The organism is Amycolatopsis sp. NPDC051372 (genome assembly GCF_040682095.1).
GTDB lineage: Bacteria > Actinomycetota > Actinomycetes > Mycobacteriales > Pseudonocardiaceae > Amycolatopsis.
Genome location: NZ_JBFBAF010000017.1, coordinates 109872 through 207506 on the forward strand (window position 1 = coordinate 109872; position 97635 = coordinate 207506).

The window sequence follows — 97635 nt, forward strand, 5'->3', positions numbered from 1 at the left end:
GCCTGACTCAAGCACGCCTGACTCAAGCACGCCTGACTCGAGAGCACCTGACTCGAGAGCACCTGATCCGAACGGTTCCAGCACCGGGCGTTTCGGGCTCATCGTGTCGCCGGAGGACTCGCCGCGCAGGCGGCGCTGCACCCAAGGCCACGCGTGCTCGCGGCTCCAGCGCAGGTTCTCCTCACGGCGTTCGCGAGTCGACAAGCGCGGGCGCGGCCCCAGCTCGCCCGAGGTGAGGTCGTGGGGCACCCCGAGCACGTCGAGTACCGCGATCGCTATCTCGAGGTGGCCCCGGGAATTGAGGTGCAGGCGGTCCGGTGCCCACAGCCGCCGGTCGCGCAGCTGCCGCATCGACCACATGTCCACCAGCAGCGTGCCGTGGCGGGCGGCGATGCCGCGCACGTTCTCGTTGTAGATCGCGACCCGCCCGCGCATCTGCCGGAACAGCGCGTCCTCCACCCCGTCGACGCCGGTGAACAGCACGACCCGGGCGCCGGTCCCGCGCAGCCGGGCGACGGCGAGCTCATAGGAGTCGGTCAGCGCGTCGATGCCGACCTTCGGGCGCATCAGGTCGTTGCCGCCCGCGTAGAGCGTGATCAGGTCCGGTTCCATCGCGATCGCCGGCTCCACCTGCTCGGCGAGCACCTGCGGCAGCAGCTTCCCGCGGATGGCGAGGTTGGCGTAGCGGAAGTCCGGCTCACGGGCGCTCAGCACCTCGGCGACGCGGTCGGCCCAGCCGCGCACGCCGTTCGGCGCGGCGGGATCGTCGTCGCCGACACCTTCGGTGAAGGAATCGCCCAGGGATACCAAGCGGTTGGTCATAACGAGAACCCTAATGCAGCCCGAATCGTCCCTTGATCACCTTTGGTGTCACAGAGTGACGAGATTCGCTGAGATTTCTCCACGGATGGCTGAACTTCTCAGCCTCTCCGTCCGTTGTTGCAAGTGTGAAGTCACGATCCGGTCACCGTCGCTCCCGCCACGGCGCGCTGGCACTCGCCATCGTTGCAGGTGCAGGCCTCGCCGGCGGCTACGTCACCGTCCAGAAGGGTCCGGCAGCGTCGGCCGCCGGGACCGCCGACGCGGAAGTCGCGCACACGCGGGCGGGCGCGGCCGGCCAGGGCTCGTCAGCCCAGCCGAAGCCGGCGCCCAGCAGCACTGCTCCCGCCTTGCCGCCGAGCGTGATGCCATTCAACGCGAAGCTCACGTCGAAGGACATCCCCGTCGAGGGCGGCGGCGTGCGCGGCGGGGGCTGCAGCGGGTCCCTGATCGCGCCGGACTGGATCATCACGGCCGGGCACTGCTTCCACGACCTCGACGGCACCCGCGTCGGCGGCACGCCGCAATACCACATGACGGTGGCAGTCGGGAAGATCAACGACGACGACCCCCGCGGGCACGTGGTGCAGGCCGTGGACGTGCGCCAGTCGCCGGTCAACGACCTCGCGCTGGTCAAGCTCAGCGCCCCGATCACCGACATCGCGCCGCTGACGTTGCCGACCGGTCCGCCGAAGGTCGGCGAGGACGTCGACTTCGTGGGCTGGGGCTCGCTCTCGGCCACCGTCGTCGCGCCGGCCGATCACATGAAACGCGGCCACTTCGAGGTCAGCGAGATCCGCCACACCGAGCTCGACATGAGCCCCCGGGAGGCGCGCACCGTCGAGAACAGCCCGTGTCACGACGACTCGGGCTCACCGTTTTTCATCCCCGAGGGCGACCAGAAGGGCCGGCTCGTGGCGATCGAGGACAACGGCCCGGACTGCCCCCAGCCCGGTGTGGAGACCACCGCGCGCGTGGACACGATCCTTGACTGGATCCACGAGCAGATGAGCTGAGTCAAGCGCTGAGCTGCCGGGCCCGGTGGTCGGCGACGTTGACCCGCGTGCCGCACCGCGTCGAGCAGAAGCGGCGGCGGCCGTTGCGCGAGGTGTCGACGAAGGCGATCCCGCAACCCTCGCGTGCGCACAGGCCGAAGCGATCGGGCGCTTCGCACACGAGGTGGGCGAGCCCGCCGGCCGAGTGCGCCTGCACGCGTTCGACGGCCTCGGCGTCTTCGCCGGCGTAGTGCAGGTGCGGGGGTTTACCGTCGTGGCCGGAGATGTGCGGGCGCACCGCCGCGGTGAGGAGCAGCCGGTTCACCAGCTCCACCTGGTCCGCTTTGCCCGCGGCGAAGACCTCACGCAGCCGCCGGCTCCAGTCGAGGATGCGGGCGCCTTCGTCGTCGGTGAGCCCCGTCAGCGTCATGCCGTGGGCCCGGCAGGTGCTCAGCACGTCCTCCGCCGAGACGCTGTCGTCCCGAGCCAGCGTGGCCAGCGCCGCGGCCACCTGAGCGCCGGAGCCGCCGTAAGGGTTGAAGTGCACTGACTCATTACAGCACGATCGGGGCATGGATGAGAACCGTTGCCCCCGTTGTGGCTGGCCCCTGGCCGAACTGCCCCCGTCCGCCGTCGTGCCCGCCTCGCGCGGCAGTCGTGCCGACTACGTTCGCTGCCTGTGCGGCAGCTGGGTCGCACGGCTCGGTGGCGTGGTGGTCGGGTCGACGCGGCCGGCTACCAGTGAGCGGGCCGGCTGAGGCGCTCGGTGAGCTGGGTCGTGGCGTCGCCGCGGGCGGCGTTGACCTGCGACTGCGTGAGGAACAGGCACGCGGTGAGGTCCGCGCCGCGGACGTCGGCGTCGCGCAGGTCCGCCCCGATCAGGTCGGCCTGGCGAAGATCGGCGCCGCGCAGGTCCGCGGCGATGAGGTAGGCCCCGCGCAGGTTCGCGCCCCGCAGGTCCGCGTTCGCGAGCTTGGCTCCCATGAGATCCGCACCCCGGCGGTCCTTCTTCTTGCCGCGCACCCCATCCCGCACGAGCCGGCTCGTGGCCTGCAGCAGCACGTCCACGCGGGCGCGTTGCTCGGCGACGTCCAGCGCGAGCAGGGTGTCGGGGTCGCTCAGCGTGAGTTGTTCGGTCTCGGCGAGCGCGGCGTCGAGACCGGCGTGCAGCTCCCGCGTGACAGCCAGGGACCGGGCTTCGGTGAGGTACCAGAGCAGTTCGTGCAGCTGGCGCATCACGGGCAGCGCGGCGAACATCCGCTTCGCGCCAGCCGGTTCGCTGCGCCAGTCGCGCCCGGCAAAGGTGATCTGCGAGATCTTCTGCCCGGCGCCGAAGCAGTCGTAGACGGTGCAGCCGGAGAACCCCTTGTCCCGCAGGCGATCGTGGATGCCGCAGCCGAACTCCGGTTCCAGGTTGGGGCACGGATCGCCGGCCGCCTTGTTCATCGCGAAGTCCGCGGAACGCGTGAAGGTGAGGGCGACGCAGCACAGCCCGAAGCAGCTGCCGCAGTCGGCAGTGAGCGAATCGTGGTGGGACAAGTGTTCTCCTGGCCGGCGGGGTTCTCACCAGGGTATCGGCGCCGCTGTTGGCGCTCTGGACCACCGGCACGGCGACTGGCAGGCCTTCGGCCTGCTGTGATCCCCGGTTGGATGGCCGAGACTGTCAGGACGTCCAGCCGGCTGGTTTGTCCGGCGAGAAGTATGCGGCGAACATGTCGAGGGCCGGCTCGACCAGGAGGGCGTACCGGCCCTCGACGAAGCCGGCGTGCTGATCGTTGCCCAGCTGGAGCGAGCCGACGCCGGCACCGAGGGCGATGAACAGACCGACGCCCCGTTCCGACGCGGCCACCGGATGCAGCTCATGGCGATCGACGGCAGCCGTGAATGCCCGGCATGGTCAACTCCTGCACGGCCAGGCTGGGACGGTACGCCTGCGGCGACGGTTCGAACCCGGGCACCGCCGGGAGGGCGCAGCCCGACCCGCCTCGCCACCTCCGACAGGTTGAGCGCGGTGGCACCCTTCTCGGTCACGACCTCGAGCGCCGCGTCGAGGATCTCCTCGATCGCCTGCAGCCGCAGCCGCTCACGCCGCCCTGAGGGCGGCGAAGTGCGGAGAGCGACGTGCGTCGCGAGGCCGGATCGATCGGCGGTGAGAAGCATCTGCTCCTGGGAGGGGACGATGTACGGCTCACCCGCGACGAGGTGCGTCGGCATGTCGAAGCCGACCCTCGGACGCTCTACGACCTGGTGTCGGACGTGACCCGGACGCCCGAGTGGAGCCCGGAGGTGATCGAGTGCCGTTGGCTCGACGGCGCGAGTGGTGCGGCGGTGGGCGCCGAGTTCCTCGCGCGCAACAAGCGGCGATGGTTCACCTGGTCGAACAAACCGGTCGTCGAAGTCGCGGATCCGGCACGGGAGTTCAGCATCCGCCGGACCGAACGCGGCGGTGGCGGCATCCGGTGGAGGTACGTGTTCCGCCCGGACGCGACCGGTACCGCGGCGATCGAGTCCTACGAGGTCGTTGAATCCGTGCCGCGAGGCCTGCACGTGATTCTGCGGGTGTTCTTCGGCGTTCGAGATCTGGAGGCCGACCTCAACGCCAACATGCGCGCGAGGCTCGATCGGCTCGCTTGGATCGCCGAACGGGAATCTGCCGCCACCGGGCACCGCGCCGCCGGCTCGCCGGAGGCCTGACCACAGCGCCATGACAAGACCACAGCGCCGTGACAAGACCTCAGCGCCGTGACCGGACCTCAGTCGGCGCCGGTGTCGTCGGGGAACCAGCTGCTCGCGACGAGGTCGACAGCGCTGCGTTCCGGGGCGCGGGCGGCGTGGTCGTAAGTCTGCTGGGTGGTGTCGATGCTGCTGTGACCGACGTCGGCCTGCACGTGCACCAGTTGGGCGCCCGCTTCGACGGCGGTGGTGACGTAGAAGTGGCGCAGCGCGTGGGGGTGCATGGCGCCGGCGACGGGTTCGAGGTCGGTGCCGCCGGTGGCGGTGATGCGGCGGAGCAGCTGCCAGATCGCCTGGCGTTGGTAGCGGTTGCCGGTGCGGGTCTGCAATAGCGGCGACGGCGGTGCGTGGCGCGCTTGGGTCCGGCGTTCGACGGTGGTCTCGCGTGAGGCGGCCGCGGTGTCGCGGGCGGAGAGGTAGCTCATGAGCGAGTTCTCGGCCGGGACGCTGAGGTAGACCACGCGCGTCTTGCCGCCCTTGCCGAGCACGCGCAGCGCGCGGCGGCCGCGGGTGACGTGCAGGTCGGAGCGGTCCAGCCCACACAGTTCGCTCACGCGCAGCCCGAGCGTGAAGAGCGCGACCACGGCCACCGCGCGCGCCGTGTCCAACGGACTGGCGCCGCGCCGGGGTGTGCCGGCGGCGGTGTAGAGGGCACGGACCTGCCGTGTGGTGAGGGTGACGGTGCCGGACGTGCTGCTCGCGGCCGTGGCGAGGCCGAGCCGGCGGCGGTTGAGGGCGGCGGGGTTTCCGGTGACGAGGCCCGTGTCGGCGAGGTAGCCGTAGAGCGCTTTGACGGTGGCGAGCATCCGGTCGCGCGTCGCGGGGGCGGCGTTGGCGGCGGCGAGGGTGTCGAGCCAGCTCTTGACGTCGGCCGAGGTGGCGGCCATCGGATCGAGGCCGCGCGTGACGCACCAGCGGAACCAGTGGTGCGCGCGCAGCCGGCCGCGCGGTGCGGGCGGGGGAGCGGTGGCGGAACTCGGGCTCGGGCTCGGGCTCGGGGTGAGGCGGAGGGCGTCGGCGTAGTGGCGGACGGCCGTCCGCCAGGTGTCGAGGTGGCGCCCCGGTTCGGCCCACTCGGCGAGGTCGGCCGCGGTGACGGGGAGGCCGAGTCCTTCGGCGTAGGTGCGGCGGGTGGCCTGGTTTCCGTAGCCGGCGAGCCAGTCCGCGATCGCGTCGAGCAACGCGGCGGGGTCTTCGACGCCCGGCCACACGTCGTGGTCGGCCGAGAGGGGGTACCCAGTTTTCGAGGCGGTTTCGAGGCTCACGATCTCACTCACAGCTGCTGGTTCCGTCACTCTCCGTCGATCAATCATCTTCTCTGGCAGCTTAGCAACAAAAGCTCTCTTCTGTAGCTGACCTAGGTATTAAGTTAAATAACTACAACCTCGGTTAGAAGTTATATAACCAATCAGATACGCTTCAGGGGTGACTGAGGGAGCTGTGATCGAGGACCGGACGGCGGCGCTGTGTGGGTTCCGGCAGTGCCGGGCGCCGTTGCCGCCGCCGGGACCGCGTGGGGGCCGGCCGTTCGAGTTCTGCCCGGACCGCCGCTGGCCCGGGGACCGCACGTGCAAACAACTCGCCGCCGCCGACCAAGCGCTGCGCGAAGCACTGGGCGATTCGGTCTCCCACGCCGGCCTCACCGACGCGGCCGCGCAGTTCGTCCGCGCCGCCACGGAGCTGGGTGGGCCGCTGCAGACCCTGCGCAACGCCCTCGACAGCGTCGCCGCCCGCGCCCAGGACGAGGTGACCTCCGCCCTCACCCGCGCCGAAACCGCGGAAGCCCGTGCCACCGAAGCGGACGGCCTCCGCCAAGCCGCCGAAGCTCGCGCAGTGGAAGGCGAACAAGCCACCGCCGCCGCCCAGGCCCACGCCCAGGAACAGGCCGACCTGGCGAAAGCCGCCGACGAAATGGCCGCGGCAGCGGTGAAAGCCCGCAAGGCGGCCGAGCTCGACCAGGCCCGCGCCGAAGCCTCCGCCACCGCCGCCGCCGAACGCGCCGAGCGCGCCGCCGGCGACACCCGCACCGAACGCGCCCGCGCCGACGCCCTCGCCGCGGAGCTCGCTCAACGCTCCGAGCAGCTCGCCGTCCGCGCCACCGAACGCGACGCGGCGCTCACCAGCCTGGCGCAGGCACGCGCGCGCGAAGAGGAGGTCCGGCGGGACCTCACCGGCCGGCTCGACCAGGCCAACGAGGCACTCACCACCGCCCGGGCCCACCTCGGAGACCTGGAGCGACGTCTGGACGCTGCTCATCAGCACCAGCGCACGGAATCCGCCGCCTCGGCCGAAGCCGTCGCGGAGGCGCGCAGCCGGTCCGCTGTCCTGGCCGGCCGGCTGGACGCGGCCGAGGAGCAGCTCACCCGGGCCGCGGAGCACCACGCCGGCTTGCGGTCCCGGCTCGAGCGCGTGCACAGGCTCGCGCTGGCGACTCCCACCGAGAACACCGACCTGCGCGCGGATCTGCTGGCGGAACTGCTCGATCTGCCCGGGGAGACCCCTCCGCCCGGGCCGTGAAGTTTCAACCGCACGCCGCTTCGGCCGCCGTGAGACCACGCCGTGCCGGCCGGGGCGACTGACGGTTCGCGCACCTGCCGTGGGCGGCGTTCGGAGCCGTTTTCCCTTGAGCAGCAGAGGAAGGCGGTCGTCGTGCGCCGGTCGCGCACCGAGCATGTGGCCGCCCGCAGTTCCGGCAGAGCCGTCGCACGCATCGTCTGACGTGCGCGTTCGTGCCTTGCGGCCACGACGGCACGCGCGGGACATTCGGGGAATCGGACAGGGGAGGGAGAACGTGATGACCGGGCAGTCAGCACAGTCACAGACCGATCCGACCTTCTACCGCAGCCCCGGCGACGCGATCGCGGCCCCGCCGGAGAAGCTCGCGTACGTCGTGGCATTCGACCGGACGGCCGCCAAACCGGATGCCCTGGCGACGGTCGACGTGGATCCCGACTCGGGCACGTACGGCAGCGTGGTCGGCTGGTCGGAGCTGCCAACCATCGGCGATGAGCTGCACCACTTTGGATGGAACGCGTGCAGTAGCGCGTTCGCGCACACCGGGCACGACCCTGACGGCCTGCGCCGCCGATTCCTGCTGCTGCCCGGGATCCGTTCGTCGAACATCCACGTGTTCGACACCCAGCCCGATCCGCGCCAGCCTGTCCTGCACAAGACGGTGACCGCGGCCGAGCTGGCCGAGAAGGCGGGATACTCCCGTCCGCACACCTCCCACTGCGGGCCGGACGGCGTGTACGTGTCGTGTCTCGGCGCCGGGGAAGGCTCGGGCGGTCCGGGCGGCATCGCGCTGCTCGATCACGACACGTTCGACGTGGTCCGTGCGTGGGAGACCGAGCGGGGCCCGCAGTACCTGGCCTACGACGCGTGGTGGCACCTCAACCGCAACGTCCTGATCAGCAGCGAGTGGGGCACCCCCGCGATGGTCGAGGACGGCATCGATCCGGAGCTGCTGCTGGGCCACAAGTACGGGCACGCGCTGCACTTCTGGGACCTGGCCGAGGGCCGGCACCGCCAGAGCGTCGACCTCGGCGAGCAGCACCAGATCGTGCTCGAGGTGCGCCCGTCGCACGACCCGGACGCCACGTGGGGGTTCGTCGGTGTGACGGTGTCCACCGAGGACCTGTCAGCGTCCGTGTGGCGGTGGCACCTCGACGGGGACACCTGGGCGGTGGACAAGGTGATCACCGTTCCCGCCGAGCCCGCCGACGCCGCGGACCTGCCACCGGCGCTACGGCCGTTCGGTGCCGTGCCGCCCCTGATCACCGACATCGGCCTCAGCGTGGACGACCGGTTCCTGTACGTGTCGTGCTGGGGCATCGGCGAGCTCAAGCAGTTCGACGTCAGCGACCCCGCCCGGCCGCGGGAGACCGGCTCGGTGCGCCTCGGGGGCATCACCGGCCGGGTCCCGCATCCGGCCGCGCCGTCGCTGCAGCTCTCGGGTGGCCCCCAGATGGTCGAGGTGAGCCGCGACGGTCGCCGGATCTACGTCACCAACTCCCTCTACGGCGCCTGGGACGACCAGTTCTACCCGGACGGCGTCGGGGCCTGGATGGCGAAGCTCGAGACCGATCCCGCCGTCGGCGGGCTGCGCGTCGACGGGAAGTGCTTCCTGCACGGCGACGACTTCCGTGGCCTGCGCCCGCACCAGGTCCGGTTGGAGGGCGGCGACGCCTCGTCGGACTCGTACTGTTTCCGTTGACCTGAGCATCCGACCGCGACCGGCCGAGTCGGTCAGCTCGCGGTTTCGGTGAAGGGGGACGCGCAGAGACTGCAGGTGATCGGCCCCAGCTCGAGGATCGACCGGGCCGCGCGGATGCGGCGCGGCTTGTCGCACCCGCATACCGCGGCCACGTAGTTCGGCCCGCCGCGGTGAGCACCGCGGCCGTCCACCGGCGCAATCACGACTGGAGTCGGTGCCGGCACGACGACATCGGGCTGGTCGGGATCCGTGGGCAGCGGCTGCGGAGCCTGCGCACGGACCGCGACCTCCTGCTCGGTGTGCCGCCACACCGTCAACGCCCTTTCGAGAGCGTGCAGCGAATCCGCGTAGGCCTCGATTGTCTCGGGCAAGGCGGTGGTGGCCGACCACCCGATCCGATCCGCCTGCTCGGCCCGTACACCCAGCTCGTGGGCGAGCGCCGCGAACCGTTTGTTGTGGTACCGGCCGTCGCTCACGTCCACGATGTCGCGCGTGGCGGCGAGACCGTGGGCGGCTTCGTGCAGCGTGGTTGCCAGGATGTCGGTGGCGGGGCGGCGCAGGCCTTCGGCACCGAGGAAGAACTCGGCGCGCGGATCCTCGCCGGGGCCGACGTGCCAGCGGGAGCGGGCGAAGTGGCCGTGGATCTCGGTGGTGGTGCCCATCGTGCCGGATGCCAGGACGAGGATGGCCTCGGGCACGTCGGGGTGGCGGCGGCGGATTTCGGCCCACAGCTGTTCCATCGCGTGCATGACGCGGGTCGTCGGGCCGAGTTCGGGGATCACGCCGCGATTTTGCCGCTTAAGCGGTAACCGGGCCATCGAGGCCGTCGAGGACGCGGGCGAGGCCGGCGTCGAACGCGATGTCCGGGTCGGGGTGGGAGCCGAGGTCGACGGCGCGGGCGAGGGTGGGGTAGCGGCCGGTCGCGAGCATGCGCCGCAGGTAGGGAGCGGACGCGCGTTGCCACTGCGCTTCGTCCTGGCCGGACTCGCGTTCGCGGCGCAGCTCGGTGATCTCGCTGCGGACGGCGCCGGTCACGTAGGAGTGCACGGCGCGCACCGCGACGAGCGCGTCGTCGATGTCGCCTTCGTCGGCGGTGGCGAGCGAGGCTTCGAGGTAGGCCAGCGCGTTCGGGCCGAGCCCGGGACGCCCGCCGAGCAGGTCGGCGAACCATTCGTGCCGGTGTGCCGCCGTGCGAACCGCGTGGGCGAGCGCCCGCAGGCCCGTGCGACGGTCGGTGCCGGGCTCGGGCAGGGGCAGCTCGCCGTAGACGGCGTCGGCCATGAGGTCGAGCAGTTCGTCCTTGGTGGAGAGGTAGCCGTAGAGGCGCATCGGCCCGGCGCCGAGCGCAGCCCCGACCTTGCGCAGCGACACGGCTTCCAGCCCTTCGGCGTCGGCGAGCGAACAGGCCGCGGCGACGATCCGCTCCCGGCTCAGCGGGGTCGGCGCCGATCTGGCCGGCGGCTCGGGCCGTTCTCACACCAGTTCGCTCATCGCGGTAACGATACACCGCACTTGTTGATACATCGTATTGTAGAAATACGCCGTATCGATCGGAGTCCTCCTGCCTCGTATCGCCATCGCCGGAGGGGGCCTCGGTGGCCTGACGCTCGCCCGGGTCCTGCACGTCCACGGCATCCACGCCGACGTCTACGAACGCGACACCGGCCCGACCGCTCGCATCCAGGACGGCACGCTCGACCTGCACCCCGCCGGCGGCCAGCTCGCGCTGCGCGAAGCGGGGCTGACGGCCGGGTTCCGCGCCATCGCCCGGCCCGGAGGGCCAGGACCTGGCGCTCCACGACCACACCGGCACCCCGCTGCTGCGCGAGGACACGCCCGACGACGCGTTCGGCCGCCCGGAAGCCGACCGTCCCGCGCTGCGCAAGCTGCTGCTCGACGCCCTGCGCCCGAGACCGTCCACTGGGGACGCGCCGTGGAGGACATCACGCCGCTCGCCCACGGACATCGCCTGCACCTGGCCGACGGCAGCGCCGCCGACTGTGACCTCCTCGTCGGCGCGGACGGCGCCCGTTCCCGCGTGCGTCCGCTCGTCACCCCTGCCGAACCGGCGCACACGGGCGTGAACGCGATCGAGCTCGTGATCCCGGACATCGACCTCGCCCATCCCGCGCTCTCGGTGCTGGTCGGGCGCGGCAGTTTCATGGCGATCGGCCCCAACCGCACGCTGTCCGCGCAGCGCAACGGCGACGGCAGCGCCCGGGTGCACCTGACGATGCGCGGTGAGGAGGACTGCTTCGCGACCTCGGGCATCGCGTTCGACGACCCGGCGACCGCCCGGATCCAGCTGCAGGACCTCTACGCGGGCTGGGCCCCGGAGTTCCTGCAGCTGGTCGCCGCGGCCGAAGGACCGATCACGCGGCCGCCGATCACGGCGCTGCCGGTCGGCTTGAGATGGGATCCGGTTCCAGGCCTGACGTTGCTGGGCGACGCGGCGCACCTGATGCCGCCGTTCGCCGGCGCGGGCGCGAACCTGGCGATGCTCGACGGCGCCCGGCTCGCCTTGGCGCTCGCGTCGGCAGAAGACGTGCGCGGCTTCGAGGAGGAGATGTTCGCCCGCGCCGCCGAGGAGGCGCGGGACTCGGCGGCGAACCTGGCGAAGTTCCTGTCGCCGCGCGGCGCCCAGGGGGTGCTGGAGCTGATGCGGTCCCTGTGCGCCGTGGACGTCAGCTCAGGTGCTTGATGACCTCGGCGAACGCGGCGAGGTGCGGTTCGAGCACGCTGATGTAGGTGGTGCCGAACGTTTCGCGGTACCGCTCGAGCCGCTCCGCGATCTCGCGTGGCGAGCCCACGAGCACACCGGGCAGCTCGGCGAGCTGTTCGTCGGGCAGGCCGCTGGCCTGACGGATGACGCCGAGGTCGAGCGCCTCGACGCTGTCGCCGACGGCGGCGACGAACAGGTTCAGCTCGATGTCGCCGAAGCGGTCGCCGGCGGCGTCGCGCAGCACCTGCACGCGGTGGGCGAACGCGTCTTCCGGGGCGGTGCCTGCGGTCACGCCGGCCATGATCGAGAAGCTGAAGATGTCGGCTTCGCGGCCGCCGAGTGCCACCATGCGGTCGCCCGAGCCGGACAGCATGATCGGCGGCACCGTCGCGCCGGTTTCCGCGGCCAGCAGCTCGCGTGTGGCCTTGAGCGTGGACTCCAGCTTGCGGATGCGCTCACCGCCGGAGCCCATCGGCACGCCGACGGCCTCGAACTCGTTCGGCATGTAGCCGGTGCCGAGACCGAGCTCGAGCCGGCCGTCGGTGAGGCGCTGCACGTCGGCAACGTCGCGCGCGAGGTAGGCAGGGCTGAGGATGCCGGCGTTGAGCACGTAGGTGCCCAGCCGGATGCTCGTGACGTCCGCCGCCGCGACCAGCGCGGGGAAGGGCGAGGGCATCCCGAGGTGGTCGGGCACCTGGAGCACGTCGTAGCCGCGGTCCTGCACCTCGCGGGCACGGGCGCGCCAGTCCGTGCGGGAGCCGACGTTGAGCAGGGAGACCCCGAAGCGGAACGGGCGAGTAGTCATAGGGGCGGATCCTTCGCATGCGGACGAACGGAGAAAGCCGGTACGGCCTCCGGCTCACACGTACGCCACGCTAGTCCCGTTCACCGCCATGATCGAGATCACGAGGTTTCGCGACCCTTACCGGTGACGCGGGGTTCGCGCAGGTGGTCGAGGACCCGCCCGAGCTGGTGGACGAACTGCTCGCGCTCGGCCGCGGGCAGGGGCGCGGTGAGCTCGTCCTGTACGTCGTCGAGGGCTTTCGTCATCGCGGCGAGGTGGGTGCGGCCTTCGCCAGTGAGGGTGACGACGTTGCGGCGCCGGTCGGCCGGGTCGGGTGCGCGCAGTACCAAGCCGGCGGTCTCCAGCTCGCCGACGGCCTCGACAACGTAGCTGCGGTCGATGCGGCAGCGCCGTCCGAGCGCGGCCTGGCTCGCGGGGCCGAACTCGTCGAGGGCGGCGAGCAGCGCGTAGTGGTAGCGGCGGAACCCGGCGGCGTCGAACGCGTCGCCCACCAGCCGCGTGACCTGTGTGGCGAGCTGGGTGACGAGCCAGCTGGGCCGGCTGCGCAACAGGGTGGGGACGCGGTCGTCCCCGGTGTTCTGCATGGGCAGAGCGTAACGGCGGCCCGTGGTCGCGACGCGGGAAGTGACTGCTTCGCGCAGCTACCTCGGGTGATCGCCGGGAGCGAACCGCGCACGCCGTGAGCGAACGCCGTCCCCACGGCCTCGTCCGCGCTCCTACGTTCGGGGCGGACAGGGATCTCGCACGGAGAAGGAGAAGACGATGACGCTGACGGTGGTTCCCGCGATGCACGCGGCGGGGCAGCAGCCGAACGAGTCGGTGTACGAGCAGTTGCTGCGCGACCGGATCGTGTTCCTGGGCACCGAGGTGACCGACGAGGTGGCGAACCGGATCACGGCACAGCTGTTGCTGCTCGCCGCGGACGACTCCGAAAAGGACATCACCTTCTACCTCAACTCGCCCGGCGGCTCGGTCACGGCGGGGATGGCGATCTACGACACGATGCAGCTGGTGAAGCCGGACGTGGCGACGTGGGGACTGGGGTTCGTGGCGTCGATGGGGCAGTTCCTGCTCTCGTCGGGCACGCCGGGCAAGCGGCACCTGCTGCCGAACACGCGGATCGTGATGCACCAGCCCTCGGCGGGGATCTCGGGGGCGGCGACGGACATCGCGATCCAGGCGGAGGTGTTCGGGAAGATGAAACGGCGGATCGCGGAACTCACGGCGGCCCAGACGGGGCAGCCGGTGGAACGCATCACCGCCGACGCCGACCGCGACCGGTGGTTCGACGCCGAGGAGGCGCTGGCCTACGGGTTCGTGGACCACATCGTGGGCGCGGAGCGGGTGGCGACGGCCTGACTGGCCCTTCCCGACGGACACTCGGGCACGCGCGTCCCGACGTCCTCACGCCGGGACGCGCGTGCGGTACTGCTGGGGGCTGCGGCCGTATTCGCGTTTGAACGCGGCGCTCAACGCGAACGCGCTGCCGTAGCCGACCCGGCGGGCGATGGCGCCGATCGTCGCGTCGGGTTGCTGGCGCAGCAGGTCGGCGGCCAGCGCGAGGCGCCACGCGGCGAAGTAGGCCATCGGGGGCTCGCCGACGGTGGCGGTGAAGCGCCGCGCCAGGGCGGCACGGGAGACGCCGGTGCCGGCGGCGAGCTCGGCGACGGTCCAGGGGTGGGCGGGCTGGTCCTGCAGCAGCCGCAGCGCGCGGCCGGCCACGGGGTCGTCGTGGGCGCGGTACCAGGCGGGCGCCGCTGAGCCGGGGCGGGCGAACCAGGTGCGCAGCGCGGCGATGAGCAGCAGGTCCAACAGCCGGTCGAGGACGGCTTCCTGGCCGGGCACGTCTCTGCCGATCTCGGTCGCGAGCAGCGGCACGAGCGGGCTGTCCCAGTCGGCCGCGCGAACCAGCAGGGTCTGGGGCAGAGCGGCGAGCAGCCGTCGCGACACCTCGCCCACCCGCGGATACGTCCCGGTGAGCAGCACGGTGGCGCCACCGGCGGGGGTGCCCCAGGTGCGGACGCCGACGTCGACGAGGTCGATGAGGTGCTCGCCGTCGGGAGTGCGGCACTCCTGGCCGGGCAGGATCACCGCCTGCGGCGGAGTGGCCGGGTCGTCGGCGAACAGGTACGGATCCGGGCCGAGGGCGATCGCGATGTCCCCCGCCTCCAGGTGCGTGGCGTCACCGTGGTCGGGCACGAGCCACGCCTCACCGGTCACCACCGCCACGATTGTCAGCGGTGCCTCGTCTTCAATGCGCAGCGACCACGGCGGCGTCAGGACCGAGCGGAGCAGGAAGGCCCCGTGCGCGCGGGGCCCATCGAGCAGCGCTGCGAGCGGATCCATGCGCAGCAGTGTAGACGCTGGAACATGCGATTGAGCTGATGAACCATGGAGAGTCTCATCTGCGGGCGCTTCACTGGCTGGCATGACAAACACAACTCTGGTTCTGGGCGATACGGGTAAGACGGGGCGCCGGGTGACGCAGCGGCTGACTGCGCGCGGTGGTGTTTCTGCCCCGGCTCCGCCGGGGCGTGCGAGATCGCCTTTGAGCGATCTCGCGGGTGGGTCGGGTGAGGAGACGTGAGTGAGCAGGTGATGAGTGAGCAGGTGGTGCGGGAGTCGGGTGCGGCGTGGACGGTGCTGCGGGCGAGCTGGTTCTTCCAGAACTTCAGCGAGCGCTTCTTCCTCGAGCCGGTGCCGGCGGGCGAGATCGCACTGCCTGCCGGGCAGACCACGGAGCCGTTCGTGGACGCCGACGACGTCGCCGACATCGCGGCCGAGGCGCTGACCACGGGTGCGCTCGACGGCCGCACGCTGGAGCTGACCAGTCCGCGGCTGCTGACGTTCGGCGACGTAGCCGGGGAATCTCCGCCGCGATCGGGCGAGATGTCCGCTATCGTCCGGTTTCGGCGGAGGAGTTCGTGCCCGCTCACCCGACCCCAGCGCGAGATCGCGCCGACGGAGCCGGGGCCAAAAACACAGGAGCACGTGATGTCCACAGTGTCCGGAGTGGTCCTCGTGGTCGCGATCGTCGCGGCGGGCCTGATCGCGGGGTTGTTCTACTCCTACGCGGTGTCGGTGATGCCGGGCCTGGCGCGGGCGGACGACCACACGTTCGTGACGGCGATGCGCGAGATCAACATCGCGATCGTCAACGGCTGGTTCCTGCTCACGTTCCTCGGCGCGCCCCTGCTGGCCGCGGCCGCTGTGGTGCTGGACCTGGTGGCCGGCGGACGTGGGGCGCTGCCGTGGCTGATCGCCGGCTTCGCGCTGTTGCTGGCGATGATCGTGATCTCGGCCGTGAAGAACATCCCGATGAACAACGCGCTGGACCGCGGCACGGCTTCGCTCGCCGAGCTGCGCGGGCAGTTCGAGACGAGCTGGGTCCGGTGGAACCTGTTGCGTGCCTTCGCCTCGACGGCCGGGTTCGCGTGCCTGCTGGGCGGGTGGCTGGCCCGCGGGACCGGCTGACGCGGTGCCGGAGCCGGTCCCGCGGCGCGCGGGTCAGTCGGCGAGGCGGAAGTACAGGTCGGTCTCCCACTTCGTGGCGTCGGGTTCCACGCGCGGGTCGGTGCGGTAGACCTCGAGGCGCCCGGTCCAGTGCTCGCCGTCGGCGGCCTGGGTGCGGTCCCAGTGCACGCCTTCGGCCGCGCCCCAGGTGAGGACTTCGGCGGTGGTGGCGACGAGTCCGTCCGGCGCCCCGTGGTGGGTGGCCATCACGTATTTCCCGCCGGGCACGACGTCGTTGAGGTACTCCTCGCCCAGCTCGACCGGCGCGGCGACGGGCACGCCGGCTTCCACCGTCAGGTTCGCCATGTCCGGGCCGATCACGAGGTAGCGGAAGAACGGCGCGCCGGCCGGCGTGACCCCGCGTTCGGCGAGGGCGCCGACGATGGCGGCGATGCGGTGCGCGACCTCGCGCAGCCCGTCGAAGCCGACGGTCGCGCGGTAGCCGACGTAGGGCTGGTCTTGGCGGTCCACCAGGGACGGCATGGGTTCTCCTCGTGGTCGGGTCAGCCCAGCATGGGGCGGACTTCGATGGTGCCGTACGCGGCGGCGGGGTGGCGGGAGGCGATGTCGACGGCCTCGTCGAGGTCGGCGCAGTCGATCATGACGAAGCCGCCGATCTGTTCCTTGCTCTCGGTGAACGGGCCGTCGGTCAGCAGGACGTCGCCGCCGCGTACGCGCACGGTCGTGGCCGTGGCGGGCGGGTGCAGGCCGCCACCGCCGACGAGGATGCCGCGGGCGAGCAGGTCGTCGGTCCAGCCGCCGCAGCCGGCGATCTTCTGTTCCTCGGTGGGTTCTTCGCCGGCGATCATGAGCAGGTAACGCATGAGCTGCCTCCTAGGCATGGGTGAGGACTTCGGTCAGGCGGGCGGCGAAGGGGCCGGGCTCGCCGGCGAATCCGCCGTGGTCACCGGGGAATTCCACGGCCTCCCGCCCGAGTGCGCGGGCCAGTTCGAGCCCGGCGGTGTGGGCGGGGGTGCCTGCCGCGGCTTTGCCGACGGCGACAACGAGGCGGGTGTCGGTGGCGCGCAGGGCGTCGAGGTCGGGTTCCCAGGCGCCGACCGCGGCCATGAGGTGGCCGAAGAAGAAGGCGAAATTGCCCTGCATCCGTTTGCCCTGCTCGATTTCCTCGGCCGTCGGGTTCGCCGGTGGCGGCGGCACGTCGAACCCGGACGCCGCCATGAACGCGCCGAGCGCGGCCTCGACGCCCTGCTCGCGGTAGATCGCCGGGATGTCGGGGAAGTCGGCGAGCATCTCGCCGAGGTAGCGGCTGACCGGCGGCTCGTGCGCGACCAAGGTCGCCACCTCGGCCGGGTGGCGCTGGGTGTGCTCCAGCATCGTGATGGCGCCGCCGCTGTTGGCGAACACGTGCGCGGGCCCGCCGCCGAGCTCGGTGAGCAGGCGGTGCACGTCGTCGGCGTGCTCACCGACGAGGTCGCTGCCGGGTTCGCCGGCGATCGGGCTGCGCGAGATGCCGCGCGGGTCGAAGGTGACCACGGTGTAGTGGTCGGTCAGGTGCGGGCGCAGGCCGGTGAACGCCGTGGCGTCGGCGGGGCCGCCGGGCACGAGCAGCAGCACGGGGCCGTTACCGTCGACGTCGTAGGTCAGCTCGGCGCCGGGTACGCGCAGGGTCTTGGTGATCATCGCGGTCCTTCCGGTTCACGGGTCGGTTCGTCTCTCCGACGAACGGGCGGCGCCGGGACCGACACTGCGGCTCCGGAATTCCCGGGAGATGTTTCGGCGAGCCTGCGCCGCAGGTAGCTGCGCTCGGCGTCGGTGCGGGCGAGGTCGAACGCGTCGGTGTACGCGGCGTGGGCTTCGGCGGTGCGGCCGAGACGGCGGAGGAAGTCGGCGCGGGTGGCGGGTAGCAGGTGGTAGCCGGCCAGCGTGCCGCGGGCGGTGAGCTCGTCGGCGAGCGCGAGCCCGGTTCCGGGCCCGAACGCCATCCCCGCGGCGACCGCGTGGTTCAGCTCCACGACGGGGGTGGGCAGGTGGCGGCGCAGCTCGCGGTAGAGGCCGGCGATCTGGGCCCAGTCGGTGTCGGCGGCGCGCGCGGCCGTGGCGTGACACGCGGCGATCGCGGCCTGCACCTGGTACGGCCCGGGGCTGCGGCGACGCAGCGCGCCTTCCAGCAGGGTGGTGCCCTCGGTGATCGCGGCGGCGTCCCAGCGGCCGCGGTCCTGTTCCTCCAGCGGCACGAGCTCTCCGCCGTCGGCGACGCGGGTGGCGCGGCGGGCGTGCTGCAGCAGCAGGAGTGCGAGCAGGCCGGTGGCCTCGGGTTCGTCGGGCATCAGCTGCGCGAGCACGCGGGCGAGGCGGATCGCTTCGGCGGCGAGGTCGGGGCGTTGCAGGTCGGGTCCGGCGCTGGCGGTGTAGCCCTCGTTGAACAGCAGGTACAGCACGCCGAGCACGGCCGCGGTGCGTTCGGGCAGCAGGTGCGCGGGCGGTACGCGGTAGGGGATGCCGGCGCTGCGGATCTTGCGTTTCACCCGCACGAGCCGCTGCGACATCGTGGCCTCCGGGACGAGGAACGCGCGGGCGATCTCGGCCGTGCTGAGCCCGGCGAGGGTGCGCAGCGCGAGCGCGACCTGCGCTTCGACGGCGAGCGCCGGGTGGCAGCAGGTGAAGATGAGGCGGAGGCGGTCGTCGGGCACGGTGCCGTCGTCGGTCGGTGGTTCGTCGGGGACGATCATGCGCGCGGCCTCCCGGAGCTTGCCCGCACCGACGGCGTCGCGGCGGATCCGGTCGACGGCTCGGTTGCGGGCGGCGGTGGTGAGCCAGGCCCCGGGTTTGGCCGGGATGCCGTCGCGCGGCCAGGTGCGCACGGCGAGGGTGAAGGCGTCCTGGGCGCACTCCTCGGCGAGGTCCCAGTCGCCGGTGACCCGGATGAGGGTGGCCACGACCAGCGACCACTCTTCCCGGAACGCCCGCGCGACGGTGGCCTCCACCGCGGCGTCTCGCCCGTGCTTGTCCACCCCGTGCTCCCTCCGGTACCGGCTCGCTCATACCCGCTCGACGAGCGGACCGGGGCGAAACCGACACCCGGATGCGAACCTAAACCGGCGGACCGACAGTCTCCAGGCCTTCAGCGGCGCTCGACGAGCAGCGTCACCCCGTCGAGGATGCGGGCGAGGCCGAAGCGGAAGTGATGCTCGGGGTTGGACGCGGCGTTGTTCGCCTGGCCGGCGGCGGTGCCGACGCGGCTCGCGCGTGGGAAGTTCGTGGCATCGGCGGCGGGGATTTCGGCGAGGACGGGCGCGCTGCGTTCCCACCACTCGGCGTCGGTCAGGCCGCTGCGGCGCGCGAGCCGCACGGCGTCGATGGAGCCGCGCGCGGTGCCCTGCACGAGCCCGATGACGAGGCTGACGACGGCGTCGAGCTCCAGCTCGTCGAGGTCGAGGCCGTCGAGCGCGCTGAGTTCGCGTTCGTACTTGGCGAAGGTGTTGGGCCCGAGCGGCGGGCGGGCGGTGGTGATCTGCAGCAGCCACGGATGGCGGTGGTAGAGGCGCCACAGGTCCTCGGCCACGGCCGTGAGGGCGTCGCGCCAGCCGGTCGACGGCAGTTCGGCGGTGAGCTCGCCGTGGGCGTCGTCGAGCATCAGGTCGATCAGCTCGGCGTGCCCTGGCACGTAGGTGTAGAGCGACATCGGGGCGACGCCGAGCTCGTCGGCGACGCGGCGCATCGTCACGGCCTCGAGCCCGTCGGCGTCGGCCAGCCGCGTCGCGGTGGCGACGACGTCGGCCACGGTGAGCTTGGGTTTCGGCCCGCGCCGAGGCGGTCCGGGGACGCCCCAGAGCAGCTCGATCGTGCGCCGCGGGTCGCCGCCACCGGTGTACTCCGTGCTCATCCGCGTCATTCTGCCCTGCATTTTATCGTACGTCGTACAGAGTTCTGGTAATGTCGGCGGACGGCGTACGAGACCGACGGAAGGGGAGTCGTGGGGAGCGCATCGCCGGGGGAGGCCGTGGTGGTCGAGCCGGGTTTCGTCGTGTTCTGGCACCCGGACGGCACCACACCGGTGGGACCGGGCGAGCCAGGAACTGTCGACGTCGTCCTGCGCGACGGCCTGCACACGGTTCCGGCGCGGCGGGTGCCGATTGCCGACGCCGTCGCGCTGCTGCGGGAGGTCTCCGGCGACGCGTCGGCCGAGTTCTGGTCGGTCGCCGCGCAGGCGGGCACACGCTTGGCCGAGGCCGGGTGGACGGGACCGCTGGCACCGGAGGAAGAACAGTGGCTGCGCCGGCTCGCCGCCGCGATGCCCCCGCACGCCCACGCCACCCCGCTGCCCGGCGACCCGGCCCGGCTGCCCGAGCCGTTCCCTGTGCTGGTGCGGTTCCTGCGTGACGTCGCCGGCCTCACCGCCGCCACGCGGGTGTCGCTGCGGCTCGAATCGGACGACCTCGACGGCGGCCGGTTCCGCGCCGTGGTGCAGGTCCACGGCGACACACTGGTGGACGCGGAGGAACTGTGGCGGACGGGTACCGAGGCGGCCCGGCACGAGGTGCTGCTCGTGCTGCGGCGCTGCGCCGAGGTGTGGCCGCCCCTCGCCCCGCTGCTGGCCGCGCCCGTGCCCGCCGAGGTGGCGCTGCTCGACGACGACATCCGCGAGCTGCTCGGTGACGCCGCCGGCCGGCTGGCCGAGCTCGGCGTCGCCGTCCACTGGCCCGCGGAGCTGGCGGGGCTCACGGCCCGCGCGGTCGTCCGCCCGGGTGCCGTGCCGGACGACGTGCCGGCGTTCTTCGGCGGCGGCCGCGCGCTGGAGCTCGACTGGCAGCTCGCCCTCGGCGGCGCGCAGCTGTCGGCAGCCGAGCTGGACGTGCTCGCGCAGGCCCACCGGCCCGTCGTGCGGCTGCGCGACCGGTGGGTACTGCTCGACCCGGCGTCCGCGAGCCGCGCGCGGGAGCGGGCGCTGAAGCCCCTCACACCCGTCGACGCGCTTGCCGCCGTGCTGGCCGGGACGACCGAAGCGGACGGTACCGAGGTCGAGCTCGTCACCGACGGCTGGCTCGCCACAGTGCGATCCCGGCTCGCCGAGCTGCCCGGCCCGGCGCCGCAGCCGCCGGGACTGACGGCGACCCTGCGCGACTACCAGCTGCGCGGCCTGCACTGGCTCGACACCGTCACCTCACTCGGCCTGGGCGGCTGCCTCGCCGACGACATGGGCCTGGGCAAGACACTCACCCTCATCGCCCTGCACCTGCATCGCGACGCCGGCCCGACACTGGTGGTGTGCCCGGCGTCGTTGCTGGGCACGTGGGAGGCCGAGATCCACCGCTTCGCCCCGGGCGTGGCCGTGCGGCGGTTCCACGGCGGCGCCCGCTCCCTCGACGACCTGCACGGGTTCGTGCTCACCACCTACGGCACGCTGCGCGCGGACCCGGCGCCGCTGGCCGCGGTGGCGTGGGACCTGGTGGTGGCCGACGAGGCCCAGCACGTGAAGAACCACCGCTCAGGCACGGCGAAAGCGCTGCGCACGCTGCGATCGTCCGCGCGGGTGGCGCTGACGGGCACGCCGGTGGAGAACACGCTGTCCGAGCTGTGGGCGATCCTGGACTGGACCACGCCGGGCCTGCTCGGCACGCTCACCGAATTCCGCGCCCGCTGGGCGAAACCCGTCGAGTCGGGCAGCGATGCGGCAGCGGCCGAGCGGCTTTCCCGGCTGCTGCGGCCGTTCCTGCTGCGGCGGCGCAAATCCGATCCGGGGATCGCGCCCGAGCTGCCCGCGAAGACCGAGACCGACCGGCCCGTGGCGCTGACGTCGGAACAGGCCGCGCTGTACGAGGCGGCCGTGCAGGAGCTGCTGGCCGAGGTGGGGGCGAGCGACGGGATGGCGCGCCGCGGCCGGATCGTCAAGCTGCTCACCGCGCTCAAGCAGATCTGCAACCACCCGGCCCACTACCTGGCCGAAGGCGACGACGCGCCCCTGTCCGGCCGGTCCGGCAAGCTGGAACTGCTGGACGAGCTGCTCGACACGATCCTCGCCGAAGACGGCGCGGTGCTCGTGTTCACCCAGTACGTGGTGATGGCGCGGCTGCTGCAACGCCACCTCGCGAGTCGTAAAATCCCCAGCCAGCTCCTGCACGGCGGCACCCCCGTTCCTCAGCGGGAGGAGCTGGTCCGCCGGTTCCAGGACGGTGCCGTGCCGGTGTTCCTGCTGTCGCTGAAGGCGGCTGGGACGGGCTTGACGCTCACCCGCGCCGACCACGTCGTGCACTATGACCGCTGGTGGAACCCGGCCGTCGAGGAGCAGGCGACCGACCGCGCGTACCGGATCGGGCAGACGCGGCCGGTGCAGGTGCACCGGCTCGTCGCCGAGGGCACCGTGGAGGACCGCATCGCCGCGATGCTGCGCGAGAAGCGCGCGCTCGCCGACGCTGTGCTCGCCGGTGGGGAAGCGGCGTTCACCGAGCTGACGGACGCCGAGCTCGTGCAGTTGAGGAGGCCGGCATGACCGACCGCGTCCGGGGGTTCGCGGCGTTCCCCGCTCGCGAGGGCCGGGGTCCGTTCGCGCGCACGTGGTGGGGCCGTGCGTGGCTACAGGCCATGGAGGACACGGCCCTGGATCTGCGGCAGCTGCGGCGCGGCCGTGGTTACGCCGTGGCGGGACTGGTCGGGCCGATCACCGTGAGCCCCGGCCGGATCGCCGCGACCGTGGACGACACCGACGGCGGTCCGTTCCGCACGAGCGTGCACCTGGCCGAACTGTCCACAGCGGACTGGGACCTCCTGCTCGGCCGCGCAGCCGACCGGGCCGGGAACCTCGCCGCGCTGCTCGACCGGCACCTGCCACCGGAGCTGGCCGACGACGTGCCACTGCTGCCGGGGATCGGCGACCTCGACCCGGACTGCGACTGCCCCGGCTTCGAGCTGCCGTGCCGGCACGCGGCCGCGCTGTCGTTCCAGGTGTCGTGGCTGCTCGACGCCGACCCGTTCGTGCTGCTGCTCGCCCGCGGCCGCACCGAACGCGAGGTCCTCGACGAGCTCGGGCAGCGCACCACCCGCCCCGCCGACGGCATCCTCGTCGCCGACGCGTACACGCGGGTGGTGCCGCCTCTGCCGGATCTGGCCGAGTTCAGCCCGGTGCCGCGCTAGGCGTGGGTGCCGCCGTCGATGCGGATCTCGGTGCCGGTGATGAACTCGCCGTCGTCGGAGGCCAGCATCGCCACGACACCGGCGACCGACTCCGGGCGACCGACCGGGTTGCCGACCGGCGTCGCGAGATCCGTCGGCAGGATCGGCAGGAGCTTGCCGAACAGCGCCCAGTCGACGTCCTGCGGCATCCAGGTGCCCGCGTTGTCGGTGATGCCGCTCTTCACGCTGCCCGGCGCGACGCTGACCGCGCGCACGCCCTGCTTGCTGTACTCCAGCGCCAGCGAGTGGGTGAACGCCTGGATCCCGCCCTTGCTCGCCGCGTACGCCGCCATGTAGGGGTGCGCGAAGGCCGCGGACGTGGAGCTGAAGTTGATCACCACGCTCTTCCCGGTGGCGATCAACGCGGGCAACGCCTCGCGCGTGACCAGGAACGTGCCGGTGAGATTCACCGCGACGATCCGGTTCCAGAACTCCAGCGACGTCTCGTGCGTGTGAGAGGCCTGCAGAATCCCGGCGGCGTTGACGAGCACATCGAGCCCGCCGAGGTGCTCGACCGCGGCCGCGATGCCCTTCACCACCGACTGCTCGTCGGCGACGTCCATCACGAAGGTCTCGAGGCGCGGGTCGCCGGCCAGCTCGGCGGTGCCCGCGATGGTCTCGGCGGACACGTCGGTGGCCACCACCCGCGCCCCCTCCGACAGCAGACGCAGCGTCGTGGCGCGGCCGATGCCGGAACCGGCACCCGTCACGAGGATCCGGCGATCGTGCAAGCGAGTCATCGATCTCCGTAGTGTTGGCTTCGGCTCCGCGATCTCGCTGTCACCATACCGAGTTCACCACTGCCTGCCACGGCGCAGTTTCGCCAGTTCCGGCATCGACACGTGCCCGATCCGGTACCGCACGGGGTCTTCGTCCGATGCGTCCTCGGCCCACAGCGTGTAGCGCACCAGCTCCCAGCCGCGCGGGTCGATCACGAGCGCCGCGGAATGGACACCGTCGCGCCGCGAGTGCTCCGACAGATCGGCCAGCGCCGGCGTGATCACGTCACCCGGAAGGACCTCGCGCGGCAGGGTTTCCGTGCGTTTGCCCGCCGCGCGAGGTGTCGTGCCGAACGCCGGTCCCTCCTCGAACGCCAGCACGGTCCAGTGCTGCACGGGCGGGCGCTCGAAGTCGTCCACGATCCCGCGGAACCCGCCCTCCCACAGGAACGAGTGCATCCCGGCTGGGTCGTGCCAGAGGTAGAAGGGGGAGTACTGGTTGAGCTGCGAGCCGTCGACGCCGCGCTCACGCACCCCGTACGCCTTGAGCCCCAGCCCGGGGAACTCGTCCAGCAACGGCCCGCGCTCGCGCACCCTGCGGTGGATGATCTGCATGTCGTAGTCGGCGGGCAGGGTGATCTCGTAGTGCATGGCGTGCACGGGTGACCTCCGATCGTCGAGGTCCACACTAGGAGGGCGGGGCATGCGGGCGTACGGGTTGGTGGGAGCAGGGGAGATCACGGCCGCGATCGTCGAAGGGCTGAGCGCGGATGTGGCCGACCCGCCCGCCGTGTTCCTCTCCCCGCGCGGGCGGCAGGTCGCACACGAGCTGGCCGGGCGGCTCGACGCGGCTTCGGTGATCGTGCTCGCGATCCGGCCCGACGTGGCGCAACAAGTGGTGGCAGAGCTGGAGTTCCGGCCGGACCACGTGGTGCTCAGCGCCGTGGCCGGGATGCCGCTGGCGACGCTGCGGGCGTGGACCGCGCCGGCCGCGCACGTCGTACGGACCATTCCGCTGCCCCAGGCCGCGCGCCGGCACAGCCTCACCGCGCTGTTCCCGGACCACCCCGTCGCCCGGGACCTGTTCGAACCGCTCGGCGGGGTGGTCGTCCCGCCGGACGAGCCGACGCTCGACGCCTTCAGCGCCGCCACCGCCACCTTCGCCGCTCACCTGGACTACCTGACCACCATCGCGGGCTGGCTCGCCGGCCACGGCGTCGAACCCGCCGCCGCCGACGCCTACGTGACTCACCTGTTCGCGTAGCTGGGCCAGTCGCTGGGCATCGCGTCGCTCACCGAACTGACCGCTAAACACACCACACCGGGCGGGATCAACCAGCAGCTGATGACCGCGTTGCGCCACGACGGCGTGCCCGGCTCGGTGCGCCGCGGCCTCGACGCGGTCCTGGCCCGGCTGCGCGAATAACTCAGCTTTCCTTACGCGCCAGCAGATACGCCTGCGGCGTCTTCTCACGCGGCGCCCGTGCGCGGACCAGCCGCGCCTCCACCGTGAACCCGGCGTCGGTGAGCAGCCCGGCAATGAAATCCGGGTCGAGGCGGTAGGCGTCGAGGGAGATGTCGTGGCCGTAGCCGTGGGTGAGATGCCGGCGCTCGGCCCCCACCTGAAACGCGGTCAGCAGCCGCCCGCCCGGCGCGACCACGCGCGCGAGCTCCGCGACCAGCACCGGCAGCTGCTCCGGCGGCGTGTGGATCAGCGAGTACCACGCGAGCGCCCCCGCCAGCGACGCGTCGGCCAGCGGCAGCGCGGCCATCGACCCGACCTCGAACTCCAGCTCCGGGTACGCCTCGCGCGCGACCTCGACCATGCCGGGGGACAGGTCGATCCCGAACGCGGCCAGGCCGCGACCCGCCAGGTACCCCGTGATCCGGCCCGGACCGCAGCCGAGATCCCCGACGCGCGCGCCGGTGCCTACGAGCTCGGTGAAGGTATCCAGCATCGCGCGATCCCACGGACTCGCGGCGAGGTCGTCCTTCGACAAGTCGGCGTAGGACGCCGCGACGGTGTCGTAAGCGGTGCGGGTGGCGGACACGAAGTCGGTTTCGGAGGCGGTCATGACCACGCACGCTAGCGCGCCGACCGGCCCCGTGTCCGCCGAACGCGCCGCCTACACCCGCGCGCGGTCGATGATCGCCGAAGTGTCCGTGCCCGCCGGCAGCGTGCCGAACGCGATGCCCCAGTCACCGGCGAAGCGCGACGCGCAGAACGCGTCGGCAACGGCCTGGTCACCATGGCGCACGAGCAGGGAACCCTGCAGCACCAACGCCATCGACTCCACCACGCGCCGCGCGCGGAACTCCACGTCGTCCAGATCGGACAGTTCCTTCTTCAACCGGTCCACGGCGTCGTCGAGGCGCGCATCCGCACCGGCGGCCTGCTCGACCTCGCCGAAGAACGCCGCCACCGACTCCGGCTGACGGCCCATCGCACGCAACGCGTCGAGCGCCGCCACGTTGCCCGAACCCTCCCAGATAGACATCAGCGGCGCCTCGCGGTAAAGCCGCGGCATCCCGGACTCCTCGACATAACCGTTGCCGCCGAAGCACTCCAGCGCCTCTGCCGCGTGCATCGGCGCCCGCTTGCACACCCAGTACTTCGTGACCGCCATCCCGAGGCGCCGGAACGCCTGCTCCTGCGCGTCGTCGGGCCGGTCGCCCGCCGCCGCGAGCCGCATCGCCACGGTCGCCGCCGCGTCGGACTCCACCACGAGGTCGGCCAGCACGTTCGCCATCAACGGCTGATCCACCAGCGCCTTGCCGAACGCGTGCCGGTGCGTCGCGTGGTGCACCGCCCGCACCACACCCAGCCGCATCCCCGACGCACTGCCGAGCGCGCAGTCCAGCCGCGTGTTGTTCACCATCTCGATGATCGTGCGGACCCCTCGGCCCTCCTCGCCGACGAGCCAGCCCACCGCGTCCTCGTACTCGATCTCCGACGACGCGTTCGACCGATTGCCCAGCTTGTCCTTCAGCCGCTGCAGACGGATCGGGTTGCGGCTGCCGTCGGGCAGCACACGGGGGAGCAGGAAACACGACAGTCCGCCGGGCGCCTGCGCCAGCGTGAGGAACACGTCCGACATCGGCGCCGAGGTGAACCACTTGTGGCCCACCAGCCGGTAGGAACCATCGGCGACCGGCCGCGCGGTCGTGGTGTTGGCCCGCACGTCGGAGCCGCCCTGCTTCTCCGTCATCGACATGCCCGCGATCAGCCCGCGCTTGGTGCTCGGCTCCCGCAGCCCGAAGTCGTACTCCGTCGCCGCCAGCAGCGGCTCGTACAGCGCCGCCAGCTCCGCGTTGGCCCGCAACGCCGGAACCGCCGCATAGGTCATCGAAATCGGGCACGTGTGCCCGGCCTCCACCTGACCCCACACGTACAGCTTCGCCGCCCGCGCCGCGTGCGCCCCGGCCCGCTCGTCACGCCACGGCGCGCCCTGCAACCCGTGCGACACGGCGACGGTCATCAGCTCGTGCCAGTACGGGTGGTACTCCACCTCGTCGATCCGGTTCCCGTACCGGTCGTGCGTGCGCAGCACCGGCTCGTTCTCGTTGACGATCCGGCCCCACTCCTGCGCCTGCTCGCTCCCGGCGAGCCGGCCCAGCTCATGGACCTCCTCCGCCGCCCAGCCCGCGTCCGCGCGATCCAGCGACTCGAGCAGCGCCGGATCCTGCGCGACGTCGTAGACCAACGGCGGCACCTGGTTGGTGACCTCATGCGTGGCGGACATCGGAACCTCCCAAAGACCGGACGACGAACGTCCGCAACTCGACGACATCACTCACCGCACCGCCTCGCAGCGGCCCGATCAACACCTCCGCCGCGGCACCCACCAGCGCCGCCGCGGTCAGCACGGAATCCTGCGCGGGCAACACACCCGAACGCACCCCGGCGGCCACGTGCTCGGCCACCACGTCCCGGAAAGCGCGCCGGAACTCCAGGCGCTCCGCGTCGATGAGCGCGTCCACCGGCTCGGCCAGCAGCGCATACGCCAGCCGCGGCGCCTTCAACGCGCGCGCCGCGAAGGTCTCGAACACCGCCGCCACCCGCTCCGCCGGCTCACCCGGCCCCGCCGACGCCTCCCGCACCGCCTCGACCTCCCGCGTCACCACCTGGCGGAACACCCGCACGACCAGCTCGGCCTTGGTGGGGAAGTGGCGGTACACCGTGCCGACGGCGACCCCGGCCCGCTCCGCAACGGCCGCCACGGAACAGCCCGCGTAGCCGTGCTCGGCCAGCTGCTCGACCGCCGCGGCGACGATCGAGTCGCGCAGCGCGTCGAGGCGCTCCTGCACCTTGGGGGTCCTGCGGTAGGGCACGTCAAGAAGTGAAGCACCGATTCATTACTTCAGTCAACCAGGCCGGCGCACACCAAAAAAGTCGGCGACCCAAGGGGAGTGGGGCGTGCTTGGCTGGGGATCCGGACGAAAGGACCACACCATGTTGCGTGGAATGGCCACCCTGAACTTCTCCGCCGACGATCTCTCCGCCGCCCAGGCCTGGTACACGGCCGTGCTCGGCATCGAGCCGTACTTCGCCCGACCCGGCTACATCGAATACCGCCTCGGCGACCGCGAAGCCGAACTCGGCATCGTCGACCGCCAGTACCTGCCCCCGGCGCCCGACGGTCCCGCCGGCGCGATCCTGTACTGGCACGTCGACGACCTGCCCGCCGCACTCGACCGCCTCATCACCCTGGGCGCCACCGAACACGACGGCCTGCGCGAGCGCGGCCACGGGTTCGTCACCGCCTCGGTCGTCGACCCGTTCGGCAACGTTCTCGGCATCATGTCCAACCCGCACTACGTGGACATGCTCGCGAAGCAGTAAGCCAGGGGAGACCCAGCCGGAGCCGCTCACGCTGGTCGTGTTCCACGGCAGCGGGGGCACTCTGCTGATCTGGATCAGTGCCGCCCTGATCCTCGTGATCCCGGCGATCCTGGCGCGATCCGGGGTATTCGTCCTGCTGAGCATTTTCATCGCCGGCATCCACGTCGTGATGATCTTCATGGCCGGGCTCACCGCGGTCGACGGATTCGTCCTCCAGACGCGTGGCGTGCAAGTGCAGGCGACCTCGACCGGCTACACCGACCGGTGGACCGCCGCGCCGTTCACGCCGCCGAGCAAGTACACGCGGCACGCGCTGGCCGTCGTCACGCCGGACGGGCAGCACGGAGTCGTGGCCGTGAACGGCGACAAGCCGGGCTCGGTCGTCGACGTGGTCGCGGACCCGGCGGCGGCAGTGGACCTGCACCGACCCGACGAGATCGACTTCGGTGTCGGCATCGTCATCGCGGCCATCGATCTCTTGATGATCTTCGGATGGGTCTACTGGGCGGGTCGGTCACGGACCCGACCTCGCCGCGCGTCCGGCGCGGCCGCACCGGTCTCAGGTCCGGAGGAGCAGGCTCCGCCGACCAAGTTGACATAATGTACATTATCGGCACTTGGCCGACCTGCTGAAGGAAGCCCGGAGAGGGGCTTCAGGAGGCTGACTCCAGCGGTTTCACACCGCGAACGAGAGCGCATCCCGGGAAGCCTGCCGGAGCGCCGCGATCCGCACTCGACCGAACGTCCACCACGGGACGAGTCCTGAGCAAGCCGCCTGGAGGCCGTCCGGAGACTTCGGCGGAGATCCCCGAGTTCAGGCGCCAACACAACACCGGAACACCCGTTCAATTCGTCACCGTGACGAATTGAACGCGACTGGCGGGACATTGAAAGTACGCAACCAACACGCGTACCGAAGCATTGACAGTCGATCGGCTCTCAGCACGGGCCCCTGGAACGACCTCAGGCAACCACTCGAACGGATGAACGATCCCTCGACAACACCGCACCACGCAGTCGAAGACGCGCCGAACCGGCCATACGAGCCGAGGACGCGAGACCGAGAGAACCGTTGTCCCCCAAGGGGATTCAGCCCCGCCACGCCCATGTTTCATGCATAATCGCCATTATGCAGCATACCGGACGAGCATCCGGACGACAGAACTGTCGGTGCTGTGCTGTACAAGATCCAGATGCTGGTTTCCGAGGCACAGCAAGCGTTCTTCGCGGCACGGCGGCCGCGCAAGGACTCGCCGCACACCACTGCCGCCTACCGTCGTGATCTGGCCGGGATCACCACTCTCCTGCTCCAGGAGCTGGGCCTCGCGCCCGAGGAGCTGGATGTCGAGCACTTGACGGCGCCGGCGCTGAGGACGGCGTTCGGCGCGTTCGCCGACGGGCACGCGAAGAGCTCGGTGCTGCGGGCGTGGTCGACGTGGAACCAGTTCCTCACGTTCTGCGTGTCCGACGGGCTGCTGGCGGGCAACCCGATGGGTGCAGTCGCCCGGCCGAAGACTCCCCCGCTGGTGCCGAAACCGTTGCGGGGTGAGGAAACCCCGGAGCGGTTGCTCGCCGCGGCGGCCGACGGTGCGCGGCGCGCGCGGGATCCGTGGCCGGAGCGCGACGTGCTGGTGCTGGCGCTCGGGCTGGTGGCGGGGTTGCGCGCGGCGGAGATGCGGGCGCTGACGCCGCGTTCGGTGGTGGGCCGGGACGGTGAGCTGCGGTTGCACGTCTCGGGCAAGGGCAGCCGGGATCGGTCGATCCCGGTGCAGCCGGTGCTGGCGAAGCTGATCGAGGACTACGGGAAGTCGTGCCGGCGGCGGTTTCCCCAGTTGCGGTTTCCGGCGGCGGAGCCGTTGCTGCGCGATCGGGCGGGCGAGCCGATCGGGCGTGGGGCGCTGGAGTACCTGGTGAAGTCGTGTTATCGGTGGGCCGGGTTGCACGACCGGGTGCCGGCGGGCGCGAACCTGCACGCGTTGCGGCATACGTTCGCGACGCGCTTGGCGGAGGACGGGGCGACGGCGTCGGAGATCATGGCGTTGCTGGGGCACGCGAGCCTGGCCACGAGCCAGAACTACATCGAGGCGACGGGCCGGGAGCAGCGGGCCGCGGCGGCGAGCAACCGGACGTACCGCGCGCTGGACGGGCTGGGCGCGGGTGATGCGGGCTGAGGGATCAGTGGGTGGCCATGTACTGATCGCGGAGCAGGTGTTTGCGGATCTTGCCGGAGCCCGTGAGCGGAAACTCGGTGACGAACTGCCACACCTTGGGTGTCTTGTGCGGTGCGAGGTGTTTGCGGACGTGGGCGAACAGTTCTTCCTCGCCGGCGTCCGCGCCGGGCCGCAGGAGCACGAAGGCGCCGACTTGTTCGCCCCACTCCGGGTCGGGAATGCCGACCACGGCGACGTCGGCGACGGCGGGGTGGTCGAGCAGGACGTGTTCGATCTCGCGGGGGTAGATGTTCTCTCCCCCGCGGATGATCATCTCTTTCACGCGGCCTTCGATGGTGACGTAGCCGCGGTCGTCCATACGGGCGAGGTCGCCGGTGTGGAGCCAGCCTTCGGGGTCGATGGCGGCGGCGGTCTGCTCGGGCATGGCGTGGTAGCCGGTCATCACGTGGTAGCCGCGGGTGCAGAGCTCGCCGGTCTCCCCCGTGGCGGCGGTTTCGCCGGTGAGGGGGTCGACGATCTTCACGGCGCAGGCGGGCAGGGCGCGGCCGAGGGTTTCGGCGCGGTCGTCGGCGCTGTCGTCGGGGGTGGTCATGGTGATGCCGGGTGAGGCTTCGGTCTGGGCGTAGATGATGGACATCGGGACGCCGAGGGTGGCCTCGATGCGGCGGACGAGGGCGGGTGGCACGGTGGCGCCGCCGCTGAGGGCGTAGCGGACGGAGCTGAGGTCGGTTTTGGGGAAGTCGGGGTGGCCGAGCAGGGCGAGCAGCATGGTGGGCACGCCGCCGAAGACCACTCCCCTCTCCTGTTCGAGGAGGGCGAGCTGCAGCGCCGGGTCGAACCAGGGCATCAGGACCTGGGTGCCGAGGGTGGCGATCGGGGCGAGGGTGGCGAGCACGCAGCCGGCGGTGTGGAACAGGGGCATGGGGTTGACGAAGTTCTCGCCGGGTCGCATGTCCAGCGTGCGGGCGTAGGAGAGCAGGGCGTTGTTGGTGATGCCCCGGTGGTGGAGCACGGCGCCTTTGGGGGTGCCGGTGGTGCCGGAGGTGTACTGGATCTGGGCGGGGTCGCCGGGTTCGACGGTGGGCAGGGCCTGGGTGGGCAGCCCGGAGGCGCGGAAGGCGCGCCAGTCTTCGAACCGGATGGTTTCGCGCAGGTCGGGCAGGTCGTGGCGGACGTGGTCGAGGATGGCGGCCATGGGGGTGCCGCGGTATTCGCCGACGAGGAACACGCCGGAGGCGCCGGACTGGCCGAGGACGTGGCGGAGTTCGGCTTCGCGCAGGGCGGGGTTGACGGTGACGAGCGTCAGGCCGGCGAGGGCGGTGGCCATCTCGAGTAGGACCCATTCGGGGATGTTGTTGGCCCAGGCGGCCACGCGTTCGCCGGGTTCGAAGCGGCCGAGCAGGGCGCGGGCGGCGTCTTCGGCTTCGCCGAGGAGCTCGCCGTAGGTCCAGCGGCGGCGCGCCGTGGGGTCGGGCAGGCCTTCGACGAGGGCGGGTGCGTCCGGGGCTCGGTCGGCGGCTTCGCGGAGCAGGTCGCCGACGGTGAGCTCGCGGACGGCGTCGAGTTCGGTGGCGGGTGTGAACGCGGCCTTCGTCATGGGCGTCTCCCTCGCTCGGCCGGCGCGCGGCTTCGCTGCCGGCAGTCCCCCGGGGACATTCCGGACTCTAGTCTGCCGCGCGAGCCGGTGGAGCCGCTTGAAATCCCGGCGGATCCGCTTGAATTCTCAGCGGAGCTGCTCGAGGTCTTTCGCGGCGTGCACGATTTCTTCGGCGAGGCGGCGGAGCTCGTCGGCGTCGGCGCCGTCATGGGTGGCGGTGGCGATGTCCTCGGCGGCGCAGCGCAGCTGGAAGAGGCGGTCCTGCAGGGCGGCGATCTCGGTGTCGGAGAGCACGACGGCGTCTTCGGGCAGGCCGCTGCGTTGCAGGGCGGTGCGGCGTTCGTAGGCGCGCTGGCGGCAGGACTGCCCGCAGTACCGGCGGCGGCGGCCGACGTTGCCGCCTTCGGGCAGGCGGCGGCCGCACCAGCCGCAGTGCTTGGGTGCGTTGCTGCGGCGCGGTACGACCAATTCGTCGCCGGTCATCGGGTGCTCGGCCAGTTCCCTCACCCGCCAGACCCTAGCTGGCCATCGTGTTCTCATGCCGAGGCCATGCCGGTGGCGCACACTGTGGGGATGCGCCCACCGTTTCCGTATCTGGCCGATCCGCTCCCCCGTGCGTTCGCCCACCGCGGGTGGCACCTCGACGAGCTGGAGGGGATGGAGAACTCGCTGCCGGCGTTCAAGCGCGCGGTCGAGGAGGGTTACCGGTACGTCGAGACGGATGTGCACGCGACGTCGGACGGTGTGGTGGTGGTGCATCACGACGACACGCTGGACCGCACGACCGACGGTGGCGGGTCGATCGCGACGCAGACGTGGGAGCAGGTGAAGGGCGTCAAGGTCGGTGGGCGGGCGACGTTGTCGCGGTTGGAGGACGTGCTGGAGGAGCTGCCGCAGGCGCGGTTCAACGTGGACGTGAAGGCGAACAGCGCGGTGGAGCCGTTCGTGCGGGTGCTGGAGCGCACGGGTGCGATCGACCGGGTGGCGGCGGCGTCCTTTTCGGACTCGCGGCTGGCGCGGCTGCGGCGGCTGGCGGGGCCGAAGCTGTGCACGGCGATGGGGCCGCGGTCGGTGCTGATGGTGTGGGCCAACGGGTGGGTGCCGCCGTTGCCGCTGGGCCGGTTTGCTGGCGGGTGTCTGGCGCAGGTGCCGGTGAAGCAGGGGCCGCTGACGGTGGTGGACCGTTCGTTCGTGAAGGTGGCGGAGCGGGCGGGGTTCGAGGTCCACACGTGGACGATCGACGATCCGGCGCAGATGCGGGAGCTGCTGGACCTGGGTGTGCACGGGATCGTGACGGACCGGCCGGACCTGCTGCGCGACGTGCTGGTCGAGCGGGGTGTGTGGCAGCAGGCCGGTTGAGCCGGGTTTCTACCGGGGGCGTTTGCCCTGCCAGGCGGCTTTCCACGTGAGCGGGCCGAGGCGGCCGGAGTCTTTGATGCCGTTGGCGCGCTGCAGGTCGAGAACGGCGGTTTTGGTCTTGTCGTAGTAGCAGCCGGTGCCGCTGAAGCCGTAGCCGAAGGCGTTCATGCGCAGCTGGAACGTTTTGAGCGCGGGTGCGCAGTCGCCGTAGGCGTAGACGAGGCCGGGCCAGGCGGGCATTCCGCCGGGCGGCGCGGGCGGTGCGGGCTGGGGCTTCGGGGCCGGCGGGGCGGGCAGGCCGATGCCGCCCATGTAGGCGGATTCGTCGTACGACGGGATGCGTTTGCTGCGCGCGTCGGCGTCGCCGACGAGTTTGAGCATCCCGCCGCACTGCCAGGGCTGCCAGCCGCGCATGCGGTAGAGGTAGAGCGCGCGGTAGTCCTGTTCGCGGGGGCTGGCCTGGTCGGGCCGACCCTGGCCGCCGACGCTGCGCCAGGTGGGCAGGTCGAACTGGTAGGCGCCGTAGTAGCCGTTGCCGGTGTTGATCGTGTAGCGGCCGCTGGACTCGCACATGCGCAGCTTGGCCCAGGCGCTCGAAGCGGGGTCCGCGGACGCGGCGCCGGCGACGGCGAGCTGCAGCCCCAGGACGGCGGCCGCGAGGAGCAGGATCCTCACGGCACCGCGGTGAGCAGTGCGAACGCGGTCGGTCATGGTTTGCACAGTAAGCACGTGACCCATTGACCACAAGAGTCACAACACGCACACCAGTCTCACACAAAACGGTAAAGAATCACGTGAGCGACACGCTTGCCACGCTATTTCGGGAGCCGTTCGACGCAGTGCGGATGATCGGCAAGCGACGAACCGGACACGGTTTACCCGTTCGGCGGTTTCGCCGGCGGCCGCCCCAGTAGTCTGCCGCCTGACCTGGAGATTCGCGACCGCTGAGGAGCCGTGGATGACGCTGGCCGAGACCCGTGACAAGAAGCGGGAACGGTGGGGCTGGTACTTCTACGACTGGGCCAATTCGCCGTTCTATTCGTCGGTTACGACCGTGTTCGGCGCGCTCTACATGAGCACTGTCGCGGCGGCGGACGCGAAGCAGAACATCACCCTTAACGGGGACAAGGCGTGCCTCGACGCGTCCGGTGTGGACGACAAGCTCCACAACTGCGACGTGTCGTTGTTCGGGCTGCATTTCCCTGCCGGTTCGACGTGGGGTTACCTGCTGTCGGTGGCGACCGTGGTGCAGGTGCTGGTCCTGCCGATCGCGGGCGCGGTGGCCGACCGCAGCCGGAACAAGCGGCGGATCCTGGGCTGGTTCGCGTGGCTCGGCGCGGTGGCGTCGGCGCTGATGTTCTTCATGGCCGGCTCCGACTGGCAGCTGGGTGCGGCGCTGTTCATCGTCGCGAACATCGGCTACGGCGGTTCGCTGGTCGTCTACTACTCGTTCCTGGTCGACATCGCCGAGCCCGACGAGCGTGACGACGTGTCCGCGAAGGGCTGGGCGTTCGGGTACCTGGGCGGTGGGCTCGCGCTCGCGTTGCAGCTGGCGTTCTACCTCAGCCGCGACGCGCTGGGTGTGGACACGGGCACGGCGGTGCGGATCTGCTTCCTGACCTCCGGCCTGTGGTGGGCGGTGTTCACCATCCCGGTGCTGCGCGCGCTCCCCCGCGTCCACACACCGGTGGCGGTCGAGCGTGGCGTGTCGGTGCTGCGGGCCGGGTTCCGGGAGCTGCGGCGGACGGCGGTGGAGGCGAAGGCGTTCCCGCTGACGCTGGCGTTCCTGGGCAGCTACCTGCTCTTCGCCGACGGAATCTCCACGGTGGTGGCGGTGTCGGCGCAGTACGGGAAGGACGAGCTGCGCTTCTCCGACGAGGTGCTGATCATCACGGTGCTGGTGATCCAGTTCCTCGCCTACGTGGGCGGGGTGCTGCACGGGCTGGTCGCGCGCCGGCTGGGCGCGAAGCGGACGATCCTGGGCAGCCTGGTGCTGTGGGTGGTGGTGCTGGTGGGTGCGTACTTCATCCAGCCGGAGCAGCCGCTGCAGTTCTACGCGGTGGCGGTGGGGATCGGGCTGGTGCTGGGCGGCACGAACGCGTTGTCGCGATCGCTGTTCAGCCAGATGATCCCGGCCGGCAAGGACGCGCAGTACTACTCGCTCTACGTGGTGGGTGAGAAGGGCACGTCGTGGCTGGGTCCGCTGGTGTTCGCCGGCGTCGGGCAGGCGACGGGGTCGTTCCGGCTGGCGATCGTCGCGCTGGTGGTCTTCTTCGTCCTCGGGTTTGTGTTCGTGGCGCTGGTGCCGGTGCGGCGCGCGATCGTGGCGGCCGGGAACCGTCCGCCCGCCGTGCTGTGAGCGAGCGGGCCGGGGCCGGATAGGGTCGATCGTCGTGACTGCCCTCGAAGAAGCCGTGCCCGACGATCCCACCGACGCGCTGTCCCCGGTCCCCGCCGCGCGCGCCCGGGGCGGCCGCCTGAAGTTCTGCTATGGCCCGATGGACTGCGGGAAGTCGACGCTGGCCCTGCAGATCGACCACAACCACGCTCGGCAGGGCCGGCGTGGGCTGGTGCTGGTGCGCCACGACCGGTCCGGGGCGCCGCAGATCAGCAGCCGGATCGGGATCACGCGCCTCGCCACGGAGGTCGCGGCGGGCACGGACGTGCGGGACCTGGTGCGCGAGCGCTGGGCCGACGGGCAGCACGTGGACTACATCATCGTCGACGAGGCGCAGTTCCTCTCCTCCGCGCAGGTCGACCAGCTGGCGGAGCTGGCCGACGAGGCCGGCATCGACGTGTACTGCTTCGGCATCGCCACCGACTTCCGCAGCCGCCTGTTCCCCGGTGCGGGCCGGCTGTTCGAACTGGCCGACGAGCTGCAGCCGGTGCAGGTCGAGGTGCTGTGCTGGTGCGGGCTCCCGGGCCGGTTCAACGCGCGCGTACGGAACGACGAAATACTCCGCGAGGGTGACACCGTTGTAGTAGCAGATACCGAACAGCCTGTAGTTGAATCTTCAGCTTCGGCACGTTCCGATGCTGAATTCACTACGGTCCGTTATCAGGTATTGTGCCGCCGACACTTCCGGTTGGGTGACTTGGGTCCCGTGACGGCCCACCACGGTCAGTTACGGTTGTCGTGAACGGAGCACCAGTAGCCCAACTGGGGGATATCCGCACTTGGAAGGCGGTGTCTGCGTCACGCCGGAGCGCGAAACCTGTCCCAGTAGAGGAAGCTGATGCCGAAGGGTGACACAGCTCATCGTGAGCAACGACATGGTTACCGGGGAATCCCCCGAACGCCTCGTTCGTTGCATAGGGTGAGCAACACCCTGGCTCCACCCGGAGCTGACTGAAAGGACCCCCATCATGGCCGACCGTGTTCTCCGTGGAAGCCGGCTGGGAGCGGTCAGCTACGAGACCGACCGCAATCACGACCTCGCCCCGCGCCGCACCGTGCGCTACGCGTGCCCCAAGAACCACGAGTTCGAGGTGCCGTTCTCCGACGACGCCGAGATCCCGACCGTCTGGGAATGCCGCCTGCACGGCAGCGAGAGCGAGATCGTCGACGGCGGGCAGCCCGAGCAGAAGAAGACCAAGCCCCCCAGGACCCACTGGGACATGCTTCTGGAGCGCCGCTCCATTCCCGAGCTCGAGGACCTGCTGAACGAACGTCTCGCCGAGCTCAAGGGACGCCGGACCAGCCGGTCCGCGTGAGTCTCGGCCAGTAGCTGGCTCCCACCCATCCCCCGATCGATCGGCCCCCGTGACCTCCTCCACGGGGGCCTTTCGTATGTCCGGGGCGACTACGGCGGATTGATCCCCTGGATCACCTGCCAGCCGGCCCGTGTGGCTGGCCGGAGAAGGTGGGTTCCCGGGCCTCGGAGGGTGACGAGCGCGGTGTGGCCGGGATCGAGAGCGTCGACTGGACGGCCGTAGCGGACCATCCGCATCAGCTCCAGGTCGATGGCGGTCGCCTCGGTCTCGGCCCCGATCGTGACCTGATCGATCTGCAGGTCCAACACCGGTTCCGTCGGAAATGCGAGAGTCCGCCACCCCGGATCAGGACGGCGGACTCTTACGGGAACTCAGTACGTCAGTGCCGGCCGAGCAGGCGCTTGACCTGCTCCAGGCGCCGCTTCACGCCCCACTCCGCGACGCGGAAGAAGGCCTCGCGCATGATGTCGCCGCTCATCTTCGATTGGCCGATCTCGCGGTCGGTGAAGGTGATGGGGACCTCGACGATGTCGAAGCCCGCGTCGGCGGTGCGGCGGGTGAGGTCGATCTGGAAGCAGTAGCCGTGGGAGGCGATCTCGTCGAGCTCGAGCTTCTCCAGCACCGGCCGGCGGTAGGCGCGGAAGCCGGCCGTCATGTCGGAGACCTTGAGGCCCAGGGCGATGCGGGAGTAGATGTTCGCGCCGCGGGAGAGCAGTTGCCGGCTCAGCGGCCAGTTGACTGTGCTGCCGCCGGGCACGTAGCGCGAGCCGATGGACAGGTCGGTGTCCGCGACCGCGTCCAGGATCCGCGGCAGGTCCTCCGGGGCGTGCGAGCCGTCGGCGTCCATCTCGACGAAGGTGGCGTAGCCCTGCGCCAGGCCCCAGCGGAACCCGGCGATGTAGGCCTTGCCCAGCCCCGCCTTCTCCGTGCGGTGGAGCACGTGGACGCGCTCGTCGGCGGCGGCCCGCTCGTCGGCGAGCTCACCGGTGCCGTCCGGGCTGCCGTCGTCGACGACGAGCACGTGGACGTCCGGGAGTGCCTTGTGGAGCCGGTCCAGAACCGGGCCCAGGTTCTCCCGTTCGTTGTAGGTCGGGATCACCACCAGCACCGGCTCGATACCTTCGGCCCCCCGCGGCGCCTGCGCCATCCGTCTCCTCCGAATCCGGCGGTTCAGCCCGCCGCGTCCCCTGCTGTCGTGCCGGCGCTCGCGCGCCGGGTGCGAAAACGGAGTACGAACCCGCCGGCGACACCGGCGATCGCCAGTGCCAGCAGTCCGTACTCCGTCCACGCACCGAGTCGATCCGACAGCGTAGTCTGCGTCCGCAGCGGCATGCGGCCGACCAGGGCGTCTGCCGTGAAAAGGCCGGTTGAGCTGGTGATCGTCCCGTCGGGGGCCACCAGGGCGCTCACCCCGGACGTCGCCGAGACCACCACGGCGCGCCCGTGTTCGACCGCGCGCAGCCGCGACATCGCCAGCTGCTGGTAGCTCATCTCCCCCGGCCCGTACCACGCGTTGTTGGTCGGTACGACGAGCAGCTCGCCACCGTCGTCGGTCGCTTCGCGCGCGGGGTAGTCGAACGCGGTCTCGTAGCAGATGAACACGCCGACCTTGGTGCCCGCGACCGACAGGGCCGCGTTGCTGCCGTCGCCCGTGCGCATGTCGGCGGTGTCGTCGACGAACGGGGTCACCAGGCGCGCGATGTCGCGGGCGGGCACGTACTCGCCGAAGGGCACCAGCTGCTGCTTGGCGTAGCGCTGGCCCTGCCCCGTCTTCGGGTCCCACACGATCGCGGAGTTCTGGGCGGTCCCGTCGGGCAGGCGGTAGAGCGCGCCGATGATGGCGGGCACGCCGTAGGAGTTCACCATCTGGTCCACCGCCGGGTCGTCGCCGTCGACCGCGGTGGCGGTCTCGGGCCACACGAGCAGATCGGGCTTGGGCACCTTGCCCGCCTGGATCTGCGCGAGCAGCTTCGCGCTCTCCTCGAGGTGGTTCTGGCGCAGCACGTCACGCTGACCTTCGAGCGCGATGCCGATGTCGGGCGCGTTGCCCTGCACGGCGGCGACGGTGAGCGAGCCGTCCTGCGCGTCGGTGCCGACCGTCGGCCACACGGCCAGCCCGGCGACGACCGGCAGGAACGTGAGCACCAGCGGCGCGATGAGCCGGCGGTCGCGCAGCTTGCGCTGTTCCCACCCTCGCGCGGCCAGCGCGGCGAGGCCGAAGCCGCTGAGCACCACGGCGAGTCCGACGAGCGGCGCGCCGCCGACGGACGCCAGCGACAGGTACGCGCCTTCGGGCTGGCTGAACGCGACGCGGCCCCAGGGGAAGCCGCCGAGCGGGAACCACGCCCTCGGCGTCTCCAGTGCGACGAACACCAGCGCCCCCCACAGCGGCGCCAGCGGCAGCCGGGACACGACCCGGATCAAGACCCCGGCGAGTCCGAAGTAGAGCGACAGCGCGCACGACAGCCCCAGCCACGGCCACGGCCCGAACTCCCGGCCGAGGAAGTCCTGCAGCCACACCAGCAACGCCAGGAAGAACACGACGCCGTAGACGAAGCCGTAGCCGAACGCGCCGCGCAGCGACCGTCCACGAAGGACGAGCGCGAAGCCGGCGAACGCGATCGGCGCGAGCCACCACAGCGGTCTCGGCGCGAAGCTGAGGTAGTACAGGTAGCCCGTGGCGCCGGCGGCGACGAGCCGCAGCAGCCACGCGCGCGAGAACCGCGGTCGTTTCCGCCGCTTGGAGGTCGTTTCGTGCGGAGCGCCCGGTCCGGGGTCCGCGACAGTCACTGCCACGCCCCGAACTCTAGGAGGCCGAGGTGAACTGGTCGTAGATGACCGTGCCTGCGCGCACCGTCCGCAGGCACTTCGGCAGCGGCGCGCCCGGGTCGAGGCGCGGCAGCGGCGGCACACCGGAGCGCGGATCGGTGGACCAGCGCTGCACGCGGGTGTCGGCCGTGGCGACGACGAGGTCGGTCGCGTCCCAGATCGCGTAGTGCGCCGGTGCGCCAGGCACGAGACTGCCGGTCACGCCGTCGTTGACGCCGGCGGCGCGGTGGCCCGCGCGAGTGTGAGCGGTGAAGGCGGCGCGCGCGGAGAGCCGGGCGGCCGGGGTGTGGTGGTGCACGGCCGCGCGGACGGCGGCCCACGGGTCGAGCGCAGTCACCGGGGAGTCGGAGCCGAAAGCGAGCACCACACCCTCGGCGGCGAGCGTGGCGAACGGGTTGAGCCCGGCGGCGCGGTCGGCGCCGAGGCGCTCGGCATACATGCCGGCGTCGCCGCCCCACGCGTCGTCGAACAGCGGCTGCGCCGAGGCGACGACACCCCAGCCGGCGAGGGCGCGGGCCTGGTCGGCGGTGACCATCTCCAGGTGCTCGAGCCGGTGGTGGCGGGCGGCGAGCGCGCGCTGGCCCACCTCCTTCTCGGCCAGCCGGAAGCCTTCGACGACCTCCACGACGGCCGCGTCGCCGATCACGTGGAAACCGGCCTGCAGTCCGGCCTCGGTGCACGCGGCGAGGTGCTCGCCGATACCTGCGGCGTCGGTGTAGAGGGCACCGGACGTGCCCGGCTCATCGGCGTACGGGCTGCTCAGCGCGGCGGTGCGGGAGCCGAGCGCGCCGTCGACGAACAGGTCGCCCGCCACGCCGTGCGCACCGAGGGCACGAGCCGTGTCGAGGCCGCCGAGCTCGCCCCAGTAGCCGACGACCTCGGGCAGGCCGGGTTCGGCGGCGAGGGTGAGCAGGCCGGTGAAGTCGTCCAGGCCGGCGATGTCCGGGCCGCCGCACTCGTGCACGCCGACGATGCCGCGCGCGGCGGCTTCGGCGAGGAACTCGCGCTGCGCCGCGGTGCGCTGCTGCGGCGTGATCGCGGCGCGCGCGGCCGCGCGGACCTTGTGGTGGGCGTCGCGGGTGAGCGGCCCGTCGGCGGAGAAGCCTTCGCCGACGCGGGCCTCGTGCGCGAGGTCGATCAGCGCGGTGGACACCAGCGCGGAGTGCACATCGACGCGGCTGAGGTAGACGGGCGTGGCGCCGGCGGCGGCGTCGAGCTCGGCGCGGCTGGGCAGGCGCGGGTCGGTCCAGGCCGACTCGTCCCAGCCGTGCGCGAGCAGCACCTGGCCCGGCGCGGCCGCGACGGCGGTGCGGACGGCGGCCAGCAGCTCGTCGGCGCCGCGCACGCGCGTGAGGTCGAGGCCGGTCAGGTGCAGGCCGGTGGCGGTGGCGTGCACGTGGGCGTCGACGAACGCGGGTGCGACGAACGCGCCGTCGAGGTCGACCACCGTCGCGTCCGGGTGCAGCGCGCGGGCAGGGGCGTCCTGGCCGACCCAGACCACGGTGCCGCCGGACACGGCCAGCGCCGTCGCGTCAGGGGAAGACGGGGTGTAGATCCTGCCGCCGAGCAGGAGCGTCGTGCTGTCGTTCGTCACGGTGTCGAGTCTCCCCCGCGTTGCGTGCGCCGACCGCCCGGGGTCGGTTTTCCTCACTCCGTGTGAACACGGGTTCGCTCCTGTGAGCCAGGTCACCTGAACGGGTTGGGCCGGTCGGCACGTGCTTGGTCCGTGAGGGAGCGCCGCCGCCAGGTGGCCGCCGAAGGGGACGCGCGGTGCGGGTGACCGGCCGGGCGGGAGACAGGGGACTTCGATGCACCAGATCGTCGCGAGCCCGGTGACCGGGCTCATCCAGGCCGAAGACATCACCGACCTCGTCGCTGTGACCGAAGGCGAGGTGCTGCTGCCGGGCGAGCCCGGATACGCCGCCGAATGCGCCGCCTTCAACTTCAACAACCCGCTCGAACCCGCGCTCGTCGTCGCTGCGGCCTCGGCCGCCGACGTGCAGAACGCCGTCCGGTTCGCGCGGCGCCGATCACTGCCCGTAACGATCAAGGCCACGGCTCACCAGGTCGTGGCCCAGGCGCGGGACGCGGTGCTGATCACCACGAGCCGCATGACCGGCGTGACCGTGGACCCGCGGCAGCGCACCGCGCGGGTCGAGGCCGGCGCCCGCTGGCAGCAGGTCCTCGACGCGGCGGCCGAGCACGGGCTGGCACCGCTTGCCGGGTCCGCTCCGGGCGTCGGCGTCGTCGGCTACACGCTGGGCGGCGGCCTCAGCCCCGTGATCGGACGGACCCGCGGCTACGCCGCCGACCACGTGCGGCTCATCGAGGTCGTGACCGCCGACGGCGCGCACCGGACCGTGACGGCCGAGACCGAGCGCGACCTGTTCTGGGCACTGCGCGGCGGGAAGGGCAACTTCGGCGTGGTCACCGCGCTCGAGTTCGACCTCTTCCCCGTCACCCGCTTCTACGGTGGCGGCCTCTATTACGCGGGCGAGGACCTGGCCGCGGTGCTGCACGCGTGGCGCCAGTGGGTGCCGCTGCTGCCGGAGGAAGCCACGACCTCGGTGATGGTGCAGCGGCTGCCGCCGGCGCCCGAGCTGCCCGACGTGCTGCGCGGCGCGTTCGTGGTGCACCTGCGCTTCGCCCACCTCGGCTCGCCCGAGGCCGCCGAACGGCTCCTCGCGCCGCTGCGCGACGTCGCCCCGGTGCTGCTGGACCTGGTGGAAGACAAGCCGTTCAGCTCGATCGGCGAGATCCACCTCGACCCGGCCGACCCGCTCCCGTACTACGACCGCACCGCCAGCCTGCGCGAGGTCACCGTCGAGACGATCGACGCGCTCGTCGAGCTCACCGGGCCGGACTCGGGCTGCCCGCTGCTGGGTGTGGAGCTGCGCGCCCTCGGCGGCGCGCTGGACCGCGAGCCCGCGGCGCCCAACGCGGTGCCCGTGCGCGGCGTGCCGTTCCTGGTGTTCGCGCTCGGCGTCGGCGGCACCGAACGTGCTGAGGAGCTGCGCGCGGCCCTCGACGAAGTTGTCGGCGCGCTGGAGCCGTGGACGATCGAGCGGCAGTCGCCGAACTTCCTCTCGGCCGACGAGGGCTCGTCGGCGGCCGCGGTGCGCGCGATCTACGGCCCGGAGCGCTACGACCGGCTCGCCGCGGTGAAGCAGGTCTACGACCCGGGCAACCTCTTCCGCGTGAACCACAACATCCGTCCGGCCGCCTGAGCACGCGTGCCGCAGCGGTCTCGACCGCTGCGGCACGCACAGTCACCGTGCAAGAAGATTTACGCCGTGAGAACGTTATGGCAGGATAATTTAACGCGTTCCGGACGACTTGAAGCACGAATGACTGGAGTACAGATGACTGCGATCCAGGAACCTGTGCCGCCTCCCGCCGCCCACGACCAGCCGTACGAGTACGCGCGCACCGCGCTGGTGGAACCGGACTGGCGCCGCTTCCCCGGCTGGCACCACGTGACCGACGCCGAGTGGCGCGACGCGCAGTGGCAGCGGGTGCACTGCGTCCGCAACGTCAAGCAGCTGCGCGCGCTGATGGGTGATCTGCTGGAGGAGCGGTTCTACGAGGACCTGCTCGCGGACCAGCGTGAAATGGCCACGATGTCGATGCTGCTGCCCCCGCAGATGCTCAACACGATGGCTCCCTCCGCCGGCAGCGACCCGGCGAAGGTCACCGAGGCGTTCTACGCCGACCCGATCCGCCGCTACATGCTGCCCGTGCGCACCGACCGCGACCTCGCGTGGCCCAACCACCCGCACTCGGAGCGCGACTCGCTGCACGAGGCCGAGATGTGGGTCGTCGAGGGTCTCACGCACCGGTACCCGACCAAGGTGCTCGCGGAGATGATCTCGACGTGCCCCCAGTACTGCGGGCACTGCACGCGCATGGACCTGGTCGGGAACTCGACGGAGCAGGTCGAGAAGCACAAGCTCACGCTCAAGCCGGTCGACCGCCAGGACGCGATGATCGACTACCTCAAGCGCACCCCGGGCGTGCGCGACGTCGTGGTGTCCGGCGGCGATGTCGCCAACGTGCCGTGGCCGCAGCTCGAGTCGTTCCTCATGCGCCTGATGGACATCGAGACCGTCCGCGACATCCGCCTCGCCACCAAGGCGCTGGCCGCGCTGCCGCAACACTGGCTGCAGCCGAAGGTGATCGAGGGCCTCGAGCGCGTCGCCGTCACCGCCCAGCGGCGCGGGGTGAACCTCGCCATCCACACGCACGTCAACCACGCGCAGTCCGTCACGCCCCTGGTCGCCGAAGCCGCGCGCACCGCGCTCGAGGTGGGCGTGCGCGACGTGCGCAACCAGGGCGTGCTGATGCGCGGCGTCAACGCCACCCCCGCCGCACTGCTGGACCTGTGCTTCGCGTTGCAGGGCGAGGCGAACATCCTGCCGTACTACTTCTACATGTGCGACATGATCCCCAACGCCGAACACTGGCGCGTCGCCGTGTGGGAAGCCCAGGACCTGCAGCACGCCATCATGGGCTACCTCCCGGGCTACGCCACCCCCCGCATCGTCTGCGACGTCCCCTACGTCGGCAAACGCTGGGTCCACCAGCTCGCCGACTACGACCGCGACCGCGGCGTCTCCTACTGGACGAAGAACTACCGCACCGGCATCGAGCACGCGGACCCGGAGGCCTTGCGGCGGCGGTACCCGTACTACGACCCGATTTCAACGCTGTCGGAGAGCGGGCGGAAGTGGTGGGCCGAGCAGAACGGCTGAGGCGCTCGACGCGGTGGTGGGCGTCGCGACGGGTTCCGCGCGACACCCACCACCGTCCGGCCGCTACCGGAACTCAGCTGCCCGCGGCCACGGCGACCACGCCGACGTCGACCTGCACCGTGCCGCCGTCGGTGACCGTGAGCGGCTCGGTGCGAGCGGTCCGGTAGTACTGGTTCTCGCCGTTCGGCGTGAAGTCCGAGTCGACGCGGTCGTCCCCGGCGTCCGGCGTGGTGAAGCGCCACCGGCTGGTCTGGACCTCGACCTCCGCGTAGTACTCCTTCGCCGGGACCTGCTCGGAGTACTTCCCGTCGAACAGGCTCAGCCCGTAGGGCTCCGCACCGGCGGCGAGGTCGCCGACGAACGCACACGTGGTGGTGCGCCCCTCACCAGCAGTCCCACTGGTTCGTGGTCATGCTGCCGGTCTCCTGCAGCTCGGGTGGCAACGTCACGCTGAACCGCACCCCGGACGCTACCGCGGTCCCGGCGTTGCGCACCTGCACGTACACCGAGGTCCAGCCGCCGTCGGGGAGGATGTGGCGCGCCGCGCTCACGTCGACCACTACGTCGGCCTGCCCCTCGCCCGTCCCCCGTTCACCGACCACGCTGGCGGGCACGGACGCGGATCGAGCCACGTTGCCGCGGACCGGGTGGACGTCGTGGCCGTAGGAGGTGGGGCGGACGGGCAGGGGGGTGTCCACGATCTTCCGGAGCTTCGGCGCCGCCGAGGTGCCGCCGACGTCGAGGCCGACGAGGTCGCCGTTGCCGGCGGCCCAGAGCAGGCGCGTGGTGGGGTCGTAGTAGACGCCGTGGACGCCGGGCAGGGCGTGAACACGAAGAGGAAGATCCGGCTCACCTGTTCGAGGAAGTTCTCGAGGCCGGGAAAAGGCGGGAAGAAAGCACACACTCCCCCGCAACTATCAACGTATAACGCACCCCGGGGCTTGTGGCAAGACCCGGGTGATGCCGCACAATCACCACCCTGAAGCCGCGACCTGCGAAAACGAGGTGGCGGCGAGAGCGGTGAAGGGGACCTGTGTCAGCTGAGGGGTACGAACAGGAATTGCGGTCCGAGCGCGCCTACGTCGCCGGGCTTTACACGCGCCTCGACGGGGAGCGAGCGCGGGTGAAGGGCGAGTACGAAGCGGCGCTGGGGGAAAACGGCGGAACGCCCATGGAGCGCGACGTGCGCGTGCGTGCGCTGAGCAGGGAGGTGCGGCGGCTGGACGTGGTGGACAACGGCCTGTGTTTCGGCCGGCTGGACACGCTCGACGACGACGTGTCCTACATCGGCCGCATCGGGTTGTTCGACGAGGAGGACGAGTACCGGCCCGTGCTGCTGGACTGGCGGGCGCCGGCGGCGCGCCCGTTCTACACCGCGACCGGGGCGAACCCGGAGAACGTGCGCCGGCGCCGCCAGTTCCACACGCGCGGGCGGCGGGTCCCCGAGTTCACCGACGAGGTGCTCGGCCGGCCCACCGCCGGCGAGCACGGTGACGCCGACGCGGCGCTGCTGGCGGCCGTCAACGCGCCGCGCGGTGAGGGCATGCGCGACATCGTGGCGACGATCCAGGCCGAGCAGGACGAGATCATCCGTCTCGACCACCCGGGCGTGCTGGTGATCGAAGGCGGCCCGGGCACCGGGAAGACGGTGGTGGCGCTGCACCGCGTCGCCTATCTGCTCTACACGCAGCGGGAGCGGATGGAACGTCATGGCGCGCTCGTCGTCGGGCCGAACCCGGCGTTTCTGCACCACATCGGGCGCGTGCTGCCGTCACTGGGCGAGACCGACGTGGTGTTCACGACCACCGGCGGCTTCGTGCCCGGCCTGCACGTGACCGCCGAGGACGGGCCGGAGGCGGCGCGGCTGAAGGGCGAGCTGAAGATCCTCGACGTGCTCGCGGCCGCGATCGCCGACCGGCAGCGGACGCCGCAGGAGCCGGTGCCGGTCACGGTCGGCGACGTCACCGTGCGGATCGACGCCGAGACCGCGCAGTGGGCCATCGAGGAGGCGCGCGCGAGCGGGCTGCCGCACAACGAGGCGCGCGGCGTGTTCACCGAGATCGTCACCTACGTGCTCACCGAGCGCGCGATCACCCGCATCGGCCACGGCTGGCTGGGCCGCGACGACCGCGAGGCGCGCGATGACCTCAAGCGCACCCTCCTCAAAGACCTCGCCGGCAACCCCGGTTCGTCGCCGCCGTCGACGAGCTGTGGCCCATCCTCACCCCACAGGGCCTGCTCGCGTCACTGTACGAGTCACCGGAACGGCTGCGCGCGGCCGGCGCCGACGCGGGACTGCTGCGCGAAGACGGCGAAGCATGGACGGTGTCGGACGTGCCGCTGCTCGACGAACTCGTCGACCTGCTGGGCCGCGACAAGGCCGCCGACGCCCGGGCCGAGCAGGCGGCCGAGCGGGAGCGCAAGACCCAGGCCGCCTACGCCGCCGACGTGCTCGACTCGCTCATCGAACGCGAGGACCTCAACGACGACGTCGGCCTGCTCGCCAAGGACCTGCTCTACGCCGAGGACCTCGCCGACCGGTTCGTGGCGCGCGACACCCGCGACCTCGTCGAACGCGCCACCTCCGACCGCGACTGGACCTACCGGCACGTGGTGGTCGACGAGGCCCAGGAACTGTCCGAAATGGACTGGCGCGTGCTGATGCGCCGCTGCCCGGGCCGCTCCTTCACCGTCGTCGGCGACCTCGCGCAACGCCGGTCGGCAGCCGGGGCGACGTCGTGGGCCTTTATGCTGGACCGCTACGTGAGCGACCGGTGGGCCTACCGCTCCCTCACGGTCAACTACCGCACGCCGGCGGAGATCATGAGCGTCGCGGCCGCCGTGCTCGCCGGGTTCGCCCCGGGGATCCGCCCGCCGGAGTCGGTCCGCGCCAACGGGGTCCAGCCGTGGTCCCGGCACGTCACCGAGGCCGAACTGCCCGCCGCGGTGGAGGATTTCGTACGTGACGAAGCCGGACGCGAAGGCACCAGCGTCGTCATCGGGCCCGCGGACGTACCCGGCGCGGTGCCGGCCGCGGAGACCAAGGGGCTGGAGTTCGACGCCGTGCTCGTTGTGGACCCGGCTCGCATCCTCGAGGACGGCCCCCGTGGCGCTGCCGAGCTGTATGTGGCGCTCACGCGCGCGACGCAGCGCCTCGGCGTCTTACACCGCGGCCCGTTGCCGGCGGCGCTGACGGGGCTCACCGAAACGGCGACGCCTGCCACGGCCGGGCGTTGACGGTGGATGTTCGAAGAGTCTGACGCGGAAATGCGAGACCTCGGCGAAGCACTGCTGAGGGCTGGTGCACCACACCGTCACCGGTGCGGCCCACCAGCCCCCTCAGCGGTCGACGACCTCGCCTCATGCGGCGGGCGAGGCGATCTCACCCAGGCTCTGGCGGTATTCGAACGCCTCGGGTTCGTCCCGGTAGTCGAGCAGGTTCCCGGCGAGGTCGTGCAGGAGTGCCTTGACCTCCGCCGGGGTGCACCGGAAGTACTCCCGCCGCCGGTTGACCCGGTTGAGCCGCCGGGCCTCCAGCTTGGCGTGGAGCTGCTGCTCGATCCCCACTGCGTCGTGGGAGAAGAACAGCGCGTGCACGTCGAAGCGGAAGGGCACCGACGCGTCGCCGAGCTCGCGCACTCGGTCCATCGGCTCGAGCCGGCGGGTCATCCCGATCTTGACGACGTCAGGGCCGAACGAGCCGATGTTGCTGATCACGTAGACGTAGCCCGCGCGAATGTTGGCCTGCCGTTCCTCGATGCCACTCAGCGCGGCCTCGATTTCGGCAAGCTTGCGCTCGAGATCGGCCATCCCCTGCAGATCTCCCTTCGCCCGCAGGGCCGCGATGGCGTTGCGGTAGTGCCCCTGCTCCTTGAGCAGCCGTTCCTGCTCGCGACGGTATTCCTGCAACGCCTTCTGCTCTTCCCTCAGAGCCGCACGTCGCTCGCGTTCGTCTTCCTTCTCCTGCTGCTTCTTCGCCAAGTAATCGGCGGTGAGCTCGAGTTCCCCGATCTTCATCGCGTGGTAGGCGGGGTTGACCCGGATCGACGCCATCGCCCCGAGCTTCTCGATCGTCCGGACAGCGGTCTCCAGCCGCTTGACGGCGGACGCGAGATTGCCGGCTTTGAGCACGCGCACGCAGTTCTCGGCTTCCGCGTTGTACGCGCGGAGCATGAGCTTCGACAGATCTCCGACGAACTTGCGTCCCTGGGGCAGCGAGTTGTTGTAGTGGAAGCTGTTCGATGCTTCGACGGCGGACTTCGTCCGGGTCATGTCTTTCATGGCGGCCTTTAGCCGTTCGAGCTCGGCCTTGTAGGCCTCGGCGTCGGAGAGAACGTGCCGGTACTGGTAGACGCCCACCTCCTGCATCAGCCGGGCGTCGTCGGTCTCGACCACCTCGGCCCGAAGGGTCGTGAGCTGCGCTTGCAGCTGGGCGACCTCGGCGTTCATGGCCGAAGTCTGCTGCTGGTAGCGGGCTTGGTCCGCGTGAAGCCGCTGCGTCTGAGCGGCGATTTCCTGCTGGATGGCGACCGAACCGAGCGCACCCAGCCGCTGGAGCTCGCCACGCAAATACAGGTTCTCGCGTTGTGCCGCTTCGAGCTCTTCCTGCCGCTTCCGCCCACCGAACACCGACGCCTCCCCGGAGATCACCCTGCGCCAGGCGGAGTCGTCCATGGGCTCCGGTTCGTTACGGCTCCGGTCGAGCTTCAGCCGCTCGCGTGCCCCCCGTTTGCGCGCTGCGTGGCGCTCCGCCGGTCGTTATTCGGAGAGCAGCACCCCGACCGCGAGCTCGAAAACCTCCCGCAGTTGCCCGAACAGTGGCGACCCGCTCGTCGGGGTGATCTGCGCCGTGATGGACACCGCGACGCCGCCGCGGCCGTCGGGTGCGGCGGCGTTGAACTGGGTGTTGCCGGTGTTGCCGGTGTTGCCGGTGTGGCCGTAAACGTGGCCGTAGCGGGTGTCGTAGCGGAAGAGGGCCAGGCCGGCCGCGTTGGTGCCGGGGCCGGGGGGTTCGGAGCCGCCCGGCCGGAACCGGAGCTGGGCGTCGCGGGTCTGGCGGTCGATCAGGGCGCCGCCGACGTAGCCGCGGATGAAGCGCACCAGGTCGGCCGGTGTGGACACCACGCCGCCGGAGGCCCAGCTCCAGCCGGGGGCGACGGTGGTCGTCACGTCTTCGGGCGGGCCCGCGACGGTGGTGTCGTAGCCGTGCAGCGCCGGTTCCGGCAGGTCCGGACCACGCGGGAGGCTTGTGTCGCCCAGCCCCAGTGGCTGCAGCACGCGCTGGCGGAGCACGTCCTCGTACCGCCGGCCGGTGACCGACTCGCACATCAGCGCGACGAGGATGTTGTCGGAGTTCGAATAGGCGTAGCGGCTGCCGGGGCGGAACAGCAGATCGGGATCGGGGGCGTACGACAGCAATTCCCGCGGCGGCGGCGGATCGTGCAGGTTCGCGACCAGTGCGTCGCGGAAATCGTTGGTGCCGCTGAAATCGGGGATGCCGCTCGCGTGGCCGAGCAGCTGGCGCAACGTCACGGCCGACCACTCGCGGGGCATCCCGCGCACCGTCCGGCCCACCGTGGTGTCGAGCGACAGCCGGTCGTTGCTCACGAGGGAGAGCGCCGTCGCGCCGCTGAACGCCTTGGCCACGCTCGCCACCCGCACGCGGTCGCTCGCGCGCGGGGAGCGGCGGGCACCGAGCCGGGTAACTCCCGCCGTGTAGAGGGAAGTTCCCGACCCGCGGCCGATCGCGACGACGACCGCCGATGGGCCGTGCGGGCTCTCGTGCAGCCGCCGGATCGCCGCGCAGCGAGTCCTCCACGCGCGGGCGCCCGGTGGCCGTGGCCGGGGCGGCCGTCCACACGAGACCGCCCGCGGCGGCGAGGGTGGCTTGGGCGAGAATCGCGCGCCGGGACATCACCATCGCACCACGGTAACCGCGGGAAATGCGCAGCCCTAACGTTTCTTCGTCGCCCGGAAATCGTCACGACGGAGAATCGTTTCCTCTTCCCCCGGTGCGCATTCCGCGCGTCCGCGCCCCGGGCGGTGAATTACAGGCCGGGCCGGCGGTGCACTTCCCCGCGCACCGGCGGCCCGGACACCGCTCACGCCATCTCGGGCACGTTCAGGTGCGCGATGGCGAGGTCGAACTCGCGGACGTCGAGCCGTTCGGCGCCGGCTTCCCGCAGGGTGGCCGCGCGCAGCGAGTTGGCCTTCTCGGCGGTGCGGCCCAGCGCCTCGGCGCTGTCGTAGCCGATCGAGGCCACGCACCGGCCGCTCGCGCGATCGACCATCAGGCTCGCGTTGCAGAACCCGTCGAAGTCGGCGAGCCCCGGCAGCGTGGTCATCTTGAACACGTCGACGACCGCGTCCACCCGTTCGGGCGCCACCTTCAGCCACGTTCCCCGCACCGCCGCGCCGGCACCGGAATGGTGATCACGGTGCAGCAGCGCGATCTCCCACTCCTCCGCCTTCGGCGGTCCGCCGAACATCTCGGCGACCTGCTCCCGCAGCACGGTCATGGCCTGCGCGCTCTCGCGCATGGTCTCGGCCGAGCGCCACGCCGTGGTCACGATCGTGCGGCTGTCCTGCCGGCCGAGGAGCATCGACAGTCCCACGTTCCCCTCGGTGGCCAGCGCCGCGGGCATGACGGTGTCACGCACGTGCGCGACCGCGTCGTCCAGCGACGCCGGCTTCAGCTGGATCGTCGTGCTGCGAGCGAACACGATCCACCTCCCGCCGGTCGTGGCGGCGCCCCGGTGACGCCACCGGTCCCCTCACCCTCCCCCCGGGCGCGGCGGGTCACAACGCCCCGAATTTCACGGCGCGCGGGTCAGAACGCGGCGGTGCCGTTCGGCGTGCCGAGACCGGTCGGGCCGTCGTAGCCCGCTCCTGCGGTGCACAGGTACGAACCACCACAGGAGCCATTGCTGCCGGAGGTCACGTCGAACAGGCCATCCGGGTGTGCGTACGGCTGCGCGGCGGCCGTGACGGAATTCCCGGCCAGCGCGTACACCGACGCCACGACCGGAGACGACAGGCTCGTGCCACCGACCTGCACCCAGCCGTCGGCACCCTGCGCGAGCCCGAGGGTGAGCAGCAGGTCGCACAAGGCCCCGCCGCCGCAACTGTTGTACGTGTCGTACACGCCGAGCCCGGTCTTCGGGTCGGCCACCGCGGCGACGTCGGCGACAGTCCGCTTCGCGCACGCGGTGTCGTGCTGCCACGCGGGTTTGGGCTCGAGCGCGGAGCAGCCGCTGCCGCTGCCCGACCACGTCGTCTCGGCCCAGCCGCGCGAGGTGCCGGCGGCTTTCTTCAGTGTCGTGCCGCCGACCGCCGTCACGTAGGGCGACGACGCGGGCCAGCTCACGCCGTAGCCGGCATCGCCGGACGAGGCGGTGATGGCGATGCCGGGGTGGTCGAGGTGGGCGTCGGCGGCGGTGATCGTCGGGTCCTCGTCGCCGCCGTAGCTGTTGGAGATCGCCACGACGCCCGGGGTCGTGGCGGCCGTGTCGACTGCCGTCATCAGCGGGTCGGTGTCCGGGGAATCGGCTTCCACCAACAGGATGCGGCAGTCGGGGCAGGTCGCGGACACGGCGTCGAGGTCGAGGCTGATCTCCTCCGCCCAGCCGTAGTCCGGCGCCGGCAGCGGGCTCGCCGCGCCGTGCTGGTTGACCTTGCGGAAGCAGCCGTCGGCCGAGGTGCACGGCGCCAGCCCCCGCGCGGCGCGGTAGGTCGCGAGGTCGCTCTCGGCGGTCGGGGCGTCCATGGCGTCGACGATCGCCACGGTGCGGCCGTTCGCGTGCCGGCCGCCGAGGCCGTACGCGGCCTGGATCTCGGCCGGTCCGTAGCCGACCGGAGTCGCCGCGACCAATGGTCCCGGCCCGTCCGGCGACTTGATCGCCTTGCCCAGGCAGTGCAGGCGGGCCTGCGCGCACCCGAAGTCGACGAGATCGCCGCCCAGCAGCGGCGCGGCGTTCGCCGCGGTCGTGGTGGAAGCCGCCAGGGGAACGGCCAGTGTCACCGCCACGAGCACACGGGCCAGGTTCTTGAGTCGCGACACTGCGGCCTCCTTGATCACGCTGAGACAGCGAATGGTCGCATGTAACTCGTTCCGGGTCACCCGTCCGAATGAGGGAAAGTTCCACACCTCCGTTTCCGGCTGGCCCTCGTCCACGACATTGGTCCAGACACCTGTTACCAATGCGTGACGTCCAGGGCGCCGACCGGCGGCTACTTTGTTGTGAATTACAACAAATATGTGTCTGTGAATCACCGACGGAGGTGTCACGGCGTGAACCGGACCTTGGACCACAGGTTCCCATCCCGCAGCTCTCGATCCGACGGCGCGCGATGGCGGGCAGGGCGCTCGCGACGGCCGCACTCCTGCCGGGGGCCGGGCTGGTCGCCGCTCCCCCCGCCCTCGGCCGCCGGCGACTACACCCAGGCCGCCGCAGCGGCCGGTGCGCAGCAGGTACAGCTCACCTTCACCCCCGCCGCCCCGGCGCGCTACGTCGACGTGCACTACACGGGCGTGCCCGGCGTCGGGCAGCAGAACGTGCGCATGACCGAGGGTGCCGGCACCTGGCGCACAACCGTCGGTGGGCTTGGCAGCGGCAGCGTGCTCGACTACTGGTTCACCTACGAGAAGAACGGGCCGCAGTTCGACACCCCGCACTTCACGTTCACCCAGGGCGGCGGCACGCAGGCCGGCTGCCCGGCACAGCCCGATGTGCCGGACTTCGGTCCGAACGTGCGGATCTTCGACCCGAGCATGCCCACCGCCACGATCCAGGCGCAGCTCGACGCCGACTTCAACGCACAGAAGGACACGCAGACCGCGCAGTTCGCCGACCGGCGCGTGGCGCACCTGTTCAAGCCGGGCACCTACGCCGTGCACGACGACGTCGGCTTCTACACCTCCGTCGCGGGCCTCGGGCGCAACCCCGACGACGTGACGATCAACGGTGACATCACCGTCGACGCGTTCAACGCCTCGGACCAGGGCGTGGCGCTGCAGAACTTCTGGCGCTCGGCCGAGAACATGGCGGTGAACCCTTCCAGCGGCAACGACCGGTGGGCCGTGGCGCAGGCCGCGCCGTTCCGCCGGATGGACATCCGCGGCGGGCTGCAGCTCTACCCCGCCAGCTTCGGCTTCGCCAGCGGCGGCTACGTCGCCGACACCCGTGTGTCCGGGCAGACGGCCTCGATCTCGCAGCAGCAGTGGTACACGCGCGACTCGGCGTTCGGCAGCTGGGACGGCGGCGTGTGGAACATGGTCTTTTCCGGCACCACCGGTGCGCCGGCGAACACGTTCCCGAACCCGCCCGAGACCACGCTGGCCACCACGCCCGTCGCGCGACGTGCCCTATCTCTACCTCGACGGCGCCGACTACCGCGTGTTCCTGCCCGCCCTGCGCGCCAACGCGTCGGGCCCGAGCTGGGCCGGCGGATCCACCCCGGGGACGTCGCTGCCGATGAGCCAGTTCCGCGTGGTCAAGCCCGGTGACACCGCAGCGTCGATCAACAGCTCGCTGGCCGCAGGCTGCAACCTGTTCTTCACCCCCGGCGTGTACCACCTCGACCAGACGTTGAACGTCACGCGCGCCGACACCGTCGTGCTCGGCATTGGCTACCCGACCCTGGTGCCCGACAACGGCGTCGACGCCATGCACGTCGCGGACGTCGACGGCGTCCGGGTGAAGGGCCTGCTCTTCGACGCCGGCACCACGAACTCGCAGTCGCTGCTGACCGTCGGCACGGCCGGGTCGCACGTCGGCCACGCGGCGAACCCGACGACGCTGCAGGACGTGTTCTTCCGTGTCGGCGGTGAGCTCGCGGGCAAGGCCACCACGAGCCTGGTCGTGAACAGCGACGACACGATCATCGACCACACCTGGGCGTGGCGTGCCGACCACGGCAACCCCGGCACAGTCGGCTGGACCACCAACACCGCCGACACCGGGGTACTGGTCAACGGCGACGACGTACTCGCGACCGGCCTGTTCGTGGAGCACTACCAGAAGTACCAGGTGATCTGGAACGGCCAGCGCGGGCGGACGATCTTCTTCCAGAACGAGATGCCCTACGACGTGCCGGACCAGGCGTCGTGGAACGCGCCCTCGGGCGTGGCGGGGTACGCGGCCTACAAGGTCGGGGCGAACGTGACCTCCCACGAGGCGTGGGGCCTGGGCAGCTACTGCTTCTTCGACACCAACCCCGCCGTGTCGAGCTACCACGCGTTCGAAGTGCCGAACACGCCCGGCGTGCGGCTGCACAGCCTGCTCACGGTGTCGCTGAACACCCGCGGCAGCATCACGCACGTCGTCAACGACACCGGCGCGGCGACACCGTCTGGCACGGCACCGGTGAACGTGGTCAGCTACCCCTAGCGGCGCGCGACGGGTACGAGAGGGCTCTTCGCCGGCGTCGCTCCGGCGAAGAGCCCTCTCGTCTTTCGTGGAAATGCCGGCGGGTGTCGAAGTGCCCTCCGGCCGTTCGTGTAACGGGCGACGAGAGGAAGGATCGAGCCATGAAGCAGTACCTGCTCAGCGTCTACCAGCCCGACGGACCCACGCCGCCGGCCGAACAGCTCGACATGATCGTGGACCGGCTGGACGCGCTCAACGCCGAGATGAAGGACGCCGGCGCGTGGGTGTTTTCCGGTGGCCTGCACGCGCCCGGTTCGGCGACGGTCGTGCGCGCCGAGGGCGGTGATCTGCTCACGACCGACGGCCCGTTCACCGAGGGCAAGGAGCACCTGGGCGGGTTCACGATCGTGCGCGCGCCGGACCTCGACGCCGCGCTCGGCTGGGCCGGGCGGATCGCCGAGATCACCACGCTGCCGGTGGAGGTCCGGCCGTTCCAGGGCAAGGCCTGAGCGTGTCCACTGTGGACGCTCTGGATCGGGTGTTCCGCGCCGAGTACGGGCGGACCGTGGCGGTGCTGGTGAGGGTGTTCGGGGACGTCGACGTCGCCGAGGAAGCGGTGCAGGAGGCCTTCGCGATAGCGGCGAGCCGCTGGCCGGCCGAGGGACTGCCGCCGAGCCCCGCCGGCTGGCTCGTGACCACGGCTCGTCGCCGGGCTCTGGATCGTCTGCGCCGCGAGTCCTCGCGCTCCGACCGGCACGCGCAGGCCGCTCTTCTGCACGCCGGTACAGAACCGGTCGAGGAGGGCCCGGTGCGTGACGAACGGCTTCGCCTCATCTTCACCTGCTGCCACCCGGCGCTCGCCCCGCACGCCCGGGTCGCGCTCACCCTGCGGCTGCTGGGCGGCCTGACGACGGGCGAGATCGCCCACGCGTTCCTCGTGCCGGAGCCCACGATGGCGCAGCGCGTCTCCCGCGCCAAGGCCAAGATCCGCGACGCCGGCATCCCCTACTGCGTCCCCGCCGACGCCGACCTGCCCGGCCGTCTCGTCGCCGTGCTGGCCGTGGTGTACCTGATCTTCACCGAGGGCCACACGGCCACGTCCGGAGCCTCACTGGGCCGCCCCGACCTCGCGGCGGAGGCGATCCGGCTGGGGCGGGTGCTGGCTTCGCTGATGCCCGACGAGCCCGAGGTGCTGGGGTTGCTGGCGCTGATGCTGCTGGTCGAGTCACGCCGTCCTGCGCGCACAGGTCCCGGCGGTGCGGTGGTGCTGCTGTCCGACCAGGACCGCGGTCTCTGGGACGCTGCCCTGGTTTCCGAAGGGCAGGATCTCGTGCGCCGCTGCCTGCGCCGCGACCGGCCCGGGCCGTATCAGTTGCAGGCCGCGATCAACGCCGTCCACGCCGACGCTGCCACCGCCGGGCAGACCGACTGGCGCCAGATCGTGCAGCTGTACGACCACCTGTTGCTTCTCACGCCGACACCGGTGGTCGCGCTGCACCGCGCGGTGGCCGTTGCGGAGGTCGACGGGCCGGGGGCGGCGCTGGCGCTGGTGGACTCCTTGGATCTGGACGGTTACCACCTGCTGCACGCCGTGCGGGCCGACCTGCTGGCGCGCGCCGGCCGACGCGGCGAGGCGGCGGCCGCGTACGACCGGGCGGTGGAGCTCGCGGAGAACGCCGCCGAACGGGCCCTGCTGGAACGCAAGCGAGCCGCTCTCTCCGATACCTAGGCGGACCGCGGCCGATCGCCGGCGAGTACGAGGCGAAGAACTGGCTTCGGAGCGGCCACGAGCCCCGGCGCACCGAGCGCTACGCGTGGCGGACCGCGTGCAGGGCGGCTCGTCGCCAGGCCGCCGCCGTCATCGGGGCCACGAGCGGGCGGGCGCCCGGACCGTCATCGGGTACAGGTCGGCCGCGGGGTGCAGGAGATGCCGAGGTCGCGCAGCATGTCGGCGGTGTCGCCGGCGGAGTGGACGAGGTTGAGCAGCGCGTAGCGGCCGAGTTCGGTGCGTAGCCGCCCCGGTTCGCGCGCGGCGGGGTCGCCGGGGCCGACGAGCTCGGTGAGGCGGACCGGCACGGGCAGGTCCGCGAGCGGGCCCTGGTCCCCGGCGGGGGCGACGACCAGCAGCAGCGAGTCGGCGCAGTGGTCGGCGATGCGACGCACCTGGGGGGTGGCCGTGTTCCATTGGAAGTACCACAGCGCCCGCAGGGTCACCGGGTGAGCGGCACTCGGCGGGCGCCGACGACGCGGAAGCCTTTCTCGGCCAGCCAGTCCATTGTGGACGTGATTCGGCGGGCGGCGATCGCGTCGGGTTTGACCAGCAGCAGCCCGTGGGCGCTCGCGAAGCGCCCGACGTCGCCGGTGAGGGCGCGCAGGGGTTCGAGCGACTCCTGGAAGCAGGTGTCGGCCGCGTACCGGGGCGCGCTTGTCCGCGTCGCGGGTCAAGGCCTCGTGCGGCCGCTGTCCGTCCTTCTCGTGCCCGTTCACGGCATCCGCTCCCTTCCGGGTGGTGACCGATGTCCCAGCGCGGGACCGGGGAAAACCCCAGACCCGGGCGCGCTCGCTAGACTCGGGCGGCGATGCGTCGATTCCGGTGGTGGTGGGGAGCCCTGGTCCTCGCCTGCGTGGCTGTGCTCGCGAGCTTCTTCGTGTTCTCCGGCCCCGGGCTCAAGCCCGGCCAGCCGCTGCCGCGCAAAGGTCCGCCCGGCACGGGCCCGCTGACGGTGGTGGCGATCGGCGACAGCACCGTGTCCGGCGAGGGCGCCGGCGACTACACCCCCGACACCGACGGCCGCAACGGCGATTGGTGCCATCGCTCGGCCAACGCCTTCGTGCAGAAGGTTCGCATTCCGGACGTCACGGCGCGGGTGAACCTGGCGTGTTCGGGCGCGCCGGCGGAGCAGGTGTCGCTGGGCGGGGTGAAGCAGTGGGGCGAGCGGTCGCAGGCGCAGCAGCTGGCCGCGGTGGTGAAGAACCACCGGGTGTCCGCCGTGGTGATCGCGATCGGCGCCAACGACGACCCGAAGTTCTCCACGCAGGTGTCCGAGTGCTTCAAGGCCTGGTTCTCGGTGAGCGCGCCGTCGTGCAACCTGGCGCTGCAGAAGACGTGGCAGTCCAAAGTGGACGCGATGGTGCCGAAGGTGGTCAACGCAGTCGGCGATGTGAAGAAGGTCCTGGCCCAGGCGGGTTACGTGCCGGCCGACTACCAGCTCGTGCTGCAGTCCTACGCCGCGCCGGTCGCCACAGACGTTCCGCCGGGGTTGCAGAACCTCGACGGCTGCCCGTTTCACACCGACGACCTGCAGTGGATCTCGACCACGGGCATCACCACGCTCTCGGCGGGCCTGAAGCAGGCCGCCGTGCAGTCCGGCGCGCGGTTCCTGGACCTGGCGCGCGCGGGTGAGCACCACGAGGCGTGCAGTGGCGGCGCGAACCCGGCTTCGGAGTGGTTCACGCGCCTGACGCTGCACCTGAGTGATCTGGGCCAGGCGGACCGGGCGCAGCACGCGCTGCAGGAGTCGTTCCACCCCAACGCCGCGGGGCACGCCGCGATCGCCGACTGCCTCTCGGAGTTCCTCGCCGGGCGCGAGGGCAACGCCACGTGCCTGTCCGGGCCTGACGGCAAGCTCCACGCCGTGCCCGAGGTCGCCAACCGCTGAGCGGCGGCCCTAGAGGTCGAGCGCGGCCCGCAGTGCGACGTCGATCTGTTCCTGCACTTCCTGGTCGATCTCGGCGATGCGCTCGTCGAACCACGGCCGGTACAGCCGGGTCAGGTTGAGCGTGGACACCCAGTACCGCGCGTCGATCGCGACGCCCAGGATGTCCTGCGGGTCGCGGTCGAGCAGTTCGGTGCCGAGCAGCCAGGGCCGCTCGGACTCGTTCACCCCGTCCGACGACAGGAGCACCACGGTGCGTTCCCGGGCCGGTTCGGTCGGGGGATGGTACGTCCAGACTTCACCCCTGCGCACGCATGTCCTTTTCCGCCGCCGTCCGTTCCACCTCGTCCGCCTCGGCCGCCGGCGCGGTCGGCGCCTGCTGCGGGGTGTAGCCCGTGCGCACCGCCTCCCGCCGGGCCGCCTTGGACAACCAGGACGAGACCGAGATCCCGTGCGCTTTCGCAGCTCGTTCGGCGAACTCGAGCGCACCACTGTCGAGAGAAAGGGTGACCTTACGTGTTGCCATACCTTTTATCGTACCAGCGGTCGGGCTTGGAGGCGCCACAGCGATGTCACCTCCCCGGCACGGGCGGCGTGAAAAGGGTCTTCGGTGGCAGCCGCCTTCGGGTGCCGCGGTGTCGTGTCGATGCGGCCGGCTACGCGTAGGCCGGCGGCGCTGACGAGGTCCACGAGTTCGGCGCGGGTTCGGAGTCCGACGCGCTCGGCCAGGTCCGAGAGGACGAGCCAGCCTTCCCCGCCGGGTTCGAGATGGGCGGTCAGGCCGGTGAGGAAACCCCGCAGCATGCGGCTGTCGGGATCATAGACGCCTTTCTCCAGGTCGGACACCGGATGCGCGGGCAGCCACGGCGGGTTGCAGACCACGAGATCGGCTCGCCCCTCCGGGTACAGGCAGGGTTCGGGCACCTGGATCCGGGCGGTGAGGCCCAGCCGGGTGGCGTTGTCGCGGGCGCACGCGAGGGCACGCGGATTGCTGTCGGTGGCCGTGACGCGGGCGATGCCGCGGCGCGCCAGCACGGCGGCGAGGACCCCGGTACCCGTGCCGAGGTCGAACGCGGTGCGCGTCAGTGCGGGCAGGGGTGTCTGGGCCACGAGGTCGACGTACTCGCTTCGGGTCGGTGTGAACACCCCATAGTGGGGATGGACGCGGGCGCCGAGAGCCGGGACGAAGACGCCGCGCTCGCGCCATTGGTGCGCACCCAGCACGCCGAGCAGCTCACGCAGGGCGAGCACACCAGGGCCGGTCGCGGCCCCGTACGCCTGGCGGCACGCCTTCCGGACGTCCGGAGCGCGCCGCACGTCGAGGCGGTGCTCGGCGTCCACGGCGACGAGCAGCTGCCCCAGTACGCGGGCGCGGTTCCGGCGCGCCCGGCGATGCTCGCGGAAAGCCTCGGCCGGGTCGGCGACGGGGTGCGGGGTTCGCCGGTCCAGCCGGCGGCCCATGGCCGCCAGCAGCCGGCGGGCCTGGGGGAAGTCACCACGCCACAGCAGGGCCACGCCGGAACGGGCCAGGTCGCAGGCGGTGGCGGCACTGCAGCGGTCGTCGACGGGGACGAGTCGCGACGGGGGCGGGAACGGGGGCATCTCGGGCTCCTCGTGATCGGACGTGCGGGTACACGGCGAGCACTTCGGGGCGCGAGCGAGGAACCCCTGGACCAGGCCGGGGGATCGAGACGTGGGAAAGGTCCGGCTATCGCCTCGGCGCCGAAGTGCGCGAGGAGTGATCGCCGAGCACCATGCCGAGTGTCACGAGAAGCCTTTCGGAGAGCCGATACGCGGGGCCGCAGCATGGCACCTGTGCACTCGTGACCGCCACCGGATTTCGGCCGTTCGGAACAGCGGTGGTGAACCCACCGCAACACGAGCGACGCACGACTCCTCAGCCCGCGGCCCAGGCCACCCACAGCGGTGGTTCCCGCCGGGCTGTTCCCTGCGGCTCCGAAAATGATCTTAGGCTCCGCCGCGGAGGGTTTTCGCGATCACAGGGGGTTCGAGACCATGGAAACGCGAACGGCAAGGATTCGCTCCGCCCGGATTTCCGCGGCGGTTTTCGCTCTGACCATCGCTTCGGCGGCAGTGGCCGTACCGGCGGCGCTCGCGGACCCCATCCCGGGATTCGACTTCGATCCGGTGAAGCTGACGCAGCGGATGGACCAGTGCACCAGCCGGCAGGTGGACGACGGCTTCCTGCTCATGGGCTGGATCAACGTCAGCTCCGGCGAGAAGCGGCAGTGGCGGTGCAGCTCGCTCAAGCACATGCTCGAGGACCCGCGCCCGGGCGGGGAGCAGCACGATCCCTACTCGGATCCCGGAAGGGTTCATGCGGTGCGCCGACCGCACGGTGAGCTACGGATTTCCGAGGCCCGCGTCGGGTCCGGGCAACAAGCAGAACATCCTGCAGTTCCGAGGCACGGAGCAGCGCGCCCACGTGGTCTACAACGAGGTCACCGGCGACATCGCCACGATCTACACCGAGCCGGCCCAGGACAACTGGCACGACTGCGCCTACTGGGCGCCGGGTGCCGCGGTGCGGCCCGGGCCGGCTCCGGAAGTCGCCCGATCCGGTGTGGCGGTACTCGCCGGCCGGTGAGCGGGTTCGCGGCCTGCCATGCTGGCGCGGATGACGGACACGGGATACGCGCGGCTGCGGCTGGAGGTACGGGTCGACGAGGTCGACGGGGTCCGGACGCCGCAGGTCGTACCGCTGGTGGACGGGCGGATCCTCGGGCTCGACCTGGTCGCGCACGCGGTGCGCGGTGACTACGGCCGGGGAATTGATCCGGATGTGCTGCTCGGGCGGCGCAGCCCGCTGCGTCCACCCGACGTGGGCCTGGAGCTGTTCGACGAGCGGCCGCGGGCGCCGCTGTGGCGGGGCTCGCGGGCCGAGGATCCGGTGGCGATCTCCGTGCTGGTCGAGCGGGAGAACGCGGGCTGGGGCGCGCCGCACGACGCGGTGGTGTGGGCGGACTGGCAGGTCCGGCGGTGGGAGGGGCTGACGCCGCCGGAGGTGGTGCGGTTCGATCCCGGGCAGTACTTCGAGGAGCTGATCCGCGCGGACGTCGACCGGTGGTGGGAGGACGTGCCGAGGCGGGTGGCGCGGCACGTGGTGTCGGTGCTGGACGACCGGCCCGGGGTGCTCGGGCAGTGGGGGTTCGGGTTGCTCGGCGGGCGGGGCTGGACGATCGGGGCCGACGGCGAAGTGGAGATGTCCGTCGTCGGCCCCGGGGGCCGGCACTACCTCCAGTTCGGCTGCGATCCCCAGGGTGATCCCGATGCCGAGGCCGGCCGGATCCTCGACCGGCTCGGCGACACGCACCCCGAACGGTTGCCGGCGACGGTGCGCTCGACCGTGCTGTAGCGGCGGGTGGTGCTCTCCTCACGGGAAAGCCACCACCCGCCGGAAGTCACAACGTCGGCGAACGCCCTTCGAACGGCGTCGACAGCACCACCGTCGTCCGAGTCGACACCTTCGCCGCCTCCCGGATCCGCCGCAGCAGATCCTCCAGCCCCAGCGGCGAAGCGACGCGCACCAGCAGGATGTACGACTCGTCCCCCGCGACCGAGTAGCAGGACTCGATCTCCGTGATGTGCTGGATGCGTTGCGGGTAGTCGTCGGGGGCGGCCGGGTCGTTGGGGGTCAGCGAGATCAGCGCGGTGAGCGGGAGGCCGATCTGCTCGCCGTCGAGACGGGCGGTGTAGCCGAGGATCACGCCGCGCTGCTCCAGCCTCCGCACGCGCTGGTGCACGGCCGACACCGACAGGCCCACGCGTTCGGCGAGGTCGGTGAAGCTGCGCCGGCCGTCGGCGGCGAGCTCCTGCACGATGGCCTGGTCGAGCGGCTCGAGGGGGCCGCTCATGCTTCGAGCACGACGAGGTCGTGCGGCCGGGTGTTCACGGCCTCGACGCCGGTCTCGGTGACCACGACGATGTCCTCGATGCGGGCGCCCCAGCGGCCCGGCTGGTAGATGCCCGGCTCGACGCTGAACGCCATGCCCGGCTCCAGCGGCAGCGTGTTGCCCGCGATGATGTAGGGCTCCTCGTGCACGTCGAGGCCGATGCCGTGGCCGGTGCGGTGGATGAAGAACTCGCCGAAGCCCGCGGCGTCGATCACGTCGCGCGCGGCGGCGTCGATGGACTCGGCCGTGGCGCCGGGGCGCACGGCGTCGACCGCGGCCTGCTGGGCCTGCTGCAGCACGGCGTAGGTCGGGGCGACGTCGGCGTCGCGCGGTTCGCCGACGGCGTAGGTGCGGGTGGAGTCGGAGTTGTAGCCCTCGGGCAGCGGGCCGCCGATGTCGACGACGACCACGTCGCCGCGCTCGATCACGCGATCGGAGACGTCGTGGTGGGGGCTGGCACCGTTGGGGCCGGAGCCGACGATCACGAAGTCGGCCACCGTGTGGCCCTCCTCGACGATGGCGGCGGCGATGTCGGCGCCCACCTCAGCCTCGGTGCGCCCGGCGCGCAGCCACTCGCCCACGCGGGCGTGCACGCGGTCGATGGCGGCACCCGCGGCGCGCAGCGCGGCGATCTCGGCAGCGTCCTTGCGCATCCGCAGCTCGCGCACGACGGGACCGGCCAGGATCTGCTCGGCGTCACCGAGGGCGGTGCGCAGGGCGAGCACGTGCAGGGCCGGGGTGAAGTCGCTGACGGCGACGCGGCGGGCCTTGCCGAGCCGGTCGGCCACCAGCCGGTAGGCGTCGTCGCCGTCGACCCACGTGAGGACCTCGACGCCGAGCTCGGCGGTGGGCACGTCGGCGTAGCCGGGGGCCTCCAGCTTGGGCACGACGAGCGCGGGCACGCCGTCGGCGGGCACCACGAGCGTGGTGAGGCGCTCGAAGGAGCCGCCCGCCTGGCCGAGCAGGTAGCGCAGGTCGGAGCCGGGGGCGATGAGCAGGGCGTCGGTGTCCGCGGCGGCGGCCGCTTTCGCTGCGCGGTCGAGGCGGGCGCGGAGCGCGGCGGCGTCCGGGGCGGGCGTGTGGAGGGATCGGCGCGACATGCGGCTGAGCCTAGTACCGGCGCGCGGAGGGGCCCGTCACCCGGGCGGGGCCGGAGTTTCGAACAGCGGCGGCAACGCCGTGAGCATCAACGAGGACCAGACCACATGGGTCAGCATCGGCGCCTGAATGCCGCCCGTGGCACGCCGTTGCAGCCCGAACAGCGTCCCCATCACGATCGACGCCAGCACGAGGGCCGGGTTGCGAGTGGCCACGGTGGACAGTGCGTAGACCGCCGTCGAGGTCGCCACCGGCGCGCGCGTCACCGAGCCTTGCAGGGCGCCGCGGAAGAAGACTTCCTCGGCGGCGCCGGTGATCAGCGTCGTCGCGTAGACGGCCGGACCCGAACCGCGATCGGCGTAGGCGAGCACCCCCGCGATCGCCCGTGACAACGGCGGGATGCGGCGGGCCACCAGCGCACAGCCGTAGAACACGCCGAACGCGCCGACGGCGACCGCCACGGGCCCCGCGACGGGGTGGCGCGAGGTGCCGCGCGGCGGTGGTCCCGCGGCGAGCCCGCCCGCGGCCCAGGTGGCGGCGACGGCTCCCGTGCGCCCGTGGAAGCGGGCTGAACCGGGAGGCGTGGAGAGCGACCGGCCGAGCAATCCGGTACCGGCCGCGGTGACCAGCCCGAGCAGCGAGCGCCGCATCACGCCGCCCGCGCGCGTTCGGCCAGCGCCGCCAGGGCCGCGGAGTCGTAGTCCATGGGTTCGAACGGTACGACGTCGCGGATCGCGGGGTCGCGCACGACCACCTCGTTGGCCATGGAGTCGATGAGCGTGCGGCCGGTGGCCACGTCGACGTCGGTCACCAGCGCGAGCCAGTACGACGAGAGCCGCGGCGAGAGCAGCGGCACGGGCACGATCAGCGGCCTGCGGCCCTCGATCCGCGCCAGCCGCCTCAGCATGTCCAGGTAGGCCAGCTGTTCGCTGCCGCCGATCTCGAACGTCCGGCCTTCCGCGGCCTGCGAGTCGAGCACGCCTACGAGGTAGCGCACGACGTCGGCGATCGCGATCGGCTGGGCGCGGGTGGCGGCCCAGCGCGGGGTGACCATCGCGGGCAGGTGCTCCACGAGCTGGCGGGTGATCTCCCACGAGATGCCGCCGTGGCCGATCACGATGCCGGCGCGCAGCACGGTCACGGGCACACCGGTGCCGGCGAGCAGGTACTCGACTTGGCGGCGGCTGCGCAGGTGGGCGGACAGGTCGTCGGAGTCGTCGCCGAGGCCGCCGAGGTAGACGATGCGGCCGGTCCCGGCGGTGCGCGCGGCGAGGGCGAACGCGCGGGCCGCCGCGGAGTCGCGGCGTTCGAAGTCACGAGCGTCGAGGGCGTGCACGAGGTAGTAGGCGGCGTCGGTGCCCCGCAACGCCATCTCGAGCGAGCGGGAGTCCTCGACGTCGCCGTGCACCGCGGTGCCCGCGCCCGTGTAGGCGGCCGGGTTGCGGGTCATCGCGCGCACGTCGTGCCCGTCGGCGGCCAGTGCCTCGGCGACGCGGCTCCCGACGAAACCGGACGCCCCGGTGACCAGTACGCGCACTCCCACTCCCCTTTCCCACGGTGTCGATCAGGGGTACCCGGGACGGGGCGGTGGAAACCGGGCGGCGCGTCAGGCGCGGTACTGCGCGGGCAGACGTGGCAGGCTGGGCGCGTGACCGGACCACTCGCCCTCCTCGACTCCGCGAGCCTGTACTTCCGCTCGTACTACGCGCTGCCCGACTCGATGACCGCGCCCGACGGGACGCCGGTCAACGCCGTGCGCGGGTTCACCGACACGCTGGCGCGCATCCTCACCGACCGACGCCCGTCGCGGCTGGTGGCGTGCCTGGACGCGGACTGGCGGCCGAAGTTCCGCACCGACCTGCTGCCCAGTTACAAGGCACACAGGGTCGCGGTGCCGGGGCACGGCGAGGGCGAGGCCGACGTGGAGGAGGTGCCCGACACGCTCACGCCGCAGGTGCCGGTGATCCTCGACGTGCTGGCCGCGTTCGGGTTCGCCACGGCCGAGGCGGCGGGCTACGAGGCCGACGACGTGATCGGCGCGCTGGCCACCCACGAGCAGGACGCGCCGGTCGAGGTCATCACCGGCGATCGCGACCTGTTCCAGCTCGTGCGCGCGACGCCGACGCCGACCTCGGTCGTGTACGTGGGCAAGGGCTGGGCGAAGGCCGAGGTGCTGGGGCAGGCCGAGATCGCCGAGCGCTACGGCGTGCCGGCCGGCCACGCGGGTCCGGCCTACGCCGACATGTCCGCGTTGCGGGGTGACCCGTCCGACGGGCTGCCCGGCGTGGCCGGTATCGGCGAGAAGACCGCGGCGAAGCTCATCACGCAGTTCGGGTCGCTGGAGGAGCTGATCTCGGCCTCGCAGTCGGGCGACTCGCGGTTGCCGCTGAAGACCCGGCTGCGGCTCAAGGACGCGGCCGACTACCTCGCCGTGGCCCCCACTGTGGTGCGGGTCGCCGTCGACGCGCCGGTGGTGCAGTCCGGGCCGGACGCCGTGCCGACGAGCCCCGCGGACCCGGACCGGGTCGCGGAGCTGGCCGAGCAGTGGAACCTGGGCCGCTCGGTCGAACGGCTCCTGGCGGCGCTGCCGAAGGCGTGAGCGCGGCTCAGAAGTACGTGCCGCACCACGGCCGCGTGTCGGTGGCGAACAGGGTGTCGGCACGGCCGAGCGCCGCCGGGTCGACCGCGGTGATCCGGCCGGCTTGCGCGAGCGTCGAGGCGCGCCACTCGCCGAGGTAGAGCATGGCGAGGCTGTCGGCGTCGAGGCGCACGTCCGCGTCGGCGTCGGTGCGTTCGGCGCCGTCGGGGCCGACGCGGTAGCGGCCGCGGTTGGCCGGCAGCAGCCGATCGTCCACTTCGAACACGACGGGTTCGCCCGAGCCGTAGGTGCGAGCGGCGAGCGCGCCGGCGACGTCGACCAGCCGCAGCCACAGGTCGTCTTCCACCTCGGTGGTGCGGGCACGGCGCGGGTCGGCGAGCAGCACGGAGAGGGGTTCGTCGAGCGGGCGGAAGCGGGAGCTCACGGTGGCGACGAGGTCGATCGAGAGCAGGAACCGCCACAGCGCGGCGATCGCCTCCGGGTTCGTGCCGTGCAGGTCGCGGACCTCCAGCAGCGGGCCGCGTTCGGGTTCGGCGGCGGTGGACTGGTCCACGCTCTTGAACATCGCGAACGCGTCGTCCTCACCGTTCGGTCCGGTGTGGACAGCCACGCGGTACCCGTCTTCGCGGCTGAGGCGGCGGTTGAGGGCGATGGGCCACCAGACGTCGGGGCGGGCGATCATGCCCGGCCGGTGCAGCCCGATCCGTTGGTACAGCGCGGGAAGCTGCGCGCGGGCCTCCTCGGTGTCGAGCAACCGGACGGCGCCACCGGCCTCGGCGCCTTCGCGCAGCCGCGCGGGGTGGTCGACGCGGACGGTGGCGCCGGAGGTGGCGATGCCGTAGCCGAAGCGGCCGTAGATCACAGCTTCGCTGGCGTGCAGGCACGCGAGCGTGGTGCCGCGTTCGGCGAGGTCGTTGAGCTGCGCGCTCATCAACGCGGTGACGACGCCGCGGCGGGTCCAGTCGGCGCGCACGCCGACACCGTCGACCGCCGTCGCGGGCAGGAGCGCGCCGCCGGGGACGGCGATCGTGGTGTCGAAACCGCTGGTGATCCCGATCGGACGGTCGTCGGCGAACGCGGCGAACTTGCCGGGCGCGGCCCAGGAATCGCCGATCTGCGCCCACGCCTCGTCCGAGAGCAGGGGGCTGTGCAGTGCTTGCCCGAGCAGGTCCAAGGTGGGCCGGCGCTCGTCGTCGGTGATCGGGCGTACCACGAAGTCGGTCATGCCGCGATCCAACCAAGCCCGCGGCGCGGGTGCCACGCGTTTTCCCCCGGCGCGCTACTTCGGGGCGTCGACGCGGTAGTCGCCCGCGGTGCCGGTGACCGTGATGGGCACGTGTTTCTCCTCGCCCGCGAGGTCGACCACGCACTGGAACGTGGAGCCGTCGGTCACGGCTTGGCGGTCGGGGCAGCTGACCTCGCCGACGCCGTCGAGCTTGTAGGTGTCGGCGAGGATCTTGGCGACGGCGGCGTCCATGGCTTTCGCGTCGAACACGCGCCCGGGCCCGGTGGCCGACGCCGGCGTCGCGCCCGCCGACGTCTCTGCAGGCGTGGTGGCGGAGGGCGTGACCGTGACGGTCTTGACGGACGTCACCGGGTCGGCTTTGGTCGAACAGCCGGTGGCGAGCAGCATTCCCAGGCCGCACAGACCCAGCACCAGCACGGCGCGCATTCCCGCTCCTGTCCCCCGATGCCCGTTACGGGCCCCTGGTCACGGTCAGAAGAAAGTACCGCACCAGGACGCGCGGCGCGTGCCGAACAAGGTGTCCACGTGCGACACCGCGGCGTCGTCCAGGACTTCGACACGGCCGGTGTCGGCCAGGGCCGAGGCGTGCCACGCTCCGAAGTAGAGCATCGCGAGCGAGGTGACGTCGAGGCGCAGGGCGGGGGCGGCGTCGGTGCGTTCGGCGCCGTCGGGGCTGATGCGGTAGCGACCGTCGTTGGCGGGCAACAGCGGGTCGGTCACTTCGAGGACGACCGGTTCGGCCTCGCCGTAGGTGCGGGCGGCGAGTGCGGCGGGCGCGTCGATCACGCGCAGCCACGTTTCGTCCTCGACGGCCTTGACCTTCACCGCGCGCGGGTCGGTGAAGAGCAGTTCGACGGGTTCGTCCACGGGGCGGGCGATCACGGAGATGTCGTCGACGAGGTCCACCGACAGCAGGAACCGCCACAGGCCGGCGAACGCGGCGGGGTTGGTGTAGTGGAACTCGAAGACCGTGAGTTTCTGCCGGTCGCCCTCGCCGCGTTCGACGTGGTAGACGAGGTAGCCGTCGACGCCGTCCGGGCCGCGGTGCACCGCGGTCTCGACGGGGCTGTCCGAGCGGCGGGCCTGGTTCTCGTTCATGGGCCAGTAGTGCGCGGGCCGCGTGATCATGCCGGGCCGGGCGGTGCCGGTGGCGGCGTAGAGGTCGGGCCAGTGCAGCAGGGTCTGCTCGAGGCTGAACACGCTGACCTCGCCGCCGGACGGTGCTTCCGGGCGCAGCCGCGCGTGGCGGCGGTCGACGACGAGGTTGCGGCTGAGGGTCGCGACGCCGTAGCCGTACCGGCCGTAGATCGCGCCTTCGGTGGCGTGCAGGGACGCCAGCACCACGTCGCGTTCGGCGAAGTCCTGCAGCTGCGCGGCCTGCAGGGCGCTGAGCACGCCGCGGCGGGTGCGGCCGGCGCGCACGCCGACGCCGGTCACGGCCGCGAGGGGCACGCGCGCGCCGCCGGGGAGGACGACCTCGTGGTCGGCGGCTCGCACGGTGCCGATCAGCTCCGGGTCGAACGCGGCGAACACGCGCGACTCCTGCAGAGCCTCGCCGATCCGCTCCCACTCCTCGTCGCTGCCGGCCTTGACGTGCAGCGCGGACCGGAACAGGTTCCAGGCCGCGCGCTGCTCGTCGGCGGAGGACAGGAGTCGTACGGTGTGGTCGCTCATGCCGCGATCATCCTGTGGCCAGCGGGGTGCGGGCCACCGATTTACCCGGCTTCACTTTTCAGAGTGGATCACCGCGGTGATCATGGGGCGGCAGGCGGCGAGACCTCGTAGTTGCCGTCGCTGCCCTTGACGGTGATCGGCACCTGCTGCGGCTTGCCGTTGATGGTCGCGGTGCACTCGAACTTTGCACCGTCCTCGACCTTCTGCTCGGCCGGGCAGGTGACGCCGGTGACGCCTTCGATCTTGTAGGTGTCGGTGAGCAGCTTCGCGACGTCGGTCTGCATCTGGGTGTTGTTGAAGACCTCGGTCTTGAAGAAGCCGGGGGCGACGAACCCGAGGATCGCGACCACGGCCACCACCACGATGAGCGCGCCGATGCCGATGAACAGGCCGCGCTTCGACTTCGGTTCGTCACCGGTGTCGCCGACGGTCTGCGTGAGGGCGGTCGCCTGGCCGTAGTCGTACTGGTTGCCGGCGGGCTGGCCGTAGGGCTGCTGAGCCTGCGGGCCGGTCTGCGGCTGGCCGTACAGCGGCTGCTGCTGCGGGCCGCTCTGCGGGTACCCGCCGCCGGGCTGCTGCCCGTACTGCTGGGGCGGCTGCTGCCGGTTCGGGTCGTAGGGCTGGCCGTACTGCTGCGGGAGCGGCTGCTGGCCCCACTGCGGTTGCTGCGGCGACTGCGGTGGCTGCTGCTGGGGGTAGCCGCCGGGCTGCTGGCCGTACTGGGGCTGCTGCTGCGGCTGGACCCACTGCGTCGGCTGCGAGTCGTAGGGCTGCTGGGGCTGCTGGCCGTACTGCTGCGGGTTGTAGGGCTGCTGTTGCTGCTCCTGCGGCCCGCTCGGCGGGTAGGCGCCGCCCGGCTGTTGCCCGTATTGCGGCTGCTGCCCGTACTGGGGCTGCTGCTGCGGGTCGTTGCCGCCATACGGCGTGCTCATCGTTCGCCTCCGCCTTGATTGCCTGTGGCAGTGACCTCCTCGGGAGGAGTCGCTGCCCACGGTGTCGAGCGCGATCCAACCACAGGTCGGGGCCGAGCACACGCGTCCACGCGCACCCTGTCCGAGCGGTGACCTCGACCTGCCCGCGAACGCCCTGCGGCCGAGGCGCGCGCTTCCGGCAAAACAGTCATGCCCCGCCGGCCGCGACGACGCCGCGGCGCAGTGCGCGCACGGCTTCCGCGGCGGCGGCGCCGACCGGGTCGGCTTTGCCGAGGACGTCGCGGATCTGGTCGAGCAGGTCGATCACCTGGCGTGACCAGCGGACGAAGTCGCCGGCGGACAGTTCCTGGCCGTTGGTCTCGGCGGCGGTGAGGACCTTCTCGAGCGATTCGCCGCGGGCCCACCGGTAGACCGGCCACGCGAAACCGGCGTCGGGTTCGCGGGTGCGGTCGAGGTGGTGGCGGCGTTCGTCCTCGGTGAGGTCGACCCACAGCTTGGTGGTCTCTTCCCAGGCCTTGGGCACGGAGCCGCCGGGCAGGCGCGGCTCCCCCGCCATATCGCGGCGGGCCTCGAACACGAGCGTGGACACGACGGCGGCGAGCTCGGCCGCGCCGAGGCCTTCCCACACGCCATGGCGGATGCACTCGGCGGCCAGCAGGTCGGACTCGCTGTAGAGACGCGCGAGGCGGTGGCCGTGTTCGGTGACGCGGTCCTCGCCGGTGCCGGGGCCGAGGTAGCCGCGTTCGCCGAGCAGCGCGAGGATCCGGTCGAACGCGCGGGCCAGCGAGTGGGTGGTCGCGGCGACCTTGCGTTCGAGCTGCTCGGTCTCGGCCTGCAGGCGCTGGTAACGCTCGACCCAGCGCAGGTTGGCCTCGCGTTCGGCCAGACCGTGGCAGGGGTGGGCGCGCAGGGCGCGCTGCAGGGCGTTGAGCTCCGCATCGTCGCCCTGGCTCGTGCGGCGCCGCTGGCGCCCGGGCAGGGAGATGCCGGAGTCGCGCAGGGCCGACGCGATGTCGCGGCGGGTCTTGGGTGAGCGCAGTTCGACGTGCTTGGGCAGGCGGATGCGGCCGAGGGGCTCGACCGGGGCCGGGAAGTCGGCGACCGAAAGCGGCCCGGACCAGCGGTCCTCGGTGACGACCACGGGCCGCGGCTCGCGGATCGGATCCAGGCCCGGGTCGACGACCACGGCCAGCCCGGCGCGGCGCCCGGCGGGCACGGCGATGACGTCGCCCTTGCGCAGCTTCTCCAGCGATTCCGCGGTGCCGGCGCGGCGGGTGGCGGTGTTCTGCCGGGAGAGCGTCTTCTCGCGGGCGGAGATCTTGGCGCGCAGCTCGACGTATTCGAGCATCTCGTCGAACTCGCCGGTCACCGCGCGGGCGTAGCCGACGAGGGCTTCCTTGTTGCGGTCGATGCGCCGCGAGGTGCCGACCACGGACCGGTCGGCCTGGAACTGGGCGAACGACTGTTCCAGCAGCTCGCGCGCGGAGTCTGCGCCGACCTGGGCGACGAGGTTGACGGCCATGTTGTAGCCGGGCCGGAACGACGAGCGCAGCGGATACGTACGCGTGGAGGCGAGGCCGGCGACCTGCTTCGGGTCGACGCCGGGCTGCCACGCGACGACGGCGTGGCCCTCGACGTCGATACCGCGGCGCCCGGCGCGGCCGGTCAGCTGCGTGTACTCGCCCGGGGTGAGGTCGACGTGGGCTTCGCCGTTGTACTTGACCAGCCGTTCCAGCACCACAGTGCGCGCGGGCATGTTGATACCCAGCGCGAGGGTCTCGGTGGCGAACACGGCCTTGACCAGGCCGCGCAGGAACAGTTCCTCGACGGTCTCCTTGAACGCGGGCAGCAGGCCCGCGTGGTGGCCGGCGAAGCCGCGTTCCAGCGCTTCGCGCCATTCCCAGAAACCGAGGACGCTCAGGTCGCCCTCGGGCAGGTCGGCGGTGCGCTCGGCGACGATGCGGCGGATCTCCTCGACCTGCTCGGGCCCGTTGAGCCGCAGGCCGGAGCGCACGCACTGCGCGACGGCGGCGTCGCAGCCGGCGCGGGAGAAGATGAACACGATCGCGGGCAGCAGCCCGGCCGTGTCGAGGCGCTCCACGACGTCGACGCGTGAGGGCGGGCGGAACCGTTGCGGGCGGGGTGCGCCGCGGCGGCCTCCGCGGTTGCCGCGCATCGAGGCGGGGGCGAAGCGGCCGAGCTCTTCGGCGCGGCGCAGCAGGCCGGGGTTGATGCTCAGCTCGGCGTTCGGGTCGCCTTCGTCCTGGCCGGCGAACAGGTCCATCAGGCGGTTGCCGATGAGCATGTGCTGCCACAGCGGCACGGGCCGGTGCTCGTCGACGACGACGGTGGTGTCGCCGCGGACCTCGACGAGCCATTCGCCGAACTCCTCGGCGTTGCTCACGGTGGCCGAGAGCCCGACGACGCGGACGTGTTCGGGCAGGTGGAGGATCACTTCCTCCCACACGGCGCCGCGGAAGCGGTCGGCGAGGTAGTGGACCTCGTCCATCACGACGTAGCCGAGCTCGGGGATGGCGGAGCTGCCGGCGTAGAGCATGTTGCGCAGCACCTCGGTGGTCATCACGACCACCTGCGCGTTGCCGTTGATGGAGGTGTCGCCGGTGAGCAGGCCGACGGCGTCGCTGCCGTAGTGGGCTACGAGGTCGGCGTACTTCTGGTTGGACAGCGCCTTGATGGGCGTCGTGTAGAAGCATTTACGGCCCTCGGCGAGTGCCAGGTGCACGGCGAACTCGCCGACCACGGTCTTGCCGGCGCCGGTGGGTGCGCACACGAGCACGCCGTGGCCGTCTTCGAGAGCCTCGCAGCCGCGGACCTGGAAGTCGTCGAACTCGAACGACACCTCGCCGGCGAAACGCGTCAGCTGCGGGTATTTGGCGCGGCGGCGTGAGACCGCGTAGGCCTCGGCCGGGGAAGGTGAAGGGCTAGTGGCCACCCCGTCAGGGTTCCACACGGCACCGACAGTCCGCACGCGGCGTGCCGACCGGTGTGTGGCCGTGCGGTTACGGGGCGACGACGGTGAGCGCGCCGGGCACGCAGGTGGCGGTGACGGGGGTGGTGCCCTGGGATTCGCCGTCGGCGTAGGCGGGCCAGCCGGGGCCGGTTCCGGTTTCGATGCCGGTTTCGATACTCAGTGTCCGGGTGCGCAGGGTGCGGACGGCGGGGTGGTCGAGGTGCGCGCCGGTGCGCAGGCCGGGCAGCAGGCGCAGCAGCTGCAGGCGGCCGGCGGCGCCGATCACGGTGACGTCGAAAAGCCCGTCGTCCGGCGTGGCCTGGGGGCAGATCGGGACGCCGCCGCCGTAGTAGGGGGTGTTGCCGACGGCGATCAGCGTGGCGTCGAGCTCGAGGGTGCCTTCGTCGGTGTGGAGGGTGACGGGGCGGGGGCGGAAGGCAGCGAGCTCGGCGAGGATGGCGACGTCGTAGCGGCGGGGGCCGGAGGGCCAGCGGAGGCTGTTGGCGCGGGCGTTGACGGCGGCGTCGAATCCGGAGCACAGGACCGTGGCGAACCAAGCGCCCTGCTCTCCCGCGCCGCTGCCTTCCGCGCCGCCGAGGCGGCCGAGGTCGAGGGTGCGGCGGGTGCCGGCGCGCAGGGCTTCGGCGAGCTTGTCTGCGGCTGTGAGGGCGTCGGGTGGAGTGCCGAGGGCGCGGGCGAAGTCGTTGCCGGTTCCTGAGGGCACGAGGCCGAGGGCAACGTCGTGGTCGGCGCAGAACTGCACGCCTTGATGCGCGGCGCCGTCGCCGCCGAGGACGATGAGCACGTCGAGACCCTCGGCGTGCGCGGATCGCATGAGGGCTCGGGATTCCTCGACGCTGGTGGCGGTGAGGACGTCGAGCCTTTCGACGGCGAGGCGCAGCCGGGCGGCCACGGCGTCCGCGATCCGGGCCGCGGCTCCGTGGCCGGAGGCCGGGTGGACGGCGAGCGCCGCGGTGAGCCCCATGCGGTGGTGGTTACGTGATGTCGTCGGTCGACTGGCTGCGCGGCGAGGTCACGGGCTCGTCTTCCTCGACGGTGCTCGGCGTGTAGTTGAACGGTGCGGCTTCGTCGTCGTCGAGCTTGTCCCAGCCCTCGTCTTCGCGGATCTTGTCGCGCTTGCGGTCGTGGAAACGCGTGATCTGGATGGCGATCTCGAACAGCACGGTGAGTGCGGCGGCGAGACCGAGCATGGAGAACGGGTCGGAGCCCGGCGTCGCGAACGCGGCGAACACGAACAGCGCGAACAGGATGCCGCGGCGCCACCGCTTGAGCTGCTGGTAGCGGACGACCCCGACGAGGTTGAGCATCACCACGATCAAGGGGAGCTCGAAACTGACGCCGAAGATGAGCAGCAGCGACAGGATGAACGAGATGTACTTGTCCGCGGTCAACGCGGTCACGAACTGGTCCTGGCCGAAGCCTGCCAGCAGCGCCAGCGCGTGCGGCACGAGGAAGTACGCCAGCACGGCACCGGCGGCGAAGAGCACCGAGGCGAAGCCGACGAAGACGAGCGCGTACTTGCGTTCCTTCGTGTAGAGCCCGGGAGCGATGAACGCCCAGAACTGGTACAGCCAGAACGGCGAGAGCAGGACCGCGCCGGCCGCGACGCCGATCTTCAGGCGGACCATGAAGACCTCGAACGGCTGCGTCTGCAGCAGCCGGCACCCGGCCTGGTTGCCACCGAAGCGCTGTTCGGCGGGGATGGCGCAGTACGGGTGGGTCATGATGTCGCCGAGCGACGGGATCGGGCCGAGGTGCTGTTCGAACCAGATCCAGCCGAAGATGCCGCCGATGACGATGAACAGCAGGGCGAACCCGAGCCGGCGCCGGAACTCGTAGACGTGCTCGATGAGTGTCATCGTGCCGTCGGGGTTTCTCCGGCGGCTGCGCCGGCGCCGGTTGCTGGGGCGCGCGCCTGCGCCGTTGGCGGCTTCCGCCACTGGTCGTTCCGTTCTCGTCATAGCCCGCCGGAGCGCGCTGGGTGTTCAGCGCGCTCCGCGGACCGGGGACCGGGTGGGGTGGTCGGGCCTCAGCTGGCGTTCTTCTGCGGCTGCTCGGCCGCCTGCTGCTTCTTCAGCTCGTCGAGCTGGCGCTGGAGGTCGGCGACCTGCTGGTCCTGGGCCGGGGCGGTGGCCTGCGGGAGCTGGCGGGTCTCGACCTGCTCGGCCTCGTCCTTGTGCTCGCCGGTGAGGTCCTTGGTCTCGGCCTTGAAGATCTTCATGGACTTGCCGATGGAGCGGGCGGCGTCCGGAAGCCTCTTGGCCCCGAACAGCAGAACCACGACGAGCACCAGGATGATGATGTGCCACGGCTGCAGCGCGTTCATGGCGGTGGCCTCCTTGTTTCTTTAGTCGTTGCCGATGTTACTGGTTTCCGGTGCGTCGCGGCGCTGCGCCACGGCCACGCGAAGTGCTGCGGACCGGGCGCGGAGGAGTCCGGTCCGGTCCTGGGTGTTCGTAGCCACCATGCTCAGGGTGCGGCGGAACTGGCGCAAGACTCTGATCGTCTGTACTGCCAGGAGAATCAGGACGAGCAGGCCCGCCGCGAGCACTACGTAAGTGGGCAAGTACGACACGTGGGTTACCTTAACGGCCGTAGGTTGACGGTAGGTGACGGGATCGGGCCACCGCGTCGGCCGCTCGTCGTCGAACCGCGTCAGCGAGTGTGACGGGGCTCTCCACCTGCGCGTCTCCGGCGAGTCCGAGGACCAAACGGACCATCCAGGACTCGTCCGCATAGCGCATCCGGATGCGCAGCCGCCCACCGTCGAGTTCGGCGAGTTCTTCACACGGGTAGTACTCCGCGACCCAGCGCGCGTCGGGGTCGAGCACGAGCTCGGCCTCGCACTGGTCGGGCCGCGCTGAGAACACGCCGTCGGACAGGTCGGTGGGCCGCGCGTGGGCCGGGGGCGCGGCGGGTTCGTCGAGCACGGTCAGCTCGTCGATGCGGTCGAGGCGGAACAGCCGGACGTCCTCGACGCGGCGGCACCAGGCTTCGAGGTAGCCGACGGCCTGCACGATGAGCAGCCGCATCGGGTCCACGGTGCGTTCGGTGATCTGGTCCTTGGACGCGGTGTAGTACCGCATCCGCAGGGCGCGCCCGGCCTGTAGCGCGGCCGCGACCTCCTCGCGGGTCTTCGCGGCGCGTTTGCCCTCGCGCACGCCGCCGCCGACCACGACACCGGCCGGCTGGGCCTGGCCCGCGGCGTCCTCGATCTTGGCGATCGAGCGGCGCACGGCGTCGCCGTCGACCACGCCGGGGGTGTCGGCGAGCGCGCGCAGGGCCACGAGCAGCGCGGTGGCCTCGCCGCCGGTGAGGCGCAGGGGGCGGCTCATGCCGGCGTCGTGGGTGACGACGATGGTGTCGCCTTCGAAGGAGAGGTCGATCAGGTCGCCCGGGCCGTAGCCGGGCAGGCCGCACATCCACAGCAGTTCGAGGTCCTTGCGCAGCTGGCGCGGCGTGACGTCGAAGTCGTGGGCGGCCTCGTCGACGCGCACGCCGGGGCGCGCGAGCAGGTAGGGCACGAGCGCGAGCAGGCGCGGCATGCGTTCGGTGGAGCCGCTCATCGGCCGCTCCCCTGCTCGGCGCGGGCGAGGACGGCTTCGAGGCGGTGCTGCACGGATTTGGCGAGCACGTCGGGTTCGAGCACGAGCACGTCGGGTCCCTGGGCGGCGATCCAGTCGGCGGCCGACTCGGGGAAGAACAGGCCGATCTCGATGAGGTCGCCCTCCTCGCCGTCGATCGTGTCGCGGCCGACGACCTCGCCGCGGCGGCGCACGCCGGCGGCGCGCCCGTCCGCGACCCAGAGGCGGGCGGTGGTGACGGGGCTGGATTCCTCGCTGCCGCCGGTGACGGACACGAGCTGCAGCAGCTTCACACCCTCGGGCCGCGTCACCGCGCCGGGCTCGCCGATCGGGGTCACTTTGCCGGTGACGCGGGAGAGCCGGAAGCAGCGGGTCGCGCCGCGGTCGCGGTCGTGCCCGACGACGTACCAGCGAGCGCGCCAGGACACGACTCCCCACGGTTCGAGCTCACGCATGCGGCGTTCCGGGGAGCCGACGCGGCGGTACTCGAAGCGCACGGCCTGGCCGCTCTGCACGGCGGCGAGCAGCGGCCCGAACGCCGGCTCGGCGCGCACGCGGGGTTCGATCACGGTGGGCGCCTGGTCGTCGACCTCGACGCCGGCAGCGCGCAGCTTCACGAGCGCGCCCTGGGCCTGCCCGGTCAGCTCGGGCGAGTCCCACAGGCGCACGGCGAGGCCGACGGCGGCCGCTTCGTCGGGGGCCAGGTCGATCTCACCGAGCTCGTAGTCGCGGCGGGCGATGCGGTAGCCCTCGACGGGGTCGAACGCGGAGTTGCGGCCGGTCTCCAGGGGGATGCCGAGCTCCCGCAGCTCCGTTTTGTCGCGTTCGAACGTGCGGAAGAAGGCCTCGTCGCTGGCCGCGTCGGCGTACCCGGGCACGATTCCGCGAATCCGCTCGGCGGTGAGGTACTGCCGGGTGGACAGCAGGGCGAGCACGAGGTTGACCAGCCGTTCGGCGCGTGCGGTGGACACCCGTACAACCCTAGCTCTCCTCGTCGTCCCCGATCGTGAGGTTCCCCGAACGCGTCGCGACCCTAGCCTGGAACCATGGCTGAACGTGTACTGCTGGTGACCGGAGCGTCGCGAGGGATCGGGGCGGCCACGGCCAGGCGCGCCGTGTCGGCGGGGTTCCGGGTGGCGCTCGTGGCCCGGAAATCCGAGGCCGTGGCCCCGCTCGTGGCCGAGTTCGGCGAGGAAAACGCGCTGGCGCTGGCCGCCGACGTCACCGACTGGCGGGGTGTGTCGGGCGCGGTCGAGGCGACGCTGGCGCGGTTCGGGCGGCTGGACGCGGCTTTCGCGAATGCCGGGATCGGCATGGGCGTGTCGTTCTTCGGCGACGGCGGCGCGGAGCCCGAACAGTGGCGGGAACTGGTGCTGACCAACGTTTACGGTCCCGCGCTCACGGCCCGTGCCGTGCTGCCGGCGTTGGCGGACACGAGCGGTCATCTCGTGCTGACGGGTTCGGTCGCCGGCCGTTACCCGCGCAAGGGGAGCCTGTATTCGGCGACGAAGTGGGCGGTGAGCGGGCTGGCGGCGGGAATCCGGGAGGAGGCCGTCGGCACGGGCGTGCGGGTCACGCTGGTGCAGCCCGGCATCACCGACACCGACATCCTGACGGATGAGCAGCGGCGCAAGCCGAAGCTCGAGGCCGACGACGTCGCCCGCGCGGTGCTCTACGCGCTGGAGCAGCCGCCGTCGGTGGACGTCAACGAGATCATGGTCCGCCCGGCCGGGCAGGTCCTTTAGCGCTCCAGCCGGGCGACGCGGCCGCCGGTGCCGCCGGCCCAGCAGCTGCCCGCGGGCGCGCAGTCGACGGTGTCGAAGCTGCCGGTGTCGAACCGCGTCCAGTGGCGGCCGCCGTCGGGGCTGAGGTCGCTGCCGCCGGGGCCGACGGCGATGACGGAGCCGCCGAGCCACGCGAGCCCGGAGCGGTAGCCCGCGGGGTATTGCGCCGGGGTGCGCCAGGTACGGCCGCGGTCGGCGCTGAGCGCGACGGCCGGGCCGGGCGCCGTGGGGTTCGCGAAGTCCCCGCCGATCGCGACGCCTTGCCACGGCGTGCGGAACGCGAGCGCGAACACGCCGGCGGACGCGCTGCTGGGCAGCGGGGTGTCGGCGACGGTCCAGTGGTGCCCGGCGTCGCCGGTGTGCAGCACCCGGGCGCGGTCCCCGCCGCCCATCGCGAGCCACGCGTCGAACGGCCCGGAGGTGGCCACGCACTGGCCGCTCGCCGCGAAGCCCGCTTCGCCGGGCAGGGCGGGCGGGAATGCGCTGTCGGGGATCTGCCGCCAGGTACGGCCGCCGTCCGCGGTGGCCTGCACGCGGAACTTCCCGTCGACGGGGTCGCTCATCGCGTGACCGCGCCAGGGGTCGAAGAAGGCGAAGCAGTCGTAGAACGCTTTCGGGTCGGGGTTGGCGAACGTCTGGCGCCAGTGCCGGCCGGCGTCGTCGGTGCGGTAGACGCGCGAGTCCTCCCCGGGGCCGATGGAGAGCACCACGGCGTGGTCGGCGTCGAAGGCCTCGATGTCGCGGAACTCCAGCGTCTCCGTGCCGGGCGGCCCGACGGGGCTCCAGGTGCGGCCGCCGTCCGTGGTGCGCAAGACGGTCCCCTGCGTGCCGCTGACCCACGCCACGCGCCCGCTGACGGCCGAAAGCCCCCGGAACTGCGCCGGGAGCCCGGTCGGCGTCAGCCGCCACGACGGGAGCCGCTGAGCCGCGCCCGCCACCCCACCGGCGACCAGCGGCAGCACCGCACCCAGCAGAACCACCAACGTACGCACGAGCCGCATGCGGCCGATCTTGCCGCACCCGGACGGCGACTTTCGTCGGGAACGCCGGATCTGCCAACCGCCCGTCGGGCCCGAGCCGATTGCGCCGGAAATGCCCGAGGGCCGCCTCGCGTGGTGGCGGGGCGACCCTCGGCGGCTGCGGTCCTGGCGGGTTACAGCGAGCTGATCAGACGTTCCACTCGCTCGTCCACCGAGCGGAACGGGTCCTTGCACAGCACGGTGCGCTGGGCCTGGTCGTTGAGCTTGAGGTGGACCCAGTCGACGGTGAAGTCGCGGCCGGCGGCCTGGGCGGCGGCGATGAAGTCTCCGCGGAGCTTGGCACGGGTGGTCTGGGGCGGGGTGTCCTTGGCGGCTTCGATCTCGCCGTCGTCGGTGACGCGCTTGACCAGGCCCTTGCGCTGCAGCAGGTCGAAGATGCCCCGGCCGCGGCGGATGTCGTGGTAGGCGAGGTCGAGCTGGGCGTTGCGGGGGCTGGTGAGGTCCTGGTCGTGCTTCGCGCGGTAGCGCTCGACGAGGCGGTGCTTGATGGCCCAGTCGATCTCGGTGTCGATCTTCGCGAAGTCCTGCTGTTCGACGGCCTCCAGGGCGCGGCCCCACAGCTCGACCACCCGCTCGTTGGCGGGGGTGGAGCCATTCTCCTTGAGGTGCTGCACGGCGCGCGCGTGGTACTCGCGCTGGATGTCGAGCGCCGAGGCCTCGCGGCCGCCGGCGAGGCGGACCTGGCGACGGCCGGTCAGGTCGTGGCTGATCTCGCGGATCGCCCGGATCGGGTTGTCGAGGGTGAAGTCGCGGAACTGCACGCCGGCCTCGATCATCTCGAGCACCAGGTTCGCCGACCCGATCTTGAGCATCGTGGTGGGCTCGGCCATGTTCGAGTCGCCCACGATCACGTGCAGGCGCCGGTAACGCTCGGCGTCGGCGTGGGGCTCGTCGCGGGTGTTGATGATGGGGCGCGAGCGCGTGCTGGCGCTGGAGACCCCCACCCCGATGTGCTCCCCCCGCTGCCTGACGCAGTACACGGCGCCGCGGGGGGTCTCCAGGACCTTGCCCGCGCCCCATATGACCTCGCGGGTCACGAGCAACGGCAGCAGCACCTCGGCGATGCGGGAGAACTCGCCGGCGCGCGTCACGAGGTAGTTCTCGTGGCAGCCATACGAGTTGCCCGCGGAGTCGGTGTTGTTCTTGAACAGGAAGATGTCGCCGCCGATGCCCTCGTCGGCCAGCCGGCGCTCGGCGTCGACCAGCAGGTCCTCGAGGATCCGCTCACCGGCCTTGTCGTGCGTGACCAGCTGCGTGAGGTCGTCGCACTCGGCCGTCGCGTACTCGGGGTGCGAGCCCACGTCGAGGTAGAGCCGGGAGCCGTTGGAGAGGAAGACGTTCGACGAGCGTCCCCAGGACACGACCCGCCGGAAGAGATACCGCGCGACCTCGTCGGGCGAGAGCCTGCGCTGACCGTGGAAGGTGCACGTGACCCCGAACTCGGTCTCGATGCCAAAGATCCGCCGCTGCATCCCACCAGAGTAGGCGCTGCACCCCCTTGAGCGGTGCGCCGATCGGGCGGCGACACCCGGTCGGTACGTTGCGTGGGGTGAGAAATCGCGCGAATCCGGCGACGGAGCAGCGTGGCCCAGGCCGGACGGAGAAGAGGCCAGCGACGGTGTTGTACCAGCTCAGCCGCCCGTTCCGGAAGGTGGGGCGCTCCGATCGGGCCCTGATCCGCCGTAGCGCGGCCCTGCCGAAGACCCGCGCCGACGATGTTTTGGGCCGGCTTTCGAAATCCGCGAACAAATCGCGCCTGTGGTGGGTCGTGGCCGCCGCACTGGCCACGCGCAAGGGTGCGACGCGCCGGGGAGCGCTGCGCGGGATTGTCGCCATCGCCGGGGCAAGCGCGGCCGCGAACCTGCTCGGCAAGCCGATGTTCCCCCGCCGGCGCCCGGCCGAGGACGAGGTGCCCGAGCACCGGCGGCTGCGCAAGCGGCCCACGTCCTCGTCGTTCCCGTCCGGCCACGCGGCATCGGCGGCCGCGTTCGCCACGGCCGTCGCGATGGAGTCGCCCAAGGCCGGGCTCGTCGTCGCACCGCTGGCGGGCGCGGTCGCGTACTCGCGGGTGCACACCGGCGTCCACTGGCCCAGTGACGTCGGCGCCGGCCTGGTGATCGGCGTCGGGGTCGCCGCCCTGACGAGGCACTGGTGGCCGCTGCACCCCGACGTGCCCGCCCGCACCGCGCACACGGCCGAAGCGCCGGAGATGCGTGACGGCGAGGACATGCTGGCCCTGGTCAACCCGCACTCCGGCGTCGACGGCCAGGACCCGACCGAGGACGTCCGCTACGCCTGGCCCAAGGCCACGCTGCTCTACCCCGACCCGCACCAGGACCTGCGCGACCAGCTCGCGGCCGAGATCGACGCCCGCGGCGGCTCCGTGCGCGCGCTGGGCGTGGCGGGTGGTGACGGCACGGTCGCCGCGGTCGCGTCCGTGGCCGCCGAACGCGGCCTGCCGCTCGCGCTCATTCCCGCGGGCACGCTCAACCACTTCGCCCGTGACGTCGGCGTGCGGTCGATGCCCGACGCCGACGCGGCCACCGAAGCCGGCAACGCGGTCGGCATCGACCTGGGCGAGGTCGAGGTCCACGGCGCGGGCGAAGCGGAGCACCGCTGGTTCGTGAACACCGCGAGCCTCGGCGGATACCCCGAGATGGTCCGGCTGCGCGAGAAGCTGCAGCAGAAGCACCCGAAATGGCCTGCGGCCGCGCTGGCGCTGGCCCGCGTGCTGCGCGGTGCGAAACCGCTGCCGATCCTGCTCAACGACGAACCCGCTGACGTCTGGCTGATCTTCGTCGGCAACGGCACCTACTCCCCCAAGGGCTTCGCGCCGTCGCGGCGCCCGGCGCTGGACACCGGCTTGCTCGACGTGCGCTACCTGCGCGCCGACGTGCCGTACTCCCGCGCCCGGTTCCTGCTCGCGATGGTGACCAACAGCCTCAACGCCAGCCACGTCTACCAGCAGCTGGACGTGCCGGAGCTGCGCGTGAAGCTGCTCGGCGGCAACCGCCGCGTCGCCACCGACGGTGAGGTCGGGCCGCTCGGCAACGAGTTCACCTTCCGCGCCCGCCCCAGCGCCCTGACGATCTACCGCAACCCCGACAACCGGGCTTGACCAGCGCTTTACCCGCTCACAGCGAATCCACAGCACCTCGTCCCTAGCGTGATCACGTCAGGTGCGGGCGACCCTGCCCGCTTCCGTTCACGGCAGGGAACCCCTCGTGCGTTTTTCCTCATGCGATGCCACGCGCCCGGCGGTGCGATCGTGATGCCGCAAGCCGCGGTCGACCCGGTACTGCCGCCCGACATCACGGCACAGGCGCGTGACCTCGGCCCGCTCGAGTCACCGGCGATCTGGCTGACCGCCGCGGGCGCGGCCGTCGCCGTACTCGCCGTGACCATCGTGCTCGGGCACCACCGGCGCGCCCGCCGCTGGGGAACCAGCGGCGCGGTGGTGCTCTTCCTCCTCGCGGCCGTGACCGCCGTGAACAGCTACGTCGGCTACGTCCGCACCCCTGGCGACCTCGGCCGGCTCTTCGAACGCGGCTCCGGCGCGGCCGACGCCGTGGGGATGCTGCTCGACGACGGCGCCGACGAACCCGACGCGCCGGCCGCCACCGCGCAGCGCCACCCCGCGGTGGTGAGCAGCGGGCAACGCGTCGACGTGCTCAGCCTGCCCGACCCCGCCGACACCGTGCCCTCGGGCGAGAACTACGTGATCCTGCCGCCCGGCTACGACGACCCGGCCAACGCCGGCCACCGCTACCCCGTCGTCTACCTGATCCACGGCTACCCCTACGGCGGCCCGCGCGATTGGCTCACCTCCGGCGCCGCGCCCGACGCGCTGCACAACCTCGAAGCCGACCACGTGATCGCCCCGATGATCGTGGTCAGCGTCGACCTCACCGCCGGCGTGCCCAGCAAGGACTGGGAAGGCCTCGACGTCCCCGGCGGCCCGCAGCTCGAGACCTACCTCGCCAAAACCGTCGTCACCGGCGTCGACCACCGCTACCGGACCCTCGCCGACCGCCGCCACCGCGCACTCGGCGGCATGTCCGGCGGCGGGTTCGCCGCCCTCAACACCGGCCTGCACCACCTCGACGAATTCGCCACCCTCGTGATCGCCCTGCCCTACGACGACCTCAACGACTCCATCGGCGTCCTCGACGGCCATCCCTCCGCCATCGCCGCGAACACGCCACGCCACTACCTGCCGACGATGACGTTCACCGCACCGATCTCCGTGCTCCTCGCGGCCGGCACCGGCGCCCCCACCGACGTCGCCACGGCCCACTGCATCGCCGACGCGCTGCACCGCCGCGGCCAGGACGCCGTCGTCCACACCGAACACGGCTTCAACCATACCTGGCACACCGCCCGCGCGACCCTGCCCTACCTCCTGGCCTTCGCCGACCAGAACTTCCGCAGCACGCCGACGTCCTGAACCAGTCCTGAAACGCCGAGTGGGCCGCCCGGAAACCCGGACGGCCCACTCGCACGACCACTTCATTCCGTGGCCGTCACTCCTTGGCGGAGTCACCGTCCGAGTCACCCTCGGCCGGCTTCTCGGCGTCGTCCTTCGCCGGCGCCGCGGGCAGCAACGCATCCAGCGCCGCCCCGGTCAACCGGCGGAACGCCCGCCGCGGCCGCGCCCGATCCAGCACGGCCACCTCGAGCTTGATCTGGTCCGGTTCGGCAGCGGCCGCACCGTTGTTGCCGTTCGACGACGACGCGGACGCCCGCAGGCCCTCGATCGCCGTCGCCAGCGCCGTCGCCAGATCGTGCTCCGGGTCGACGGTGTCCTTCAGCTTCGTGCTGATCGGCTCGGTCTGGCCACCCATCACCACGAACGGCGACTCGTCGAAGATCGACCCGTCGTAAGTCAGCCGGTACAGCTGATCCTCCGACTGATTCGCCCCGACCTCGGCGACACACACCTCCACCTCGAACGGCTTCAGCTGCTCGGTGAAGATGCTGCCCAGCGTCGCGGCATACGCGTTCGCCAGCGCCCGCGCGCTCACGTCACGCCGGTCGTACTGATAGCCCTTCAGGTCCGCATGCCGGATCCCTGCCACCCGCAGGTTCTCGAACTCCGAGTACCGGCCCACCGCGGCGAACCCGATCCGGTCATAGATCTCCGACACCTTGTGCAAGGTCGCCGACGGGTTCTCCGCCACGAACAGCACCCCGCCGGAATACTTCAGCACCACCACGCTCCGGCCGCGCGCGATGCCCTTGCGCGCCAGCTCGGAACGCTCCCGCATCAGCTGCTCGGGAGAGGCATACAACGGCATCGTCACGGTGTCGGCTCCACGTTCTCCGGTGTACCGGCGGTCGAAGGTTCAGCGTTCGGGAAAGTCACCGGTGATCAGCTCGGCCGGTGGTGCGTGCGCTCGGCGCGGCCGGCCACCACGGCCTCCGCCACCGCCGCCGTCTGCTCCGACGGCAGCTGCACCGCACCGGTCTCGGCGGTGATCGTGACAACGCTCGGGAAGATGCGCCGCACCAGGTCCGGCCCACCACTCGCCGTGTCGTCGTCCGCGGCGTCGTACAACGCCTCCACGGCCGCCCGCACCGCGGCGTCGACATCCGCGTCGGGGTCGTACAGCTTCTTCAACGCCGACTTCGCGAACAGCGAACCCGAACCGACACCCGCGTACCCGGCGTTCTCCTCGTAGCGCCCACCGGCGGCGTCGTACGAGATGATCCGGCCGGCGCGCTTCGCGTCCTCGGCCTCCAAGTCATAGCCCACGAACAGCGGCACCACGGCCAGGCCCGCCATCGCCATGTCCAGGTTGGCCTTCACCATCCCGGCCAGCTTGTTCGTCTTGCCGTCCAGCGACAGCGACACACCCTCGATCTTCTCGTAGTGCGCCAGCTCCACCGCGTACAACCGGACCATCTCCACGGCCAGGCCCGCGGTACCCGCGATCCCCACCGCCGAGTACTCGTCCGTGACGTGCACCTTCTCGATGTCCCGGCTCGCGATCAGGTTCCCCGACGTCGCCCGCCGGTCACCCGCGATCAGCACACCCCCGGCGAACGTCAGCGCCACGATCGTGGTCCCGTGCGGCACCGCCAGCTCACCCGCCCCGGACGACGGCACCCGCCGCGCCGGCAACAGCTCAGGCGCCTGCGCCCGCACGAAGTCCGCGAACGACGACGAAGCCGGCGAGAAGTACGAAGCAGGCAGGCCGGGTCCCGAAAAACCCGCCCGAGGGAAGGTGTTGTCCATACGTGCTCTTGGTTCCCATCTGTATCGGCTGAAGAAACAACGCTGAAGCCGCGTGCCGAAGCTGCGCAACCCGAAACCGTGGCGAGGCGAACTCTGCCGCGCCATCCGTCGCCGCGCAGTATGTCGCCCGCACCGCCGAAGTCGCGCAGCGGCACGCCAACCGACAACCGCCCCCGGAAACCCGAGGGCGGCTACCGGCCGCGAACGACTACTCGCCGCCCTTCTGCACGTAGGCGCGAACGAAGTCCTCGGCGTTCTCCTCCAGCACGTCGTCGATCTCGTCGAGGATCGTGTCGACGTCCTCGCCGAGCTTCTCGCGCCGCTCCTGGCCCGCCGCTCCGGTGGCTTCGAACTCCTCGTCGGAGTCTCCACCGCCGTGCTTCTCGATCTTCTCCTGCGCCATATCGCCTCCCGGTGTGGCCGATGATTCCTAGCCTACCCAGCGGCCCCGACATTCGGGGCAACGCCGCGATCCCGATCCGCGGCCCCGTGCCGGTTCGGACTAGTCCGAACCGGTGATCGCCTCGACCAGCTCCTCGGCCGTCGCCGCCGCGTCCAGCAGCTTCCCGACGTGCGCCTTCGTGCCCCGCAGCGGCTCCAGCGTCGGGATCCGCACCAGCGACTCCTTGCCCACGTCGAAGATGACCGAATCCCACGACGCGGCCGCGATCGACGTCGCGTACTTCTCCAGAGCCCGCCCCCGGAAGTACGCCCGGGTGTCCGACGGCGGAGTCGTGATCGCCGCCTGGACCTCCTCCTCCGTGACCAGCCGCTTCATCGACCCACGCGTGACCAGCCGGTTGTACAGGCCCTTCGCCAGCCGCACGTCCGAGTACTGCAAGTCCACCAGCCGCAACCGCGGCGCACCCCACGCCAGCTGGTCCCGCTCCCGATACCCCTCCAGCAGCCGCAGCTTCGCCGGCCAGTCCAGCCGGTCCGCGCACTCCTGCGGATCCCGAGCCAACGCGTCCAGCACCTCGCCCCAGACCCGCAGAACCTCCTTCGACGCCTCGTCCGCACCCGTGCGCTCGAGGTTCGCCGACGCGATCTCGTGGTAGGCGAACTGCATGTCCAGCCCCGAGAACTTCTTCCCGTTCGCCAGCTCGACCTTCGTCTTCAACGTCGGGTCGTGACTGATCTTGTGCACGGCCCGCACCGGCTCGTCCAGCTTCAACTCGTCGAACCGGATCCCCGACTCGATGAGATCCAGGATCAGCGCCGTCGTACCCACCTTCAGGTAGGTCGAATACTCCGACAGGTTCGCGTCACCGACGATGACGTGCAGCCGCCGGTACTTGTCCGCGTCCGCGTGCGGCTCGTCGCGCGTGTTGATGATCCCGCGCTTCAGCGTCGTCTCCAGGCCGACCTCGACCTCGATGTAGTCCGACCGCTGCGACAGCTGGAAACCGGCCTCTTCGCTCTGCTGGCCGATCCCGACCCGCCCCGAGCCCGTCACCACCTGCCGCGACACGAAGAACGGCGTCAACCCGGCGATGATCGCGGTGAACGGCGTCGACCGCGAACACAGATAGTTCTCGTGCGTGCCGTAGCTCGCACCCTTGCCGTCCACGTTGTTCTTGTAAAGCTGCAACGGCGGCTGACCCGGCACGGACGCCGCCTTCAGCGCCGCCTCCTCCATCACCCGCTCGCCGGCCTTGTCCCAGATCACCGCGTCCCGCGCGTTCGTGACCTCAGGCGCCGAATACTCCGGGTGCGCGTGGTCCACATACAGGCGCGCACCGTTCGTCAAAATGACGTTCGCGGCGCCCAGATCCTCCACGTCCGGGTCGTGCCCCGGCCCACCCGGACCCGTCAAGTCGAACCCGCGCGCGTCGCGCAACGGCGACTCCACCTCGTAGTCCCACCGGGCCCGGCGAGCCCGCGGAATGTCAGCAGCCGCCGCGTAGGCGAGCACCACCTGAGTCGAGGTGAGCACCGGGTTCGCCGTGGCGTCCCCGGGCACGGCGATGCCGTACTCGACTTCGGTTCCCATGATCCGACGCATACCCACCACCCTACGGGGTAAGGCCGTGCGACGATGCCCCCATGCCAGGCAGTGACGAACTCGTTGCCCTCTATGACCGCACCGGCCACGTCGTGGGCCAGGCCCCCCGCTCCCGCGTCCGCGCCGAAGGACTGTGGCACGCCGCCGGCGTGGTGCTCGTCCGTTCGGGCGACGGCGAATCCGTGTACGTCCACCTCCGCACCGCGGACAAGGACATCTTCCCGTCCACCTGGGACTGCTGGGCCGGCGGAGTCGTCGCCGCAGGCGAAACCCCCGCCGACTGCGCCCGCCGCGAGCTCGCCGAAGAACTCGGCGTCCACGGAGTGGAACCGGAACCCCTGTTCACCAAGATCTACGACAACGGCACCGTCCACTGCCACAACTTCGCCTACGAAGTCCGCTGGGACGGCCCCATCCACCACCAGGCCGAAGAAATCGTCGAAGGCCGCTGGCTCCCCCTGACCGAACTGCGCGCCTGGGTCGACGACCCCGAAAGCCCCTTCATCCCCGACGGCCGCGAAGGCGTCCAGGAGTGGTTCCGCCGCTACTGCTGAGCAACCAGCTTCGCCACGACCTTCGGCAGCAACCGCTTCGCCGCGTCCGCCGCCCGTGCCGGCGTGCTCGCCGCGACGCTCAACGCCGACACCAGCTCACCCTTCGCCACCAGCACCGTGCAGGTCGCCCCGTCGCACCACGCCCGCTGCTGCGAAACACCCGGCTGCGGCGCGATCGTCAGCACCTGACCGGCACAATCCGCAGCGGCCACCACATCCGCACCCGACCCACCCGCGTACGCCGTGACCTCGTGCGTGATCCCCGAACCACTCGGGTACACCCAGCTCGCCGACCGCCGCTCCCCCTGAGCCAACCCCGACAAGCACCCCGACGCCTTCCCCGGCCCGGGCGCCACGCCCTCCTCCGCAACGTCCTCATCGGACAGCAACGCGGTCGAAGCCGCCCCAGCGGCCAGAATCCGAGGATCGGGCGCGGCGGACGTGGGAGAACTCGGCGGCGCGGCAGGCGGCGGAATCACCGGCGCGGACGACGTCGCGTCGTTCACCGGCGTCGGATCGTCGTAGTACGTCTCGAGATCGTTGGGCCGGTTGCCGCACGCGGACGTGAGCCCTACGAGCGCGACCGCCGCCACCGCGAGCACCTGCCGATGACGCACCTGCCGCCCCTCCGGAAGATCCGAGAACCGCGGCCCACCCGCCAGGCCCGCGCTGCAGCGAGGGTAGTGCAGCCCCTCAGTCCCACCCGAGGTGGGACCGGTGCCGCCAGTACTCCTCCGGCGACTCCGCCAGAGCCGCCAACTCGGCCACCTCGTCCGCAGTCAGCGAAACCCGGGTGGCCGCCAGGTTCGCGGCCAGCTGCGCAGTGCTCGACGGACCCACCAGCGCCGCCGAAACCCAGTCGTTCGCCAGTACCGCCGCCACCGCGACCGCGTCCGGACCCACCCCGTGCGCGGCGGCGATGCGCGCGAGCGGCGCGGGCGCCTCCACGGCCAACCGCCCGTTGGCCAGCGTCTCCTTGACCAGCACCCGTTTCCCCGCCGCCCGCGCCTGGGCGAGCGCCCCGCCGACCGACGGCTCCAGGACGTTCCAAGTGGACTGCACCGACGAGAACACCGGCCGCCCCGCCGCTTCCAGCTCGAACGCGCGCAGCACAGCGTCCGCCTGCGCCGGCCCGGACGTGGAGAACCCGACCTCGACGCCCTGATCGGACAATCCCGCCAGCGCTTCGATCAGCGCAGCGTCGGAGAACAAGGAACTGTCCACAGTGAGCGAATGCACCTGGTACAGGCTCACTTGGTCGGCCAGCAGGGCCCGCGTCTCGGCCCACTGCTCGGCGAACCGCGCCGCCGAGTGCTCCTTGACCTCGTGCACCGGCGCGTCGAGCCGCCACTCGCCGACGTAGCGGTAGCCCCACTTGCTCGACACCGTCACGTCGGTGTGGCCGGTCTCCGCGAGCCAGCTCGCGAGGAAGTCCTCGGCCAGCCCGTAGGAACGCGCGACGTCGACCCAGCGCACGCCCGCCGCGTAGGCCGCGTCGAGCACCTCGTGGGTCGCGGCACGCATCGCCGGCACGTCCCGCGTCCCCGGCAGCTCCCGGCCCAGGTTGATGTACGCGGGCCGGCCGAGAGCGGCGAGCCCGACCGCGATGCGCTCCATTCGGTGTCCTTGTCTGTGCGGGTTTTGTGTGGTGACGCGAATGCATTGCCGGGTACGGATTTTTTCTCCAACAGCCAGATGTATAGGTCGTTATACGGATTGTTTGTGCCGGAGGATGGCGAGCCATTGTCCGGAGTTCTGGGCTTGGCGGTGGAGTTTTTCCAGCCGGGCGGCGGGCGCTCGGACGTAGCCTTTGCCGAAGACCGGGGCGATCTGGCGGAGGCTGGCGCCTTCCTCGCGGGCGGCGAGCAGAGCCCAGTCTGACGCGTCGGCGCAGGCGGCGGACGCGCGGCGCAGCTCCCCCAGCAGGTCGATGAGGTCGTTGGCGTTCAGCTCCCCCGCTTGGACGGCGGCCGCGGTCGTCTCCAGCCAGGTGAGGACGTCGGCTTCGGTGATCGGGGCGCGCGGGCGCGGAGTGTCGTCGGTGCTCACAGCCAGGAAGTATAGGGCGTTATACACCAGACTTGAGCGAGATGGCCGAAAAGCGCTGGCCTCCCGGCGTGGCGAACCCCTTGACTGACCACGAGCAGGCGGCGATCAGGAGGGTCATGAGCGGGCGGTTCGGCGTCAGTGCGCGGTTTGTCGCGCTGGCGGTGGTGTGGGGCGCGAGTTTTCTCTTCATCAAGGTCGGGCTGGAGGGCCTCTCCCCTGCCCAGGTGGCGTTCGCGCGGGTCGGGTTCGGCGCGCTCGCCCTGGCGGTGGTCCTCGTGGTGCGCCGCCGGCCCCTCCCCCGCGACCGCGCGCTGTGGGGTCACCTCGCCGTGGTGTCGGTGCTGTTGTGCGTCGCGCCGTTCCTGCTGTTCTCGTGGGCCGAGCAGTACATCTCGTCCGGGCTGGCCAGCATCTTCAACGCGACCACGCCGTTGCTGACGATGCTGTTCGCCGCGGCGGCCCTGCCGGCCGAGCGCCTCACCGCCGCGCGCGTCTCGGGGCTGCTGCTGGGGTTCGCGGGTGTGCTGACGCTCGTCGGCGTGTGGCAGGGCGTGGACCTGTCGCACGAGCTCACGGCCCAGCTGGCGTGTCTGGGCGCCACGACGTGCTACGGCGCGGCTTTTGTGTACCTGCGCCGGTTCGTGTCGCCGCGGGGCGCGGATCCGGTGGTGGTCGCGTTCGGACAGGTCGGGTCGGCGACCGTGCTGCTGGCCCTGCTGTCGCCGCTCATCGCGGCGCAGCCGATGCACCTGAGCGTGGCCGTGGTGGTGAGCATGCTCGCCCTCGGTGTACTCGGGACGGGCATCGCGTACGTGTGGAACACACGCGTAGTAGCGGCCTGGGGCGCGGCGCACGCCTCGTCGGTGACTTACCTCACACCGGTGGTCGGGGTGGTGCTCGGCGTCCTCGTGCTGCACGAGCCCGTGCACTGGAACGAACCCGCCGGCGCCGTCCTGGTGGTCCTCGGAATCCTGGCATCGCACGGCAAGCTCACGCCGCGCCGCCGTGTGGTGCAGGTGCAAGGCGCGAACGAAAGCGTGGGGCCACCGGCGAACCGGTAGCCCCACGTCTCGAAACGACTTCTACAGGTACTGACCCGTGTTCGTGGCGGTGTCGATCGCCCGCCCCGAGTCCTGGTTCTTGCCGGTGACGAGCGTGCGGATGTAGACGATCCGCTCGCCCTTCTTGCCCGAGATCCGGGCCCAGTCGTCCGGGTTCGTGGTGTTCGGCAGGTCCTCGTTCTCCGCGAACTCGTCGACGATCGCGTCCAGCAGGTGCTGCACACGCAAGCCGGGCTGCTGCGTCTCCAGCACGGACTTGATGGCCGATTTCTTCGCCCGGTCCACGATGTTCTGGATCATCGCGCCCGAGTTGAAGTCGCGGAAGTACAGGACTTCCTTGTCCCCGTTGGCGTAGGTCACCTCGAGGAACCGGTTTTCGTCGCTCTCCTCGTACATGCGCTCGACCGTGTGCTGGATCATCGCGTCGAACGTGGCCTTCTGGTCCCCGCCGAACTCCGCCAGGTCGTCGGCGTGGATCGGCAGGCCTTCGGCCAGGTACTTGGAGAAGATGTCCTTCGCGCCTTCGGCGTCCGGACGCTCGATCTTGATCTTCACATCGAGCCGGCCCGGCCGCAGGATCGCCGGGTCGATCATGTCCTCACGGTTGGAGGCGCCGATGACGATGACGTTCTCCAGCCCTTCCACACCGTCGATCTCCGACAGCAGCTGCGGCACGATCGTGGTCTCCACGTCGGAGGACACGCCCGAACCACGGGTGCGGAAGATGGAGTCCATCTCGTCGAAGAACACGATGACAGGAGTGCCCTCGGAGGCCTTCTCCCGTGCCCGCTGGAAGATCAGGCGGATGGACCGCTCGGTCTCGCCGACGAACTTGTTGAGCAGCTCGGGACCTTTGATGTTCAGGAAGTAGGACTTCCCGTCCGCCTTGTCGCCCCGTGCCTGCGCGACCTTCTTGGCCAGGGAGTTGGCCACCGCCTTGGCGATGAGCGTCTTCCCGCAGCCCGGAGGCCCGTAGAGCAGCACACCCTTCGGCGGCCGCAGCTGGTATTCCTGGTAGAGATCGGCGTGCAGGAACGGCAGCTCCACCGCGTCGCGGATCTGCTCGATCTGCCTGCTCAGGCCACCGATGTCCTCGTAGCGGACGTCGGGCACCTCCTCCAGCACCAGGTCCTCGACCTCGGCCTTCGGCACGCGTTCGTACGCGTACCCGACCTTCGTGTCCACGAGCAGCGAGTCGCCCGGCTTGAGCGGCTGCTCGGCCAGCGGTTCGGAGAGCAGGACGACCCGCTCCTCGTCCGCGTGCCCCACCACGAGGGCACGGGGCACGCCGCCCTCGTCCTCGGGTGCGAGCACCTCACGCAGTGCGCACACCTCGCCGGTGCGCTCGAAATCGCCGCCTTCGACGACGGTGAGTGCCTCGTTGAGACGCAGCGCCTGACCACGGCGCAGCGACGAGATCTCCACGGCCGGCGACACCGAGACCCGCATCTTGCGGCCCGCGGTGAAGACGTCCACCGTGTTGTCCTCGTACGAGGTGACGAAGACCCCGTAGCCGCTCGGCGGCTGAGCCAGCCTGTCGACCTCTTCGCGGAGGGCGAGCAGCTGACCACGCGCCTCGCGCAGGGTCTCGACCAGTTTCGTGTTGCGCTCGGTGAGCTGGCTCACCCGTTCGGACGCCTCGGCGAGGCGCTGTTCGAGAACTCGGTTCTGCCGCGGCGAATCGGTGAGTTTGCGACGCAAGAGCGCCACTTCCTCCTCGAGAAAACGGATCTGCCGGGCTTGTTGTTCCGCCGTCTGCCCAGCTCCGCCTGTTGCTGAAGGGTCGGCCTCCTCGCGCCGACCTCCGGGAAGGTCATGATGCATCGGGCACCTCCTCGGAGTGCTTTTCATTCCACGGTACCGGCGATCACCGACAATAAAAGGCCTTTCCGCATCACAAGATCGGCGCGTCGCGATTTCCGCACCCGCTCAGCACGGTCGTCACGGATGCGCAAGCGGCCGATTCGGTGCCCGGACACCGGAGGCCGTCACGCCGTGTTCACCAGGCGAAAGCGAGCACGGTGCAGGTACCCTCGGCCGCCGCCGCCAACCCTGGTTTCGCCGGATTCCGGCCTGAGCGCACGGATCCCGGGTGGCCTGGCTAGCATCGCCCGGGGTTCACCTCACCCGGTGGCCAGGTCGGCACGCGAAGGAACACTAGGGGGCACCACACATGACCTACCCGCCGCAGCAGCCCGGTGGTCACGGCCAGCAGGGCGGTGGCTACGGAGGTTACGGGCAGCAGCCGAATCCCTACGGACAGTCCCAGCAGGGCCCAGGTCAGCCCCCGTCCGGCCCTCAGCAGCAGCCCGGCTACCCCGGCGGGCAGCCCTACGGCGGGCAGCCGCAGCCGGGCACCTGGCCCCCACAGGGCGGGTACCCGCAGTCCGGTCCGCAGCAGCAGCCGGGCTACCCGGCTCAGCAGCCCCCGCCCTTCGGGCAGCAAGATCCGTACTCCCAGCCACCGCAGTACGGCCAGCAAGATCCCTACCAGCCCCACGGCGGGCCCCAGCAGTACGGGCAGCAAGATCCGTACCAGCAGGGCGGAACGCAGCAGTTCGGGCAGCCGGAGGGCCAGCAGCAGGGCGGTTTCGGCGATCAGTACGGCCAACCGGGTGGTTATCAGTCCTTCGGCGGCTACAACGAGCAGCCTCCGAAGAAAAAGAAGACCGGCCTGATCGTCGGGATCGCCGTCGGCGTCGTGGTCGTGGTGGGTGCCGCGATCGGTCTCGTCATCGGGCTTTCGGGTGACGACAAGGACAAAACCGACACCGCAGCCCCGCCGGCGCCCCCGGCCGTGAGCAGCCCGGGCGGGGGCCTGCCGAACACCGGCGTGCCGACCCGGCCCAGCACGAGCACCGGTTCGACCCCGTCGACGCGTTCGGCCTCCGGCAGCAACTCGCCCGCACCCGGCGGGAAGCAAAGCGCGCAGGAGCTGTTCCAGGCCGCCGCGGACGACTTCACAAGCGGCGACGGTGCCGCCCTCGCCGGACTGGCCTGCCGCAGCCTCTACAACGGTGGCGCCGTGGACATCCCGACCACCCAGATCCAGCTCACGGGCGCCGCACAGGAGAACGGCGACACTGCGTCCGTGCGGTACAAGGCCACGCAGGGCGCGAGAACGGCGAACGGGACGATGACCTCGAAGCGCGAGGCCGGCGTCTGGTGCCTGGTCGACGCCCAGGCGGACAAGCAGTGAGACCCCGGCGGTGAGTGGCAGACTCACCGCCGGGCTCGTCGTGCTCGGCGCTCTCGTGGCCGGCGCGGTGCTCGGCCTGGTGCTGGTCGCACCGGCCGGGCCCTCACCGCCACCGCCTGCCGCGACTTCCCAGCCGGCGAGCGTCCCCTCGTTTTCCTCGCCCGCGAGCGACGCGGACGTCGCCGCGACGAACGTGCTCGCCAACGCCATCGTCGACGCCATCAAGCGCGGCGACGCCACGGAGTTCGGCCGGCTCACGTGCGAACCGCAGACTTCCCAGGCACTGGCCGAACTGCAGTCGAAGTGGGACGCGGCGGGACCGCTCACCGTGACCCTGGCGAGGCCGCCGAACGTGGCCGGGGACTCGGCCGGCGTCACCGTGCACGTGGAAGGCCCGGGCGGGCGCAAGGACACGCCGTTCCCGATGCACCGGGAACGCGGCCGGTGGTGTGTGCCGGGCTAGGCCTCAGCCCTTGCCCTTCGCGGGCCGGCGCGACACGCGCGGGGACACCGTGCCGTCTGCCAGCCGGCGCGCGGTGAGCAGGAACGCCGTGTGCGCCACCATCCGGTGGTCCGGCCGCACCGCGAGGCCGACGACGTGCCACGGGCGCATCAGCGTCTCCCACGACTCCGGTTCGGTCCAGCACTGCTGTTCCCGCAACGACTCCGTCACACGGGAAAGCTGTGTGACGGTCGCCACATACACCGTGAGGACGCCGCCCGGCACGAGGTGCGCGGCGACGTTCGGCAGCTGGTCCCACGGCGCGAGCATGTCGAGCACGACCCGGTCGACCTCGCCGGTGTGCGTGGCCAGGTCGGCGACGGTGAGCGTCCAGTTGTCCGGCTTCTCGCCGAAGAACTTCACGACGTTGCGCTCGGCGTGCTCCGCGTGGTCGTCGCGGATCTCGTAGGAGGACACGTGCCCGGCCGGGCCGACGGCGCGCAGCAGCGAGAGCGTCAGCGCGCCCGAGCCGGCACCGGCTTCGAGGACGCGCGCGCCCGGGAAGATGTCGCCCCACATCACGATCTGCGACGCGTCCTTGGGGTAGATAACCTGGGCGCCGCGCGGCATGGAGAGCACGTAGTCCGGCAGCAGGGGCCGCAGCGCGAGGTAGTTGCTGCCGCCGGCCGAGGTCACCACGGAGCCCTCGGGGAGCCCGATCAGCTCGTTGTGCGCGAGCGCACCGCGGTGGGTGTGGTACTCCCCGCCCTCGGCGAGCGTGAGGGTGTAGTGCCGGCCCTTCGAGTCCGTCAACTGAACCCGGTCTCCTGCGCGAAACGGTCCGCTGACCGACAACTTCTTCCTCCACCTCACACGCGAAACGCTGGCGTCAGATCCTCGCAGGTCGTCCGCGCGGGCCGCCGGTCGGGTGCACTCTCAGTGAGCGTGGCGGCCGCGCACGAACGCAGCCCGGAGGTCTTCGCGGCGCAGCACGCCGGCGGGGCGGCCCTCGTCGTCGACCACGAGGAACTGCCACGCGGGGGTTTCGCGCACGCGTTCGGCGATCTCCTCCCCCGGTTCGGAGGCCAGCAGTACCGTCTCGGCACGGATCGGCTCGGCCGCGAGCTCCGCCGGGGCGTGCGGGTGGGTCCCGGCCAGCTGTTCGGCGGCCTGCTCGTCGAGCAGCCCCGCGGCGACCCCGTCGGCGCGCACCAGGACGACCCCGCGGCCGGCCGAGGCGGCCAGCGCGTCGGACACCGGGCTTTCCGCGGGCAGCTGCAGAACGGGGCGGACCAGCTCGGTCAGCTCGAGGCCGTCGGGCCAGCTGCGCCGGGCTTCGGCCGCGAGCTCCGCACGGGCGCCGAGGATCACGAACCACGCCGTGACCACGCAGACGCCGAGCCGCAGCCAGCGGTCCTCGCTCTGGGTGGCCAGGCCCCACAGCGCCCACACGATCAGGCCCGTTGCGACCACCGCGCCCCCGGCCACGGCGGCGCGTGTGCCCTTGGCGCGCAGCCCCGTCGCGGCCCAGACGCCGGCCCGCACGAGGCGGCCGCCGTCGAGCGGCAGCCCGGGAAGCAGGTTGAACACGCCCACCGCGAAGTTCGCCACGGCGCACTCCGCGACCAGCAGCCACACCGCACCGTCAGGCGGCACAGCGAGCATCAGCAGGGCACAGAACCCGCCCAGCACCAGCGAGACCGCCGGCCCGGCCGCGGCCACCAGCCCTTCCTGCCCGGGCCGGCGCGGCGTTCGCGCCACCTCGGACAGCCCGCCGAGCAGAAACAGCCGCAGCCGCCGCACAGGAATCCCCAACCGCAGCGCCACGAGGCAGTGCCCTAGCTCGTGCGCGAGCACCGACAGCCCCAGCAGCACCGCGAACGCGGCCGCCAGCAGCCACGACGTGGGCGTCGACGCGTCCGGCAGCAGCCGCCCCACCAGCGGCGCGTACAGCACCACGATGATCAGCGACCCGATCCACCACGACGGCGCCAGCAGCACCGGCACCCCGGCCACCCGGAACAGCAGCAGCCCGCCGTCGCCGGGCGTGGCGCGCCGGGACGGCCCGGCACCGTGCTGTCGGGTCGCGGCCATGCGGGCAAGAGTAGGGGTCAAGGTGTGGGAAGGGAGTGACCTGTGTCCGTGTCCTTGGCCCTGGCTCCGCCGGGCCGGGCGAGATCGCTGTGTTTTCTGCCCGGCTTCGCAGGGGCGTGCGAGATCGCCTTTGAGCCGGCTTCCGGATTGGGGCGGTCGGATCGGCCGGGGGCCGATCGCACCGCCCCAATCC

96 protein-coding genes and 4 pseudogenes (1 of these 100 cut by a window edge) are annotated in these 97635 nt (G+C 71.5%); 34 read left to right on the top strand and 66 right to left on the bottom strand.

The window, feature by feature from the left end; all coding sequences use genetic code 11:
* The 3 genes and pseudogenes from AB0M56_RS25485 to AB0M56_RS25495 all read right to left on the bottom strand — a co-directional run.
* Positions 1-62 (bottom strand): annotated as a pseudogene (locus AB0M56_RS25485) (hypothetical protein); its annotated part reaches 13 nt to the left of the window's first position; the annotation flags it as partial.
* Positions 63-66: 4 nt separating this feature from the next.
* Positions 67-822 (bottom strand): annotated as a pseudogene (locus tag AB0M56_RS25490) (SGNH/GDSL hydrolase family protein); the annotation flags it as partial.
* A 208-nt stretch (positions 823-1030) separates the two neighbouring features.
* Complete coding sequence (locus AB0M56_RS25495) at positions 1031-1207, bottom strand: hypothetical protein (protein WP_364180185.1); 177 nt, start codon at positions 1205-1207, stop codon at positions 1031-1033.
* Here AB0M56_RS25495 and AB0M56_RS25500 point away from each other — a divergent pair.
* Complete coding sequence (locus AB0M56_RS25500) at positions 1185-1835, top strand: trypsin-like serine protease (RefSeq protein ID WP_364180183.1); 651 nt, start codon at positions 1185-1187, stop codon at positions 1833-1835. The two genes, AB0M56_RS25495 and AB0M56_RS25500, sit on opposite strands and share 23 nt — an antisense overlap.
* 1 nt (position 1836) lies before the next feature.
* Here AB0M56_RS25500 and AB0M56_RS25505 read toward each other — a convergent pair whose 3' ends face one another.
* The 3 genes from AB0M56_RS25505 to AB0M56_RS25515 form a co-directional block, all read right to left on the bottom strand.
* Complete coding sequence (locus AB0M56_RS25505) at positions 1837-2361, bottom strand: CGNR zinc finger domain-containing protein (protein WP_364180182.1); 525 nt, start codon at positions 2359-2361, stop codon at positions 1837-1839.
* A 188-nt stretch (positions 2362-2549) separates the two neighbouring features.
* Positions 2550-3353 (bottom strand): pentapeptide repeat-containing protein, encoded by an 804-nt coding sequence (locus AB0M56_RS25510; RefSeq protein ID WP_364180180.1) that lies wholly within the window; start codon positions 3351-3353, stop codon positions 2550-2552.
* A 124-nt stretch (positions 3354-3477) separates the two neighbouring features.
* The gene (locus tag AB0M56_RS25515; protein ID WP_364180178.1) at positions 3478-3663 is read right to left on the bottom strand and encodes a hypothetical protein; all 186 of its coding nucleotides are present in this window, start codon (positions 3661-3663) and stop codon (positions 3478-3480) included.
* Between the two features lie 272 nt (positions 3664-3935).
* On the opposite strand from AB0M56_RS25515, the gene AB0M56_RS25520 reads away from it, so the two are divergent.
* On the top strand, positions 3936-4508 hold the full coding sequence (locus AB0M56_RS25520; protein ID WP_364180177.1) for an SRPBCC family protein: 573 nt from the start codon (positions 3936-3938) through the stop codon (positions 4506-4508).
* 59 nt (positions 4509-4567) lie between these two features.
* On the opposite strand, the gene AB0M56_RS25525 is transcribed toward AB0M56_RS25520, so the two are convergent.
* The gene (locus AB0M56_RS25525; protein ID WP_364180175.1) at positions 4568-5824 is read right to left on the bottom strand and encodes a tyrosine-type recombinase/integrase; all 1257 of its coding nucleotides are present in this window, start codon (positions 5822-5824) and stop codon (positions 4568-4570) included.
* A gap of 148 nt (positions 5825-5972) precedes the next feature.
* Between AB0M56_RS25525 and AB0M56_RS25530 the strand changes: the two genes are divergently transcribed.
* Positions 5973-7064 carry a response regulator receiver protein gene (locus AB0M56_RS25530; protein WP_364180173.1) on the top strand — a complete coding sequence of 364 codons (1092 nt, stop codon included), beginning with the start codon at positions 5973-5975 and terminating at the stop codon, positions 7062-7064.
* 277 nt (positions 7065-7341) lie between these two features.
* Positions 7342-8763 (top strand): selenium-binding protein SBP56-related protein, encoded by a 1422-nt coding sequence (locus AB0M56_RS25535; RefSeq protein WP_364180171.1) that lies wholly within the window; start codon positions 7342-7344, stop codon positions 8761-8763.
* Positions 8764-8795: 32 nt separating this feature from the next.
* On the opposite strand, the gene AB0M56_RS25540 is transcribed toward AB0M56_RS25535, so the two are convergent.
* Both AB0M56_RS25540 and AB0M56_RS25545 read right to left on the bottom strand, forming a co-directional pair.
* A complete protein-coding gene (locus AB0M56_RS25540) occupies positions 8796-9545 on the bottom strand; it encodes a hypothetical protein (RefSeq protein WP_364180169.1) in 750 nt (249 codons plus the stop codon).
* A 16-nt stretch (positions 9546-9561) separates the two neighbouring features.
* The gene (locus AB0M56_RS25545; RefSeq protein ID WP_364180217.1) at positions 9562-10197 is read right to left on the bottom strand and encodes a TetR/AcrR family transcriptional regulator C-terminal domain-containing protein; all 636 of its coding nucleotides are present in this window, start codon (positions 10195-10197) and stop codon (positions 9562-9564) included.
* Positions 10198-10696: 499 nt separating this feature from the next.
* Here AB0M56_RS25545 and AB0M56_RS25550 point away from each other — a divergent pair, with 499 nt between their 5' ends.
* Complete coding sequence (locus tag AB0M56_RS25550; RefSeq protein WP_364180167.1) at positions 10697-11464, top strand: FAD-dependent monooxygenase; 768 nt, start codon at positions 10697-10699, stop codon at positions 11462-11464.
* On the opposite strand, the gene AB0M56_RS25555 is transcribed toward AB0M56_RS25550, so the two are convergent.
* Both AB0M56_RS25555 and AB0M56_RS25560 read right to left on the bottom strand, forming a co-directional pair.
* A complete protein-coding gene (locus AB0M56_RS25555; RefSeq protein ID WP_364180165.1) occupies positions 11448-12290 on the bottom strand; it encodes a TIGR03621 family F420-dependent LLM class oxidoreductase in 843 nt (280 codons plus the stop codon). The genes AB0M56_RS25550 and AB0M56_RS25555 overlap by 17 nt on opposite strands.
* 98 nt (positions 12291-12388) lie before the next feature.
* A complete protein-coding gene (locus tag AB0M56_RS25560) occupies positions 12389-12874 on the bottom strand; it encodes a MarR family winged helix-turn-helix transcriptional regulator (RefSeq protein ID WP_364180163.1) in 486 nt (161 codons plus the stop codon).
* Positions 12875-13052: 178 nt separating this feature from the next.
* Between AB0M56_RS25560 and AB0M56_RS25565 the strand changes: the two genes are divergently transcribed.
* Entirely contained in the window at positions 13053-13649 is a 597-nt protein-coding gene (locus AB0M56_RS25565) for an ATP-dependent Clp protease proteolytic subunit (RefSeq protein WP_364180162.1), read from the top strand.
* Between the two features lie 45 nt (positions 13650-13694).
* Here the strand turns inward: AB0M56_RS25565 and AB0M56_RS25570 are convergent, their stop codons facing one another.
* Positions 13695-14636 (bottom strand): AraC family transcriptional regulator, encoded by a 942-nt coding sequence (locus AB0M56_RS25570; protein WP_364180161.1) that lies wholly within the window; start codon positions 14634-14636, stop codon positions 13695-13697.
* Positions 14637-14873: 237 nt separating this feature from the next.
* Between AB0M56_RS25570 and AB0M56_RS25575 the strand changes: the two genes are divergently transcribed.
* Positions 14874-15764 carry an anthrone oxygenase family protein gene (locus AB0M56_RS25575; RefSeq protein ID WP_364180160.1) on the top strand — a complete coding sequence of 297 codons (891 nt, stop codon included), beginning with the start codon at positions 14874-14876 and terminating at the stop codon, positions 15762-15764.
* Between the two features lie 33 nt (positions 15765-15797).
* Here AB0M56_RS25575 and AB0M56_RS25580 read toward each other — a convergent pair whose 3' ends face one another.
* The 5 genes from AB0M56_RS25580 to AB0M56_RS25600 form a co-directional block, all read right to left on the bottom strand.
* Positions 15798-16286: a GyrI-like domain-containing protein gene (locus AB0M56_RS25580; protein WP_364180159.1), complete on the bottom strand. Its 489-nt coding sequence runs from the start codon at positions 16284-16286 to the stop codon at positions 15798-15800.
* Positions 16287-16306: 20 nt separating this feature from the next.
* A complete protein-coding gene (locus tag AB0M56_RS25585) occupies positions 16307-16627 on the bottom strand; it encodes a YciI family protein (protein ID WP_364180158.1) in 321 nt (106 codons plus the stop codon).
* Between the two features lie 10 nt (positions 16628-16637).
* On the bottom strand, positions 16638-17444 hold the full coding sequence (locus tag AB0M56_RS25590) for an alpha/beta hydrolase (RefSeq protein WP_364180156.1): 807 nt from the start codon (positions 17442-17444) through the stop codon (positions 16638-16640).
* Positions 17441-18775: an RNA polymerase sigma factor gene (locus tag AB0M56_RS25595; RefSeq protein WP_364180154.1), complete on the bottom strand. Its 1335-nt coding sequence runs from the start codon at positions 18773-18775 to the stop codon at positions 17441-17443. Before AB0M56_RS25595 ends, AB0M56_RS25590 begins: the two co-directional genes overlap by 4 nt.
* Positions 18776-18885: 110 nt before the next feature.
* Positions 18886-19656, bottom strand: a complete 771-nt coding sequence (locus AB0M56_RS25600; RefSeq protein WP_364180152.1) for a TetR/AcrR family transcriptional regulator — start codon at positions 19654-19656, stop codon at positions 18886-18888.
* Positions 19657-19737: 81 nt separating this feature from the next.
* Here AB0M56_RS25600 and AB0M56_RS25605 point away from each other — a divergent pair, with 81 nt between their 5' ends.
* Both AB0M56_RS25605 and AB0M56_RS25610 read left to right on the top strand, forming a co-directional pair.
* Positions 19738-22251: a DEAD/DEAH box helicase gene (locus AB0M56_RS25605; RefSeq protein ID WP_364180150.1), complete on the top strand. Its 2514-nt coding sequence runs from the start codon at positions 19738-19740 to the stop codon at positions 22249-22251.
* Complete coding sequence (locus AB0M56_RS25610; RefSeq protein WP_364180148.1) at positions 22248-22892, top strand: SWIM zinc finger family protein; 645 nt, start codon at positions 22248-22250, stop codon at positions 22890-22892. Before AB0M56_RS25605 ends, AB0M56_RS25610 begins: the two co-directional genes overlap by 4 nt.
* Here the strand turns inward: AB0M56_RS25610 and AB0M56_RS25615 are convergent.
* Together AB0M56_RS25615 and AB0M56_RS25620 are read right to left on the bottom strand one after the other, a co-directional pair.
* Positions 22889-23671, bottom strand: a complete 783-nt coding sequence (locus AB0M56_RS25615; RefSeq protein WP_364180146.1) for an SDR family oxidoreductase — start codon at positions 23669-23671, stop codon at positions 22889-22891. The two genes, AB0M56_RS25610 and AB0M56_RS25615, sit on opposite strands and share 4 nt — an antisense overlap.
* Positions 23672-23725: 54 nt before the next feature.
* Positions 23726-24301 carry a DUF4865 family protein gene (locus AB0M56_RS25620; protein WP_364180211.1) on the bottom strand — a complete coding sequence of 192 codons (576 nt, stop codon included), beginning with the start codon at positions 24299-24301 and terminating at the stop codon, positions 23726-23728.
* 52 nt (positions 24302-24353) lie between these two features.
* On the opposite strand from AB0M56_RS25620, the gene AB0M56_RS25625 reads away from it, so the two are divergent.
* Positions 24354-24914, top strand: coding sequence for a pyrroline-5-carboxylate reductase (locus AB0M56_RS25625; RefSeq protein ID WP_364180144.1), 561 nt, complete (start codon positions 24354-24356; stop codon positions 24912-24914).
* A gap of 163 nt (positions 24915-25077) precedes the next feature.
* Here the strand turns inward: AB0M56_RS25625 and AB0M56_RS25630 are convergent, their stop codons facing one another.
* From AB0M56_RS25630 to AB0M56_RS25640, 3 genes are read right to left on the bottom strand one after another with little or no spacing between them, the layout of a single operon-like run.
* Positions 25078-25725 (bottom strand): class I SAM-dependent methyltransferase, encoded by a 648-nt coding sequence (locus AB0M56_RS25630; protein ID WP_364180142.1) that lies wholly within the window; start codon positions 25723-25725, stop codon positions 25078-25080.
* Between the two features lie 51 nt (positions 25726-25776).
* Positions 25777-27393: an acyl-CoA dehydrogenase family protein gene (locus AB0M56_RS25635; protein WP_364180140.1), complete on the bottom strand. Its 1617-nt coding sequence runs from the start codon at positions 27391-27393 to the stop codon at positions 25777-25779.
* Positions 27377-27982, bottom strand: coding sequence for a TetR/AcrR family transcriptional regulator (locus AB0M56_RS25640; RefSeq protein WP_364180138.1), 606 nt, complete (start codon positions 27980-27982; stop codon positions 27377-27379). Before AB0M56_RS25640 ends, AB0M56_RS25635 begins: the two co-directional genes overlap by 17 nt.
* Positions 27983-28115: 133 nt before the next feature.
* On the opposite strand from AB0M56_RS25640, the gene AB0M56_RS25645 reads away from it, so the two are divergent.
* The 3 genes from AB0M56_RS25645 to AB0M56_RS25655 all read left to right on the top strand — a co-directional run bounded on the left by AB0M56_RS25645 (position 28116) and on the right by AB0M56_RS25655 (position 30664).
* Positions 28116-28493 (top strand): VOC family protein, encoded by a 378-nt coding sequence (locus AB0M56_RS25645; RefSeq protein WP_364180136.1) that lies wholly within the window; start codon positions 28116-28118, stop codon positions 28491-28493.
* Between the two features lie 37 nt (positions 28494-28530).
* A complete protein-coding gene (locus tag AB0M56_RS25650; protein WP_364180134.1) occupies positions 28531-29094 on the top strand; it encodes a hypothetical protein in 564 nt (187 codons plus the stop codon).
* 574 nt (positions 29095-29668) lie between these two features.
* Positions 29669-30664 (top strand): tyrosine-type recombinase/integrase, encoded by a 996-nt coding sequence (locus AB0M56_RS25655; protein WP_364180132.1) that lies wholly within the window; start codon positions 29669-29671, stop codon positions 30662-30664.
* 4 nt (positions 30665-30668) lie between these two features.
* On the opposite strand, the gene AB0M56_RS25660 is transcribed toward AB0M56_RS25655, so the two are convergent.
* Together AB0M56_RS25660 and AB0M56_RS25665 are read right to left on the bottom strand one after the other, a co-directional pair.
* On the bottom strand, positions 30669-32261 hold the full coding sequence (locus AB0M56_RS25660; protein ID WP_364180130.1) for an AMP-binding protein: 1593 nt from the start codon (positions 32259-32261) through the stop codon (positions 30669-30671).
* A 126-nt stretch (positions 32262-32387) separates the two neighbouring features.
* Positions 32388-32744 (bottom strand): hypothetical protein, encoded by a 357-nt coding sequence (locus tag AB0M56_RS25665; RefSeq protein ID WP_364180209.1) that lies wholly within the window; start codon positions 32742-32744, stop codon positions 32388-32390.
* Between the two features lie 90 nt (positions 32745-32834).
* Between AB0M56_RS25665 and AB0M56_RS25670 the strand changes: the two genes are divergently transcribed.
* On the top strand, positions 32835-33620 hold the full coding sequence (locus AB0M56_RS25670) for a glycerophosphodiester phosphodiesterase (protein WP_364180128.1): 786 nt from the start codon (positions 32835-32837) through the stop codon (positions 33618-33620).
* Positions 33621-33629: 9 nt separating this feature from the next.
* Here the strand turns inward: AB0M56_RS25670 and AB0M56_RS25675 are convergent, their stop codons facing one another.
* Positions 33630-34331, bottom strand: coding sequence for a transglycosylase family protein (locus AB0M56_RS25675; RefSeq protein ID WP_364180126.1), 702 nt, complete (start codon positions 34329-34331; stop codon positions 33630-33632).
* A gap of 247 nt (positions 34332-34578) precedes the next feature.
* On the opposite strand from AB0M56_RS25675, the gene AB0M56_RS25680 reads away from it, so the two are divergent.
* From AB0M56_RS25680 to AB0M56_RS25690, 3 genes are all read left to right on the top strand, one after another.
* On the top strand, positions 34579-35979 hold the full coding sequence (locus AB0M56_RS25680) for an MFS transporter (protein ID WP_364180124.1): 1401 nt from the start codon (positions 34579-34581) through the stop codon (positions 35977-35979).
* Positions 35980-36013: 34 nt separating this feature from the next.
* On the top strand, positions 36014-36760 hold the full coding sequence (locus tag AB0M56_RS25685) for a thymidine kinase (protein ID WP_364180122.1): 747 nt from the start codon (positions 36014-36016) through the stop codon (positions 36758-36760).
* 226 nt (positions 36761-36986) lie between these two features.
* Positions 36987-37334 carry an RNA polymerase-binding protein RbpA gene (locus tag AB0M56_RS25690; RefSeq protein ID WP_091613651.1) on the top strand — a complete coding sequence of 116 codons (348 nt, stop codon included), beginning with the start codon at positions 36987-36989 and terminating at the stop codon, positions 37332-37334.
* 89 nt (positions 37335-37423) lie between these two features.
* On the opposite strand, the gene AB0M56_RS25695 is transcribed toward AB0M56_RS25690, so the two are convergent.
* From AB0M56_RS25695 to AB0M56_RS25710, 4 genes are all read right to left on the bottom strand, one after another.
* Positions 37424-37639 carry a hypothetical protein gene (locus AB0M56_RS25695; RefSeq protein ID WP_364180120.1) on the bottom strand — a complete coding sequence of 72 codons (216 nt, stop codon included), beginning with the start codon at positions 37637-37639 and terminating at the stop codon, positions 37424-37426.
* A gap of 74 nt (positions 37640-37713) precedes the next feature.
* The gene (locus AB0M56_RS25700; protein ID WP_364180118.1) at positions 37714-38481 is read right to left on the bottom strand and encodes a polyprenol monophosphomannose synthase; all 768 of its coding nucleotides are present in this window, start codon (positions 38479-38481) and stop codon (positions 37714-37716) included.
* Between the two features lie 23 nt (positions 38482-38504).
* The gene (gene lnt / locus AB0M56_RS25705; RefSeq protein ID WP_364180116.1) at positions 38505-40130 is read right to left on the bottom strand and encodes an apolipoprotein N-acyltransferase; all 1626 of its coding nucleotides are present in this window, start codon (positions 40128-40130) and stop codon (positions 38505-38507) included.
* Positions 40131-40140: 10 nt separating this feature from the next.
* Positions 40141-41757 (bottom strand): amidohydrolase, encoded by a 1617-nt coding sequence (locus tag AB0M56_RS25710; RefSeq protein ID WP_364180114.1) that lies wholly within the window; start codon positions 41755-41757, stop codon positions 40141-40143.
* A 214-nt stretch (positions 41758-41971) separates the two neighbouring features.
* On the opposite strand from AB0M56_RS25710, the gene AB0M56_RS25715 reads away from it, so the two are divergent.
* Together AB0M56_RS25715 and AB0M56_RS25720 are read left to right on the top strand one after the other, a co-directional pair.
* Complete coding sequence (locus AB0M56_RS25715; RefSeq protein WP_364180113.1) at positions 41972-43390, top strand: FAD-binding oxidoreductase; 1419 nt, start codon at positions 41972-41974, stop codon at positions 43388-43390.
* Between the two features lie 135 nt (positions 43391-43525).
* The gene (locus tag AB0M56_RS25720) at positions 43526-44914 is read left to right on the top strand and encodes a lysine 2,3-aminomutase (RefSeq protein ID WP_364180111.1); all 1389 of its coding nucleotides are present in this window, start codon (positions 43526-43528) and stop codon (positions 44912-44914) included.
* A 383-nt stretch (positions 44915-45297) separates the two neighbouring features.
* Here AB0M56_RS25720 and AB0M56_RS25725 read toward each other — a convergent pair whose 3' ends face one another.
* Positions 45298-45828, bottom strand: coding sequence for a hypothetical protein (locus tag AB0M56_RS25725; RefSeq protein ID WP_364180109.1), 531 nt, complete (start codon positions 45826-45828; stop codon positions 45298-45300).
* A 119-nt stretch (positions 45829-45947) separates the two neighbouring features.
* Between AB0M56_RS25725 and helR the strand changes: the two are divergent.
* Positions 45948-48151, top strand: a pseudogene (gene helR / locus AB0M56_RS25730) (RNA polymerase recycling motor ATPase HelR).
* Positions 48152-48274: 123 nt separating this feature from the next.
* On the opposite strand, the gene AB0M56_RS25735 reads toward helR, so the two are convergent.
* From AB0M56_RS25735 to AB0M56_RS25750, 4 genes are all read right to left on the bottom strand, one after another.
* Positions 48275-49588, bottom strand: coding sequence for a DUF4041 domain-containing protein (locus tag AB0M56_RS25735; protein ID WP_364180107.1), 1314 nt, complete (start codon positions 49586-49588; stop codon positions 48275-48277).
* Between the two features lie 84 nt (positions 49589-49672).
* Positions 49673-50710, bottom strand: coding sequence for a serine hydrolase domain-containing protein (locus AB0M56_RS25740; protein WP_364180219.1), 1038 nt, complete (start codon positions 50708-50710; stop codon positions 49673-49675).
* A gap of 305 nt (positions 50711-51015) precedes the next feature.
* On the bottom strand, positions 51016-51636 hold the full coding sequence (locus AB0M56_RS25745; protein ID WP_364180105.1) for a hypothetical protein: 621 nt from the start codon (positions 51634-51636) through the stop codon (positions 51016-51018).
* Positions 51637-51743: 107 nt separating this feature from the next.
* On the bottom strand, positions 51744-52973 hold the full coding sequence (locus tag AB0M56_RS25750; protein WP_364180103.1) for a S8 family serine peptidase: 1230 nt from the start codon (positions 52971-52973) through the stop codon (positions 51744-51746).
* Between the two features lie 290 nt (positions 52974-53263).
* Here AB0M56_RS25750 and AB0M56_RS25755 point away from each other — a divergent pair.
* The 3 genes and pseudogenes from AB0M56_RS25755 (at position 53264) to AB0M56_RS25765 (ending at position 57010) form a co-directional block, all read left to right on the top strand.
* A pseudogene (locus AB0M56_RS25755) lies at positions 53264-55302 on the top strand (hypothetical protein).
* A gap of 140 nt (positions 55303-55442) precedes the next feature.
* Positions 55443-55790, top strand: coding sequence for a YciI family protein (locus tag AB0M56_RS25760; RefSeq protein WP_364180101.1), 348 nt, complete (start codon positions 55443-55445; stop codon positions 55788-55790).
* The gene (locus AB0M56_RS25765; RefSeq protein WP_364180206.1) at positions 55787-57010 is read left to right on the top strand and encodes a sigma-70 family RNA polymerase sigma factor; all 1224 of its coding nucleotides are present in this window, start codon (positions 55787-55789) and stop codon (positions 57008-57010) included. Before AB0M56_RS25760 ends, AB0M56_RS25765 begins: the two co-directional genes overlap by 4 nt.
* A gap of 164 nt (positions 57011-57174) precedes the next feature.
* Here AB0M56_RS25765 and AB0M56_RS25770 read toward each other — a convergent pair whose 3' ends face one another.
* Entirely contained in the window at positions 57175-57495 is a 321-nt protein-coding gene (locus AB0M56_RS25770; protein ID WP_364180099.1) for a hypothetical protein, read from the bottom strand.
* Between the two features lie 365 nt (positions 57496-57860).
* On the opposite strand from AB0M56_RS25770, the gene AB0M56_RS25775 reads away from it, so the two are divergent.
* Positions 57861-58940: a GDSL-type esterase/lipase family protein gene (locus AB0M56_RS25775; RefSeq protein WP_364180097.1), complete on the top strand. Its 1080-nt coding sequence runs from the start codon at positions 57861-57863 to the stop codon at positions 58938-58940.
* Positions 58941-58949: 9 nt separating this feature from the next.
* Here the strand turns inward: AB0M56_RS25775 and AB0M56_RS25780 are convergent, their stop codons facing one another.
* From AB0M56_RS25780 to AB0M56_RS25795, 4 genes are all read right to left on the bottom strand, one after another.
* Entirely contained in the window at positions 58950-59249 is a 300-nt protein-coding gene (locus tag AB0M56_RS25780) for a hypothetical protein (RefSeq protein ID WP_360601482.1), read from the bottom strand.
* Positions 59236-59463 (bottom strand): hypothetical protein, encoded by a 228-nt coding sequence (locus tag AB0M56_RS25785; RefSeq protein ID WP_360601484.1) that lies wholly within the window; start codon positions 59461-59463, stop codon positions 59236-59238. Before AB0M56_RS25785 ends, AB0M56_RS25780 begins: the two co-directional genes overlap by 14 nt.
* A 5-nt stretch (positions 59464-59468) precedes the next feature.
* On the bottom strand, positions 59469-60539 hold the full coding sequence (locus AB0M56_RS25790) for a class I SAM-dependent methyltransferase (RefSeq protein WP_364180096.1): 1071 nt from the start codon (positions 60537-60539) through the stop codon (positions 59469-59471).
* Between the two features lie 395 nt (positions 60540-60934).
* Complete coding sequence (locus AB0M56_RS25795; RefSeq protein WP_364180094.1) at positions 60935-61207, bottom strand: hypothetical protein; 273 nt, start codon at positions 61205-61207, stop codon at positions 60935-60937.
* 68 nt (positions 61208-61275) lie between these two features.
* On the opposite strand from AB0M56_RS25795, the gene AB0M56_RS25800 reads away from it, so the two are divergent.
* Positions 61276-61545: a hypothetical protein gene (locus tag AB0M56_RS25800; RefSeq protein WP_364180092.1), complete on the top strand. Its 270-nt coding sequence runs from the start codon at positions 61276-61278 to the stop codon at positions 61543-61545.
* A 30-nt stretch (positions 61546-61575) separates the two neighbouring features.
* Positions 61576-62313: a hypothetical protein gene (locus AB0M56_RS25805; protein WP_364180090.1), complete on the top strand. Its 738-nt coding sequence runs from the start codon at positions 61576-61578 to the stop codon at positions 62311-62313.
* Between the two features lie 46 nt (positions 62314-62359).
* On the opposite strand, the gene AB0M56_RS25810 is transcribed toward AB0M56_RS25805, so the two are convergent.
* The 4 genes from AB0M56_RS25810 to AB0M56_RS25825 are packed head-to-tail and all read right to left on the bottom strand — an operon-like array spanning position 62360 to position 65486.
* Positions 62360-62812, bottom strand: a complete 453-nt coding sequence (locus AB0M56_RS25810; protein ID WP_009078207.1) for an Lrp/AsnC family transcriptional regulator — start codon at positions 62810-62812, stop codon at positions 62360-62362.
* The gene (locus AB0M56_RS25815) at positions 62809-63951 is read right to left on the bottom strand and encodes a Xaa-Pro peptidase family protein (protein WP_364180088.1); all 1143 of its coding nucleotides are present in this window, start codon (positions 63949-63951) and stop codon (positions 62809-62811) included. The genes AB0M56_RS25810 and AB0M56_RS25815 overlap by 4 nt, the downstream gene beginning before the upstream one ends.
* A 36-nt stretch (positions 63952-63987) precedes the next feature.
* Positions 63988-64599, bottom strand: coding sequence for a CPBP family intramembrane glutamic endopeptidase (locus AB0M56_RS25820; protein ID WP_364180086.1), 612 nt, complete (start codon positions 64597-64599; stop codon positions 63988-63990).
* Positions 64599-65486, bottom strand: coding sequence for an NAD(P)H-binding protein (locus tag AB0M56_RS25825; RefSeq protein WP_364180084.1), 888 nt, complete (start codon positions 65484-65486; stop codon positions 64599-64601). Before AB0M56_RS25825 ends, AB0M56_RS25820 begins: the two co-directional genes overlap by 1 nt.
* A 111-nt stretch (positions 65487-65597) precedes the next feature.
* Between AB0M56_RS25825 and AB0M56_RS25830 the strand changes: the two genes are divergently transcribed.
* Entirely contained in the window at positions 65598-66548 is a 951-nt protein-coding gene (locus tag AB0M56_RS25830) for a 5'-3' exonuclease (protein ID WP_364180082.1), read from the top strand.
* Positions 66549-66555: 7 nt separating this feature from the next.
* Here the strand turns inward: AB0M56_RS25830 and AB0M56_RS25835 are convergent, their stop codons facing one another.
* The 11 genes from AB0M56_RS25835 to AB0M56_RS25885 all read right to left on the bottom strand — a co-directional run bounded on the left by AB0M56_RS25835 (position 66556) and on the right by AB0M56_RS25885 (position 77947).
* Positions 66556-67773, bottom strand: coding sequence for a GNAT family N-acetyltransferase (locus AB0M56_RS25835; protein WP_364180080.1), 1218 nt, complete (start codon positions 67771-67773; stop codon positions 66556-66558).
* Between the two features lie 54 nt (positions 67774-67827).
* Positions 67828-68220, bottom strand: a complete 393-nt coding sequence (locus AB0M56_RS25840) for a DUF4333 domain-containing protein (protein ID WP_364180078.1) — start codon at positions 68218-68220, stop codon at positions 67828-67830.
* A gap of 45 nt (positions 68221-68265) precedes the next feature.
* On the bottom strand, positions 68266-69468 hold the full coding sequence (locus AB0M56_RS25845) for a GNAT family N-acetyltransferase (RefSeq protein WP_364180076.1): 1203 nt from the start codon (positions 69466-69468) through the stop codon (positions 68266-68268).
* Positions 69469-69548: 80 nt separating this feature from the next.
* The gene (locus tag AB0M56_RS25850; protein WP_364180074.1) at positions 69549-70400 is read right to left on the bottom strand and encodes a DUF4333 domain-containing protein; all 852 of its coding nucleotides are present in this window, start codon (positions 70398-70400) and stop codon (positions 69549-69551) included.
* A 187-nt stretch (positions 70401-70587) separates the two neighbouring features.
* Positions 70588-73353 carry a DEAD/DEAH box helicase gene (locus AB0M56_RS25855; protein WP_364180072.1) on the bottom strand — a complete coding sequence of 922 codons (2766 nt, stop codon included), beginning with the start codon at positions 73351-73353 and terminating at the stop codon, positions 70588-70590.
* A gap of 67 nt (positions 73354-73420) precedes the next feature.
* Positions 73421-74356, bottom strand: coding sequence for a YegS/Rv2252/BmrU family lipid kinase (locus AB0M56_RS25860; RefSeq protein WP_364180070.1), 936 nt, complete (start codon positions 74354-74356; stop codon positions 73421-73423).
* A 10-nt stretch (positions 74357-74366) separates the two neighbouring features.
* Positions 74367-75332, bottom strand: coding sequence for a twin-arginine translocase subunit TatC (gene tatC / locus AB0M56_RS25865; protein ID WP_364180068.1), 966 nt, complete (start codon positions 75330-75332; stop codon positions 74367-74369).
* A gap of 89 nt (positions 75333-75421) precedes the next feature.
* On the bottom strand, positions 75422-75718 hold the full coding sequence (tatA, locus tag AB0M56_RS25870; RefSeq protein WP_364180066.1) for a Sec-independent protein translocase subunit TatA: 297 nt from the start codon (positions 75716-75718) through the stop codon (positions 75422-75424).
* 21 nt (positions 75719-75739) lie between these two features.
* A complete protein-coding gene (locus AB0M56_RS25875; RefSeq protein WP_364180064.1) occupies positions 75740-75967 on the bottom strand; it encodes a bacteriophage holin in 228 nt (75 codons plus the stop codon).
* 10 nt (positions 75968-75977) lie between these two features.
* Positions 75978-76958, bottom strand: coding sequence for a WYL domain-containing protein (locus AB0M56_RS25880; protein ID WP_220240771.1), 981 nt, complete (start codon positions 76956-76958; stop codon positions 75978-75980).
* Complete coding sequence (locus AB0M56_RS25885; protein WP_364180061.1) at positions 76955-77947, bottom strand: WYL domain-containing protein; 993 nt, start codon at positions 77945-77947, stop codon at positions 76955-76957. The genes AB0M56_RS25880 and AB0M56_RS25885 overlap by 4 nt, the downstream gene beginning before the upstream one ends.
* Before the next feature lie 75 nt (positions 77948-78022).
* Here AB0M56_RS25885 and AB0M56_RS25890 point away from each other — a divergent pair, with 75 nt between their 5' ends.
* Positions 78023-78721 (top strand): SDR family oxidoreductase, encoded by a 699-nt coding sequence (locus AB0M56_RS25890; RefSeq protein WP_364180059.1) that lies wholly within the window; start codon positions 78023-78025, stop codon positions 78719-78721.
* Here the strand turns inward: AB0M56_RS25890 and AB0M56_RS25895 are convergent.
* Together AB0M56_RS25895 and pafA are read right to left on the bottom strand one after the other, a co-directional pair.
* The gene (locus AB0M56_RS25895) at positions 78718-79752 is read right to left on the bottom strand and encodes an oxidoreductase (RefSeq protein ID WP_364180204.1); all 1035 of its coding nucleotides are present in this window, start codon (positions 79750-79752) and stop codon (positions 78718-78720) included. The two genes, AB0M56_RS25890 and AB0M56_RS25895, sit on opposite strands and share 4 nt — an antisense overlap.
* Before the next feature lie 161 nt (positions 79753-79913).
* Positions 79914-81272: a Pup--protein ligase gene (pafA, locus tag AB0M56_RS25900; RefSeq protein ID WP_364180200.1), complete on the bottom strand. Its 1359-nt coding sequence runs from the start codon at positions 81270-81272 to the stop codon at positions 79914-79916.
* Between the two features lie 146 nt (positions 81273-81418).
* Here pafA and AB0M56_RS25905 point away from each other — a divergent pair, with 146 nt between their 5' ends.
* Positions 81419-82918 carry a phosphatase PAP2 family protein gene (locus AB0M56_RS25905; protein ID WP_364180057.1) on the top strand — a complete coding sequence of 500 codons (1500 nt, stop codon included), beginning with the start codon at positions 81419-81421 and terminating at the stop codon, positions 82916-82918.
* 153 nt (positions 82919-83071) lie between these two features.
* Positions 83072-84247, top strand: a complete 1176-nt coding sequence (locus AB0M56_RS25910) for an alpha/beta hydrolase-fold protein (protein WP_364180055.1) — start codon at positions 83072-83074, stop codon at positions 84245-84247.
* Positions 84248-84323: 76 nt separating this feature from the next.
* Here AB0M56_RS25910 and prcA read toward each other — a convergent pair whose 3' ends face one another.
* From prcA to dop, 4 genes are all read right to left on the bottom strand, one after another.
* Positions 84324-85103 carry a proteasome subunit alpha gene (gene prcA / locus AB0M56_RS25915; protein ID WP_364180053.1) on the bottom strand — a complete coding sequence of 260 codons (780 nt, stop codon included), beginning with the start codon at positions 85101-85103 and terminating at the stop codon, positions 84324-84326.
* 68 nt (positions 85104-85171) lie between these two features.
* Positions 85172-86038: a proteasome subunit beta gene (gene prcB, locus AB0M56_RS25920; RefSeq protein ID WP_364048730.1), complete on the bottom strand. Its 867-nt coding sequence runs from the start codon at positions 86036-86038 to the stop codon at positions 85172-85174.
* A 208-nt stretch (positions 86039-86246) separates the two neighbouring features.
* On the bottom strand, positions 86247-86441 hold the full coding sequence (locus tag AB0M56_RS25925; RefSeq protein ID WP_220240779.1) for a ubiquitin-like protein Pup: 195 nt from the start codon (positions 86439-86441) through the stop codon (positions 86247-86249).
* A gap of 99 nt (positions 86442-86540) precedes the next feature.
* Complete coding sequence (gene dop / locus AB0M56_RS25930) at positions 86541-88043, bottom strand: depupylase/deamidase Dop (RefSeq protein WP_364180051.1); 1503 nt, start codon at positions 88041-88043, stop codon at positions 86541-86543.
* 41 nt (positions 88044-88084) lie between these two features.
* Here dop and AB0M56_RS25935 point away from each other — a divergent pair, with 41 nt between their 5' ends.
* On the top strand, positions 88085-88597 hold the full coding sequence (locus AB0M56_RS25935) for an NUDIX domain-containing protein (protein WP_364180049.1): 513 nt from the start codon (positions 88085-88087) through the stop codon (positions 88595-88597).
* Here the strand turns inward: AB0M56_RS25935 and AB0M56_RS25940 are convergent.
* The 3 genes from AB0M56_RS25940 to AB0M56_RS25950 all read right to left on the bottom strand — a co-directional run bounded on the left by AB0M56_RS25940 (position 88588) and on the right by AB0M56_RS25950 (position 90646).
* Entirely contained in the window at positions 88588-89214 is a 627-nt protein-coding gene (locus AB0M56_RS25940; protein ID WP_364180047.1) for a hypothetical protein, read from the bottom strand. The genes AB0M56_RS25935 and AB0M56_RS25940 overlap by 10 nt on opposite strands.
* Positions 89215-89290: 76 nt before the next feature.
* A complete protein-coding gene (locus AB0M56_RS25945; protein WP_364180045.1) occupies positions 89291-90214 on the bottom strand; it encodes an aldo/keto reductase in 924 nt (307 codons plus the stop codon).
* Positions 90215-90304: 90 nt separating this feature from the next.
* Positions 90305-90646, bottom strand: coding sequence for a hypothetical protein (locus AB0M56_RS25950; RefSeq protein ID WP_364180043.1), 342 nt, complete (start codon positions 90644-90646; stop codon positions 90305-90307).
* 116 nt (positions 90647-90762) lie between these two features.
* Here AB0M56_RS25950 and AB0M56_RS25955 point away from each other — a divergent pair, with 116 nt between their 5' ends.
* Complete coding sequence (locus tag AB0M56_RS25955; RefSeq protein ID WP_364180041.1) at positions 90763-91707, top strand: DMT family transporter; 945 nt, start codon at positions 90763-90765, stop codon at positions 91705-91707.
* Positions 91708-91728: 21 nt separating this feature from the next.
* Here AB0M56_RS25955 and arc read toward each other — a convergent pair whose 3' ends face one another.
* Positions 91729-93531, bottom strand: a complete 1803-nt coding sequence (arc, locus tag AB0M56_RS25960; protein ID WP_364180039.1) for a proteasome ATPase — start codon at positions 93529-93531, stop codon at positions 91729-91731.
* 349 nt (positions 93532-93880) lie between these two features.
* Between arc and AB0M56_RS25965 the strand changes: the two genes are divergently transcribed.
* Both AB0M56_RS25965 and AB0M56_RS25970 read left to right on the top strand, forming a co-directional pair.
* A complete protein-coding gene (locus AB0M56_RS25965) occupies positions 93881-94906 on the top strand; it encodes a hypothetical protein (RefSeq protein ID WP_364180037.1) in 1026 nt (341 codons plus the stop codon).
* Positions 94907-94916: 10 nt separating this feature from the next.
* Positions 94917-95369: a hypothetical protein gene (locus AB0M56_RS25970; RefSeq protein WP_364180035.1), complete on the top strand. Its 453-nt coding sequence runs from the start codon at positions 94917-94919 to the stop codon at positions 95367-95369.
* 3 nt (positions 95370-95372) lie between these two features.
* Here the strand turns inward: AB0M56_RS25970 and AB0M56_RS25975 are convergent, their stop codons facing one another.
* Complete coding sequence (locus tag AB0M56_RS25975) at positions 95373-96203, bottom strand: tRNA (adenine-N1)-methyltransferase (protein ID WP_364180202.1); 831 nt, start codon at positions 96201-96203, stop codon at positions 95373-95375.
* Between the two features lie 81 nt (positions 96204-96284).
* Positions 96285-97442, bottom strand: coding sequence for a M50 family metallopeptidase (locus tag AB0M56_RS25980; protein WP_364180033.1), 1158 nt, complete (start codon positions 97440-97442; stop codon positions 96285-96287).
* Between the last annotated feature and the right edge of the window lie 193 nt (positions 97443-97635).

Bases quoted from the DNA above. Each gene is read 5' to 3' on its own strand.
- AB0M56_RS25955 (WP_364180041.1), top strand. From the start codon at position 90,763: ATGAGCGGGCGGTTCGGCGTCAGTGCGCGGTTTGTCGCGCTGGCGGTG.
- AB0M56_RS25980 (WP_364180033.1), bottom strand. From the start codon at position 97,442: ATGGCCGCGACCCGACAGCACGGTGCCGGGCCGTCCCGGCGCGCCACG.
- AB0M56_RS25690 (WP_091613651.1), top strand. From the start codon at position 36,987: ATGGCCGACCGTGTTCTCCGTGGAAGCCGGCTGGGAGCGGTCAGCTAC.
- AB0M56_RS25805 (WP_364180090.1), top strand. From the start codon at position 61,576: ATGACGGACACGGGATACGCGCGGCTGCGGCTGGAGGTACGGGTCGAC.
- AB0M56_RS25630 (WP_364180142.1), bottom strand. From the start codon at position 25,725: ATGACCGCCTCCGAAACCGACTTCGTGTCCGCCACCCGCACCGCTTAC.
- AB0M56_RS25790 (WP_364180096.1), bottom strand. From the start codon at position 60,539: ATGCCCCCGTTCCCGCCCCCGTCGCGACTCGTCCCCGTCGACGACCGC.
- AB0M56_RS25810 (WP_009078207.1), bottom strand. From the start codon at position 62,812: ATGAGCGGCCCCCTCGAGCCGCTCGACCAGGCCATCGTGCAGGAGCTC.
- AB0M56_RS25680 (WP_364180124.1), top strand. From the start codon at position 34,579: ATGACGCTGGCCGAGACCCGTGACAAGAAGCGGGAACGGTGGGGCTGG.
- AB0M56_RS25925 (WP_220240779.1), bottom strand. From the start codon at position 86,441: ATGGCGCAGGAGAAGATCGAGAAGCACGGCGGTGGAGACTCCGACGAG.
- AB0M56_RS25535 (WP_364180171.1), top strand. From the start codon at position 7,342: ATGACCGGGCAGTCAGCACAGTCACAGACCGATCCGACCTTCTACCGC.
- AB0M56_RS25800 (WP_364180092.1), top strand. From the start codon at position 61,276: ATGCGGTGCGCCGACCGCACGGTGAGCTACGGATTTCCGAGGCCCGCG.
- AB0M56_RS25840 (WP_364180078.1), bottom strand. From the start codon at position 68,220: ATGCGCGCCGTGCTGGTGCTGGGTCTGTGCGGCCTGGGAATGCTGCTC.
- AB0M56_RS25850 (WP_364180074.1), bottom strand. From the start codon at position 70,400: ATGAGCACGCCGTATGGCGGCAACGACCCGCAGCAGCAGCCCCAGTAC.
- pafA (WP_364180200.1), bottom strand. From the start codon at position 81,272: ATGCAGCGGCGGATCTTTGGCATCGAGACCGAGTTCGGGGTCACGTGC.
- AB0M56_RS25880 (WP_220240771.1), bottom strand. From the start codon at position 76,958: ATGAGCGGCTCCACCGAACGCATGCCGCGCCTGCTCGCGCTCGTGCCC.
- dop (WP_364180051.1), bottom strand. From the start codon at position 88,043: ATGCGTCGGATCATGGGAACCGAAGTCGAGTACGGCATCGCCGTGCCC.
- AB0M56_RS25645 (WP_364180136.1), top strand. From the start codon at position 28,116: ATGGCCACCCTGAACTTCTCCGCCGACGATCTCTCCGCCGCCCAGGCC.
- tatA (WP_364180066.1), bottom strand. From the start codon at position 75,718: ATGAACGCGCTGCAGCCGTGGCACATCATCATCCTGGTGCTCGTCGTG.
- AB0M56_RS25845 (WP_364180076.1), bottom strand. From the start codon at position 69,468: ATGAGCGACCACACCGTACGACTCCTGTCCTCCGCCGACGAGCAGCGC.
- AB0M56_RS25890 (WP_364180059.1), top strand. From the start codon at position 78,023: ATGGCTGAACGTGTACTGCTGGTGACCGGAGCGTCGCGAGGGATCGGG.
- AB0M56_RS25715 (WP_364180113.1), top strand. From the start codon at position 41,972: ATGCACCAGATCGTCGCGAGCCCGGTGACCGGGCTCATCCAGGCCGAA.
- AB0M56_RS25665 (WP_364180209.1), bottom strand. From the start codon at position 32,744: ATGACCGGCGACGAATTGGTCGTACCGCGCCGCAGCAACGCACCCAAG.
- AB0M56_RS25775 (WP_364180097.1), top strand. From the start codon at position 57,861: ATGCGTCGATTCCGGTGGTGGTGGGGAGCCCTGGTCCTCGCCTGCGTG.
- AB0M56_RS25610 (WP_364180148.1), top strand. From the start codon at position 22,248: ATGACCGACCGCGTCCGGGGGTTCGCGGCGTTCCCCGCTCGCGAGGGC.
- AB0M56_RS25935 (WP_364180049.1), top strand. From the start codon at position 88,085: ATGCCAGGCAGTGACGAACTCGTTGCCCTCTATGACCGCACCGGCCAC.
- AB0M56_RS25570 (WP_364180161.1), bottom strand. From the start codon at position 14,636: ATGGATCCGCTCGCAGCGCTGCTCGATGGGCCCCGCGCGCACGGGGCC.
- AB0M56_RS25560 (WP_364180163.1), bottom strand. From the start codon at position 12,874: ATGCAGAACACCGGGGACGACCGCGTCCCCACCCTGTTGCGCAGCCGG.
- AB0M56_RS25965 (WP_364180037.1), top strand. From the start codon at position 93,881: ATGACCTACCCGCCGCAGCAGCCCGGTGGTCACGGCCAGCAGGGCGGT.
- AB0M56_RS25700 (WP_364180118.1), bottom strand. From the start codon at position 38,481: ATGGCGCAGGCGCCGCGGGGGGCCGAAGGTATCGAGCCGGTGCTGGTG.
- AB0M56_RS25635 (WP_364180140.1), bottom strand. From the start codon at position 27,393: ATGTCCGCCACGCATGAGGTCACCAACCAGGTGCCGCCGTTGGTCTAC.
- AB0M56_RS25820 (WP_364180086.1), bottom strand. From the start codon at position 64,599: ATGCGGCGCTCGCTGCTCGGGCTGGTCACCGCGGCCGGTACCGGATTG.
- AB0M56_RS25735 (WP_364180107.1), bottom strand. From the start codon at position 49,588: ATGGACGACTCCGCCTGGCGCAGGGTGATCTCCGGGGAGGCGTCGGTG.
- AB0M56_RS25720 (WP_364180111.1), top strand. From the start codon at position 43,526: ATGACTGCGATCCAGGAACCTGTGCCGCCTCCCGCCGCCCACGACCAG.
- AB0M56_RS25500 (WP_364180183.1), top strand. From the start codon at position 1,185: ATGCCATTCAACGCGAAGCTCACGTCGAAGGACATCCCCGTCGAGGGC.
- AB0M56_RS25620 (WP_364180211.1), bottom strand. From the start codon at position 24,301: ATGCACTACGAGATCACCCTGCCCGCCGACTACGACATGCAGATCATC.
- AB0M56_RS25660 (WP_364180130.1), bottom strand. From the start codon at position 32,261: ATGACGAAGGCCGCGTTCACACCCGCCACCGAACTCGACGCCGTCCGC.
- AB0M56_RS25625 (WP_364180144.1), top strand. From the start codon at position 24,354: ATGCGGGCGTACGGGTTGGTGGGAGCAGGGGAGATCACGGCCGCGATC.
- AB0M56_RS25910 (WP_364180055.1), top strand. From the start codon at position 83,072: ATGCCGCAAGCCGCGGTCGACCCGGTACTGCCGCCCGACATCACGGCA.
- AB0M56_RS25585 (WP_364180158.1), bottom strand. From the start codon at position 16,627: ATGCGTTACCTGCTCATGATCGCCGGCGAAGAACCCACCGAGGAACAG.
- AB0M56_RS25555 (WP_364180165.1), bottom strand. From the start codon at position 12,290: ATGACTACTCGCCCGTTCCGCTTCGGGGTCTCCCTGCTCAACGTCGGC.
- AB0M56_RS25600 (WP_364180152.1), bottom strand. From the start codon at position 19,656: ATGACGCGGATGAGCACGGAGTACACCGGTGGCGGCGACCCGCGGCGC.
- AB0M56_RS25835 (WP_364180080.1), bottom strand. From the start codon at position 67,773: ATGACCGACTTCGTGGTACGCCCGATCACCGACGACGAGCGCCGGCCC.
- AB0M56_RS25615 (WP_364180146.1), bottom strand. From the start codon at position 23,671: ATGACTCGCTTGCACGATCGCCGGATCCTCGTGACGGGTGCCGGTTCC.
- arc (WP_364180039.1), bottom strand. From the start codon at position 93,531: ATGCATCATGACCTTCCCGGAGGTCGGCGCGAGGAGGCCGACCCTTCA.
- AB0M56_RS25815 (WP_364180088.1), bottom strand. From the start codon at position 63,951: ATGTCGCGCCGATCCCTCCACACGCCCGCCCCGGACGCCGCCGCGCTC.
- AB0M56_RS25565 (WP_364180162.1), top strand. From the start codon at position 13,053: ATGACGCTGACGGTGGTTCCCGCGATGCACGCGGCGGGGCAGCAGCCG.
- AB0M56_RS25860 (WP_364180070.1), bottom strand. From the start codon at position 74,356: ATGGGGCTCACCGCGGCGCTCGCCGTCCACCCGGCCTCCGGCCACGGA.
- AB0M56_RS25670 (WP_364180128.1), top strand. From the start codon at position 32,835: ATGCGCCCACCGTTTCCGTATCTGGCCGATCCGCTCCCCCGTGCGTTC.
- AB0M56_RS25590 (WP_364180156.1), bottom strand. From the start codon at position 17,444: ATGATCACCAAGACCCTGCGCGTACCCGGCGCCGAGCTGACCTACGAC.
- AB0M56_RS25785 (WP_360601484.1), bottom strand. From the start codon at position 59,463: ATGGCAACACGTAAGGTCACCCTTTCTCTCGACAGTGGTGCGCTCGAG.
- AB0M56_RS25760 (WP_364180101.1), top strand. From the start codon at position 55,443: ATGAAGCAGTACCTGCTCAGCGTCTACCAGCCCGACGGACCCACGCCG.
- AB0M56_RS25580 (WP_364180159.1), bottom strand. From the start codon at position 16,286: ATGCCGTCCCTGGTGGACCGCCAAGACCAGCCCTACGTCGGCTACCGC.
- AB0M56_RS25945 (WP_364180045.1), bottom strand. From the start codon at position 90,214: ATGGAGCGCATCGCGGTCGGGCTCGCCGCTCTCGGCCGGCCCGCGTAC.
- AB0M56_RS25675 (WP_364180126.1), bottom strand. From the start codon at position 34,331: ATGACCGACCGCGTTCGCACTGCTCACCGCGGTGCCGTGAGGATCCTG.
- prcB (WP_364048730.1), bottom strand. From the start codon at position 86,038: ATGGACAACACCTTCCCTCGGGCGGGTTTTTCGGGACCCGGCCTGCCT.